The sequence below is a fragment of the Yoonia maritima genome (assembly GCF_043641945.1).
Taxonomy (GTDB): Bacteria; Pseudomonadota; Alphaproteobacteria; order Rhodobacterales; family Rhodobacteraceae; genus Yoonia; species Yoonia maritima_B.
Map to the genome: position 1 here is coordinate 115,343 of NZ_JBHZRX010000003.1, position 112,276 is coordinate 227,618.

The following is a 112,276-nucleotide window of genomic DNA, read 5'->3' on the forward strand; positions in this document are numbered from 1 at the left end:
AGGCGCGTCGACTGATCAGGATAAATTGACGTTTATGACCGACGCAATTGACCTTGGGTCTGTATCAATGCGGTCGTTTGTATTTCATCACGCCTAGGAATTTGGCCCGCGATCTGATCGCGGGCCAAATTTATTTAGATATCGAAAAAGATCGTCTCGCCTTCGCCCTGTAGGCGGATGTCGAACCGGTAAGCACCGTCAGCCTCTTTCTTGGCCAGCAGTGTCGGCACGCGGTTTTGGTGTTCGATCCGGGTTAGGATCGGGTCGACCGCGTTCGCCTCTGCCTCGTCTTCGAAATACATGCGTGTGTGCAAGCCAATGTTGATCCCGCGTGCAACAACCCAAAAGGTCACATGCGGGGCCTGCATCCGGCCATCAGGAAATGGCACTGCACCAGGCTTCACAGTATCAAAGGTAAATTCACCCGTATTCATATCACCCGGCGACCGGCCCCACCCCGTAAAGTTTGGGTCAGCCTGTCCGCGTGTTTCATTGGCAGAATTGAACAGGCCCTCACCGTCTGGCTGCCAGATTTCGATCATAGCGTCGCGCAGTGGCGTTCCAGTGCCGTCAAACACTGTCCCTTTAATCGTGATTTCCTGTCCCTTGACCGGGCCGGTCTTCATGGATGCGCCCAGGTCTTCGCCGTAAATATCGATCCCGGTGAAGTTCGGTGTGCAACCGATATGGACATATGGGCCAGCTGTTTGGCTCGGGCTTTCTTTGAGATATTCGAGCTTCTGAGTCATAATCACATTCCCTCAACACGGTTTTCAAAGAACGTCTGACGGCGTCCGCGTAGGACGATGTCAAACTTATAGGCACGTGAATCCATTGGCACAGTGCGGTGCATATCCAAAGGCGCGATCAGCGATTCAACGGCGGCTTTGTCATCAATTGTACCAACGATTGGGCACAGCCAGATATGAGGGTCACCTTCGAAATACATCTGCGTAATCAGACGCTGAGCAAAGCCATGACCAAAGACGCTAAAGTGGATGTGCGCCGGGCGCCAATCATTCATGCCATTGGGCCAAGGGTACGGACCGGGCTGAATGGTGCGGAATTCATATGATCCGTCTTCGCCTGTGATCGTACGGCCGCAACCACCAAAGTTGGGGTCAAGCGGCGCAAGATAGCTTTCTTTCTTATGGCGGTAACGACCACCCGCGTTCGCCTGCCAGAATTCCAGCAAGGCACCGGGAACCGGACGACCCATTTCATCCAAAACGCGGCCATGCACGATAATGCGCGGACCAATCGCGCTTTCACCAGAGGCGGCGTAGTTGTGGATCAGGTCGTTATCCAAATCGCCCAGCATGTTGTGACCAAACACGGGGTTGGTTTCTTCGCTAAGGGTCGTTGGAAATGAAAGTAGGGCGGCTTGCGGGCTGCGCTTGACCGAAGTCTTGTATTGCGGCGTCAGCGCGGCGGGCTGCCAATTGCGGTCACGGGGAACAAAGCCCCCTGTGTTTTTGATGATTGTCATACCTCGACTCCCAATTCGGCGAAGGTTTGTTTCGCAAGTTTAATCGCGTGGTTGGCCTTGGGCACACCAGCATAGACAGCCACATGCATAAAGGCCTGAAGAATATCTTCGGGGCTGGCCCCGGTATTGCGGCTGGCATGAATGTGCATCGGGATTTCTTCAAAATTCCCGCAGGCCGCCAGCAGTGCAAGTGTCAGCATAGACCGTTCACGGCGGCTGATCGTGTCGTCAGACCACAGGGTGCCCCATGCACCTTCGGTAATCATCGATTGGAACGGCACGTCAAAGGTCGATTTGTTCGCCTCTGCGCGGTCGACATGCGCGTCGCCCAGAACCTCTCGGCGGGTTTTCATGCCTGTATCGTATCGGTTGGTCATCTGTTTGGCCTTTCAGCAATCAATAGGGCAAGCCCACATAGTTTTCGGCCATCGCTTGCTGCGCGGCTTTATTTTCGCGCAGGAACTCAAGCTCTGCGAGTTGGATTTTATAGTCGAAATCCGTCTGGTCCGGGAAACGGTGCATTAGGGACGAGAACCACCAGCTAAACCGTTCCGCTTTCCAAACGCGGGCCAGCGCCTTTTGCGAATAGGTGTCGATACCTTCGGAACTGTTGTTCTCATAAAAGTCGCGCAGACCGTTATATAGGTAATGCACGTCTGACGCTGCCGTATTCAGCCCCTTTGCCCCTGTTGGCGGCACGATATGGGCGGCATCCCCGCAAAGGAACAACCGGCCCCAACGCATGGGTTCGGTCACAAATGACCGCAGCGGCGCAATGGATTTTTCAATCGACGGCCCCGTGACCAGTTTTTCGGCCTGATCCGCAGGGATGCGGCGCTTTAGCTCTTCCCAGAATGCATCGTCGGTCCAATCTTCGGGGCTGTCTGACAGCGAACACTGGATGTAATAGCGGCTTAGGTTTTCGTTCCGCATTGAACAAAGCGCAAAGCCACGAGACGAATTTGCATAGATCAGTTCGTGGTTCACTGGCGGTGTTTCTGACAAAATGCCAAGCCAACCGAACGGATAAATCTTTTCGTATTCTTTGCGCACGTCCAACGGAATTGCCTGACGGCTCACGCCATGGAAACCGTCACAGCCCGCAATGAAATCGCAATCAACGCGACGAGCCTCGCCCGCGACATCATAGGTCACATAGGGTGCATCACTATCGGCGTCGTGGATAACGACGTTTTCAACGTTAAATTCTATCTTACCGTTGGCCTTTTCACGGGCCTCGTACAGATCACGGGTAACCTCGGTTTGGCCGTAAACCATCACCGCGCGCCCAGTGTGTTCGCTAAAATCGACGCGGAAAATCTCGTCGTCATAGGAAATTAGCGTACCATCGTGCAGATAGCCCTCTTTCTCCATCCGTTCGGAAACACCAGCCTCGCGCATCAGATCAAGCAGCCCACGTTCCAACACGCCCGCACGAATACGACCCAGAACATAGTCCTTTGTCTTGCGTTCCAGAACGACACTGTCGATCCCACGTGTGTACAATAGCTGTGACAAAAGCAGGCCCGATGGCCCACCCCCAATGATGAGGACTTGCGTTTTCATGTGTGTCTCCGAGTCTCTTACCCATGCAATTTGCCTATCATTTTTAGATATGTAAAATGACATTTGGACCGTTTTACTTTCCAAATAGGCAACTATGGACCGCAGAATTAAATTTCGTCACCTAGAGGCGTTCACCCACATTGCACGGGCCAAAAGCCTGAAACGCGCGGCTGAGCAGCTACATCTGACGCAACCCGCGATATCAAAAACGCTCAAGGACCTTGAGGTGATCATCGGCAAGCAGCTGATGGATCGTGGCCGTGCTGGCGTGCGGCTCACGCCCGAGGGCGAAGTATTCTTGACGTTTGCCGAACAAAGTATGCAAGCGCTGCAAACTGGATTAAGCAGTGTGGCCAGCATTGGGGCTGGCGGCAATCCCACATTGACTGTGGGCGCCTTGCCCAGTGTGGCAAGCCAACTACTTCCTTGGGCGGTGCAAGATTTTCGTCAAAAATCGCCGGGTACGGTCGTGCAATTGCTTGAAGGACCCCACGAATACATGACTGACCGCCTGCGCGCAGGCGCACTTGATCTCGCGGTTGGGCGTTTGGGGCGGCCCGAAAGTATGGTCGGCCTATCATTCACACAACTGTATTCCGAAGAAGTCGTGATTGTTGTTGCCCCAAACCATCCGCTGGCAGGCGCAACGCAGCTTGAACAACTTGATGGATTTCCAATCGTCTATCCACCACAAGCAGCGGCGATCCGACCCTTGGTTGCAGGTAAGTTGATCGCCTCGGGCCTTCCGCTGTTCAACAACCGGATTGAAAGCGCATCCGGCGAATTCGGACGTGCAATGGCCTTGGGCAACGCCCAAGCAATATGGTTCATCTCACACGGCGTCGTCGCCAATGATCTGGAAAGCGGGCGACTGGTGGCAATCGATATCGACATGTCGGCCACGACAGGTGCCATCGGCGTCATGGCAAGGTCCGAAGAAGTCCCCAGCGCAATTGCGCATCTATTCCGGCAAAGCCTTTTGGACTACGTGCAGCGCCCTTAGCCCAATGCCATCATGGCAGGTGCCACGGGGATTGGACGGGATAAGACCACATCACGCAGCCGATTATATTGCGCATCACACTTAGCAATCCGGCACCAAACAGCACGGTAATATAGCTGCATCGTTAGCTGCATGAAATCATGAGCAAGCGCAGCTGGATCGTAGGAATGCGTCACGTGTGTGCGTGCGGCACGCCAAGTATCCCGCAATGTCATAACGGCAGAATGGTCTGTCAATTCGCCGATCAGCGCATCAAACGTATCCGCGCCATCACCAACGCGCAAACTGCGTGTTGTGGTCGCCAGTGAATGAATGCCATTTGCGCCTTCGTAGATCGACGTGATCCGTGCATCGCGCCATGTTTGCGATACCCGGTATTCGGTCAGATAGCCGTATCCGCCCAAAACCTGCATCCCGAGATCAGCAGCCGCGATCCCCGCTTCGGCACAAAACACTTTGCAAAGTGGTGTCAGGAAATCGACAAGGCCGGGACGTTCGCCCTTTTCAAGCTCCACCAGGGCGATATGCGCCATCGCACGCGCGCCAATAGCAAGGGACCGTTGGTCGTCTAACATCCGCTTAACATCGGCATGATCGGCCAGAACGGCATCTGACTTGTCAGCACGCCGTCCCTGCTTGCGTTCGGCGGCATAGGCAGCGGCAATCGCATGGGCGCGACTAGCATGGGCCACACCTTGAAGCGCGACATCAATCCGTGCGTGGTTCATCAGGGTGAACATCGCGGCCAGCCCAGCACCTTCTTGCCCGACCAATTCGGCGGACGCACCGTCAAACACAATCTGACAGGTCGGCGATGCATGCAGCCCCAGCTTTTCTTCGATACGTGTAACTTTGATCGTATCGCCTGCAGCAGCTTTGTTGGCGATGAATAGCGACAAACCCTTCACGCCCGAATTGGCATCCCCCGTCCGGGCAAGGATCAGATGCAGGATGTCATCCGACATGTCCTGATCGCCGCCCGAAATGAAGATCTTTTCGCCATCAATACGCCAGCTTTCACCGTCGCGCGTCGCCTTAGTCCGGATCCGCGACAGGTCAGACCCCGCCCCCGGCTCAGTCAGGCACATCGTCGATAGCGCCTCGCCACTTGCAAGCTTTGGAACCCAAGTTGATTTCTGATCATCCGTCCCAAACCGCATCAACGTCGCGATTGCGCCCGGCACCAGATTACAGACCATCTGCATGGCGTGGTTCGCACCGGAAAACACCTCTGACACTGCAGCGGCGATCAGATGGTTTTGCGCCATTCCGCCGAATTCTTCGGGGGCGCTTAGCCCCTGCCAGCCGCCCTCGACCAATTCCGCGAACGCTGCGACAAACCCATCGGGCATCGTCACCCGGCCGTTATCAATCCGACAGCCCTGACGATCCCCGCTTTCATCAAGTGGGGCGATCACACCTTCGGCAAAAGACGCAAAGTGGGTGATGATCCCTTCGGCAAGTTCATCATCCCAGTCAGCAACGCTGGTAGCGCCAGCAACACTGCGCAGCGAAAACAAGATGTCATCAACTGGCGCAGTGAATGGGGTCACTCTGACACCCCAAGCAGTCGCATGGCGTTCTCTTTTAAGATCAACGGACGCACTTCGTCTTTGAACTCTGCCTTATCAAAGGCATCAAGCCATTTTTCCGGGGCAATCATTGGCCAATCCGACCCGAACAACATCTTCTTTTTCAAAAGCGTATTGGCATAGCGGACGAGGATCGGCGGAAAGTACTTGGGCGACCAGCCAGACAGATCGATGTAGACGTTGGGTTTGTGGGTCGCGACCGAAAGCGCCTCTTCCTGCCAAGGGAATGACGGGTGCGCGAGGATGATTGGCATGTCCGGGAAATCCACGGCGATATCATCCATATACATTGGGTTGGAGTATTTCAGCCGCATCCCGTTGCCGCCGCGCATCCCTGATCCAACGCCGGTTTGTCCGGTATGAAACAACGCAGGCTTGCCCGATTCTGCGATCGCCTCGTACAGTACATAAGCGCTGCGATCATTGGGATAAAAACCCTGCATCGTGGGATGAAATTTGAACCCCTGAATGCCGTGGTTTTCAACCAGATCACGGGCCTCGCGTGCGCCGATCTTACCCTTTGCCGGGTCAATCGAGGCGAACGGGATCAGGATATCGTCATTCTTAGCGCAGGCATCGGCAACTTCGTAGTTGTCATAGCGGCGGTAGCCAGTCTCGCGCTCTGCATCGACGGGAAAGATCACGGCGGCGATGTTCTTTTCACGGTAGTGCGCTGCGGTTTCGTCAATCGTCGGCGGATGCGCCCAAGGCGCACCAAAGTATTTCGCCATCGTCGATTGCAGTTCGTCATAGCCATCATCATCGTGACAGCCGCAGGATTCTTCTGCGTGGGTATGAAAATCAATCGCGCGGACTTTGGAAAAATCGACCATCTGTTTGCTCCTTAAACGCGGATCAGCGCGGGGTCTTCGTTGTCGTACAGGCGCTCAAGCAGGGTGGCACGGCGCGTCATGATTTTGCGGACGTTGAGCGACCCTTTGTCAGTGACTTCGGCATCTTTAAGCGACGGTGGCTCGGCCAAGATTAGCGCGCGGCTGATCCGTTTGGCCGAACCTGTTGCGGCCTTTGCCATGTCGCGCAAACGTTCCTCGATCTGCGCCTGCAAGGCTGGATCAATGACTGCACCATCGGACGTATTGTCACCATGCACCTGATCGGGACGCGGAAAAATGAACAGCCCAATCGCATCGCGGTCGTGGCCACAAATGACAACGTCCTGAACGAGGCCACGAAGCCCATCCAGTGCATCCAACCGCAGCTTACCCGCCTGCACCCATGTACCTGTCAGCAGTTTGAAATCCTCGGACACGCGACCGTCAAATTTTAGACCGCGTTCAGGATCGTCATTATCGACAAAGCGCATCGCATCGCCAGTCAGCAAGAAACCATCTTCGTCAAATGCCTCTGCTGTTTTGACACTATCGGCAAAATACCCCGGCATAATGTTCTGCCCTTTGACGCGCACTTCACAGCGCATTTCATCATCGGGAAGTAATTTCACTTCGGTGCCCGGCAGCGGAACACCAACAACACCCGAACGCCCGATGGGTTCGTGCAGCATGATCGTAGCAGGCGCAGTTTCGGTCATACCCCAGCTAGAAATCATCAGAGGTAGCTTGCCACGTACCTCTAGCGCCATTTCCTCGAGCCGGGTCCAAACATCTTGGGGCAGCGATGCGCCCGCATAGAAGATCATGTCGAGGTCTTTGAAATATGCCTCGCGCAGGGCGTGGTTGGTTTCCATTTCGGCAACCAACATCGCGAACCCAACAGGGACATTGAACGACAACGTGCCGGGGCGTTCGATGATGCTGCGCGCGGTCTCGGCGAACAGTTTCTTGGTCGGCTTACCAGCATCAATGGTCAGCGTACCACCATGGGCCAGCATCATGTTCACGTTATGCGATCCGCCGAACACGTGGTTCCACGGCAGCCAATCACAGATGCGCGGTGCGCGTTCTTTGATGAATGGCAAAACCGAGGCCATCTGCGATTGGTTCGCGCACATCATGCGCTGTGTCGTCAGAACACCTTTGGGGTCAGACGACGACCCAGACGTAAACAGAATTTTCGCGACTGTATCAGGACCGGTCGTCGCCAACAGCGTATCCGCGTCTTGACTGTCATCCCCTGCAAGCAGTGCTTCAAAGCTAGTGACTTTGCCCGGTGCCCCGTCAGTTTTTGACGCAACAATCTCAACCTCGTCTAGCTGAGACAATGCCAATGCAGCAGCATAGCGTCCTGCATCATCGACAAATGCCATCGCCGGTTTGACCTTGTCCAAAACATAGATCAAGCGGCCATGCGCCTCGGGGATAAGCGAGTACTGTTCGGCCAGCGGTACGGTCGGAACACCGGCATATTGCGCACCAAACGACAACAACGCGTGATCGATCGAATTCCCAGACATGATGACAATCGGCGTTTCCTGCCCCATGCCACGACCAGCCAGCGACGTGGCAATCGCGCGGACAGCCGTAAGAGCCTGCGCGTAAGTTACTTCGCGCCATTCGCCCCCGGCGCGTTCAGCCAAAAACACTGCATCCGGTGTCTTATCTGCCCATAGATGCAGCCAATCCGCCGTCCGGTCGACAACCGGGTCCAACGGTATCTTCGAAGTTAGGATCAGATCCTTGCCAGCCTTCTTCATCTCCACCGAATGTGGGCGCAAGTTGAGACCAGTAATTGGGTCGGTCATTGGGTCTTACTCCTTGGCCTGCGTCGCGCTTTGAGTGACGCGCGTTAACAAATTACGCAGCTGTTCGTTTTCTTGATTACTAAGGCCTGCAAAAAGATGGTCTTCGTGCGCTTGAATGACGCCTTCGGCGGCTTCCCACAGCTTACGGCCTGCCGCGGTCATGGATAGCGCATTAGTGCGACGATCGCCTTTGACTGGCTTACGCTCAATCGCGCCCATGCGTTCTAGTTCATCGACGACGGCGACCACGCCAGATCGCTTTATGTGCAGCACATCTGACAGTCGCGTTTGGGATATTCCCGGATTGGCGGCAATAACGGCCAAGGGTGAAAACGTGCCAACCCTAAGCCCAAGCGGTGCCAATTTTTCGGCCATATCCTCGTGGATTACTAACAACGCACGTTTGACTCTGTATCCGGTAAACTGCTGCAGAAAACGATCTGCAGCAGTGTCTATAGAAGGTTTGTCTTCGTACGTATCGGACATGCGTCCCCCTTAATTGGCTACCAAATCAACCAGCCAGTAACTGAGCACTGGGAAGGCGATAAGGATGGCTATGCGGATAAATTCGGCCATGATGAACGGGATTGTACCGCGAAAGATTTGCGTCATTGGGATGTCTTTTGCCATCGCCGAGATAACGAATAGGTTCATCCCCACCGGCGGCGTAATCAGCCCCATTTCCACCACAACAAGCGAGATAATTCCGAACCACATCGCCTGCTGTTCAAAGGTCATCCCGAAATCAAGCGCCATGACGGTCGGAAAGAACACCGGCACAGTCAGCAAGATCATCGAAAGGCTGTCCATCAGGCAACCCATGACCAGATAGAACACGACGATACCCAACAAGACCACCATTGGCGCGATGTCCGAGGTCGCAAAGTATTGCGCGACTTCCATCGGCATCCGGCTTAGCGCTAGCGCGACGTTGAACAGGTCCGCACCAAACACAATCGCAAAGATCATTGCGGTTGAACCCGCCGTGTCGATCAGGCTGTTCAGGATCGTCTTTGGTGTCAGTCCGCCTTTGATTGTGCCCAGCACCAGCGTCAGAACAACGCCAACCGCAGCGCCCTGCGCAGGCGTAAAGAACCCGCCATAGATACCGCCCAGAACCACAACGAAGATCACCATGACGTGCCAGATATCGGCAAGCGCCAGCAGGCGTTCTTTCATGTTTGACCGTTCGCTTGTTGGACCCTCTTCAGGGAACAGGCGGACGTAAATAGAAATCGCGATGATAAAGCCGACAACGGCCAAAATGCCCGGCACAGTCGCAGCAAGGAACAGTTTGACGATGTTTTGTTCAGTCAACAGCGCATAGATGATCAACACCACAGATGGCGGGATCAGAATACCCAATGTACCGCCGGCGGCTAGCGAACCAGATGAAAGCGCACCAGAGAATCCGTGCTTGCGCATTTCAGGCATCGCGACGCGTGTCATCGTTGAAGCAGTGGCAAGCGACGATCCCGAAATAGACCCAAACAAGGCACAACCTGCGACCGCGGCCATGGCCAAACCACCGCGAAGATGGCCGATCCACGCCCGTGCGGCGTTAAAGATCGATGCGGAAATCCCAGAGTTGGTCGCCAAGTGCCCCATCAAGATGAACAGTGGCACAACCGACAGATCATATGACATGAATTTGTCGACCCACGCCGTGCTGAGATAGGCCTTCAGCCCTGCTAGCGAACTAAGCTGTATATAGCCAAAGACACCGACCAGCGCCATAGCGAGCGCAATTGGAACCCGCAGGAAGATAAGAATGAACAACCCAACAACAAGAAGAAGGGCAAGTGTAAACGGGTCCATTATTTGGCCTCCATCGGGATAAGGCGCGGCATGAACACCGATAGGCCCATAAGTGCGGCAACGATTGCGGATAGTCCGGTGCCAAATACGGCCGGAACGTAAACCCACCAGACAGGTGCACGCAAAAGCATGGTCTTGTCACCGTAACCGTGGATTTCCTCTAAGCCGACGCTTAACCGCCAAGCAAGATAGGCCCAGCCCAAAGCAAAAAATAGCGTCCAGACGGCATCAACGGTCGTGTTGATTGCCCCCGGTAGTTTGCTTGTGAACACGTCGACCATGACGTGACCCTTTGTTAATTGGCAAAGTGGCAAAAACAGCGAGGCGCTTGCTGCGCAGGCCAGTTCGACAAGTTCGAATTCGCCGCGCACAGCGCCGAATCCAAGGGTGCTGGATAGCACCGAATACGTAACAACAAACGCCGCTCCGAAAATCACCAGCCCGCCAATCGCAGCGCTAGAGATGCAGACGGCATGCAAAAGCCGGTACAGGAGAGAATTACTCTCTCCTGTCTGGTGAACAATCGGTTCAGACATGATCAGATCAGCCTGCGTCCAGCAGTTCGTTCGCGCGTGCCATCACAGCAGCACCGTCGTGGCCCATGCCGTTCAGCTTTTCGATCCACGCTTCGTGAACTGGCGCTGCTTCTTCCTGCCAAGACGCGATTTCTTCGGCTGGAATTTCGACGATGGTGTTGCCCTGTGCTTCGACAGCAGCTTTACCGCCTGCTTCGAATACATCGAACTGTGCGCCCAAACGCTGTGACAACTGCATGCCGGATGCAGCATCAACCGCAGCACGGATATCGTCAGACATGCCTTCGTATTTTGCTTCGTTCATGATGAACGCGAAGGTGTTCGAATACAGACCGCGTGACGCAGGTGCCGGGGCAGCAGTGTAAGATGTCAGTTCCTGTAGTTTGAATGCAGGCACAACTTCGTATGGTAGGCAGCAACCGTCGATCACGCCGTTGGACAGGCCAACAACCATGTCAGTAACTGGGAAGAACACGACCTCTGCACCAAGCGCAGTCAGCATGTCACCAGTAGACTGGTTCGGCGCGCGTAGTTTCAGCCCCTGCAGGTCAGCTTTGCTAAGCACAGGCGCGTTGCGTGTGTGCAGCTTGCCGCCATCGTGTGTGTGGAACGCCAGTGGCTTGATGCCGCGGTATTCACCTTGGCCGAATTCATCCATCAATGTGTGCATCGCAACCGAAGACTTTTCAGCGTTGGTCACCATGAATGGGTTCGACATTGTTTCAGCGATTGGGAAACGGTCAGGTGTGTAAACTGGCAGTGTCCATGCGATATCACAGATGCCCTGACGCACCTGATCAGCAAGCTGTGGCGGCTTACCGCCCAATTGCATTGCTGGGAAAATCTGCACTTCTACGGCACCGTTTGTAGCTTCGGACAATTCGGCGGACCAAACCTCGAAGAACTTTTTGTGCATTGGTGCGACAGGTGGCAAGAAGTGGTGCAGGCGCAGCGTCACTTCGGCGGCGTTCAGATTAGAAACAAGCGCGGGTGTCGCAAGCGCGGCCCCCATCGAAGCAAGTGCCGTACGGCGTGTCATTGTTGTCATTTAGATTCCCCTGTTTTGGAAAAGATAGCTTCTTGGTTTCCCGGATTACCGGAAAACAGGTTTTCTTTTTTCTAAGAACGCCTTGAGCCCTTCTTCGGCATCCGCACTGGTCTGAGAGACCGCTGCGGCAAGACTTTCGGTAAACAATCCATCACTACGAGACATATCTGAAATCCGGCTAATCGCCTGAATCATCATATAGTTGGAAAGCTGCGCATTGCGCGCGATCTTTCCAGCAAGTTCACGGGCCAAAGGCAGCGCCTCGCCCTCACCTACGGCATAATGGGTTAGACCCATCGCCAGACCTTCTTGGGCGTCATATTTGCGCCCAGTCAGCATCATTTCACACATCCGGTCAGCACCCAGAATGCGGCCAATCCGAACAGAAGCACCGCCACCAACGTAAATGCCACGCCGCCCTTCGGGCAGCTGGAAGATGGTAGACGGCTCAGCAATACGCACATGCGTCGAGGCAGCCATCTCAAGCCCGCCACCGATCACAGCACCAAACATGGCCGACACAACTGGCAAGCCCGAGAACTGGATCGTATCCATGACCCGGTGCCAGTTACGCGAATGGCGCATCGTGCCTTCAGCATCGCGCGCAACATGTTCAGAAAGGTCCAACCCGGAACAATAGTGCCCCGCGGTGCCGACCATAATCACAACACGCACGCCTTCGGGCGGCTTTGCAAAGAACGCATCGATGTCGTCAAGCAATTCGTCGCACATCGCGTTCCGCTTGGCCGGACGGTTCATCGTCAATGTGGCAATCGGGCCATCAACGTCAATTAATAGAACAGGTTCTGTCGGAGTGTTGGACACTGTCTTTCCTTACTTAATCGGCATACGCGCAGCGGCATCAAGACGGATCACCGTACCGTTGAGCATGGGGTTCTCGACGATGCTTTGCACCAGTCGGGCATATTCATCGGCGTCGCCCATCCGTGATGGAAACGGCACCGCTTTTAGGATTTCGGCACGCACGTCGTCGGGCAAACCTGCGCTCATTGAGGTCTCGAACAGGCCGGGTGCAATCGTCATCACGCGAATACCAAATCGCGCAAGTTCTCGCGCGGCAGGCAAGGTCATCGACGCGATGCCGCCCTTAGACGCGGAATAGGCCGCTTGGCCGATCTGCCCATCCTCGAACGCGACCGACGCGGTGTTAATAATCACCCCGCGCTGGCCATCCTCGTCGATTGGATCAGCCACCGCCATTGCACGCGCTGCGATATTCATCACGGCATAAGTGCCAAGCAAGTTAACCCGAAGGGTTTTTTCAAAGCTGTCGATTGTCAGGCTACCGTCGCGGGGCAAGATACGGCTGGCCGTTCCGATACCAGCGCATGACACCACGACACGGGGCACGCCAAGCTCGGCAACGATCTTGCCAAACGCTGCTTCAACAGCAGCACTGTCCGACACATCGACCGCATATCCCTTACCGTCAATTTCGGACGCAATCGCATTCGCAGCGTCGCTGCTTAGATCAAGACAGGCTACTTTCGCGCCAAGCCGCGCAAAGCGCTTTGCCGTTGCCGCACCTAGGCCGCTGCCTGCGCCGGTTACCACTACGCAAGTGTCTGCAAATGTCATTGTCGTCCTCCCTGCCGGAAAGCTTCATCATCCGAATTGTTATGTCAATGAACAATTAAACTCGAGACTCAAAGCACGGCAGCGCGGGCGATAAAACCTGTGGGCGCAACAACCATTTTTACTATTTCTATAAACAACTTACGCGCTGCAAACGTCAATGGGAAAGTGCATAATTTTTGCAGCGCAGCAAAGGTTGTTGCAGATGCAGAAACAGCCGACGACCGCGCAAACGGCAACTACAGATTGCAGCCAAGTGACGCGCGATCGCCGTGAAAGTTGATCAGCACGTTTCCGCTTAGGCGGCTGTACCGATCCGTGTGATCTGGTCGCTAAGGGTCTTTGCGGCGGACAAACTGCGGGCAGTTGCCTGCGCCATCTGCGGCAGAATCATCCACTCGAGTGTCCAAGCAGCGCCGGACCGTTCTTGCTCGTGGATCATCGCATTGTGCATTCCAGCGACTTGGGTCGCATTGAAACGCGCGAGCGTGACGAGCAATTCGGCCAGAACAGGGTTCTGTTTATGTGGCATCGCAGATGAACCGCCGCCACCATCCATCCCAATCTCACCGATGCCTTGCTGCGCCATGAGACAAACGTCCTGGCCCATCTTGCCCAAGCTACCGCTGATCAGTGACAAAAGTCCCGCGTATTCGGCGATGCCATCGCGTATCGCATGCCATGCGCGCTTTGGGTTTTGCAGACCTAACTGCTGCGCCATATCAGCGGTAATCTCAGTCGCATTGTCAGCCAGAGCAGCACGATTTCCTGCGGCACCGCCAAGCTGCAGGCATTCAACACGCGGTTGGATCTGCCCAAGTCGTTCCAGATGTGCCTCAAGCGGCTGCACCCATGTTTCCAAACGGTCCGCCACAATGATCGGTACGGCCGCCTGCATACGCGTACGGCCCATCATTTGGTTTTCGCCAAACTGGGCAATCAGATTGCGCAGCGCAGCGACCAAACCGGTCAGACGTTCCTGCAACAGCGCGTTGAATTCCTGCACTGAAAGGGCAAGCGCAGTATCGATCACGTCTTGCGAGGTCGCACCGCTATGCACGGCCTTGGCGTTATCACCTGCCAGTGCTTTCAGCTGCGCAACCAGTGCTGGAACAGGCAAGCCATCTCGGCCCGATCCGACCTGTAAATCAGCAATGTCAGGCGTAAAGCCAGCCAGTTGATCCGCGACCGTTGTAGCAACGTCTTCGGCTACGACCCCAGCACGACCCAGCGCGCGCGTGAACGCGACTTCGAACGCCATCATATGCGCCAACTGACGGTCAGGGCCAAAGATCGCGCTTGCCTCTGCGTCGCCCAACAGGCCGCTAAGCCACGGGTGGTTAAAAACGTCAGTCATTGAGCGCGCCTCGCATGTTAGTAACGGTTGCCGCCACCCGTTTAGGGACCTCAATACACGGCAGATGTCCAACACCTTCGATCACTTCCAGCGTCGCACCTTTGATCATCGTGGCAAGCTCTTGCAACAATGGAACAGGCGTCGACATATCCGCTGTCCCCGCAACACAATGGGTCGGCACAGTGAGCTGGGCGGTTTGTTCACGGTAGTCCGTGTCGCGGATTGCACTACACACCCCCGCGTAACCTACAGCCGAAGTGCGCACCAACATGTTGCGATACCCAGCTAGCCCCGCTGGCTGCGCCGAAATATAGCCCGGCGAAAACCAGCGTTCCATAATCGTATCTGCGATGGGCGCGATACCATCGGACAGTACGGCGTTGATCCGGGCGTTCCAACCGTCGGCATCGCCAATCTTTGCCCCTGTGCAGCACAGAACCAGCCCCGAAACCAAATCCGCACGCGTTGCGGCCAATCCCTGCGCGATAATTCCGCCTACTGAATCCCCACAAATCAGAGCATTCTTAATCTCCAACTGGTCCATCAACGCGGCAACATCAGCGACCAAAAGGTCCATGGTGATCTCAGCGTCGTCGCTAAGGCCATGACCGCGCTTATCCATACAAAGCACCGGCGTATCAGGGTCTATATCGGCGATGACTTCGTCCCAAATGCGGAAATCCGTTCCGAGTGAGTTCAGAAATACCACAGCCGTGCCGGAGCCCGCCCGATATCGGTAGTGTAGCGTCACATCGTTTACATTAGCGAATGGCATTTGTTCGGTCCTTAGGCTGTTTCGACTTTGCGCAGGCCCAGGATGTCGCGGGCTTGCTGCCAGGTCGCAACCGGGCGTTCGTATTTTTCGCACAGGTCCACGGCCCGCTGCACCAAGGCTGCATTGGACGATGCCAACGTGTTGCGATCCAATCGCACGTTGTCTTCCAATCCAGTTCGCGTGTGCCCGCCTTTAGCAATAGACCATTCATTGATCGTAAGCTGCGCTTGTCCGATCCCTGCAGCACACCACTGCGCGTCCGGCGCAAGGCGCTTAAGCGTTTCGATATAGAAATCGAAAATCGGCTCGTCCGCTGGCATCGCGTTCTTCACGCCCATCACGAACTGCACGTACAAGGGCGACTTGAGCCGCCCGTCGGCGGCCATGCGGGTCGCTTGCACGATGTGGCTTAGGTCGAATGCTTCGATCTCTGGCTTGACGTCATAGGCTTGCATTTCAGACGCCAACCAATCGACCAGATCAGGGCTGTTTTCATACACCCGCGTTGGGAAATTGTTAGACCCGACAGACAGTGACGCCATATCTGGACGCAGCGAAAGCATCCCGCCGCGATCACGCCCCGCACCCGAACGGCCACCAGTGGACAGCTGCACGATCATACCGGGGCAGTGTTTTTCCAACCCTTCCTTAAGACGCGCAAAGCGATCTGGGTCCGATGTTGGTTTGCCTTCGTCATCACGGACGTGACAGTGGGCAATGGTCGCCCCTGCCTCGAATGCTTCTTGCGTGCTTTCGATTTGTTCGGAGATCGTGATCGGCACCGCCGGGTTATTTTCCTTGGTCGGAAGAGACCCAGTAATTGCGACGCAGATAATGCAAGGATTAGTCATAGTGCCCCCAAAAGTATTTGCGCCAATTAAATCAGGTTCATAGCCAGACCACCAGTGACACGCGGGACTTAGGCTTTTGGCATACCTTTAGGACGCATCAGGCGTTTCTGCGCGGCAATGCGGAAAGGCGCATTTGGTGCACCGTAACCCGCATAGCCACCTTTGCGTTGAACGATCTCAAAGAACATTCCGCCCGCATATGGTTGCGAATAGAACTGATAGAACGCGCCATTGGCATCTTCGTCATACAGAATACTGCCAGCCTTTAGCTTGGCCAGTTTTTCATCCGACAGCGTGAACCGCGCTGCCAAATCTGCATAGTAATTGTCGGACATCGGCAGCGGCTTGAAGCCACGTTCGGCCATCGCGTCGCGTGTCGCAAAGATATCATCGGTGGCGAACGCGATATGCTGAACAGATGCACCAAAGCTATCGGCGAGGAAGTTCCCGGCCATGGTGCGGTGGGTTTCAGCCCCGTTCAGCGTGATACGGAAACTGCCGTCTTTGGTCTCTAATGCTTGGCTGCGCACCAACCCGTCCGGGTCGACCACGTCAAACATCGGCGATTTACCCATGCAGAACAACGACGTGTAAAACAGTGACCAGCTTAGCATCTCGTCATAGCTCATGGTTTGGGCAAGGTGGTCGATGCTGCGCAAACCTGCTCCGGTACCGACATTTTCATCCGACGTGAATTCAACCGACCAAACGTTGGAAAGACCGCTTTCTTCGTCGATGAAGTGCATCACAGATCCGCTAAGACCACGGATCGCAGGGATATCCAATTCGCCGGGGCCAACAGGTTGGTTGAACGTATTTGCACCAAGCGCCATCGCGCGCGCCACTGTCGCAGCGGCATTGTCGACAGACAGGCCAATATCGCAAACTGTGGTGCCGTGCATGGTGTAGGCGCTGCTGGCATAGCCTTCGGTTTCGCGGTTGACCACGATCCGGACATCGCCTTGCGTCCACAGCGCGAGGTTCTTTGCGATGTGATTGCCCGCCTTTTCAAAGCCCAGCGTTTGCAGCATGGCCTCTAGCTGTTCGGCCTCGGCGCCGCGCGAAGCGAATTCTACGAATGATACGCCATCAACCCCGATACGCGGCGGCATTGCAGGCATATCAACGGTCACGGTCGGTTCTGCACGACGCACATCATCCATCAACGCGATCAGTGAACGGTGGCCGTCCTTGGCAATCGTCGTCGGGCTACCGCCGCGGAATTGATCGTTAAAAATCTCAAGGCTGATCGGGCCGCTATACCCGGTTGCCATGACAGCTTGCATGAAACCAGTCACGTCTAAATCACCCTCTCCCGGCATGTTCCGGAAATGGCGGGACCAGTACAGCAGGTCCATGCCAATCAGCGGTGCATCAGCCAGCTGTACAAAGAAAATCTTGTCGCCCGGCACACTGCGGATCGAATTCGGGTCTAACTTGCGCGAAAGCGTATGAAAGCTGTCAACAATCAGCCCAACGTTTTCATGATCAGCGCGGCGTACGATTTCCCATGCATCGCGGTGATCATTAACGTGCTTACCCCAGGCCAATGCCTCATAGCCGACACGCAAGCCACGCATTGCAGCGCGTTCGCCCAGCTCATGGAAATCGGCAGCGGCCCGGTCGATGCCACCGATAGCCTCGGGATGGCAAGAAGAACAGATCAGCACCAAATCGGTGCCCAGTTCTTGCATCAGGTCGAACTTGCGCTCTGCACGATCAAACGCTTTGGCGCGCAACGGTTCTGGCAGGCTTTCGAAATCGCGGAAGGGTTGGAACAGCGTGATGTCCAGCCCCATGTCGCGGATCATATTGCCCACTTCGCGCGGACTGCCGTCATGGGCGATAAAGTCCTGTTCGAAAATCTCGATCCCGTCGAACCCTGCCTTTTGAATGGCATCCAGTTTTTCAGGAAGGCTACCAGAGATAGAGACCGTGGCGATCGAGGTTTTCATGTTAGTATCCTAATGCGGTTGGCAGCCAGGTGACTGTTTCAGGCACGAAAGTCAGAACAAGCAGAACGGCAACTTCAACCAAGAAGAACGGCAAGATCGCTTTGGTCAGTCGGGCCATCCCGACCCCGGCTATCCCTTCGGCAACGAATAGACACAACCCAAGAGGTGGGGTGATCAGACCAATCATTAGGTTAAAGATAACCAAGATACCGAAATGCACAGGATCAATGCCAAAGCTTACGGCGATTGGGTGCAGGATTGGCACCAGCACCAGCATCGCAGCGATGCCTTCTAGGAACAGGCCGACGAACAAGAACAGAATGATCACAGCAATCAAGAAGGTCGTCTTGCTATCAACGTTACCCAACACCCAATCCGTCAGCATGTTTGGCACACGGTTATAAGTCAGCAACCAGTTCGCGGCAGATACAGCAGCGATGATGATCATAATGACCGCACTATCGCGCATGGCTTCGGTGAACAGCCGTGGTAGGGCGGAAATCTTGATCTTGCGGTAAACAAACGTACCGATGACAAGCGCATAAGCTACAGCAAAGCTGGCAGCCTCGGTCGGGGTGACGACCCCCATCAGGATCGAACCAACAACAAACACCGGCATCAACAGCGGCAAGATACCACCAAGCAGGGCTTCACGTGCGGGCTGTTTTTCTTCGTTAAGGGCAGCGGACGCTGCGTTGATCTTTTTCATGTCGACGGTCAACATGACGTAGACAGACAAGAACACAGCCAGCAACAGCCCCGGAATGATCCCAGCCATGAACAAGGCAGGCACAGAAACACCCGTTACGATCAACGCATAGATGATGACAGGAATAGACGGCGGGATAATCGGACCGATAACAGATGACGCGGCAGTCAAAGCAGCAGCATAGGCGCGGTCATAACCGTGCTTTTCCATTTCGGGGATAAACACACGACCGATCGCAGAGGTATCAGCAACCGCAGACCCAGAAAGACCAGCGAAGATAACAGAGGCCCAGATGTTCACCATCGCGAGGCCCGCACGCATACGGCCAACAAGGACGTTCGCAAATGCGATAATCCGGCCAGTGATACCGCTTTCGTTCATCAGCTCACCCGCCAGAACGAACAGTGGAATGGCAAGCAGCGGATAGGAATTCAGGCCATTGAACAACTCTGTCGCGACGATGCGCAGATTGTAGGGCGCATCCCCCGTGGCCATGAAGTAGGAAAGCGAAGCAAGGATAGCAAAGGCAATCGGCGCACCAACCAAAAGGCCCGCGATCAAGATAACGTAGATCATATTATTGCCCCCGCAGCGCAGTTACGCGCTCAATGAATTTTAGAACAGCAGCTAGCGTGATCATCGCGCCGCCGATAACCAGCGCGTATTGGTATGGACCAAGCGTACCAAGCGCATCCAACGCCTTGATACCGGTCACATCACCCAACCAACGTGAAAGGCCAAACATGCCTGATGACATAGTGTCACCGCGACGTTCGACAAACGCCAGCGCTGACAAAACCAGCATCACGCCTGTCACCATCATCAGAACGTCGCCCACCGCGAACATGATCTTTTTGCGGCGCTCATTCAAAAAGTCGATGACGATCGTGAACCGGATGTGCCGGTCCTGCATATAGGCCAGCGCCACACCGAACATCACACCATATACGGCAAGATAAACGGGCAGTTCTTCGCCCCATTGTACCGATTGCCCGACAGTGTAGCGGCGCAGTGAATTTACAAAGATGATTACAAAAACCAGCCCCATTGATAGGCCAGCGCCCCAACCAAATATCCGGCTTACGAGTGAATTCAGTTTGGCCATCAGCCGGGCTCCTTTTTGGGGTAGCAGTGTGGCGGGCCGCACCTAAATGCAGCCCACCATTTGTCGTTAGTTACTGAGCAGCAGCAACTGCAGCTTGCAGCTGGTCGATCCAAGCAGCGTCGTCGCCCAGTTCACCGCGCAGGAAGTCTACAACAGCTGGCTGTGCTTTTTCAGCAAACATTGCCAGTTCGTCAGCAGTCGGTGAGTAAACCTGCATACCTTCGGCTTGAACAGCCAGAACGCCTTCGGCAGATGTCCACTGCTGGATCGAACGACCCATGTTACCTGCAACAGTAGCAGCGCGTGCAACAACTTCTTGCTCTGCTGCTGTCAGCGACTGGTAGAATTCATCGCTGATGACAAGGAAGTCAGCCGCGTAAACGTGGCCGTCCAGTGTCATGTACTTTTGCAGCTGGTGCAGGCCGTTGTTGTAGATAACGCCAACAGGGTTTTCCTGACCGTCAACAACACCAGTAGAAAGCGCGTTTGGCAGTTCTGTCCATGCGATTGGTGTTGGCTCACCGCCAAGACCGCTAACCATTTCCAGATACAGCGGGATAGGCTGCACGCGGAACTTCAGACCTTCCATGTCTGCCGGTGTGCGAATTTCACGTGTGTTGTTTGTGAAGTTGCGGAAACCAGTTTCGCCAAACGCCAATGTGCGCATGCCAGTCTGCTCGAGGCAGTGGTCTGCCAGTGCGTCACCGAATTCACCGTCCAGCACTTCCCATGCAACAGTCGCAGATGAGAATGTGTAAGGGATGTCCAGAACAGATGCAGCTGGGCATGCTTTGGACATCGCGCCCGAAACGATTGCCATCTGCAGTAGGCCTTCTTGAACCTGACCAACCAGTTCGTCTTCGTTGCCCAAAGCACCCGCTGGGAAGATCTCAACTGAAAGACCAGTTTCACCTTCTACGATGTTGCGGAAAATCTGAGCTGCGGCACCTTTCTTGGAGCCTGTCCATTCGTCTGGATCGACGTGTGCGATCCGAATGGTTTGCGCCTGTGCAACAGATGTCGCAAGCGCCATGACAACCGCTGTCGAGGCGGCGATGGATTTAAATGTGAAACGCATGGTATCCTCCCTTTTGCGTGTAGTTACTGCTTTCGCAGCGTCGTTTATGAGGTCATAGCCTCAAAAGTTGCTTTCATCCGGGCAGCATCTGGCTGACGCCCGGTGAAAAGTTCGAACGCTCGTACAGCCTGATAAACGGCCATTCCTGAACCGGGCAGCACGCGGCAGCCTTTGGCGCGCGCAGCAGCCAGCAATTCAGTTTCGAGCGGAAAATATACGATATCCGCGACCCACATCTCGGGGCGCAATAGCGACACTGGATAGGCAGTGCCGGGCAGCTTGGCCATTCCGACAGGCGTTGCGTTCACGACACCATCAGGCGCAAGATCAAGCATCTCGGTCAAATTGGCCACATCGACCGATATACCGTCATGAGCTTGGGCAATTTGCCCCTGTAGGGCAACTGCACGTGCGTGATCACTATCTGCGATGGTCAGACGTTTCACGCCAAGTGACGCAAAAGCATGGGCCACGGCTACACCCGCCCCACCCGCACCGATTTGCAGGACATGATCAAGGATCGCCCCCGGCATGTTTTGCCGAAAACCTTCTTCAAAACCGACCTTATCAGTGTTGTGGCCAATGCGACGGCCATCTTTGAAGACGACAGTATTCACCGCGCCAATCGCACGCGCATTGTCCGACAATTCGTCCAACAACGGGATTACGTCGATTTTATATGGGAACGTGATGTTCAGGCCCGCAAAGCCGCAAATCTCGGCGGCATCAATAATCTGTTCTAGCGGACGGTCACCGCCGGGAAACTGATCAACATCCAACAACTGGTAAATAATGCGCTGACCTTGGTGAACCCCTTCGGCCATATGCATACGAGGCGTACGTGATCGCTGAATTCCACGGCCAACTAGGCCAATGACCAAATCATCAAATGTGCCTTGGTCGGCATCATTTGCCAGGATTTCTTGTTGCGATCTCATTTACGTCCCCCCACCCCAACGAATCCGAACCTTGCTCGCTGGAACGCGCATAATGAACCATGTGGTTAATTGTATGTCAAACACTTTGAACCAACAGGTTAATTGCGGTGGGCGCTATTTACCTTTAAGGAGATCGCATGACAGCCGAAGCGAAACCAAAAGCCTCACGCCAGCGCGGAACTTGGAAACAGGACCCTGAAGCCGTAAAGGCAGATATTCTAAGAGTTGCCCGCGAAGAATTCGCAGCACATGGGCTTTCTGGCGCACGCGTCCAAGAGATTTCATCCCGCACGAAGACATCAAAGCGGATGATCTTTTACTACTTTAAAGACAAAGAAAACTTGTACCGCGAAGTGCTCGAACAAGCGTACCGCGATGTGCGTACCGGGGAAAAAGCGCTCGAGCTTGAAAACCTCGATCCCGTCGCTGCCCTGCGCAAGCTGGTTGCCTATACGTTTGACCACCACCGGGCCAACGAAGATTTCATCAGACTTGTCATGATCGAAAACATCCACCGTGGGTCCCATGTGGCGGAATCTGATACGATCCGGGCAGGCAACTCTCCGGTCGTTGAACAGCTGAAAGAGATTTCAGAGCGTGGCATGCGCCAAGGCATCTTTCGGAGCGACATCAACCCGCTTCAACTGCACTGGAAGATCAGCGCACTTTGCTTCTTCAATGTCTCAAACGAGTCAACCTTTTCGGTGATCTTCGGGAACGACATAGCCACGCCAGAGGGTCAAGAAGCGCTTAAAGCGGATGTCGTCGATACGATCGTCAGCTCTGTTCTATCAGTCGAATCTTAGGCCGGAAATGCGCAGCGAAAGCTGCACGTTTTTTAGGCAATATTGCAATCAACTAAGGCTAACAAATCTTTTATCGGCTCAGTTGCATTGTGTTGTATCAGTAATGCTGCGATTGCAAAAAAGTGGGTAAATTTGCCTAAGCGGTCAATTTTTTGCCGTATTCATGGATCAGTAACACCCGCAGAGAACAAAGCAATTCAAAACAATATCAAGGGATTACATTATGCTGACGTTGAACAGGTGTTTCTGGGTAGCCCAAGCTGGTTTCCTAGCAGCTATGCCTGCCATGGCTGAGGTTACTCTCGAATCAATGGACCGCACTATTCGCGTATCAGGCGAGCTGATCAAATTCGAAAACGACCAATATACAATCGCATCTGGCCTTGGTCAGCTTGTGATCGACAGTGACAAAGTGACTTGTAGCGGTGAGGAATGCCCAGAGTTGGCCGACCAGCTGAACCAGTTGATCCGCATCGCTTCCAACCCTTCATTCACGTCCGACCTTCTTCCACCACTGATGGAAGAACTAGCAACACAAAGCGACGCATCCCTGCAGCTTGTTGTTCAGCAAACGACCTCGCAGTCGGGCCTGATTTTGGGCGAAGGCGGATTGCTTTACGGTAACTTCCAAATCCACAGCAACGACACATCATCTGCATTTGACAAACTTTATAACGGCGACGTTGAAATCGTATTCTCCGAACGCCGTGCTACCAACGCCGAAGTCGAACGCTTTATTGATGCAGGGCTAGGCAACCTGAACGATTCGGCACACGAAACGATTTTCGGGCAAGACGCGCTTGCCGCTGTTGTATCCCCCGACAACCCAGTCAAATCGATCACTGTCGCCCAAACCGAAGCAATCTTCTCAGGCCAGATCACAAACTGGCGTGAAATTGGCGGTGCCGACCTACCGATCCAACTCTATGTACCAGCAGACGGTGGTGAACTGTCCGACTATTTCACCCGCGCGATCTTGGATCAGAACTTCTCTTCCTTCTCGCCGAATGTGGACCGGACACTTAGCTCTGACGAGCTAGATATCCTTGTTTCTCAACAGCCTGGTGCGATTGCTCTGCTTTCCACATCTGACATCAATGTTGCACGTCCTGTCCGTCTGGCGTCTGCCTGCGGCATCATCGCCGAGCCAGATACGTTCGCGATCCGGTCAGAAGACTACCCGTTGTCACGTCGTATGTATGCATACACCACAAACCGCGCGACACCGTCCCTGCTGCGCCGCATGATCACCATCCTTCAAAGCCCTAAAGGCCAAGAGATCGTCACCGACGCTGGCTTTGTTAGCCTTGATTCGGAAACCGCGACATTGGATGGTTTTGGTCAGCAGCTTGCTTATTCACTGGCAGCCCCAGAACAAAGCGGCGAACTGTTCAACATGCAGCAGTTCACGCGTGAGGTTCTTAATTCTGAGCGCCTATCGACAACTTTCCGCTTCTCCAGTGGCTCTAGCCAGATCGATAACAAAGCGCGTGCCGATGCTATCCGTCTGTCAGAATTGCTTGAGCGCCCTGAATACGAAGGCGTCGAAATGTTGCTTATCGGCTTCACTGACTCGATCGGTAAAAGTGATCTGAATACAGTCCTTTCACGTCGTCGTGCTACGCAAATTCGTGACGAAATTCTGGCTGCAAGTAATGGCCGCATTAATCCAAATGCGATCACGACTTTGGGCTTTGGTGCTGCATCTCCTGCAGCGTGTAACTCGGACGAAGATGGACGCCAAACCAACCGCCGCGTTGAAATCTGGCTTCGCTGAACACGCTAAAAACTGAGTCGCGCTATGGTTGCGCCGCCACGCATGTTACGATCTAAAGGATCCAACTACGAAGCGGCGCAGCAAGCGGCCCAAATATAAACATGAACGTGCCGCCACTTTGCCCAAACCGAGTGCAGAATGAGCGACACAATGGAGACGTAAATGAATAAGACGCCATTCCAGATTACTCGTCGCAAGCTGTTGAGCACAACAACGGCCGCGGTGACGACCACGCTGGCTACGCCATCAATCCTGCGCGCGCAGGCTGTGAACACGCTAGACATGTCTGTCTGGCTGCCGCTGCAAAGTGATGTAACCCAAAACCTATTCTACCCTTGGGCCGAAGGCATCGAAGAGGTGACTGAAGGCCGGGTCAAGATTAACATCTTGCCGACCCCAAAGGGCCCGCCACCAGCACACCTTGAATTGCTGCGCACAGGCCAAATTGACGTTGGCTTCAGCATCCACGGCTATAGCCAAAACGAATTCGCCCGCGCAAAAATCGGTCAGTTCTCATTCTTGGGCGACGCTTACAGCTCGTCGCAGGCTTTCTCTAAGGTCTACGGCCAATTGCTGCGCGGCGAAGAAGAGCACACGGGCATCACTCTCTTGGGTCTGTTCCAACACGGCCCCGGCATGTTGATGCTGAAAGACAAAGTGATTGAAAAGCCCGAAGACTTCCAAGGTCTGCGTGTCCGTACATCCGGCGGTTATATCTCTGGTTTGATGTCTGACTTGGGCGCGACCAACGTTCCAATGTCACCGACTGACGCTCGTCAGGCGCTGATCGATGGCACGATTGACGGCGTTTGTTTCCCATTCGAAGGCGCAACTGCTTTCAACATCATCGACCAGATCACATACGTGTCGGAAATCCAAAGCGGTTACTACAACTCCACTTGGTTCCACGGCATGTCCAATGCAGCAGCTGCACGTCTACCTGCCGAAGACCTAGAGATCGTGAAAAGCTACTCGCACGAAATGATCCCTGTGCTTGCCGCCAAGGCGTTCGACTATGCCGACTACATCGGCAAGGAACAGATCCTTGCGTCGGGCATTCCGATCGAACCCGCTGGGCAAGACGTCATCAACGCCGTGAAAAACGCTGCTGCTGGCTATGAAACAGCGTGGAGCGATGAAATGGCGACTGCAGGTTTCGAAGGTGAGCGCGCATTAGCATTCACACGGCGCCTGACATCAGGCGGCTAACGTCGCGTTTCAGGACACGCGCCCAATACTAAAAGCAGCCCACTGGGCTGCTTTTTTGCTTTGGCTTTGTCGTTACATGATGGCCCACCGGATCAGATATGCGACGACGCCCAGCGCCGCCACGCTGGCAAGCCAGATCCCAACAAACCACGCGATCTTTGCGAGCGTTTGCACTAGTGATACCCTTCTTCAGGGTCGATTTTGCCGCGGAACACCCAGTATGCGTATGCGGTATAACCTAAGATCAGCGGCACCAAGACCACGGTCCCTACCAGCGCGAACTTCAGGCTGGCGTCAGGAGCGGCCGCTTCTGCAATAGTGAGGCTGGGCGGCACAATGTTGGGATAAAAGCTAATTCCGATCCCCGCAAAACAAAGCACAAACAAGCTTAGTGCAGATAAGAATGGCTGCGCGTCCTTGCCCGCATTCAACCCGTTGAATAGCGACACTGCAGCAATCAGCACGGCACCCGGCATTAGCACGCTTAGGATACTGCCGGGCAGGTTAAACCAGCGCTGGAAATAGACTGGGTCTTGGAATGGGGTCAGGATACTGACCACAGCAATGAACCCCAGCGTTCCGGCTGCCAGCCACCAGGCGTAGCGCTGCATCTGACGCTGCAATGGGCCTTCGGTTTTAAGGATCAACCAAGTTGCCCCCAACAATGCATAACCGACGACGACGGCAACCCCGGTCAGCACGGAAAACACTGTCAGCCAGTCCCACCATCCGCCAGCATAGGCACGGTCGGCGACCTCAATCCCCTGAACCAATGCGCCCAGCGCGATGCCTTGCATAAACGCCGCCACGATTGACCCGCCAAAGAATGCCACGTCCCAGACGGGCTTCCACCGTTTGGTTCGCCAACGGTATTCAAACGCCACACCACGAAAGATAAGCGCCAGCAACATCAGGATAATTGGCATATAAAGCGCGGGCATGATGACGGCATAGGCCAGCGGGAATACCGCAAACAGCCCGCCACCGCCCATGACCAACCACGTTTCGTTCCCGTCCCAAATTGGGGCAATGGAATTCATCATTGTTGCCTTTTCTTTTTCGCCCTTTGCGGTTGGGAACAATATCCCCACCCCAAGGTCGAACCCGTCCAAGATCACATAGGTCAGTACCGCAAATGCGATGATGCCTGCCCAAATAAACGATAGTTCAAACATGATCAGTCTCCCTTAACGCGGTGGGCTTCGTCGGGGTGGGTTTCTTGGATCGGTGTGATACCTGCCGCACGCACCGGTGCATCACGTAGCCCAAGGCGTATCGTGCCCGCAGGTTTATTCATCATCCGCAGTAGGTAAAATGTCCCCGCCCCGAAGATAAAGAAATAGACGATGATAAACGCAATCAATGATGCAGCCACAGCTGGGGCCGCTACGGGCGCAAGGCTATCCGAAGTACGCAGTAACCCGTAAACAGTGAATGGCTGCCGCCCGACTTCTGTAGTGATCCACCCAGCCAGAACGGCGACAAACCCCATCGGCCCCATCAAGATTGCCGCGCGGTGCAGCCAGCGGTCAGAATACAGCTTACCGCGCACGCGCCGCCAAAGGCTCCATGCTCCTAGACCCAGCATCGCAAAACCAAGCCCAACCATCACCCGGAAGCTCCAGAACACGATCACAACGGGCGGTTCATCTTCGTCAGGAATAGTGTCTAATCCAGCCAAAGGCGCGTCCCAATGGTGCTTTAAGATCAGGCTCGATAGCTTTGGAATTTCAATCGCGTAATCGATCCGCTTTTCCGCCGGGTTCGGGATACCAAACAAGATCAACGGTGCGCCATCGGGGTGGCTGTCATAATGACCCTCCATCGCCATGACCTTGGCTGGTTGGTGCTCTAGCGTGTTCAGCCCGTGTGCGTCGCCTGCAAAAATCTGCAGTGGGGCGACGACAACAAGCATCCACATCGCCATGGAAAACATCCGTCGCGCTGGGGCATCTTCGCGGTCGCGTAGCAGATGCAAGGCACCTACTCCGCCTACGACAAGCGCGGTGGTAAGATATGCCGCCAGCACCATATGGACCAACCGGTACGGGAACGATGGGTTGAATACGATCTGCCACCAATCTTCGGGTACGAATTGCCCCAATTCATTCATGCTATAACCAGCAGGTGTCTGCATCCACGAATTCACTGACAGAATCCAAGTCGCTGACATCAGCGTACCAAAGGCAACCATTGCCGTTGCAAACATGTGCAGCCCAGCGCCGACGCGTTCACGACCAAATAGCATGATACCCAGAAAACCAGCCTCTAAGAAAAACGCGGATAGCACCTCGTATGCCATCAAAGGCCCCAATACTGGTCCGGTCTTGTCCGAAAACACCGACCAGTTAGTGCCAAATTGGTAGGACATCACAATGCCCGACACGACGCCCATACCAAAGGCGACGGCGAAGATCTTTTTCCAATAGTTGAACAGGGTCAGATACGTTTCGTTGTGGGTCCTTAGCCACAGCCCGTTCAGCACCGCCAGATAGCTGGCCAACCCGATTGAGAACGCCGGAAAGATGATGTGGAACGACACCGTGAATGCGAACTGCATCCGGGCAAGGGTTTCGGCGGTCAGGGTATCGAACATATTTATCTCCGCTATTCACGTCATCGCGCGATGGCTGAAAATTCCGGTCGATCAGTGCGCTGTACACATTTCGACCTTAGAATATATAAGAAGACATAGCGCCTTAGCCGACATGGGCAAAGCGCAACCGGGCGAAATGAATGAGGCATCGCGCCGCACTGCGGCGATAGGTAACGGGACGAGCATTAGAATGACGATTGAAAATTGGACACAACGTTTTCCCGGCTTGGCACAACTGTCGCCTGAAACGCAGAAATTGCTACTGTCCAAAAGCAAATTGATTTCGGTTCCAGCGGGAACCACGATTTTCGGCCCGGGCAATTCGCCTGAAAACATGCTGTTCCTGCTGGATGGTACGGTGCGCGTACAGCAAGTTTCCGAAACGGGGCACGAAATTGTGCTGTATCGCATCCACGCTGGCCAAAGCTGTGTGCTCACGACGGCTTGCTTGCTTGCCTTTGATGATTACTCTGCCGAAGGTATATGTGAAACCGATGTACAAGCAGCCGCAATCCCACGCACACTGTTTGATGACCTCGTTTCGCAATCAAAGCAGTTTCGCGACTTTGTCTTCGCCGCGTTTTCCAAACGGATCACCGATCTATTCTTAGTTATCGACGAAGTTGCGTTCCAAAAAATGGATGTGCGACTGGCGGATAAGCTGATCGCGCTGTCCGAAGGTAAGGACACGATCAAAACAACCCATCAAAAGCTATCCGTCGAATTAGGAACCGCACGCGAAGTGATTTCCCGGCAGCTGCAGGAATTCCAACGTCGGGGATGGATCGAACAAAGCCGCGGTTGCGTACATTTGATCCAGCGCAATGCGCTAGAGGAGTTAGCAGGTCATAATCGCTAACAAGGGGCCTCATTAGCTTGGTGACAAAGTCACCGAATCTCAAAGGCACCCGATGTAGAAGGACTATAAACCTAACACGGAGCCAAGATAATGACCGTAAATGTTGGAACAATCGACCGCCTCATTCGCCTTGTAATTGGCGCTGCACTGCTTGTGGCCCCATTTACGACTGGCCTTCCACTGTTTGAAAGCACCGCTGCGACTGTCGTCGCGGTGATCGTGGGTATCGTTTTGCTGGCGACCTCAGCAATGCGGTTTTGCCCACTCTACCGCATTTTCGGCCTGCGCACCTGTCAGGCTTAACTTCCTTCGACCTTAGGAGAACACACATGACCTATCCCGTTGATATGAGCGTCACACCTGACGTTTCCGCCCATTTTGATGAGGCAACAAATACGATCAGCTATATCGTTAAAGACCCTTCAAGCGATCACTGCGCTATCATCGATAGCGTAATGGACATTGATTACGCTGCCGGCCGGATCACATACGATCATGCCGACGCACTGATCAAAGAGGTCCAAGACCGCGGTCTAACGCTTGATTGGATCATCGAGACCCACGTGCACGCCGACCACCTGTCAGCCGCGCCATACATTCAGGAAAAGCTGGGTGGTAAGATCGGCGTCGGATCAAAGATCATGGTCGTGCAAGACACATTCGGCAAAGTCTTTAACGAAGGCACTGAATTCCAGCGTGACGGATCGCAGTTTGATGCGCTGTTCGAAGACGGCGACACTTACAAGATCGGCAACATGGAAGTCTTTACGATCTATACGCCCGGCCACACGCCTGCATGCATGGTTCATGTCGTCGGTGACGCAGCCTTTGTCGGTGACACATTGTTTATGCCAGACGGCGGATCGGCCCGTGCCGACTTCCCCGGTGGTGACGCAGGTACGCTTTTTGACAGCATCCAAAAGGTGCTGACACTGCCTGACGACATGCGTTTGTTCATGTGCCACGACTATGGCCCCAATGGCCGCGACATTCAGTGGGAAACCACTGTTGGCGAAGAAAAGGCGCACAACATCCACGTCGGCGCAGGCAAAAGCCGCGAAGACTTTATCAAGTTCCGCACCGAACGTGATGCGACACTAGACATGCCGAAACTGATCATTCCGTCGCTTCAGGTAAACATGCGCGCAGGTGCTGTCCCAAAAGACAAAGACGGCAACCCAGTGCTGAAAGTGCCTGTAAACGGTCTTTGATCTAGGAGAAGAACATTGGAACTGAACACCCTTGCCGCAGGCGTGTCTGCGAGTCCCCAAATCATGCCTGATGACATGCAGGTTATTAAGGACGCCGGCTTTAAAGCCATCATCTGCAACCGTCCTGACGGTGAGGGTGCGGATCAGCCAACGTTCCAAGAGATCGCCAATGCCGCCAAAGAGTTCGGCCTAGAGGCGGTATATCAACCCATCGTCGCTGGCAAAGTCAGCGACGATGATGCTGTCGCATTTGGCAATGCACTGGACACCCTTCCCGGTCCAGTGCTTGCCTATTGCCGCACTGGCACACGGTCGGCCACGCTGTGGTCGCTATCGCAAGCCAGCACACTTAGCGTCGCCGACATTCTGGCTGCAACCAAAGCAGCTGGCTATGACATGGGCGGCGTTGTTCGCCGCATTGCGAATGGCGGCAAAACCCCGACCGATACGGGTGACGCAAGCTATGAGGTGGTGATTGTCGGTGCAGGCGCTGGTGGGATCGCAGTCGCTGCCAGCCTAAAGGCACGCAAACCCGAACTAGAGATCGCAATTATCGACCCGGCTGATGTCCACTACTACCAGCCCGGCTGGACGATGGTCGGCGGCGGCATCTTTGAACCCCAAGAAACGGCGCGTACGATGGGGTCCTTGATCCCGCGCGGCGTTCACTGGATCAAAGCAGCAGTCGCCGCGTTCGAACCTGCGAATAATGCTGTCATTCTTGATGGATGCCGGGTCGTGAAATATGACCGGTTGATCGTGACACCCGGCCTCAAACTTGACTGGAACAAGATCGAAGGTTTGGTCGAAACCTTGGGTCAGAATGGCGTGACTTCAAACTATCGCTACGACCTTGCCCCATATACGTGGGAATTAGTGTCTGACATGAAGTCTGGCCGCGCAATCTTTACGCAGCCACCGATGCCGATCAAATGCGCAGGTGCGCCACAGAAGGCGATGTATCTATCCGGTGACGTATGGTCCCGCCGGGGCGTTCTAAAAGACATCGACATCCACTTTAACAATGCTGGCGGCGTGCTGTTCGGCATCAAAGACTATGTTCCGGCACTGATGGAATACGTCGAAAAATACGACGCAACGCTGAACTTCTTTCACAACCTCGTTGCTGTCGATGGTCCCGCAAAAAAAGCGTGGTTCAATGTCGCCAAACCCGACACCCCAGCCGAACGCGTCGAGATGGATTTTGACATGATGCATGTCGTCCCCCCACAGACAGCGCCGGATTTTATCCGGGTGTCGCCACTGGCTGACGCTGCGGGTTGGGTCGATGTCGATCAGGCAACCCTGCGCCATAAGACCTATGACAACATCTGGTCACTCGGTGACGTGATGAACGCGCCGAACGCCAAAACAGCCGCTGCTGCCCGTATGCAGGCCCCTGTTGTGGCTGAAAATATGATTGCCGACATGCGCGGCGGTGCACCTGTTGCCCAATACAACGGTTACGGGTCGTGTCCATTGACCGTCGAACGCGGGAAAATCGTTCTAGCTGAATTCGGATACGGCGGCACCCTGCTACCTAGCTTTCCAAAATTCCTGATCGACGGGACAAAGCCCACACGCGCAGCATGGTTCCTGAAAGAGAAGCTGCTGCCACCGATCTACTGGAAAGGCATGCTAAAGGGTCGTGAATGGCTCGCTAAGCCCGAAAAGATCACGACGAAATAACAATAACGCCACCTTCCTCCCAAAGGCGGCCCCTATTGAACTGAGCCATACGATGAACGCTGCAATCACCCGATATCTCCCCATCCTTTCTTGGGGCAAAGACTATAATCGCACGACGCTGTCGAATGACCTCGTGGCAGCGGTGATTGTCACAATCATGCTTATCCCACAGTCCTTGGCTTACGCGTTACTTGCGGGTCTGCCGCCCGAGGCCGGGCTTTATGCATCAATCGCCCCAATCATTCTTTACACAATTTTCGGCACCAGCCGTGCCTTGGCCGTTGGCCCCGTCGCTGTTGTGTCGCTGATGACCGCCGCTGCGCTGAGCAACATCGTTGAACAGGGTACCATGGGCTATGCGGTCGCCGCCCTGTCGCTTGCTGCGCTATCTGGGGTGATCTTGCTTGCGATGGGCCTCTTTCGGTTGGGGTTCATTGCGAATTTCCTGTCTCACCCTGTCATTGCGGGGTTCATAACTGCGTCTGGACTTATCATTGCCGCTAGTCAGTTAAAGCACATTCTCGGCATTGATGCCGAAGGGCACAATCTATTGGACCTGCTGGTATCACTTTTCCAACATTTGCCGGAAACGAACATCATCACAGCCGTGATCGGGATCAGTGCGACTGCATTCCTGTTTTGGGTCCGCAAAGGGCTTAAGCCGCTACTTGAAAAGACCGGCCTAAGCGCTGGGTTAACCGGCGTAGCCGTCAAAGCGGGACCGGTTGCGGTTGTCGTGGTAACGACACTTGCGGTGTGGCTATTCGGTTTGGCAAATCAAGGTGTCAAAATTGTAGGTGATGTCCCGCAAAGCCTACCCCCGTTAACGATGCCATCCCTGTCACCAACACTGCTGGGACAATTGCTCTTGCCAGCCTTCCTTATCTCTATAATCGGCTTTGTAGAGTCTATTTCTGTCGCCCAGACGCTTGCTGCAAAGAAGCGGCAGCGGATCGATCCAGACCAAGAATTGATCGGTCTTGGCGCGGCGAACGTTGGTGCGGCATTCACGGGTGGTTTTCCTGTCACTGGTGGGTTCTCACGATCTGTCGTGAACTTTGACGCGGGCGCTGAAACACCAGCCGCCGGCGCGTTTACGGCCATCGGCCTGGCAATCGCTGCCTTGGCTCTTACTCCGCTGATCTTCTTCCTTCCCAAGGCCACACTTGCTGCGACAATCATCGTTGCCGTGCTGAGCCTTGTGGACTTTAGCATCCTGAGCCGTGCGTGGAGCTATTCCAAAGCCGACTTTGCCGCCGTTTTGACAACCATTCTTCTTACACTTGCTTTGGGTGTCGAAGTCGGCGTTTCTGCGGGCGTAGGACTCTCGGTTTTGCTGCACCTTTATAAGACTTCGCGGCCACACATTGCCGAGGTCGGCCTGATTGCTGGCACTGAACACTTCCGCAACATTCTTCGCCATGACGTGCAGACCCACCCTGAAATCGTCACCCTGCGCGTCGACGAGAGCCTGTACTTTGCAAATGCGCGTTATCTTGAGGACCAAGTGCAAAACCGCGTCGCTGGCGACGAACATGTACGCCACGTCATTTTGCAGTGTTCGGCGGTGAATGAGATCGACCTGAGCGCGCTCGAATCGTTGGAAATGATCAACGAACGGCTACACGAAATGGGCGTTTCACTTCATTTGTCTGAGGTAAAGGGCCCCGTGATGGACAAATTGCGCGAACAGCATTTCCTGCAAGAGCTGAGCGGAAAGGTTTATTTGTCACAGTATGAAGCGGTCGAAAGCATAAAGGCCCTTAAAGAATAAACCATACAAACCATACTGCTAGGACGGCACCGTTGTATCAGCGGTGCCGTAAAAGATTAGCCGACAAAGAACCCGCTTTTTTCAATCGACCGACTGATAGCGCTAGCATCCGCCAAATAGTTGCATTTGTGAACAATCATGCTGCATAATGTTTCTTAGGTATTAGCCAAAACACATTTTTCTCGCCGTTTGATCAGTAAAATTCGATCCATACTTCATATTGCCGCCTCAATTTTACCGCGTTAGATGAATAGCAAATGGGCGTTATAAGTCAGAAAGTAAGCAGTTATGAAACAAGCCAATAAGTTGACAGCGCCACACGAAGCGGCTGCCTCCTCGTTCTACGGCCAAAGCGAAGCCGAGTTTTCAAAGCAAGTAGAGCAGCTTGCAATTAGCGATCCCCGACTGATTGCTGTGTTTCACCAGACGCGCAAACAGTACCTAAAGTCCCGTCCAAATTGATAGCTTCACGCGCTTAGGCCGCGCATAGCCCGGCTCTATGACCGTCGATATCGGTCACAAGTGCAGCAATACACCCTTATTTCCTGAAAACCGCTTGACCTTTGTGACCCTGAGGGGTTGAACGGCCATCAGATTTTTATGGGAAAATGGGTGGTTTCGAATGGACGACCAGAACAAAAACCTCATCTTGGCGACCGTGCTAAGTTTTGCGGTGATCATGGCTTGGACTGTATTGTTCCCGCCAGAGGAACAGCCGGTCGATATCACAGCCGACGCTACGATCAGTGCAAACGAAGCTGCCTTGCCTGGCACACAGGTAACGGCACCTTCGGCGACGGCCCCAGCGGAAGCGGCGCCAACAGATGCCCCTGCCCCACGCCTTCAGATCAAAACCGCCGAGCTAGAGGGCACGCTGTCGCTACGCGGCGGTCGTATCGACGACCTGTCACTTACCCAATACCACGAAACGAATGAGCCTGAGTCAGCGATCGTTCAGCTGCTGCGCCCCGAAGGCGAAGCAGGCGCATATTACACCGCATTCGGCTGGGCCGCGTCAGAGGGTATGGAGCCATCCAATGTCCCGACCCCTGATACGGTTTGGACGCTAGAAAGCGGCGACACCCTGACACCACAGACGCCGGTAACGCTGTCATGGGACAACGGTGCAGGTCAGATTTTCCGCACCGTGGTATCTGTCGACGAAGAATTCATGTTTAGCTTTGAGCAGAGCATCGAAAACAACGCTGACACAGCAGTCGCAGCACGCCCCTATGGCCTTATCCGTCGCCAAGGGATCCCTGCCGATTTGAAAAAATTCTTCATCCTGCACGAAGGTCTGGTTCGTATGACTGACGGCGCGCTTGAAGAAACCGACTATAAAGACATTCAAGACTATGAAGTACACCCAACCGAAGGCGCACCTGCAGAGCGTCTAGAAGCAACGCAATCCGGTTGGATCGGCTACACAGACCACTACTGGATGACGACGCTGATCCCGGCGCAAGATGCGCCGTTCCGTTCCACTTCAAAGTACTATGAAAGCCGCGACCTGTTCCAAGCTGAGGCGGTTATGCCCGTCGCATCAATCGCGCCCGGCGAGACATTCACCAACACAACGCGTTTCTTTGCTGGTGCGAAAGAATGGGAAGCCATCAAGCACTATGAAGACGAAGAAGGTGTTGACGGCTTCTTGGACAGCATTGACTGGGGCATGTTCTTTTTCCTGACCAAGCCGATCTTCTGGCTGCTGCACATGCTGCATGGTCTGATTGGCAACATGGGTTGGGCGATCATCGCGCTCACTGTTATCCTCAAAGCAATCGTTCTGCCTTTGGCCTATAAATCCTACGTCTCAATGGCGCGGATGAAAGAATTGCAGCCAGAGATGGAGAAACTGAAAGAGCAAGCAGGCGACGACCGCCAAGCCATGCAACAAGGCATGATGAAGCTCTACAAAGAAAATAAGGTCAGCCCAGCATCTGGCTGTCTGCCAATGCTGTTGCAGATTCCAATCTTCTTCTCGCTGTATAAGGTGATCTTTGTCACCATCGAACTACGCCACACAGCTTGGATCGGTTGGATCAAAGACCTTAGCGCGCCTGACCCATCTTCGATCTTCAACCTGTTTGGCCTACTGCCATTCGCGGCGCCAGATCTTGGGCCACTACAACTGTTGTCACTGGGCATCCTGCCAATCTTCCTTGGTGTTTCCATGTGGCTGCAACAGCGCCTGAACCCAGCACCAACTGATCCAACCCAGCAAATGATCTTTGCATGGATGCCATGGGTATTCATGTTCATGCTGGGCAACTTTGCCAGTGGTCTGGTCCTGTACTGGATCGCGAACAACGTGATCACCTTTACACAGCAGTATCTGATCATGCGCAGCCACGGTGCAAAGCCGGATGTATTTGGAAATATCAAATCCAGCCTGCGCCGTAAAAAGAATGCGGCTGACGCCGACGAAGGCAAATAAAATCGATGCCCCGCTAACCCGGACATTAAGAAAACAATTAACCGCGAGGAGCTTCGTTGCGCCTCGCGGTTTGCTACAAAAACACGACCCGCCGTGCGTTCCACCCTGCATTTTTGAACTCTGCTAAACGGTTCGGGCCACCAATTTTTGACACCTATGCCACCGTCACGAACAACGGTAAGGTGCACGAAACGACAAGGTCGAGGTACTTAAATATGGAATTGCGCTTTCCCGAGGTCGAAACGCCGGAACCAAGCGAATTGGAAGCGGGCCGCCTGCTGTTTGCGGGTGAAACCGAATTCGTCAAAGGCGTCGTCGCAATGGACGGACTGCCGCCTGCCGACCGTCTGGAAATCTGCTTCGCAGGTCGATCCAACGTTGGCAAATCGTCCCTGATCAACGCGCTGACAGGCCGCAAGGGCCTCGCCCGCGCATCCAACACGCCCGGCCGCACGCAAGAAATTAACTACTTTACCGCTGGCGATATCTACGTCGTCGATTTGCCCGGCTACGGCTTTGCCAATGCCCCGGTCGCCGTTGTCGAAAAATGGCAGCGGTTGCTTAAAAACTATCTGTCTGGGCGTCAGACGCTACGCCGCGTGTTTGTTCTGATCGACGCGCGCCACGGTGCCAAAGCGGTAGACGAAGAAATCATGTCATTGCTCGACCGATCTGCCGTGACCTTTCAGGTCGTTATGACCAAGGTCGACAAGCTGAAGGGAGGCGCGCTTGAGGCATCACTTGAAAAAACACGTGCTGCGCTGGCAAAGCACCCTGCAGCATTCCCTGAATTAATTCTGACCTCATCCGAAAAAGGCGAAGGCATCCCAACGCTTCGCGCCATCATTGCAGGCTTATCATGAAATCAAGGACCGAAGACATGAACCGTGATTGGATCGCAACCGCCCGTACTTTGTCCGAGGCGCTGCCATACCTACAGCGCTATTCCGGCGCGATTGTGGTCGTTAAGTTTGGCGGCAACGCAATGGGCGACGCCGATGCAATGGCAGAGTTCGCCCGCGATATCGTTTTGATGCGTCAGGTTGGCATGAACCCTGTCGTCGTCCATGGTGGCGGCCCGATGATTAACCAGATGCTTGATAAGCTTGGCATCAAATCCGAATTCGTCCGCGGCAAACGCGTGACGGATCAGGCAACTGTCGAAGTCGTCGAAATGGTCCTAACGGGCCTTGTGAACAAACGCATTGTGCAGGCCATCATGGACGAAGGCGGCCGCGCTGTTGGCCTTTCAGGCAAAGACGACGATCTGCTGGTTGCCGAAGCCGACGATCCAGAATTGGGCTTTGTTGGCCGCCCTGTTGAAATGAACGTTCAAGTTCTGCGTGATCTGTTCAACGCGGGCATTATCCCCGTCGTCGCACCTGTCGCCACCGGGATGAGCGCGAATGAGACCTTTAACGTCAACGGCGACACCGCTGCAGGGGCCATCGCAGGCGCTCTGAAGGCCGACCGCCTGTTGTTGCTAACGGATGTCCCCGGCGTCAAAGACGGCAGCGGAGAGGTCGTCACACAGCTTTCACCGGCCCAAGTCCGCGATATGATCGCGGACGGTACCATCGCTGGCGGGATGATCCCCAAAACCGAGACCGCGCTCGACGCACTCGACAAAGGCGTGCGTGCGGTCGTGATACTTGATGGGCGGCTGCCAAACGCGAGCCTCTTGGAACTGTTCACCGAACATGGTGCGGGTTCGATTATCCGCGAACCACGCTAACGGGCCATTGATTGATCCCCGCCATCACGCGATGCTTCAAGCGCTATCAAAGGCGCGGCTTTGCGTGCTTGGCGGGTTCACGATCAACCCAGACGACGGATTACCCCAATCTAACGGGACGCTCTTGCTGATTGGGCCGGATGAGCCTGCGTTTTGGCCAGACTTTATCAGATCAAGTGAATACAACGACGGGCACCCCGATCCTATGGATCGTTGGTCCAAACGCGTACTTAGCCGCATTGCCATCGATAACAACGCCGCGGCGCTATTCCCTTCTGACGGCCCGCCGTTTCATCCGTTTTACAGCTGGGCGCTGCGTTCAGGGCAAGCGTGGAAGTCTCCGATCGGGTTATTAGTTCACGAACAAGCGGGGTTGTTCGTATCCTATCGCGGCGCGTTGCTGGTGCCTTGGCAGGTACAAATGCCCATCGCGACCCCACCTTGCACGGCTTGCGCAACAAAACCCTGTCAGACCACTTGCCCTGTTGGCGCGTTTGCTAATGACAGCTATGATGTCCCGACCTGCAAAAGCTATTTAACCACCCCCGAAGGGCGAACTTGCATGACACAGGGCTGCGCTGCTCGACGCGCCTGCCCTGTCGGCCAAGATCGCCGTGTTACCGACCAATCCGCATTTCACATGGACGCTTTCCTATGACACTTCGTTTAATATTAATCCGCCATGCAAAATCTAGCTGGGACGACCCGTTCTCTGATGATCACGCAAGGGTGCTGAATGCACGCGGCATCGCATCTGCCAAGGCAATTGGCGGCTGGATGCGGGACAACGGCTATGAACCCGAAGAAATCCTCTGCTCGGACGCAAGCCGCACCCACGAAACAGCCAACCTGATCATGGCAGAGCTATCAACCGCGCCAAAGCTACGATTGATGAAGTCGCTATACCACGCCGCCCCAGACACGCTGATGGACACAATCCACCGCGAAAGCGTCAAAACCGTCGCTCTTATCGGGCACAACCCCGGCATCGGCATGTTCGCCAACGGGATGGTCGGCAATGCACCCGATCACGCACGTTTCAGCGGCTACCCAACCTGCGCCACAACCGTGATCGACTTTGACGCAGAAAGCTGGTCAGCGGTGCAAAGGCATACGGGGGAGTGTGTAGATTTCATCGTGCCGCGCGATTTGATTGGGACGACGGGTGGCACAGACCGCTAGTCATCAGATGCAAACATAGCACTCATGCGAGCAAGGTCATACTCTAGCAACCATTTGTTAAATTTTATGAAAAGCTCAGATAACTGCGATTTGTTAAGAGAAACGACATCCAGCCCGCGATCATCATATGCATGCAGGATTAGACCATTTCTCGCATCTACAAGATACGCCTTCGTCGAATGAAAAGCTGGCTCGATCATCATTTCGGAAGCGATGGATAACCACATGATATCGGAAATAGATCTTTTGTCGTTTACCTTAACAATATCCCAATGACGAAACTGATCACATCCAAAGTCAGCCATATGCTCTTCATCTTGCTGCGCAGTCTTACTCACGTACTGCACTTCGGAACGCTCAACTCCACAGAGTTCGATATGGTTTAGACGTTTCTTACTAGGCTGCTCTAAGCCATAGCTAGCAATCAGAAGATAAATCTCTGATGAGTCTTCAAAATGCGCATGCGCAATCGTACATGCCCGCTCATATGCTTGACAGAACCGGCGCATCGGACGGTGTATGTTACTCTCTGTGCCTCCCAAATCGAAACGCAGCGCATTGTCGAACGCGTAGAATAAGCCATGAGGCAGTTCCTGAACTCCGAACTGATCTTGAATGTCCGCTAGTATTGTCGTCATGAAATGTGCACGTGGAATTTAGAGGAATTAAAAACTCTGCAGTATTCCTATAAAACAAAAAGCCCCGGGTCATGCCCGGGGCTTTGTTTTTAGTGGCCGATGATCTGGCTGAGGAACAACTGGGTCCGCTCAGATTGCGGGTTGTTGAAGAACTCGGTCGGTTCGTTCTGTTCCACGATCTGACCTTGGTCCATAAAGATAACCCTGTTCGCAACCGCTTGAGCAAAGCCCATTTCGTGGGTCACGCAAAGCATCGTCATGCCTTCTTCGGCCAGTTCGATCATTGTATCCAGCACCTCTTTGATCATCTCAGGATCAAGAGCAGAGGTCGGTTCATCGAACAACATGATGCGTGGCTTCATGCAAAGTGAACGGGCAATCGCCACACGCTGCTGCTGACCACCGGACAACATGCCGGGGTACTTATGCGCCTGATCAGGGATTTTCACCTTTTCAAGGAAATGCATCGCGATTTCTTCGGCTTCTTTCTTAGGTGTCTTACGAACCCAGATCGGAGCCAACGTGCAGTTCTCAAGGATCGTCAAGTGCGGGAATAGGTTGAAGTGCTGAAAGCACATGCCAACCTCTGACCGGATCTTATCGATGTTTTTCAGATCCGAAGACAGCTCTGTCCCATCCACGATGATGTCACCAGCTTGGTGTTCTTCAAGCCGGTTGATGCAGCGGATCAGTGTCGACTTACCTGAACCCGACGGGCCACAGATAACGATCCGCTCACCACGTTGTACGGTCAGGTTAATGTCGCGCAGCACGTGGAACGAACCGTACCACTTGTTCATGTTGCGGATTTCAATCGCCACCTCGTCAGAGACTTGCATATGGCTGCGATCGATTTCGCGTTCTTGTATAATATCAACCATTGTCAGGTCTCCTTAGCGGTGTTCACGCTGGAGTTTTTTCTCCAGGTAAAGTGAGTAGCGGCCCATGCTGAAGCAAAAGATGAAGAACATGACGCCAATAAAGAGGAAAAGTTCCCAGTAGATGCCGTTCCATTCCGTAGAAGCACGGATCGCACCAGCCAGACCGATAGGGTCAAACAGGCCAATGAACACAACAAGCGTTGTATCTTTGAACAGACCAATAAAGGTGTTCACGATACCCGGGATCGAGATTTTGAGAGCCTGCGGCAGGATGATCAACTGCATAGACTGCCAGTAGTTCAGACCAAGGCTATCGCCACCTTCGTACTGACCTTTTGGCAGCGCAGCCAAACCACCACGCACCACTTCGGCGATATAAGCCGCCGAGAATAGTGTCACCATGATGATCACACGCAGCATCAGGTCAAAGTTCGTGCCCGGAGGCAGGAAGTAGTTTAAAAGCAACGACGCAGTGAACAGCCAAACAATCAACGGCACACCGCGGATGACCTCAATAAAGACCACCGCAGACCATTTGATGATTGGCAGGTCAGACTGACGCGCAAGCGCCAAAAGGATGCCCAATGGCAACGACAATAGAATTGCCGCAATCCCGATGATCACAGAAAGGGTGAAACCACCAAAGTCCTTGGATGGAATGAACTCCAACCCGATGGGCAGAACAGAAGTAATCCCCGAGGAAATTGGTCCAGCAGCATACAGCCAAAAGAAAATTGGCAGAATGATCGCACCGATTGTTCCAAGTAGCGAGTTCACTGGGCTAACGTATTTGATAATGGCAAAGCCAAGACCAAAACCGAGACCAACAACAAGCGGACCCCAGATCGAACCGCCCCATAGCAGCATGTACATGATGAATGGTGTCACCAGTGTCCCGATCAGAAGTTTGCGCGGAAGCGTGTCAAACAGAACCGGTGCAATACCGACAAAGAACACGAGCAGTGCAAGAACTGGACGCCAGTAAGCATCGTTCGGATAGAATCCGAACATCAACTGCTGCCAGCGTTCAGTGATAACTGCGAAACATGCGGCAGAAGCATCCTCTCCCAATGTCGCATTCCGAATTTCCCGACATTCAGTCAAAGAATCCGCAACCCAAATACCGTTGACCAGCCATGGACCAAGGTGTGAAACCACCCAGTAGATCACAAACAACGACAGGATCGTCAGGATCGCGTTCATTGGGCTAGAGAACAAGTTCTCTCGTACCCACCTGATCGCGCCGACTTCTGTCACCGGCGGTGTCTGCTGCGGAAGCATCGTGTCACGTACGTAAGGCACGGTTTGTGCGTGTGTATCCGACATCTTAGCGCTCCCTTAGCTGAGTTGAGCGGTTGTAGTAGTTCATGCCAGCAGAAATCGCCAAAGACAGCGCAAGGTAGAAACCACCTAGCAAAAGCATGCCTTCCAGCTCTCGACCAGTTTGGTTGATGGTAATGCCGCCCAATGTGGCACGAACATCCATGTAGCCAACCGCGATCGCTAGCGATGAGTTTTTGGTCAGGTTTAGGAACTGTGAAATCAGCGGCGGGATGATGACGCGCATCGCCTGCGGCAAGATTACAAGGTTCATTGTCCGACGCGGCTGAAGACCAAGCGCAAAGGCGGCCTCAGACTGACCTTTAGACACAGCCAGAATACCTGCACGCACGATCTCGGCGATGAACGCACCAGTGTACAGCGATAGTGCAATCCACAATGCGATCAAAGAGTTCCGCAAATGGATGCCTTCGGTGAAGTTAAACCCTTTGAGGTATGGAGAAACGACAGTCATCCCCAAGAAGGCACAAACAAGACCAACAGGTACAACAAGCAACGCCAGTTGCTGCCACCATGTTGTTGGACGGTCACCTGTCGCCTGCTGGATGCGATCTGCACGTTTACGTAGCTGGGTAATCGCCGCAAAGCTAAGCGCCAGCGCACCAAAGACCAGCAGCCAATCTAGGCCACCTGATGCAACTGGGGTCGCATCTTCGATAGGTGCAACTGCTTCGTTCCCGCTAACTGAACGGGTAAACGCAAGACGCGGAATCCAAATACCACGGTTTGTGACGGCAACGTTGTCGCCCATCAACATGCTTTGGGTCGCATCGTCACCGCGGAATTCACGGGGTTGCGGCATGCTTTCTGTCATGATTGCAAAGATCAGAATGATCCAAAGCAGCAGCGGAACGTTACGAAAACCTTCGACGTAAACGGCCATCAGGCGGCTTACGACCCAGTTTTTCGACAGGCGTAGCACACCAACAATCACACCAATGACGGTGGCGGTGATGCAGCCCAAGAATGCGACAAGCAGCGTATTCAGAATACCAACCATCGCCGCACGACCGTGGGTCATCTGGTTATTATATTCGATCAGACGTTGGTTAATGTCATAGCCAGCGGACTGACCCAAGAAACCAAAGTCAAAATCCTTGCCCAACGCAGCAAGGTTGTTCACAGTGTTCATCACAAGCCAACCGATCCCTGCAAGGATCAGAAAAAGCGCGATTACCTGAATTGTGATAGATCGATAGCGTGTATCGTAAATAAGCTGGCTTAGCCGAAAACCCGGCTTAGGCGGGTCGGTCAACGTCGACATATATTTATCTCCCGGTGCGTCCTGATTTAGACCGCGTGCGCGTCAGTTAGTCTGACTGTCATCACGCGTAGACACACATTTATTTTTTAGCGTGGTCGCCATTGGGTAAAGGGCCCGGTTAAAACCGAGCCCTTCGCCGTTTTCAGTTCTTAACGGAAAGGTGGAGAGTAGATCAAGCCACCGTCTGTCCACTGTGCGTTCAGACCGCGTGCCAGACCGATGGTTGTGTTCTCACCGATGTTGTTTTCGAACAGCTCGCCGTAGTTACCGCCAGCCATGATTGCGTTTTTCGCCCAGTCAGCTTCCAGACCCAGCATCGCGCCCAGTTCACCTTCGGTGCCCAGCAGACGGTTAACTTCTGGGTTGTCGCCAGCAGCAGCAGACAGTTCTTCTACGTTTGCAGAAGTCACACCCAGCTCTTCAGCTGTTACTAGTGCGTTCAGTGTCCAGCGTGCAATGTCGCCCCATTCGTTGTCGCCGTGGCGAACAAGTGGGCCGAGTGGCTCTTTGGAGATGATTTCTGGCAGCAGAACGTGGTCAGCTGGTGCTTCGAATGTTGCGCGTGTCGCAGCAAGGCCAGACGCGTCTGTTGTGTAGACGTCACAAGCGCCAGCAAGGTACTGCTGCTGTGCTTCTGCGTTTGTTTCGATTGGAACAGGCTCGTAGCTGATGTTGTTCGTGCGGAAGAAGTCAGCAAGGTTCAGCTCTGTTGTTGTACCAGTTTGGATACAAACAGTTGCGCCATCCAGATCTTTCGCAGAAGTCACGCCAAGTGCTTTTGGCACCATGAAGCCCTGACCATCGTAGTAGTTTACGCCAACAAATTCGAACTTAAGGTCGACGTCACGGCTCATTGTCCATGTTGTGTTACGTGCAAGCAGATCGATTTCGCCGGAAGCAAGCGCTGTGAAACGTGTCTGGCCAGTTGTTGGGACGAATTCTACTGCAGTTGGATCACCAAAGATCGCAGCAGCAACGGCGCGACATACGCCTACGTCGAAACCTTCCCAAACGCCTTCAGCGTTAGGTGCAGCAAAACCAACAAGACCAGTTGTAACGCCGCAGTTCAGCGAGCCACGTGCTTTGACGTCGTCAAGTGTCGCCGCAGAAGCCATACCGGCAGCCAAGCCAGCAACAGTCAGCGCGCCGAAGAATACGGTTTTTTTCATTTTTACCTCTTCCTGAGTTTCCGCCCCAAACATGCGAGGCGGTATTTTTATCCCGTCCTAGTAGGACAGTGTGGTGAATGAGAAAGGACTCCTTTCTCAATGCGGCTAGAGTGTGCGGAATCACACAATGAGGTCAAGGGTTACAAATGGAAAACCCTATGCAAACGCCGTCAAAACAGGCAGTTTTCCTGTCAATCCGGATGAAACAGGACATTTACCTAGCGATAGGAAAGCTCATAGAATCGTGCAGCGTCCAAAAATGCGGCGCGCTTGGTCAATTCGAGTGCAGTCGCCTCATCGTCTTCGCCCCACTGTTCGATTTGCCAATGCTCATCAACGCGTGAAGCGGTCCACGCCTGATCAACTGAAATCGCTCCTCGCGTGACCGCAAGTGCAAGGATCAATGACCCTGAGATGCTGATTAGATCGTGTGCGGCGGCCAGTGCAAAGTCGTCATATGCGTCGACTTCCGCCCGCAATTTCGTCAAAGCATCTGGATTTTGGACAACATGCATTACGCCTTCGCCCACGGCCAGACGCGCATCTAGCGTATCAGCCGCCCAATCAAGAATTGGGTCCCAATGGTCCGCTTGACGCGCAATCAGCGTGTCTGGGCCAGCAGCCCGGTAGCAAAGCAAATCGCTGTCGCCGTATTCAGCTAACATTGCTGCAACTTCAGCGCGTTGCGTGCTGACCTTGTCGATAGCGGCATTCGCGCCACGCGTGACGGGCATCGTGACAGGATCAACTGTTTCGATCTGCGCGTCCCATTCGGCGGCGATTGCTTCGGCCATCGATAGGGTCGGCACGGTCAACGCTGCTTTCGCTGGGGTTTTCACGCCCCGTTCATCCAGCAGCACGGTAAAACCGCCGTCACATTCTGTCGCGGTCGCTGTCTTCCAGAAACGTTTTGGTTTCCAATCGCTCATCTTAGTGTCCTGCTAGTTCGTCAACGGCGCCGGGCAACGCGCCAAATTCGTGGATAAGGATATCAGGCATCAGCAAATCAGCCGCGTGATAGCCCCAGCCAACGCCAATTTTTGCCACACCAGCGGCGCGCGCCATATCCATGTCATAAGTTGTGTCGCCCACCATCACGGCCCGGTTCTGGGCAACACCTAATTCATTCATCGCCGTTAAGATCATCGAAGGGTTCGGCTTCGACGGATGATGATCAGCGACTTGCTCACTGTGAAAGAAACCTTCCAGCGCATGCCGTTCTAACAGTTTGTCCAAGCCACGCCGCGACTTTCCCGTCGCCACGGCCAACAGCGTGTTGTCTTGGGCGGCAAGCGTATCAAGCACCGCGCGGGCACCGGGATACAAAGGACCGTGGTCCGCATTCTGCGCACGCTGGGTACTGAACGCATCCTTATAGCCTTCGACCAACCGGGCTTGTACCGCCTGATCGGCATCAGGGCATAATCTGGCAAACGCCACATCGAGCGAAAGCCCAACAATAGAAAGCACATCGGAACGATGCGGCATCGCGCGACCTTCGGCCGCGAACGCATGCGTCATGGCGGCCAAAATCTCGGCCTGACTGTCGACAAGCGTGCCGTCGACGTCGAAAATTACAAGGCGTAGATCACTCATCCGGCATATTGAACGGATCAACAGGGGCATGCCCCACGACCCAACCCACGAAATCCCATGTGTTTTGCATATGCTCTGGCAGTGGCGCGGTGATATGCAGCGTCGCACCCGTTTCAGGGTGCTCGATCGTCAGTGAACGCGCATGCAGGTGCATCTTGCGGCCAATTTCGCTGCCCATGCCAGCACCCCAGCCATCACCAAGGTTTTCCTGACCAGAGCCACCGTATTTTCCATCGCCAATGATCGGATGCCCGATCTCGGCCATATGCGCACGAAGCTGGTGAGTACGGCCTGTGATTGGCACCAAAGCACACCACGAAGCACGTGACGCCAGCGTATCCATCACAGCGTAATCCGATGTCGCGCGTTTCGCGCCTTCGGTGCTGTCGACGTCACGCGGATGCACGCAGCGCATCTTTTCGTTTTCGCCACCACGGCCATGACCGCCAGATTTGACCAAGCCGTATTTGATCGTGCCTGCACGCGGATGCGGAACACCGGCAACAGCTGCCCAGTAAATCTTACGGGTTTCGCGGTGCTTCAAGTTCTCGGTCAGCTTTTTCGCCATCATGCGTGTACGCGCCAGCAACAGGACACCAGAGGTATCTTTGTCCAAGCGGTGCACAAGACGCGGCTTTTCGTCATAGCCAAAGGTCAACGCCTCGGCCAAGCCATCGACATGGCGTGTCGTGTTCGTGCCGCCTTGCGTTGCCAAACCGTGTGGTTTGTTGATCGCAATGATGTGGTCATCTTTGTAGATCACGCATGATTGGATCAGCTTTGCATCGGCCTTGGTTACGCCTTGCTTGGCCAATGATCTCAGCGCGTTCGCTTCTTCCTCGGTTGGTAGCGGCGGGATGCGGACCTTTTGACCAACCTCTAGACGGGTGTTGGTTTTGACCCGGCCGCCATCCACACGCAATTCGCCCTTGCGACACATCTTTTCGATGCGCCCTTGTGTCAAATGAGGAAACAGGCGACGCAGATAGCGGTCAACCCGCTGGTCGCCGTCGTCCGGGCCGATTGTCCGTGTCTGTACGCCGCTCATAGGGCACCTTTCGCAATCCAAAGGCCAACAGCACAAGCTGCCAGCGATAATAGAACAGTGCCCATAACATATCCACCAGCCGCCGCCAGCCTTCCGGCCTCTAGCAGACGCATGGTATCAAGCGAAAATGCAGAAAAAGTCGTAAAACCACCCAAGATGCCAGTGATCACAAGCGGCTGCCATGCATCCAACCCCTTTTGTTGGGTCGCGACATAGACGACACCAATCAAAAGCGATCCAACGACATTCACCGTGAATGTGCCCATCGGAAAGGCGACATTCAGACCGACGACATAACGCATAACTGCCCCCAATGCCCCGCCGCACGCGACCATTACCATTGTCATTGCTTGTTCCTTTTCGCGCGCAATCCCGCAAAGTAATCGACGCGTTTTTTCAGCTCTCGTTCGAACCCGCGATCAACAGGCAGATAGTAGACCCCGCGCTTCATGTCGTCGGGGAAATAGTTTTGACCCGAAAAGCCATCTTCGGCGTCATGGTCATAGGCATAGCCCGCACCAAAGCCCTGCTCTTGCATCATCTTCGTTGGGGCATTGATGATATGATTGGGTGGCGGGGTTGATCCAGTTTTCTTGGCTGCGACCACCGCCGCCTTATACCCTGCATAAGCCGCGTTCGATTTCGGGGCCAAGGCTAGATAAACCAGTGCCTGCGCGAGCGCGAGCTCGCCTTCGGGGCTACCAAGCCGTTCGAACGTTTCCCAAGACTGCAGACACACGGCTTGCGCCTGTGGATCAGCGAGGCCGATATCCTCAACCGCCATACGCGTTATCCGCCGCGCCAGATAACGAGGATCTTCGCCGCCAGCCAACATGCGTGCGAACCAATATAGCGCAGCATCCGGGTCAGATCCGCGCACCGACTTATGCAGCGCGCTGATTAGATTGTAATGCTCTTCACCCGACTTGTCGTATTTCGCAGCCCGCTTCATCAGGCGTTTGGTTAGGTCATCTGTCGAAAGCTTCCCGTCGACCTTCCACGCTGCAACTTGCTCAATCAAATTCAACAAGGCGCGGCCATCGCCATCTGCCATCTCTAGCAGTGCCTCGCGTGCAGGGCCGTCCAGCGGCAAAGGTCGCCCAAGGTCCTTCTCGGCGCGTTGAGCAAGCCGTTCTAGATCGGCAAGGTCGAGCCGGGTCAGTATCAACACCTGCGAACGGCTTAGCACCGCGGCGTTCAATTCAAACGACGGATTTTCGGTCGTAGCACCAACTAACAAAATGGTGCCGTCTTCCATGTAGGGCAGAAACCCATCTTGCTGCGCTTTGTTAAAGCGGTGAATCTCATCCACGAACAGCAGCGTACCTTTGCCGTTTTGACGGCGCAGCTTAGCCGCCTCGAACACTTTGCGCAGGTCTGGAACACCCGTGAAAATCGCACTGATCTGAACGAAATGCAAATCAGTCTCGTCCGCGAGCAAACGAGCGATTGTCGTTTTCCCAACCCCCGGCGGGCCCCAAAAAATGAGTGACGACAACGAACCAGAGGCAAGCATCGTGCCCAACGGGGCATCTGGGCCAAGAACCTGTTCCTGCCCAATGACATCACCCAACCGCACAGGGCGCAACCGATCAGCCAGCGGGCGCGGGCCTGCAGGTGTTTCTGTCGGGGTGGTTTCAAACAGGTCAGCCATAGGGGGAACATATGCCTTATCTCAAAAAGCGAAAGCCCCGCGATACCGCGAGGCTTTGCAAAACTTCAACGAAGTGACGAGAACTTAATCCTCGAGAGCTTCGAACTCAGCCAGACGTGCTTTGTCTACAGCGCCTTTTGCATCAACGTCACGGTCAACGAATTCGATGATCGCCATTGGCGCCATGTCACCGTAACGGAAACCAGCTTTCATGATGCGGATGTAACCACCCTGGCGGTCCTTGTAGCGTGGGCCCAAAATTTCAAACAGCTTTGCTGTGTGAGCTTCTTGCTTCAAGCGTGCGTTTGCCTGACGACGTGCGTGCAGATCGCCGCGCTTGCCAAGTGTGATCAGCTTTTCAACAATGCGGCGAAGTTCTTTCGCTTTTGGCAGTGTTGTTTTGATTTGCTCATGTTCGATGAGCGAGCCAGCCATGTTCGCGAACAGCGCTTTGCGGTGCTCGTGTGTACGATTCAGGCGGCGGTAACCTCGTGCGTGACGCATTTGATAGTCTCCATTTTGTTTTATGATGGGCCTGCGCTGCGATGACGCCTGCTCCGTTAGTGGGACAGAATTGTCCGAGTATTCCCAGCCCGTGCTGGCATTTGTGCGGATGGGCCCGAAGGCCCACCCAAATTCTTAGAACTGATCTTCGAACTTTTTCGCCAGATCTTCGATGTTGTCCGGCGGCCAATCCTCTACGTCCATGCCAAGGTGCAGACCCATGCCTGACAGTACTTCTTTGATTTCGTTCAAAGACTTACGGCCAAAGTTAGGTGTGCGCAGCATTTCTGCTTCCGTTTTTTGGATCAGATCACCAATGTAAACGATGTTGTCGTTCTTCAGGCAGTTTGCCGAACGGACAGACAGTTCCAGCTCGTCCACTTTCTTCAGTAGAAGCGGGTTGAACTCAAGACCGTCATCGTCTGCACCAGTAGAAGCAGATTCAGGCTCGTCGAAGTTGACGAAGATCGACAGCTGATCCTGCAGAATACGTGCTGCGTAAGCAACCGCATCGTCAGGTGTGATCGAACCGTCTGTTTCGACTTTCATTGTCAGCTTGTCATAGTCCAGAACCTGACCTTCGCGGGTCGGCTGCACGTCGTAGCTAACTTTTTTCACAGGCGAGTAGATCGCGTCGATGGCAATCATGCCGATCGGTGCGTCTTCTGGCTTGTTTTTGTCTGCAGATACATAGCCCTTACCCGTGTTTACGGTCAGTTCCATGTACAGATCAGCGCCATCATCAAGGTGACAGATAACGTGGTCTTTGTTCAGAACTTCAATCCCAGCAGTTTCTGAGATGTCAGCAGCTGTCACAACGCCAGGACCTTTGGCCTGAACGGACAAACGCTTAGGGCCTTCGACTTCCATACGGATCGCGACGCCTTTGAGGTTCAGAACGATGTCAGTGACGTCTTCACGTACACCGGACACGGAAGAGAACTCGTGCAGGACGTTGTCGATCTGCACAGCAGTAATCGCAGCACCTTGCAGCGATGACATCAGGATGCGACGCAGCGCGTTGCCCAATGTCAGACCAAAGCCACGCTCGAGCGGTTCAGCAATCACAGTTGCCTGACGCATCGGGTCGTTGCCCGGCTTAACTTCCAATTGAGTTGGTTTGATCAACTCAGCCCAGTTCTTGTGGATCATGTGTCCCTCCATTCCTGTCTGCCTTCATGTCCAAAAGGCAAACGCCCGAGGTTTCAAAATGACGTATTGGGGCCGTGCATATAGCACGACCCCAAAGCGTTTGGGTGAAATTAGACGCGGCGGCGCTTTGGTGGGCGGCAACCGTTGTGCGCCATTGGTGTCACGTCACGGATCGATGTGATGTTGAAACCAACAGCAGCCAGTGCGCGCAGTGCGCTTTCACGGCCAGAACCAGGACCCTGCACTTCAACCTCTAGCGTTTTCACGCCGTGATCTTGTGCTTTCTTGCCTGCATCCTCAGCAGCCATCTGAGCAGCATAAGGTGTCGATTTACGCGACCCTTTGAAGCCCATTGTGCCAGCAGACGACCAAGAGATCGCGTTGCCCTGCACGTCGGAGATGAGGATTTTTGTGTTGTTGAACGAAGAGTTCACGTGAGCAACGCCTGCGGCGATGTTCTTGGAGACCTTCTTTTTGGTGCGTTTGGTATCGCGTGCCATCTGTCAGACCCTCCTTATTTCTTTTTACCAGCAATGGCCTTTGCAGGGCCTTTGCGTGTGCGTGCGTTTGTGGATGTACGCTGACCACGTACAGGAAGGTTACGACGGTGACGCAGGCCACGGTAGCAGCCAAGGTCCATCAGACGCTTAACGTTCATTTGTGTTTCGCGACGCAGGTCACCTTCAACGGTGAGGTTTGCGTCGATGTATTCGCGAACCGCCAGCACTTCTGCGTCGGACAGTTCGTTAACACGGCGTGCGCGGTCAATTTTGACAGCTTCACAGATTTCTTCGGCTTTGGCTGGGCCAATACCGGTAATATATGTCAGGGCGATTGGAACCCGCTTTGCAGTCGGGATGTTTACGCCGGCAATACGTGCCACGTGTGCAATTCCTTTTTTGTTGCGGGTCCGTCATTCCAGACCCTTTTTTCACAACGCAAGCCCGAAGCGATGCGCCCGGGCTTAAGTCATATCGAGGTGGTCGATAGCTTTACGGGTGCGACCCATTAACCATCTAATGATTCCCTTACGGGATGGCGTTGTTTAGGGGGCATTTCCTATCGGGTCAACCCACCTGAGCGAGAGCGATGGATTTTCTAGAAAATCCATCTGACGCGTAAATTTCGAGAAATTTACGCCAACGCCGCTGAAATGCTTTTAGCCACTTCATCCATGCTGGCCAAACCATCCACGGATTTCAAATCGCCTTTGGCGTAGTAGTAACCGACCAGCGGGCTAGTCTGTTTGTAATAGGCCATCAAACGAGTACGCAGGCTTTCTTCGTTGTCGTCCGCACGACGCTGAAAATCAGACGCGCCGCAGTTGGTGCATTTGTTGTCTGCTGGGATTGGTTTGGTGTTATCGTTGTAGACTTCACCGCAGTTGCCGCAAGTCGAACGGGCAGTGATACGATCAACGAGCGCTTCGTCATCCACTTGCATTTCAATAACGCAGTCGAGGTTTTCGCCCATGTCCATCAACAGACGGCCCAAGGCATCAGCCTGTGCCAATGTACGTGGGAACCCATCAAAGATGTAACCGTCTGCACCGTTGTCAGCCTCAAGCTGCTCGCGGATCAGGCCGATTACGATTTCGTCGGTGACAAGGTTGCCAGCATCCATAACGGCTGCGACTTTCTTGCCCATTTCAGTCCCGCTGGTCCGCGCGGCACGTAACATGTCCCCAGTGCTTAGTTGCACCATGTTTCGTTCTTCAACAAGCTTACGTGCTTGTGTTCCCTTGCCCGCTCCGGGCGGTCCCAGCAGAATAATGTTCATCGACGCGAAGGCCCCTTACGTTTGTTTGCACTACGTTTACCACGCAGCTGTGACTTCTCAATCAGACCTTCGTATTGATGGGCGACGAGATGCGACTGAATTTGTTGGATCGTATCCATACCCACCGACACGATGATCAGCACCGACGTACCACCGAAATAGAATGGTACGGACAGTTGTGCGCGGATGATTTCTGGCAGCAACGCCACAAGGGCAAGATAGCCAGAACCAAGCACAAGAATGCGGGTTACAACATAATCCAAATATTCAGCCGTTTTCTTACCTGGGCGAATGCCCGGCACGAAACCGTTTTGGCTTTTCAGGTTTTCAGCAACTTCATCAGTCTTGAACGCAACTTCGCGGGTATAGAAGTATGTGAAGAAGATGATCATACCGCCAAAGAAGATCAGATAGAGCGGCTGCCCCGGGCCAAACAGCGCGAGAATAGTCGACATAACTGGGCCGGATGTACCGCCACTAAATGTGCTGATGGTTGTTGGCAGAAGCAGCAATGCTGATGCAAAGATCGCAGGAATAACGCCAGCTGGGTTCACCTTGATCGGCAGGTGGCTCGATGATCCGTCATAGACCTTCATGCCGCGCTGTTGGCGCGGGTATTGAATGTGAATCTTACGCAGTGAACGTTCCATGAAGACAACGAACAACAGCACCAAACCGACCATTAGCAGAATACCAATAATGGTTAGCGGGCTGATCGTACCGGAACGGCCCTGAGCTAGGAACTGCGCCAAGGCAGCTGGAATTTCAGCAATAATACCAACGAAGATGATCAAAGAGATCCCGTTACCAATCCCACGTGAGGTGATCTGCTCACCGATCCACATCAACAGCATGGTGCCGCCAACGATAGTGATCAAACATGACGCGCGGAAGAACAGCCCAGGATCAGTAGCAAAGCCACCAGCCTCTAGACCGACAGAAAGACCATAGGCCTGCACGGTGGCCAAGAACACGGTGCCATAGCGGGTGTATTGCGTTAGCTTACGACGTCCCTGCTCGCCCTCTTTTTTGAGGTTTTTCAATGGTTCCCACATAGAACCAAGCAGCTGCATCACGATGGAGGCAGAAATGTAAGGCATAATACCAAGGGTAAAGATCGCCATACGCGACAGCGCACCACCGGTGAACATTGACAGGATACCACCAATACCGCTGGATGCCTGCTCCATAAACTCACGCAATGCGATCGAATCAATACCAGGTACGGGGATATAGGTGCCAAGGCGGTAAACCATCAGCATCCCGATGGTAAACAGAATACGCTGACGTAGTTCCGTCGCCTTACCGAACGCGCTCCAACTGATGTTGGCTGCCATTTGCTCTGCTGCAGAAGCCATTTGGGTCTCTTTTCATGCTAAACGCCGCCAGACGGTTCCCCGTTGGCGGCGTTTGGGAAAACTTGAAAGGATATGTAAGCGACGTTACCGCCGCTCACAAGCCTTACTCAGCCGCTGCGACAGTTGCGACAGTCAGCGAACCGCCTGCCTTCTCAACAGCTTCGACAGCGCCCTTAGAAGCACCAGTCACGACGATCTTAGCTTTGGCGTTGAAATCGCCCTTTGCCAGAACGCGGATACCGTCCTTCTTGCGACGAACCAGACCGGACGCGATCAGCGCATCTTCGGTGATGTCTGCTTTGATGTCGATCTTGCCTTCGTCGATGAATTTCTGGATCAGGCCAAGGTTTACAACAGCAAATGCCTTGCGGTTTGGCTTGTTGAAGCCACGCTTAGGCAGACGCTGGTAGATTGGCATCTGGCCGCCTTCGAAGCCTTTGATCGCTACACCCGAACGTGACTTTTGACCTTTGATACCACGGCCACCAGTCTTACCCATGCCGGAACCTGGACCACGGCCAATGCGTTTCTTGCGTTGCGTTGCGCCTTCGTTATCGTGAAGTTCGTTCAGTTTCATGTCGCTTCTCCTTTTGCCGGAACTGACCCCCAGCGACGGGAGCGGTCAAACACGGCGTTAAAATTGAGTCGGGTCAACGTGATCCGACCAGCGGCGTATAGACTGATGGTGACGCTGGATCAAGTAGGCAAGATGCACTCAACCAAAGGGCGCGCGCATTTGACGCGCACACAAAACAAAGCGCCGGATGATTACTCACCCGGCGCCTAAACTCATAACTAGTTTACTAATGACTTATGCGTCGCCGTAAGCGGCCTGTTTTGCAACGTCACGGATCGAAATGCGTGCCACACCGATATCTGCCAGATCCCGGTCAGACATGTTGTTCAGCTGGCCGAAAACTTCGCGGTATACAGCGCGGCGGGCGGCGGCGGCTTTCACGCCAGCGATTGTGTCGTTGATCATGCGACCAAACTGGTTGCCAGTCGCGTTTTGTAGATTTGCATTAACGTATGCCATGTGTCTTTTCCTTCTCGAGCGATACCCCTTTTGCGCTGCGGTCAGTCGCGGGGCGTTGAATTCCTTGACCTCAAGATAGGCGTTTCAGAGCCATGCAACAAACGCTGGAATGGAATTGCCGCTATGCAGCATAGGAATGCCGCAACTGCAGCATACAGAAAGAACTTGGCATCGCCCGAACCTCTTCCCTCCCCAAAGTTCGGGCGTGTCCAATGCTCAGCTAGGCGTCGGCCAAACGAAATCAGCCCGCAGCGCATCGCTAACCGGGCGACCATCGGTTGGACGGGGCTCACCCGTGGCGGGATCATAAAACGCGTGATATGTCGCCGCCGGGAACGAGCTGTCATAGCCCATCAGGTTCGGCACAATCGCACGAATGCGGCGTTCCTTGTCATCTAGCATAATGGGCGTGCCACATTCACCGCATGTACACAGCTCAAGCGGCCCACCAGGGTTGTTCGCATTGAACGGCTGGCGCTTCAGCTCAGTTGATCCATCAACGACAATATCCCCATGCTTAAAGAACGCAACGTGGGTTGTCGGTTGTCCGGTCACGCTCTTGCAAACCGAGCAATGGCAGGTGTGGTTGTCGATGGGATCAGCATCAGAATAGGTCTTAATATGGTCGCAGCCCCCAGAAAGTTTATGAGACATAGTATCCTCCTCTAAATGTTCCGAATGCGCACAGTGCGTGCGTGACGAGATCGGATCACAAAGGGGCGATTCTTTCGATACGGACTTTAGGAATGGGTCAAACGTAAAAACGCCCCCGGTTTCCCGAGGGCGTTTTAAATCATTTCAAAAAAACCCAGACTAGCCGGGCAAGGCGTTAGCCTTTTTCTTCGATGATTTCGACCATGTGGCTGATCGAGTTAACCATGCCGCGAACAGAAGGAGTATCTTCCAGTTCTTTCGTACGGTTCATTTTGTTCAGGCCCAAACCGATCAGCGTAGCACGCTGTTTGGCGGGGCGACGGATGGGCGAACCCACCTGCTTAACAACAATCGTTTTTGCCATTGTTCAGGTTCCTTACGCGTCTGCAGCTTCAGCAGTGGCGGCAGCAGGTGCTTCGTCACGCTTTGGCAGGATGTCAGCAACCTTTTTGCCACGACGCTGAGCGACGTTGCGTGGGGATTGCTCTTTAGAAAGGCCATTCATAGTGGCGCGGATCATGTTGTATGGGTTCTGCGAACCGATCGACTTAGAAACAACGTCCTGAACGCCGAGCATTTCGAAAACAGCACGCATTGGACCACCGGCGATGATACCGGTACCAACTGGGGCTGTGCGCATAACAACTTTACCTGCGCCGTGACGGCCTTCGATATCGTGGTGCAGTGTCCGGCCGTCGCGCAGGGCAACGCGGATCATCTGACGCTTAGCTTGCTCAGTCGCTTTGCGGATCGCTTCAGGTACTTCTTTCGCTTTACCTTTACCGAAACCAACGCGGCCTTTTTGGTCGCCAACAACAACAAGTGCTGCGAAACCAAAGCGCTTACCACCTTTTACGGTTTTAGATACCCGGTTGATTGCGACCAGACGGTCAGCAAACTCAGGAGCTTGTTCTTCACGATTGCGGCCGCGGCCGCGGTTTTCACGTTCTGCCATATGTGGCGTCCTTTTATGAATGGTGCATAGCACCGATTTTGTCGATCGCAGTGCCTTTGCAGGCCTCGATCATCGAGAGGGCCCCGAACATGTCCGGGACCCTCTACGCTGTCTTAGATCTTCAAGCCACCTTCACGTGCAGCCTCGGCCAGAGCCTTGACTTTGCCGTGAAAGAGGAAACCACCACGGTCGAAGTAAGCAACTTCGATGCCAGCTTTCTTTGCGCGTTCTGCGATTGCAGCGCCCACTTTTGTAGCAGCTTCGATGTTGTTCTTGCCAACCACGCCCAGTGCTTTTTCGAGAGACGAAGCAGACGCGATTGTCACGCCTTTGACGTCGTCGATCAGCTGGACGCTGATGTTTTTGTTCGAGCGGTGAACTGACAGGCGCGCACGCCCTTGGTTCGCTGTAACGCCCTTGAGTTTGTTCCGAACGCGCATGCGGCGCTTCAGAAACAGAGTTCTTTTGCTGTTTGCCATCTGTGCGTTCCTTACTTCTTCTTGCCTTCTTTGCGGAAGATGTATTCGCCTTTGTACTTGATACCCTTGCCTTTATAAGGCTCTGGCTTACGCCAAGCGCGGATGTTTGCCGCGACCTGACCAACAAGTTGTGCGTCTACGCCTTCCACTGTGATTTCGGTAGGCTTTGCAGATGTCACTGTGACACCCTCTGGCACTTCGAAGTTCACATCGTGGCTGTAGCCCAATGACAGTTTCAGGACGTTGCCCTGCATCTGTGCACGGTAACCAACACCCGACAGCTCAAGCTCTTTCTTGAAGCCTTCGGAAACGCCAGTCGCAAGGTTTGCAACCATTGTGCGGCTCATGCCCCACTGCTGGCGCGCGCGCTTGGATTTGCCGCGTGGTTCTACAGTAACAACGTTACCATCAACAGTGATGGTCACGTCGTCAGTGGCTTTAAAAGTTTGGGTCCCTTTAGGGCCTTTAACTTCTACGGTTTGACCTGAAACCGAGGCAGTAACGCCTGCGGGCAGCTCAACCGGCTTTTTACCAATACGAGACATGTTATCCCCTTAGAATACAGTGCAGAGCACTTCGCCGCCAACATTGGCTGCACGTGCGTTTGCATCCGACATCACACCCTTAGGGGTGGAGACAATCGACACACCCAAGCCCTGACGGACAGATGGGATGTCATTGGCGCCCAGGTAAACGCGACGGCCAGGTTTAGAAACCCGCTTCACTTCACGAATAACAGGAGTACCCTCGTAGTACTTCAGTTCGATTGCAAAAGCGGGGTGACCGTCTTTGCCATCTTTCTTAGCGTAACCGCGGATGTAACCTTCGTCAGAAAGTACATCCAGAACCCAACCGCGCAGTTTAGAAGCAGGTGTTTCCACCGTAGCTTTGCCGCGCATTTGGCCGTTACGGATACGTGTCAGCATATCACCGATAGGATCGTTCATCTTATGCTCTCCTTACCAGCTCGACTTGACCATGCCAGGGATTTCGCCATTGGAACCAAGGTCCCGCAGCGCGATCCGGCTGATCTTAAGTTTACGGTAGTAGGCGTGTGGACGCCCGGTGAGCTGACAACGGTTGTGAAGACGCGTTGCAGAAGAGTTGCGTGGCAGTTTTGCCAGTTCAAGGGTTGCCTTGAAACGCTCTTCTACGGGCTTCTCTTTATCGTTGATGATTGCCTTCAGCGCGGCGCGCTTTTCAGCGTACTGGGCCACCAGCTTTTCACGCTTAACTTCGCGTGCGATCATGGATTTCTTAGCCATTTCTAATCTCTCCCTAACGCTTAGCTGTTGAAAGGCATGTTGAAAGCTTTCAACAATGCTTTTGCTTCAGCGTCAGTGTTCGCTGTGGTGCAGATGACGATGTCCATGCCCCAGTTCTCATCGATCTTGTCGAAGTTGATCTCGGGGAACACCAGGTGCTCTTTTAGGCCAGTGGCATAGTTGCCGCGACCGTCAAAAGATTTGCCAGATACGCCGCGGAAGTCGCGGATACGAGGCATAGCAACTGTGATCAGACGGTCCAGGAATTCGTACATACGGTCGCCACGCAGGGTAACCTTAGCACCCAAAGGCATGTCTTCACGAACACGGAAACCAGCGATGGATTTCTTAGCGCGTGTTGTCATGGCCTTTTGACCGGCGATTGTTGTCAGATCTTCCTGAGCGGATTTTGCTTTCTTGCTGTCACGAACAGCTTCTGCACCGCAGCCGATGTTTAGGACGATTTTGTCCAAACGTGGGATCTGCATGTCGTTCTTATAGCCGAACTCTTCTTTCATCGCTGCGCGAATCTTAGAAGTGTATTCAGACTTCAAACGTGGGGTATAGTTTGCGGTATCAAGCATTAGATCGCATCCCCTGTTGTCTTGGCGAAGCGCACTTTGTTGTCGCCATCCATACGGAAGCCAACGCGTGTTGCTTTGCCATTTTTGTCAACGATTGCCAGGTTTGACAGTTGGATCGGCATCGCCTTTGGCGTGCGGCCACCTTGTGTCGCCTGAGATTGCTTCACGTGACGAACAGCCATGTTTACGCCGTCAACGATTGCTTTGCCTGATTTCGGGTCGATGGACGAGATAGTGCCCTTTTGACCTTTGTCTTTACCGGCAAGAACGATCACTTCGTCACCTTTACGGAGCTTAGCAGCCATAGTTACAGCACCTCCGGAGCAAGCGAGATGATTTTCATGAAGTTCTTCGCACGCAGTTCGCGAACAACTGGGCCAAAGATACGAGTACCCATTGGCTCACCAGCGTTGTTCAGGATGACGGCAGCGTTGCTGTCAAAACGAATTGCTGTGCCGTCTTCACGGCGAACTTCTTTTGCGGTGCGTACGACGACAGCCTTACGGACGTCACCTTTCTTTACGCGGCCACGTGGAATGGCTTCTTTCACCGATACTACGATAATGTCACCGACACTCGCGTAACGACGATGTGAGCCACCCAGAACCTTGATGCACTGAACACGGCGAGCGCCGCTGTTGTCAGCAACATCCAGATTGGTCTGCATCTGGATCATTTGGTTTCCTTCCGACCTATGAGGTATTCCCGATTTCCGTCCGGGGCCCCAGGGTTTCGATTAAACTGTTGGTGGACGCCTTAAGACGCGATCACTTCCCAGCGTTTAGTTTTCGATTTCGGTGCACATTCTTGAATGCGAACTTGATCACCGACGTTGAAAGAGTTGTTTTCATCGTGCGCCCGGTATTTCTTGGACTTACGAATAGTTTTCTGAAGCAATGGGTGCTTGTAACGACGCTCTACAGATACTGTAACTGTCTGTTCGTTTTGGTTGCTTGTGACAACCCCAGCTAGGATACGCTTAGGCATAGATTAAGCCTCCGAAGCAGCGGCAGCTGCTTTTTCGTTCAGAATTGTTTTTACTTTGGCAGCGTTGCGGCGTGCAGCGCGGATACCAGAAGTGTTTTCAAGTTGGCCTGTGGCCTGCTGAAAGCGCAGGTTAAAGGATTCTTTTTTCAGGTTCACCAGCTCTTCACGGAGCTGATCGGGCGTTTTATCCCGCAGTTCATTGGCGTTCATGCCATTTTCCTTTGTCAACATCACCGGTAGGCCGCACATAGGCGTGACCCGATTCCCGGTGGAGTGGGTGTAGAAGTGCGCCGTTTAGACCTCATCCCCCAATAAAGCAACCCCTATGGAGGCATAAAGGCATCGCTTTCTAACGATGCGGCACCGCAAGTGGGCTAATGCCCTTACACCCTCCATTGCACTGCTCAGATTACATTGCTTGCGTGCCGCCAACACTGTCCAGCAGCGGCTTTGCATTCTTAGCGTGGCGAGCAGCTAACTGACGCGCGCGGCGACCTTCGGCGAAGGGGCGGATGGGCGGTGTCGCCATATTGCCGAGTGCGGCGTCTGTCACCCCGAAAATCGCGCACAATTCCGCACGGGCGTCGGGACTAAGAACCTTTAGCGCCTCGTCACCCAAATACAGGCTCTCTGCGGGGGTTCCGGCGGCATAGAGCAGCTGATGCCCCTCTAGGAGGATATGATAGTAGGTCACCGCCTCGTCACCCGATGCGACATCCACCCCGTCAAGGCCCAGCAGATCCTTAGCGGGAACAAGCACCTCGGGCTGGCCGAACATCCGCATCGCAATCTTTGATGCGACCAGAATTCTGTGATGCCGCGAAACGGACAAGTCCGCGTTTGGCACCCCATTACCCAAGGCATTCTTTCGAATGACAATCGGGCGCAGGCGCTCATCGGCGTTCAATTCGGCTGCAGTGCGTGTTCGTGCCCAGATCCATTTAATAGGGACGAAATCATTATCCCGGGTCAGCAACATCTGCCCTACCCGCAACCGCTCAATCGGCTGGGGTCCGTCTTTGGTTTCAAAGACGGTTCCACCGGTAAAGCAAATATTCTGGGTACCAGGCGTGGGCGTCGCCGCGTTATTGAAAACATCAGCACCATCGGGTTCGCGCTGGATCGAGAAGCCGTCAATATCTGAGCCAAAGTCTTCGCCAGCCCCCACGAGGGCCGCTGTTGCGGAAAATCCGGTATAGCTCGCCACCGGGTTGTCAAAGGCGTCGCCATTATACACAGCCTGAATGTATTCATCATTCCCGGGATCATAGACAACGATATTATCGCCACCTTGGTTAATCAGCGGTGAGCCCCTGCCTGCGTAAAAGAACAAGTCATTGATTCCACCCGTCAGTGGCGTCCCTTCGGATCCGACCATGACCATTGCATGGGCGCCCGGCTCCAGCATGGTGCCAGCTGGGAAAGTGAACCAATTTCCCGCCCCCAAGTCCCAAAGCTGCAGACCGCCGATATCAACAGCAACATTACTCGTATTCAGAAGCTCGACGAATTCATCATTATCAGCAGCAGTTCCGTCCTGATTGGTATCATAATTCGCAGTGGTCGAATTCGGATCAATCAGGATTTCATTGATAATTATACCGCCAAGCAGTGCATCAGCCATAGACTCACTCCTCCTAAGGTAGAGTAGGTCAAAGGGCAGCGATTTTGCAACACTAAAGCGCTCGCCACCACTTATATGCTGGGGTAAAACCGATGCATGTCTAATATCAAATCGCTATTCGCGACCCGCCTATACCACGCTGCCCTGTCCGAGCAGGGCGCGATTGACCCAGCCGAGCTGGAAAACTCTTGCCTTGTTATCGCTGACGATGATGAGGCTGGCCAAGAATGGTGCGAGGAACATGGCTATCCCGGCTACACGTCCTACGCATCGCTCACCGACCTGCCATGGCGCTTTCCGATCTTTGCTGATCTGGTGAAGTCGCTCGACGCGCACGTTGCGGCATTTGCCAAAGACCTTGAACTTGATCTTGGCGACAAAGAACTAAAGCTTGAGGATATCTGGATCAACATCCTGCCGCCCGGCGGAACGCACTCCAGCCACATCCACCCGCATTCGGTGATCAGCGGCACAACCTATGTCGCTATGCCCGAGGGCGCGAGCGCGCTAAAGCTTGAAGATCCACGACTGCCCATGATGATGGCCGCCCCTACCCGCGTCAAAGGCGCTCGCGAAGAATTGCGGCCCTTTATCTATGTGAAGCCTGCGGTGGGTGATGTGCTGTTATGGGAAAGCTGGTTACGTCATGAGGTGCCAATGAACATGGCCGAAGAAGACGAACGTATATCTGTCAGTTTCAACTATAGCTGGGGATGACAGCCCTTACTGAACAACATCCCCGCCGATAATACGGCGGGGATGTATTGGTCAGTTAGGAAAACCAGCCTTTGACCTTGCCCCATGCAGATTTAGGCGGCTCAGCCTTTTCAGCTTCGGCTGAGGCAACTACTTCAACACCATCAAGCTCTGGCAGCGGCTCTGCTTCGAAGTGCTCTTCGTCGGGCTGCACGGCGGCCATTTCCACGACTTTCTCAGTCACGACATCTGCAAATGTTGTTAGCTTAGATAGGGTCGTCGGCCCCGCCATACCGTCAGCTTCAAGGCCGTTCTTGGCTTGGAATTCAGCTACAGATTTCGCCGTACCCGTGCCAAAGATACCGTCAGCACCAATGCCAAGGCCTTCTTGTAGTTTCTTAACCTGCGCGCCACGTGAACCTTTGCGCAGCAGGATCAATTCAGGCAAGCCAATCGCAGCAAAGGTATCTGGACCAGCAATGCCATCAGCCGCCAGGCCATTAGCAGCTTGCCATTCTTTCAGTGCTTTTTCAGTACCGGGACCAAAGTCACCGTCGGCAGTAACACCAAGTTTCGCCTGAAGGCGTTTAACAGGAGCGCCTTTAAGGCCGCGTTTCAAAATAGACATATTGTTTTCCCTGTGTCTGTAAATCTGGTGCAGGTCTGGCCTGCAACATGAGGCTACACCGAACACATAAAACCTGTGAGGGGAAAACTTGGGCGACCGACGCACACTCGTCGTCAATTGGGCTGCACTCACAATAAAACCCCCGCTGATTTCTCAACGGGGGTTTCAATTTCGTCGACGTCGGGAGCTAACTCCCTACGGCTTACCAGTCTTCACGAACAACAGTACGTGTTTTGATCGGCAGCTTCATCGCAGCAAGGCGAAGTGCTTCGCGTGCGATGTCTTCGTTGACGCCATCAATTTCGAACATCACGCGGCCAGGTTTAACCTTGCATGCCCAAAAATCGATAGAACCTTTACCTTTACCCATACGAACTTCGACAGGCTTAGATGTAACAGGCGTGTCAGGGAAGATACGGATCCAAACGCGGCCTTGACGCTTCATGTGACGCGTCATTGCACGGCGTGCAGCTTCGATCTGACGTGCAGTGATCCGCTCTGGTTCAATAGCCTTCAGGCCATATGTGCCAAAGTTAAGATCGGAACCGCCCTTAGCAAGACCACGGATCCGGCCTTTGTGCAGCTTGCGGTGTTTTGTACGCTTTGGTTGTAGCATCTATCTAGCTCCTTAGCGACGGCCAGCGCCGCGAGGGATAGAACCCTCTTGCAGCTCGGCATGTTTACGATCGTGCGCTGACGGGTCGTGCTCCATGATATCACCTTTGTAGATGAATACCTTGATGCCGATGATCCCATAAGGTGTCATAGCTTCGAACAATGCATAGTCGATGTCGGCACGCAGTGTGTGCAAAGGCACACGACCTTCGCGGTACCATTCAGTACGCGCGATTTCAGCACCGCCCAGACGACCAGCAAGGTTGACCCGGATACCCAGGGCGCCCATGCGCATCGCATTCTGAACCGAACGCTTCATTGCGCGACGGAAAGATACACGGCGTTCCAGCTGCTGACCGATGGATTCAGCAACAAGTGCCGCGTCCAGCTCGGGCTTGCGAACTTCAACGATGTTGAGGTGCAGTTCCGAAGTTGTCAGCTTAGCAAGCTTCTGACGCAGACCTTCGATGTCCGCACCTTTCTTACCAATGATCACACCAGGACGCGCAGCGTGGATCGTAACGCGGCACTTTTTGTGCGGACGTTCGATGATCACGCGGCTGATACCAGCCTGTGCACATTCTTTTTTGATGAAGTCTTTGATCTTCAGATCTTCTAGCAGCAGATCACCATAATCTTTGGTGTCAGCGTACCAGCGGCTGTCCCAGGTGCGGTTGACCTGAAGACGCATACCGATAGGGTTTACTTTGTTACCCATTATGATTGCTCCTCAACTTGGCGAACCACAATTGTGATTTCCGAGAATGGCTTGATGATCTTGCCGAAACGACCACGTGCCCGCGGGCGACCGCGCTTCATGATCAGGTTCTTGCCGCAATATGCTTCTGCAACAACCAATTCATCAACATCAAGGTTGTGGTTGTTTTCAGCATTCGCGATGGCAGACTGAAGACATTTCTTCACGTCATCTGAAATCCGCTTCTTGGAGAAAGTCAGGTCAGTCAGAGCCTGCTCAACTTTCTTACCACGGATCAGTGCCGCAACGAGGTTTAGCTTTTGTGGCGAAGTACGGAGCATGCGCAGTTTTGCACGTGCTTCATTGTCGGCCACGCGGCGGGGATTATTATCCTTGCTCATGGCTTATTTCCGCTTCGCTTTTTTGTCAGCTGCGTGACCGTAATAGGTACGAGTTGGTGAATATTCACCAAACTTCTGACCGATCATGTCTTCAGTGACGTTAACAGGGATGTGCTTCTTGCCGTTGTAGACGCCGAACGTCAGGCCAACGAACTGAGGCAGGATTGTAGAACGACGTGACCAGATTTTGATCACTTCGTTGCGACCGCTTTCGCGTGATGCTTCTGCCTTTTTCAAGACGTAGGCATCCACAAAGGGGCCTTTCCAGACGGAACGAGCCATAATTACCGACCCTTCTTCTTGGCGTGACGCGAACGTACGATAAGACGCTGCGACGCTTTGTTTTTGTTACGGGTACGCTTACCCTTGGTGTCTTTACCCCAAGGTGTCACAGGCGTACGACCACCAGATGTCCGGCCTTCACCACCACCGTGGGGGTGATCGATCGGGTTCATCGCAACACCACGAACCGAAGGACGGATGCCTTTGTGGCGCATACGGCCGGCTTTACCGAAGTTCTGGTTAGAGTGGTCAGAGTTCGACACAGCACCGACAGTTGCCATGCATTCCTGACGTACCAGACGCAATTCGCCAGAAGACAGGCGGATCTGCGCATAGCCACCGTCACGACCGACGAACTGTGCGTATGTACCAGCAGCACGAGCGATTTGACCGCCCTTACCGGGTTTCATTTCGATGTTATGAACGATCGTACCGATAGGCATGCCTGAGAAAGGCATCGCGTTACCTGGCTTAATGTCAGCCTTGGCAGATGCGATCACCTTGTCACCAACAGCCAAACGCTGAGGAGCAAGGATATAGTTCTGTGTACCGTCTTCGTACTGGATCAGCGCAATGAATGCGGTCCGGTTCGGGTCATATTCAATACGTGCAACAACAGCGGACATGTCCAGCTTGTTACGTTTGAAATCAACGATACGGTAAAGGCGCTTTGCACCCCCACCAATGCGACGCATTGTGATTCGTCCGGTGTTGTTCCGGCCGCCCGATTTCGTCAAACCCTGTGTAAGGGCCTTGACTGGACGTCCTTTCCAAAGCTCCGAACGGTCGATCAGCACCAACCCACGTTGGCCTGGCGTCGTCGGCTTATACGACTTAAGTGCCATGTTAGCTTCTTCCGTTTGCTTTGCGGGCACCAACCAGCGTTGGAAAGTACCCGGCAGTTAAAGGGCCCCGAAGGTCCCCTGAGTAATAAACACACAGACCCCAGAACGAATCCGGGGCCAAGCGATTGCGGGGATTTAGCAGGGACGAGGGTGGCTGTCTATAGGCTGGGGCTTTTTAGTATGCTATCGGCATCACTAATTACCTATCATTGGCGTCACGTATTGAACCAAGACTTCGCACCAAAAGCAAACTAGACTTGTGCGACGCGTACGCCTCCATCCGCGAAGAAGGCACCTCGCCGTATCTAACGGCAGCAATGCACTCAACGTCAGACAACATGTGATGCAGGTTCAGGCTTGGAACTGATTTACGTAACGCATCATGAAGACTGCTTAGCTTATGAGTACGCTCAACCTTCTCGTCACCGATAATTGCGATTAAGCCCTTCATAAACTTTTCACACAGCTGCAATGAAGCCCATCGTGACTGCCCATAATTTGGCGTTTGCGCCGTCAAGTGCATTGTCGCAGCAGCCCAATCACTCTCTGCTTCCGCGAACATTGGATGGGCACTTCGAAATCGGTCGAATGCAGCACGGACATCAAGCCCTATCACGTACAACTGATAGATCTCATTCAGATCAGCGCCAGCAAACCTAGATAGGCGTCCCTCCGTAAGCCCAACTAAAGAACAACAGGGATTAACTCTAATTACTCCGGTAGCAATAGCGCTCGTAGTCGGCTCACTCATTTCACGCGTCGCCTCCACAACAACCAATCCAAAGACCTTTGGAATACGCATCTCCCACATGTCGCCATCAGCGAGAACGCCAATTTTTGCTCTTTCGGAAAAATCAACTTTGAGTGCATCCCCGTACATATCGTCGTACCATCGATAGATTTCTCTCGTGTATTTTGACGCAACCTTCAGCTCTCGAGGCGCACCTGTGTTAAGTTGATCAGTCAATGGCATGGAAATGCTGAAACGTTTACTAAATGCACGAACAGCCTGAATCGGCCTAGCATGCTGCTTCACCCCTTGGGCCTTCAGCTCTGCATCTATTTCGAGCAGTATTTCAGACAGATCATTAGGAATTTTTCGCGTATTTTACCTCTCCAACGCACCCTTCCCTGCAATGATTTTATCCCGAAACTTCGCGATCCTGTTTACCCGCGTTGCTGACTGCTTTGCGCCGTTCAGGTTGATCACATAGCTTTTTTGGCGGCCCGGCGTCAGGCTGTGGAATGCTTCGGCCAGTTCGGGGTCGTCGTCGAGGGCGGCGATCAGTTCTTCGGGCAGCTCAAGTTCGCGCTCGACTTTGGGCGGCTTGATCCCTGCTTCGGCAAAGCCCTTTAGCTCAGCCAGGTATGATTGCATCACCGGGCGCAGACGCTCCACGTCATCGGCAGATGTCAGATACATCACGCTTGGCGTGGCGCTATTCGGGCCACTTGGCTTCAGTACGCCTTCGGGGTCTTTCAACAGGGACGCATTCATAAACGTCAGGCGAAAATCGCCCTTAAACGCGCCGATCAATGCGATGTTGCGCCCCGCATGCATATAGCACGGGTGACCCCACTTTACCGTTTCTTCAAGTCCGGCATCACGGCAGATATCGCGCAGCACCGCCAGACCGTCCGCCCAAGTGGTCGTTGAACAGGCAGGCGTGTCAAAGCGTGAACAGCGCCCGCAGCCCTTGGTAAAATAGTCTTCAATTTCGGTTATCATCGTCATGGCTTGCCCTCGGGTTGGCTTTGATTACGAGTACGGTCATTTGCAGGCAATGCGCAACGAAAAAGGCCCCCGGCATTCGCCGAGGGCCTTTCCCAATACTATCCGACGGGCTTACAGGCCAGTCGAGACGTCGATGGTGTTACCCTCTTCGAGAGTAACGTAAGCCTTCTTAACGTCTTTACGGGTGCCGAGCGAACCGCGGAAGCGCTTCACTTTACCCTTAGTGATTGTTGTGTTGACCGCTTTAACCTTCACACCAAACAGAGCTTCAACAGCTTGCTTGATCTGTGGTTTGTTTGCTTCGATCGCAACTTCGAAAACAACAGCATTAGCTTCAGAAGCCATTGTTGCTTTTTCAGTGATGATCGGCTTGCGGATCACATCGTAGTGTTCTGCTTTCGCGCTCATGCTAAACGAGCCTCCAGTGCTTCAACACCTGCTTTAGTCAGAACAAGAGTGTCAGACTTCAGGATGTCGTAAACGTTAGCACCCTGAGAAGGGAGAACGTTCAAGGTTGTGATGTTAGCAGCTGCCTTTTTGAAGTCAGCGCTGACTTCGGCGCCATCGATGATCAACGCACGCTTCCAACCCAACGCACCAACCTGTTTGGCCAGAGCAGAAGTTTTGGTGTCTTTCACGTCGATGTTGTCAACGATGACCAGCTCGCCTGCTGCCACTTTCGCGGACAGAGCGTGCTTAAGGCCCAGCTTGCGGAACTTTTTGGTCAACTCGTGGGCGTGGCTACGTGGGGTTGGACCCTTGTAGATACCACCCGAACGGAAGATCGGAGCACCACGGGAACCGTGACGTGCGCCACCAGTACCTTTTTGGCGATAGATCTTCTTAGTCGAGTAAGACACTTCGGAACGACCAAGCACATCGTGTGTACCAGCCATTGCCTTGTTACGCTGCCAGCGAACAACACGGTGCAAGATGTCCTTGCGTGGCTCAAGACCAAAGATCTCGTCGTTCAGTTCGACGGAACCAGCTTTACCACCGTCCAGTTTGATTGCATCAGCCTTCATTGTTTTCGCCTCCCTCAACTGGAGCATCGGTTTGATCAGCCGCCGTAGCTGCGGTGCGCAAAGCAGCAGGGTATGCAATACCTTCAGGAGCAGGTTTCTTAACCGCGTCCTTCAGAGTAACCCAACCACCTTTGGAACCGGGAACAGCGCCTTTGACCATGATGATACCACGGTCGGCATCGGTCTTAACGACTTGCAGGTTCTGAGTAGTGACTTTCGCCGCACCCATGTGACCAGCCATTTTCTTGCCTTTGAAAACCTTACCAGGATCCTGACACTGACCAGTTGAACCGTGCGAACGGTGAGAGATCGAAACACCGTGTGTCGCGCGTAGACCACCAAAGTTGTGGCGCTTCATCGCACCAGCAAAACCTTTACCGATCGATGTACCAGATACGTCAACGTACTGGCCTTCGAGGTAGTGATCAGCAGACAGCTCAGCGCCGACTTCGATCAGGTTTTCTTCGGAAACGCGGAATTCTGCCAGCTTGCGCTTAGGCTCAACCTTTGCAGCGGCAAAGTGACCGCGCATCGCTTGGCTTGTGCGTTTTGCTTTTGCAGTACCAGCACCCAGCTGAACAGCTGTGTAGCCGTTAGCGTCAGCTGTACGCTGCGCAACAACCTGCAGGTTTTCGAGAGAAAGAACGGTCACAGGAATCTGCTTGCCGTCTTCCATGAAAAGCCGGGTCATGCCGACTTTCTTTGCGATAAGTCCTGTACGGAGCATCTAAGACCCTCCTTAAACAGAAATCTGGACGTCAACGCCAGCAGCCAGGTCGAGCTTCATCAGCGCGTCCACTGTCTGTGGTGTTGGGTCAACGATGTCGAGAAGACGCTTGTGCGTACGGATCTCAAACTGATCGCGAGATTTTTTGTCAACGTGTGGGCCACGCAGAACAGTGAATTTTTCAATCTTGTTCGGCAGCGGGATTGGGCCACGTACAGAAGCGCCAGTGCGCTTTGCTGTGCTAACGATTTCCTGTGTGCTTGCATCAAGCACCCGGTAATCAAACGCCTTAAGGCGGATGCGGATGTTTTGGCTCTGAGCCATATTCATCACCCCTATTTAGGGCCTAGATCGGAGAGGAAGACGCGCGCTCATCGCGCACCTTCATCGCGTCTTTTAATGAACTGAAAAAGGGCACGCGGAGCGCACCCTGTCAGGACTTGGGTCGTTTAGGACGAGTCGCAGAATAAAGCAAGGGGGCATGCTGCAAGAAATCATCCTGTTAGAATGCCTCGCTCTATTTTTATAAACTAGACTGGACTAACAAGACAAGTTAGTGCGCCAACCGTAGAACCGGCCGCTCACTTTGCTTCGCAACAGGTTCAAATCCGCAGTCTCAATATCTCCGCCTAGAAGCGCAAGTATTCCCGGCTCAAACGTAGCTTGGCAACCCGTTACGGAATTCGCGGCAACCTCGATATCGGCCACAGTGTATTTGCCTTTCGTCTTGGTCTGCTCAACCAATGCATAAGAACGGTCGTCAATTACGGCGACCCGGAAGAGGTTTCCCGACACACGCACTGTCTGAGCAGACTCAAGCGCTGCTTCACTTCTTGCGATATTCGCAGCCTTTTGCGCATGCAACTCTGACGAATTAGATGTGCAGCCAGCCAAGACAAGCACCAGCGCGCCGAATATTTGAGGTATAGAAATTTTCATCCGTTTTCCTTTGTTTGCCGCCAATTAGCTTAGTTAAGGCATGCACTAAAGCCTTAAACAATTCGTATCCATGAACGCCCGCGAACGCAAAAAGCCGCTCCATTTCTGGAGCGGCCCTTCGTTTGTCTCGTGTGTGTCGGAGAGAACCCCGACCTACGGCTTATTCTACGATTTTAGAAACAACGCCGGCGCCGACTGTGCGGCCACCTTCGCGGATCGCAAAGCGCAGACCGTCTTCCATCGCGATTGGTGCGATCAGCTCAACGTTGAACTTCAGGTTGTCGCCTGGCATGACCATTTCTGTGCCCTCAGGAAGAACAACAGTGCCGGTCACGTCAGTTGTACGGAAGTAGAACTGTGGACGGTAGTTCGCGAAGAATGGTGTGTGACGACCGCCTTCTTCTTTGGTCAGAATATATGCTTCTGCTTCGAACTTTGTGTGTGGTGTCACAGAACCTGGCTTACAAAGAACCTGGCCACGCTCAACTGCTTCACGGTCAACGCCACGCAGAAGTGCGCCGATGTTGTCGCCTGCTTCACCGCGGTCAAGCAGCTTGCGGAACATTTCAACACCAGTACATGTTGTTTTCTGTGTGTCTTTGATGCCAACGATTTCAATCTCGTCACCAACGTTGATCACGCCACGCTCAACACGGCCAGTCACAACTGTACCACGACCAGAGATCGAGAACACGTCCTCAACTGGCATCAGGAACGGCAGGTCAACTGCACGTGCAGGTGTTGGGATGTATGAATCAACAGCTTCCATCAGCTTAACGATAGAATCTTTACCGATATTGTCGTCACGCTCTTCCATCGCAGCCAAAGCTGAACCTGGGATCACTGGAATGTCGTCGCCTGGGTAGTCGTAAGACGACAGCAGTTCACGGATTTCCATTTCAACCAACTCAAGCAGCTCTTCGTCGTCTACTTGGTCAACTTTGTTCATGTAAACAACCATGTACGGGATGCCAACCTGACGACCAAGCAGGATGTGCTCGCGTGTCTGTGGCATTGGGCCGTCTGCTGCGTTCACAACCAAGATCGCGCCGTCCATTTGAGCAGCACCAGTGATCATGTTCTTGACGTAGTCGGCGTGGCCGGGGCAGTCAACGTGTGCGTAGTGACGTGACTCAGTCTCGTACTCAACGTGTGCTGTAGAGATCGTGATACCACGTGCTTTTTCTTCTGGCGCACCGTCAATTTGGTCGTACGCTTGGAAGTCACCAAAGTACTTGGTGATCGCTGCTGTCAGGGTTGTTTTACCGTGGTCAACGTGGCCGATTGTACCAATGTTAACGTGCGGCTTATTACGTTCAAACTTTTCCTTAGCCATTTCTTTTTTCCTTTAGAGGGTATTTCATTCATCACGCCAATTAGGCGTAAACTTACATTTTCCAAGCCGCGGGACGGAGCGCGTTGTTGTCCCCCGCAGCGGTCGTTGCGCTGGAACTACGGCTATCGGAGAACGCCGTCGTACCTGAAACCGCGCGGGCCCCCAAAAGACGTTGCGCAACAGTGTTTGCGAAACTCGCTACTGTCTTGCGATAGTCTTCTTGTGCGGAGCCCCGGGACGCAGCGCCAACGATACCGCCAGGCGCCCAGCCGTCACTTGATGAAGTCATCTTAGTTTCGGGCAAAAGCACCCCACCTGTTGAAAGATCAACAACCGAGACCGTTGCAGAAACACTGCTAACTCCACCAATCAGCAACGACTGTCCGGGGGAGACAAGGCTCACCCGGTCAACATCCACGTCCACACGGACGGGATTACCACCGGGCATCCCCCGCCCCTGCATACGTGCTGCCAAAGCCCTAGAGATGTCCGACTGCACCTGATTGTTCGGCACAGAGATAGACCGGCCGCTAACACCCGAAAGGTTGGGTGTAGTGACCGCGATCTCCTGCACGACCATCCGACTTGATACTTCCGGATCTATAAGAGGTCCGGCAGCACAAGCTGAAAGAAGAAGTGCCGCAAAAATTGCGAAGATGGCTTTCATTTTCATCACGCGTATTTCTTTTGGATCTCTTCTGAAAGGTTCTGTGGAACCGGATCATAGTGGTCGAACTGCATCGAGAACTGTGCACGGCCCGAAGACATGGAGCGCAGTGTGTTGATGTAGCCGAACATGTTCGCCAGCGGAACCATTGCGTCGATCGCGATGGCGTTGCCACGAGTGTCTTGACCCTGAACCTGACCACGACGTGAAGTAAGGTCACCGATGATACCACCAGTGTATTCTTCAGGCGTGATCACTTCGACTTTCATGATCGGCTCGAGCAGTTTCGCGCCAGCTTTACGCATACCTTCACGCATACACATACGTGCAGCGATTTCGAATGCGAGGATGCTGGAGTCAACATCGTGGAACTTACCGTCAAGCAGCTGCACTTTGAAGTCGATCACAGGGAAGCCAGCCAAAGGACCGCTGTCCATCACGGACTTGATACCTTTTTCGACGCCTGGGATGTATTCCTTAGGAACAGCACCACCAACGATCAGAGACTCGAACGAGTAACCTTCACCTGGCTCTGTAGGCATGATGTTCAGCTTAACTTCACCGAACTGACCTGAACCACCAGACTGCTTCTTGTGCGTGTAAGTATGTTCAACAGCGTGACCAATGGTCTCGCGGTAAGCCACCTGCGGTGCACCGATGTTCGCCTCAACTTTGAATTCGCGCTTCATGCGGTCAACAAGGATGTCGAGGTGAAGTTCGCCCATGCCCTTCATGATGGTCTGACCTGATTCCAGATCAGTTTCCACGCGGAAGGATGGATCTTCAGCAGACAGACGCTGCAGAGCGATGCCCATCTTTTCTTGGTCGCCTTTTGTTTTTGGCTCAACGGCGATCTCGATCACAGGATCAGGGAACGTCATTGTTTCAAGAACAACTGGTTCGTTTTGCGCACACAGGGTGTCACCGGTTGTGGTGTTCTTCAGACCACCAAGCGCGATGATGTCGCCAGCAAATGCTTCATCGATCTCTTCACGATCGTTAGAGTGCATCATCATCATACGACCGACGCGCTCTTTGTGACCCTTAGTAGAGTTCAGCATTGTGTCGCCCTTAGACAAAGTACCGGAGTAGATCCGTGTAAATGTCAGCGAGCCCACGAATGGGTCGTTCATGATTTTAAACGCAAGACCAGAGAAAGCCATGTCGTCATCTGCACGACGCGCAATGTTACGAACTTCGTCTTCATCGCCCGGCTTAAAGCCCATGTAGTCAACAACGTCCAAAGGAGATGGAAGATAGTCAACAACAGCGTTCAACAGTGGCTGAACACCTTTGTTCTTAAAGGCAGAACCACCAAGAACAGGTACGAAAGACAAGTTCAAGCAGGCCTTACGGATCAGCTTGCGCAGGACTGGTACTTCTGGCTCGTTGCCTTCGAGGTACGCTTCCATTGCATCGTCGTCTTGCTCAACAGCAGCTTCGACCAGCTTTTCACGCCACTCAGCAGCTTGTGCTGCTAGGCTTTCGCGGATCGGTGCTTTGATCCAAGACGCGCCAAGGTCTTCACCCTGCCACAACCATTCTTCCATGGTGACGAGGTCAACCAGACCTTCAAGCTCTGTTTCTGCACCGATTGGGAACGCAACTGGGATAGCGCGTGCACCAGTACGGTCTTCAATCATGCGAACGCAGTTGAAGAAGTCAGCGCCGATTTTGTCCATTTTGTTGACGAAAACCATACGCGGAACTTTGTAGCGGTCAGCCTGACGCCAAACAGTTTCTGTCTGAGGCTCAACACCAGCGTTTGCGTCAAGAACACAAACAGCACCATCGAGAACAGCCAAGGAACGTTCAACTTCGATTGTGAAGTCAACGTGGCCTGGTGTGTCGATGATGTTCATGCGGTGCTTAGGAGAGTCAGCTTCTGTGCCGTTCTCTGTGCGCTCCCAGAATGTTGTCGTCGCAGCGGAAGTAATTGTAATACCCCGTTCCTGCTCCTGTTCCATCCAGTCCATAGTCGCAGCGCCATCGTGCACTTCGCCGATGTTGTGGGACTTGCCTGTGTAGTAAAGGATACGTTCGGAACAAGTGGTTTTCCCTGCGTCGATGTGCGCAATGATACCAAAGTTCCGGTATAGATCGAGAGGATACTCGCGTGCCATATCAGATGCTTCCTATTACCAGCGGTAGTGGCTGAACGCTTTGTTAGCGTCGGCCATTTTGTGAGTGTCTTCACGCTTTTTAACGGCTGTACCGCGGCCATTCACGGCATCGATCAGCTCGCCTGCAAGGCGCTCTTCCATTGTGTTCTCGTTGCGTGATTTCGCAGCTTTGATCAACCAACGGATCGCAAGTGCTTCACGGCGCTCAGGGCGCACTTCAACAGGAACTTGGTATGTTGCACCACCGACGCGGCGCGAACGCACTTCGACGGAAGGCTTGATGTTGTCCAGCGCCTCGTGGAACACTTCCACAGGTGCTTTTTTCAGCTTGTCTTCAACGCGATCGAATGCGTTGTAAACGATGCGTTCAGCAACAGATTTTTTGCCATCGATCATGAGGTTGTTCATGAACTTGGTCAGGATGATATCGCCAAACTTTGCGTCTGGCAGAACTTCGCGTTTTTCAGCGGCGTGACGACGTGACATCTAATCTTTTCCTTACTTAGGACGCTTCGCGCCGTACTTAGAACGACGTTGCTTACGGTCTTTAACACCTTGGGTATCAAGTACACCGCGCAGGATGTGGTAACGAACACCTGGCAAATCTTTTACACGGCCGCCGCGGATCAGAACCACAGAGTGTTCCTGAAGGTTGTGGCTTTCACCGGGGATGTAAGAGATGACTTCGAAACCGTTTGTCAGGCGCACTTTGGCAACCTTACGCATAGCGGAGTTAGGTTTCTTTGGTGTCGTTGTATAAACGCGTGTGCAAACGCCGCGTTTTTGTGGGCAGGATTCCAAGTGCATGGACTTGGATCGTGTAACTTTTGGCTGGCGCGGCTTGCGGATCAGCTGCTGAATCGTTGGCATCGTTTGATGTTCCCATCTATTCACGTGTGTGCCCCCTAGCGGGAGCGGTTTCAAAAATGCCCTTCGTCTTCGAAAAGCACAAAAATTCCGCAGTCGAACCCTTACCGGAGGTTCGGTGCGGTTGGGCTACAGAGGAACAAGACAATAGGCGTCCGGTTCTTGACCACTCAACTTTGATATCGGAACAAAAGAGGGAATTCCCCTAGTCCGGATGAGCGGCGTATAGGGGGAGTCGGAATGCCTGTCAACAGTTCGCCGCCAAGCGTTACCGCGCTGACGGTACGGGCACGCGCCGCACACGGTTTCGGCTTTCACGATAAAGCGTGAACAGACCAGTCGCGACGACGATCATTGCCCCAATCATGGTCAAAAAGTTGGGCCATTCGCCAAAGACCAACACACCAAGGATCATCGCGACAATCAGGCTGGTATAGCGGAACGGCGCAACGAAACTGATCTCGCCCCAGCGCATTGCGGTGACGGAAAAAATATAGCCGCAAATCAGAAATGCTGTCGCCCCAAGCAACTGCAGCGTCGCCTTGGTTGTAAATGGTACGCTTTCCGTAAACAGCGACCCCACCCCACCCAACAAGGTAACCCCGACAGCCGCAATAAGTGCGACAAAGATCGAAGGCACATCGCGCGACATCCGGCGCACGACGACATCACGCAGGGTGACGCAGGCCACCGCCGCCAAGGCGTAAAGGCTAAACAAATTAAAGTCCGCCCCACCCGGCTGAATGATCAGTAACACCCCTGCAAACCCGACACTAATCGCCGCCATTCGCCGCCATCCCAAAGGCTCACCTAAGAATACCGTCGCGCTTAAGCTCACTGCCAGCGGAAGCGACTGCAATATCGCACTCACATTCGCGATGGGCATGTTGAACAAGGCGGTCAGAAAGAAATAGGTACCGGCGACTTCGCCAAGGCTACGCAAGATGATCAAACCCCACTCGCGACGCGGCAGGTCAAAACGTAACTGCCCCATCATCCTGCACATAATCAGCAAACAAATGATTGCGCCGACACCGCGCCATAGCACGGCCTCAAACAAAGGGATTTCGTCGGACAGTGCCTTCATGAAGGCATCGTTCGCCGTATAGGCACACATGCCCCCCATCATAAGAAGCGCGCCGCGCGTGTTGTCGGAAATAGTTGTCATACCAGAGACGTAGCAGTCAAAGGTACCGGCAACCAGCCAGCATCAGACACTGTAAGTGCGGGAAGCGACGCATATAGGGCGCAAACAAAAAGGCCCCCGCGATGCGAGGGCCTTTTTAATTCGTTTTGGCGTATTTACGCGTCGTCGCCTTCGGGTGTGTCAACAACCAGATCGCTGAACACGTCGCTTTCGGATACGTCGTTTGACGATTCCATTGGCGCGGCAAGCGCGGCGGCTTGTTCTGCCTCCAGACGGCGTGCATCCAGTACGACATTGTCGCGCTCTGCAGCAACACGGCGCATTTGCTGTGTTGCACCACCGGTACCAGCTGGGATCAGGCGGCCCACGATGACGTTCTCTTTCAGGCCGATCAGTTTATCACGTTTGCCCTGAACCGAAGCCTCGGTCAGAACGCGTGTGGTTTCCTGGAACGACGCAGCAGAGATGAACGAACGCGTTTGCAGCGATGCCTTGGTGATCCCCAAGAGGATCGGCTCACCTGTTGCCGGACGATCGCCGCGTTTCAGCGCCTTCGCGTTGGCCTCATCAAACTCAGCCTTATCGACGTTCTCGCCTTTTAGCAGAACAGTGTCACCGCTGTCTTGGATTTCCCATTTCTGGAGCATCTGACGCACGATAACTTCGATGTGCTTATCGTTGATCTTAACGCCCTGCAGACGGTAAACGTCCTGAACTTCGTCGATCATGTAGTCAGCCAAGGCTTCGACACCCATAACCGCAAGAATATCGTGCGGAGCAGGGTTACCGTCCATGATGTAGTCGCCCTTCTGGACAAAGTCACCTTCCGCAACCGGAATGTGCTTACCCTTAGGCACCATGTATTCGACCTTAACCTCTGAGTCCTCAGAAGATTCAATCGCGATGCGACGCTTGTTCTTATAGTCCTTGCCAAAGCGCACGTAGCCATCGATTTCCGCGATGATTGCGTGGTCTTTTGGACGACGAGCTTCGAACAGTTCAGCAACACGTGGCAGACCACCAGTGATGTCCTTGGTCTTGGCGCCTTCACGCGGGATACGCGCAACAACGTCACCAGCCTTGATCTCCTGACCGTCTTCGACAGACAGGATGGCATCAACAGACATACCGTAGGCGACAGGGTTACCATCGTCTTTCATGGCAGGTTCGCCGTCAGCACCGACCACGATGATCTTTGGTGCAAGCTCATTGCCTTTTGGTGCCGCACGCCAGTCAGCAACGATACGCTGGGTCATACCCGTTGCATCATCGGTGTCTTCACGAACTGCGATACCGTTAACCAGATCGACGTATTTCGCCGTACCTGATTTTTCAGCAATGATCGGCAGAGTGTATGGATCCCATTCGAACAGCTTGTCGCCGCGAAGGATATCCTGACCTTCTTTGACGAACACCTTAGAACCGTAGCCAACCTTGTGGTTAGCAAGCTCTGTGCCTTCAGCATCTGTGATCGACAGGACCATGTTCCGGCCCATGACGACCATTTCACCAGCAGCATTTTCCAGCAACGACGCGTTGTCGAAGCGGATTTTACCCGGCTGAGAAGCCTCTTGGAACGACTGTTGGCCACCCTGCGCAACACCACCAATGTGGAATGTACGCATTGTCAGCTGTGTACCAGGTTCACCGATGGACTGCGCAGCGATGATGCCGACAGCTTCGCCGATGTTCACACGTGTACCACGTGCAAGGTCACGACCGTAGCACATTGCACAGACGCCATCTTCGGCTTCACAGGTCAGCGGGCTGCGGATGCGCATTTTACCGATACCCGCAACGTCGATCATGTCGGCTTTGCGTTCGTCGATGAGTTCGCCAGCTTCGACGATAACTTCGTCTGTGCCCGGCTTCAGAACATCGTCAGCAGACACACGGCCGAGGACGCGTTCAGCCAATGACGAAACAACTTCACCATCGTTTACGGCGGCTTCGGCAGTGATCGCACGATCCGTACCACAATCGATCTCGCGAACGATGCAATCTTGTGCAACGTCTACCAGACGACGTGTCAGGTAACCAGAGTTCGCAGTTTTCAAAGCGGTATCTGACAGACCCTTACGGGCACCGTGGGTCGAGTTGAAGTACTCGAGAACGGTCAGACCTTCTTTAAAGTTCGAGATGATCGGTGTTTCGATGATTTCGCCGTTTGGCTTAGCCATCAGACCACGCATACCACCCAGCTGTTTCATCTGCGTAACAGAACCACGCGCACCGGAGTGGGCCATCATGTAGACCGAGTTAGGCTCGTTTTCAGCGCCGTTCGCATCGCGACCGGAATCCGAAATCGTGGACATCATCGCATCAGTGACTTTGTCGTTTGCCTTTGACCACGCATCAACAACTTTGTTGTACTTTTCACCCTGAGTAATCAGGCCGTCCATGTACTGCTGTTCAAAGTCTTTCACGAGGTCACGTGTTTCGTCGACCAGTTCCCATTTGTTGTCTGGGATAACCATGTCGTCCTTACCGAACGAGATGCCAGCCTTGAACGCTTCGCGGAAGCCCATGGTCATGATCTGATCACAGAAGATAACCGATTCCTTCTGACCGCAGTAGCGGTAGACGGTATCAATAACTTGCTGAACTTCTTTCTTACGCAGCAGACGGTTCACCAAAGCAAACGGTGCTTTAGCGTTCATCGGCAGAAGACCACCAAGACGCAGACGGCCAGGTGTTGTTTCGAAGCGAACCATCACTTCGTTACCTTCTTCGTCGATCTGCGGCATACGCGCGGTGATTTTCGCGTGCAGGTGCACCTCACCAGCGTTCAGAGCGTGCTCGACTTCTTCGATGTCGCGGAACTCCATACCTTCGCCCTTCATGCCTTCGCGCATGATGGTCGTGTAGTAGAGGCCCAAAATCATATCCTGTGAAGGAACGATGATTGGCGCACCGTTGGCAGGCGACAGAACGTTGTTCGTAGACATCATCAAGACGCGTGCTTCCAGCTGGGCTTCCAGCGAAAGAGGCACGTGAACAGCCATTTGGTCACCGTCAAAGTCGGCGTTAAACGCAGAGCAGACAAGCGGGTGCAGCTGGATCGCTTTACCTTCGATCAGGGTGGGTTCGAACGCCTGAATACCCAAACGGTGCAGCGTAGGCGCACGGTTCAGGAACACTGGGTGCTCGCGGATCACCTCGTCCAAGATATCCCAAACTTCGGGACGCTCTTTTTCGACCAGCTTTTTCGCCTGCTTCACGGTTGAAGACAGACCTTTTGCTTCGAGGCGCGAATAGATGAACGGCTTGAACAGCTCGAGCGCCATCTTCTTCGGCAGACCACATTGGTGCAGCTTCAGCTCTGGACCAGTCACAATGACCGAACGACCAGAGAAGTCGACGCGCTTACCCAAAAGGTTTTGACGGAAGCGACCTTGCTTACCCTTCAGCATGTCGGACAGCGATTTCAGCGGACGCTTGTTAGCACCCGTGATCACGCGACCACGACGGCCGTTGTCGAACAATGCGTCAACAGATTCCTGCAGCATCCGCTTTTCGTTACGGACGATGATGTCAGGTGCGCGCAGTTCGATCAGACGCTTCAGGCGGTTGTTCCGGTTGATAACGCGGCGATACAGATCGTTCAGATCGGATGTCGCAAAGCGGCCACCATCCAGCGGCACCAGTGGGCGCAGCTCTGGTGGGATCACAGGGATCACGGTCATGACCATCCATTCAGGACGGTTGCCAGATTCAAGGAAGTTTTCGACGATCTTCAAACGCTTGATGATCTTCTTCGGCTTCAGTTCGCCTGTCGCTTCTTTCAGATCAGCGCGCAGTTGGTCTGCTTCACCTTCCAGATCAATCTGGGACAGCATTTCGCGGATCGCTTCAGCACCGATGTTGGCTTGGAACGCGTCCATGCCGTACAAATCCTGCGCGTCGTTGAATTCTTCCTCAGTCATCAACTGACCATAGGTCAGGTCTGTCAGGCCGGGCTCGATCACAACGTAGTTTTCGAAATACAGAATGCGCTCAAGATCACGCAGTGTCATGTCCAGCATCAGACCGATACGGGATGGCAGCGATTTCAAGAACCAGATGTGTGCAACGGGTGCAGCTAGTTCGATGTGGCCCATGCGCTCGCGGCGGACCTTTTGCAGCGTAACTTCAACACCACATTTTTCGCAGACAACGCCGCGATATTTCATGCGCTTATATTTGCCGCATAGGCATTCGTAATCTTTGATTGGGCCAAAGATACGCGCACAGAACAGACCGTCACGCTCTGGTTTGAACGTACGGTAGTTGATGGTCTCTGGCTTTTTGATCTCACCGAACGACCATGACAGGATGCGCTCTGGAGATGCCAAAGACACCTTGATTTCGTCAAACGTTTTAGCCGGTGTGAGCGGGTTAAACGGGTTGTTTGTCAGTTCCTGGTTCATCTTCAATTCCTTGAATTGGGTGCAGTGGGGAGAGGGCGGGCGATGGTTTTTCTAGAAAAACCATCTGACCCTAAGAGATTTCTAGAAATCTCTTATTCCTCATCCTCTGCATCCAGGAGTTCCATGTTGAGGCCGAGGCCCCGGACTTCTTTCACGAGCACGTTGAACGACTCTGGGACGCCTGCCTCAAAGTTGTCTTCGCCCTTGACGATGCTTTCGTAGACTTTCGTCCGGCCTGCAACGTCATCCGACTTCACAGTCAGCATCTCTTGCAGGGTGTAAGCAGCGCCATAAGCTTCCAATGCCCAGACTTCCATTTCCCCGAAACGCTGGCCACCGAACTGGGCTTTACCACCCAACGGTTGCTGCGTGACAAGGCTGTAAGGCCCGGTGGAACGTGCGTGGATCTTGTCGTCGACCAAGTGGTGCAGTTTCAGCAGGTATTTCACACCCACAGTAACCTTACGGCTAAACTGTTCACCTGTACGGCCGTCAAACAGTACTGATTGGCCAGAAGTATCGAAACCGGCACGCGTCAGTGCATCGTTTACGTCTGCTTCTTTCGCACCGTCAAAGACAGGCGTCGCAATCGGCACACCACGTGTGACGTTACCAGCAGCTTCGACCAGCTGACCTTCGTCCATGCCTTCGATGCCTTCGCCGTAAACGTCGTCACCGTACACGATCTTCATCGCATCACGAACAGGTGTCAGATCGCCAGAGCGACGGTATTCACCAAGCGCATCGTCAATCTGGATACCCAGACCGCGTGCAGCCCAACCCATGTGAGTTTCAAGGATCTGACCGACGTTCATACGTGAAGGAACACCAAGCGGGTTCAGACAGAAATCAACCGGCGTACCATCGGCAAGGAACGGCATGTCTTCCATAGGCACAACCTTGGAAATAACACCTTTGTTCCCGTGACGACCCGCCATCTTATCGCCCGGCTGCAGCTTACGCTTCACCGCAACGAAGACTTTGACCATCTTCATAACACCCGGTGGCAAATCATCACCACGGCGGACTTTCTCGACTTTGTCCTCAAAACGCGCATCCATTGCACGCTTCTGGATTTCGTACTGTTCGTTCAGGGCTTCTACGACCTGAGCGTCAGCTTCATCCTTCAGGGCAACCTGCCACCACTGGCCACGGCTAAGCTCAGCCAATGACTCTTCGGTAACGATCGAGTTTGGTTTGAAACCACGTGGACCTTTGACAGCTTCTTTGCCGATGATCATCGACTTCAGACGCGCATAGATGTTCCGGTCAAGGATCACCAATTCGTCGTCGCGGTCACGAGCCAAACGTTCAACTTCTTCACGTTCGATCTGAAGCGCACGTTCGTCTTTTTCCACACCATGGCGGTTAAAGACGCGCACTTCTACGACTGTGCCGAAATCACCTGGCTTAACGCGCAGCGATGTATCGCGAACGTCAGACGCTTTCTCACCAAAGATAGCACGCAGAAGCTTTTCTTCTGGTGTCATCGGGCTTTCGCCTTTTGGTGTGATCTTACCGACTAGAATGTCGCCTGGCTCTACTTCGGCACCAATGTAAACGATACCAGCCTCGTCGAGGTTACGTAGCGCTTCTTCACCAACGTTTGGAATATCGCGTGTGATTTCCTCTGGCCCAAGCTTTGTATCGCGAGCGGCGACTTCGAATTCTTCGATGTGGATCGAAGTAAAGACGTCGTCACGTGTAATACGCTCGGAGATCAGGATACTATCTTCGTAGTTATAACCGTTCCACGGCATAAACGCGACGACCACGTTTTTACCCAGAGCCAATTCACCGATATCGGTGGATGGACCATCGGCAATAACTTCGCCCTTAAGAACTGTATCGCCAACCTTCACCAGCGGACGCTGGTTGATGCAGGTGTTTTGGTTCGAGCGCTGGAATTTACGCATGCGATAGATGTCTACGCCTGCGTCGCCCAGTTCAAGATCAGAAGTCGCACGAATAACGATACGCTGCGCATCGACTTGGTCGATGATACCAGCGCGTTTCGCCATGATCGCAGCACCTGAATCGCGTGCCACTACTTCTTCGATACCGGTACCCACAAGCGGGGCCTCGGCTTGAAGCAATGGAACAGCCTGACGCATCATGTTCGAACCCATCAGGGCCCGGTTAGCATCGTCGTTTTCAAGGAACGGGATCAAGGACGCAGCAACAGAGACCAGCTGCTTTGGTGAAACGTCGATCAGGTCGACATTTTCACGAGGCGCCAGTGTGTAGTCTCCGTTCATACGGGTCGAAACCAGATCGTTGTTGAAACGACCGTCTTCGTCCAAGTTCGCGTTGGCCTGCGCCACAGTGTGACGCATTTCTTCTGTCGCGGACATGTAGCTGACTTCGTCAGTTACTTTGCCTTCGATAACCTTGCGATATGGTGTTTCGATAAAGCCGTATTTGTTCACGCGAGCAAAAGTAGCCAGCGAGTTGATCAGACCAATGTTTGGACCTTCCGGTGTCTCAATTGGACACATACGACCGTAGTGCGTTGGGTGAACGTCACGAACTTCAAAGCCAGCACGTTCACGTGTCAAACCACCGGGCCCAAGCGCAGACAGACGACGCTTGTGTGTCACTTCGGAAAGCGGGTTGGTTTGGTCCATGAACTGCGACAGCTGCGAAGAGCCGAAGAATTCACGCACCGCAGCAGCGGCTGGTTTCGCGTTGATCAGGTCCTGAGGCATCACAGTGTCGATTTCGACGCTGGACATACGTTCTTTGATCGCGCGCTCCATGCGAAGCAGGCCAACACGGTATTGGTTTTCCATCAGCTCGCCAACGGAACGGACACGACGGTTACCAAGGTGGTCAATATCGTCGATATCGCCTTTGCCATCGCGCAGCTCAACCAACGCTTTGATGCAGGATACGATGTCTTCCTTGCGCAATGTGCGCATGGTGTCTTCAGCATCTAGGTCGAGACGCATGTTCATCTTAACGCGACCAACAGCGGACAGGTCGTAACGCTCACTGTCAAAGAACAGCGTGTCGAACAGAGCTGACGCAGAATCTACGGTTGGTGGCTCGCCTGGGCGCATCACGCGGTAGATATCCATGAGAGCCGTTTCACGGTTCATGTTCTTATCTGACGCCATCGTGTTGCGCATGTATGCGCCAACATTGACGTTATCGATGTCCAAGACTGGGATCGTGGTGATGCCCGCATCAACCAGATCTTTCAGCGTACCGCCGATCACATCGCCAGCTTTGTCCACTTCAACAGTCAGCTCATCACCAGCTTCGACATAAATCGCGCCAGTTTCTTCGTTGATGATGTCAGTCGACACAAATTTGCCGATGATTTGCTCGTATGGAACTAGCAAATCAGTGACAGAACCTTCGTCGATCAGTTTCTTGACGGAACGAGGTGTAACTTTCTCGCCTGCTTTTGCGATGACTTCACCAGTCTTCGCATCAACCAGATCAAACGCAGGACGTGTGCCACGTACACGCTCTGGGAAGAACTTTGTCTGCCAAGCGCGTGCTTTAGCATCAAGGTGGTATTCAACAGTGTCGTAGTAGGCATTCATGATGCCTTCTTGGTCCAGACCCAGCGCATAAAGCAGGGTTGTGACAGGCAGTTTACGACGACGGTCGATACGGCAGAACACAAGGTCTTTCGCATCGAATTCAAAGTCCAGCCAGCTACCGCGGTATGGGATAATGCGGCAAGCAAACAGAAGTTTACCGGACGAGTGTGTTTTACCTTTGTCGTGATCGAAGAACACGCCAGGTGAACGGTGCATCTGAGATACGATAACGCGCTCTGTGCCGTTCACGACAAATGTGCCGTTCGGCGTCATCAAAGGCATATCGCCCATGAACACGTCTTGTTCTTTGATGTCTTTAACAGACTTGTTGCCTGTATCCTCGTCCACATCAAACACGATCAAACGCAGCGTGACCTTAAGAGGCGCGCTGTACGTCATGTCGCGCTGCATGCACTCTTCGACGTCATATTTTGGCTTTTCAAGCTCGTATTTTACGAACTCAAGCAAAGCTGTTTCGTTGAAATCTTTGATCGGGAACACCGACTGGAAGACACCTTTGATGCCTTCGCCGTCAAGCGGTGTGTCACTGTCGCCAGAGCGCAGGAACAGATCATAAGAAGATTTCTGAACCTCAATGAGGTTCGGCATTTCGAGTACTTCACGGATTTTGCCGTAGTACTTACGCAGGCGTTTCTGACCAAGGAAGGAGGAAGCCATATGCGGTGTCACCTTTTGTTTGTCTCTCGAATGACACATCGCCCGGGCCGCGACGCACCACCCATTTGACCGGGGGTTTGATGTCTATTCGTGGCTGCCGTCCCACCGGCACCCTCCCGACATCTCAAACCTACCCAAGGGGTCGGTCAGCATTTGGCCGACCTCTAAGACAGGTTCGGCTGGACGCACATCTCTGCGCGCCCAGCCTTATTTTCATGACGAAGAAAACTTCGCCTGATACTAGCTTAGGCCAGTTCGACTTCTGCGCCGACTGCTTCCAGCTTAGCTTTGATCTCTTCAGCTTCTGCTTTAGCAGCGCCTTCTTTGATCTTGCCGCCAGCTTCAACCAGATCTTTCGCTTCTTTCAGGCCAAGACCTGTGATGCCGCGAACTTCTTTGATCACGTTGATTTTGGATGCGCCAGCGTTCTTCAGAACGACGTCGAATTCAGTTTTCTCAGCAGCAGCTTCGCCACCAGCGTCGCCGCCTGCAGCCATCATTACTGCGCCGCCAGCTGCGGGCTCGATGCCATACTCGTCTTTGAGGATGGTTTTCAGTTCTTGTGCTTCGAGAAGGGTAAGACCAACAATCTCTTCAGCTAGTTTTTTCAGATCAGCCATTTTATGCTTTCCGTTCGTTTTAAGTGTGTTCCAACGTCAGGGCAGAGCCCCAAGTCAATTCAGATGCTTTATGCAGCTTTCTCTTCGATAGTCGAAAGAATGCTTGCGATGTTCGAAGCAGGCGCGCCAATGGCCCCAGCAATGTTGGAAGCAGGTGCACCGATGCAACCGACGATAGAAGCAATAAGCTCCTCGCGCGATGGCATACCGGCAACGGCTTTAACACCAGCAGGATCAAGAGCTGTGTCACCCATTGCACCACCCAAGACAACGAGCTTGTCGTTACCTTTGGCGTACTTATCCACGACCTTCGCAGCTGCGACAGGGTCTTCGGAATAGGCGATTACAGTCATACCCGAGAGGTACTCAGCGATGCTTTCGCATGGCTTGCCCTCAAGAGCGATTTTGGCGAGCTTGTTCTTGGCAACGCGTACAGAACCACCCGCATCACGCATTTGCGCGCGCAGGTCCTGCATTTCAGCAACTGTCATGCCTTCGTAGTGGGCAACCACTACGACGCCAGAGCTTTCAAAGATCTGGCCGAGATCGTCGACCAGCTGTTCTTTTTGTGCTCTATCCACAGTTTCACTCCAAGTTTGGCACTGGGTTAGGCCCAGCACCGGCTCTAATTTTGTCACGCGGCAAGCCGCCCAACAGTCTACAGTCCATGTAAACGGGGCGTCCAAATTGCCGAGGAGAGCCTCAAAAATCTGGTCTATCCCGCCTCAGGCAGGAATTAGCGACATAAATGCCAACCCACCGTCTCGGACGAATAAAGGCCCGAACGAATCAATCTTTCGGGCCATGTGGTGGGACTATCGCTTTTTTTGACAAGTGTGAAGACTAAAGATAATCACGATCAATGACGCAGCCAGTAAATATTTTCTTCCAAACCTGCTGGTCAACTTTAACAAAGGTAAGTGTGACGTGCCATTAAGCAAGTTTGTTGATCAATACAGCGGCTACAAACCCTTGGTACAGAAGTTCTGCATACTAGTAGCTTGCTTCGGGGCGATATCAGTGGCCCATCGCCTTTTGGCGTTCAAACTGCTTCTCACCGACGCAAGCCTAGACTATGTCGAAACTTACAACCCTTACCGAGGCTTTGATCCCCTTGCAGGATTAACCTCACAATACTCTGGCTCATTACTGAACGGCCTTCATGCTGATTTTATTCTTTCGCTCGCTCTAGCAGCAATCCTCACCCTTCCACACAAAGCCTTTTCGGGTTTAAGCTTTGTGCTACTTTCAGCCTTTTACACAGCAAACCTAGAGCACATACGCTACAACATGGCCAACATTGACCTGTCGCTTATTGGCCTTGGAGCAGACCCAACATTTTTGGCTGCACAGTTAACCCCAAATCAATTTGTGACATTTGGGACATTTTTGGCGATAGGTGCTGGCATTTCGACCCTTAGCCTTATTAGGTTTGGTAACTGGGTCACTACTGCCCTTACCGCAGTCGCCCTGCCCTTTGCGTTCGCACCTCTATTTACCATCAATATCGCTCAGCCGATGTGGCTACAAACGCACCCACTGCTACCATTTGGCGCAAGCAAGAAACTTGATAGCGACGACCGTGCGTTCACTTGGAATGACCGATCCCGCACGGCTTTACCGATCGTAGAAGCAGGAAACCAACGCAAGAATCTACTGTTAGTTTACCTTGAAGGCGTATCCGAAGTCAGCCTACGAAACGGCGATATGCCCAACCTTCAGGCATTGGCAGAGACGCAAACATATTACTCGCGTTACTTTGCCCACCAACTTGTCACAGTCAACGGCCTATACTCAACCCTGACCGGCCAGCTCCCTACGTTTACCGGCTCGAGCAGCGATTTGCTTTGGTTTGACATGAAAGCCAACGATGCTGAGGTTGCCGGATCTCTGCCTAACCGACTTAGCGCGATTGGCTATCACACGGCCTTTATACAAAGTGCCGAGCTTAGCTTTATGAGCAAAGACAAAATGCTTCCGATCTTGGGATTTGACGAAATCAAAGGCGATGGCGCTTTCGAGGCATGGCACTCAAGAAACGGGTGGGGCGTCGATGATTTGACTTTGTTTGAAAACGTAATCGCGACGATTGATGTGCAGCCCGAAGAACAACCCTGGATGATCGCGACGCTGACAACAGGGACCCACGCGCCATACAACATACCCTCTGACTTTCTGCCCAGCGAACCATCGGACCGAATCCGTGCCCTCAAGTGGGCCGACGAAGCGGTTGGCTTCCTGACGCAAGCGCTGGAAGCTCGAAACCTATTAGAAAACACAATCGTGGTATTCACGTCCGACGAGTCTCGCGAACAATCAGGCGGCACACCGCTCGAAGATGAAATCGCCCTTAATTGGTTGCCCCTCATCATATTGGATTCGGACAGCCCTGCCGGAGAGTCTCGTGACTACATCATGGCAAGCGATCTGCCATTCTTACTGATGGGAAAAGTAACAGGAACGGAACAGGCAATATCACGAGCAACGAGCGAACCCATTGTGTTTGGAAACATTATCGGACGAAGGTTCTTTTGGTATGAACCAACCTCACTTGAGCTGTGGGCCTGCGACACAGCCGACTTCGCGTGTGGGCAATACTCTGAAGTAGCTGACCTAGGAGATCTTAGCCAGATTTCATCTGTAAAGAAGGCCTTCTTTCCCAACCTCCAAGCAGTAGTTAACGGCCAATAGCAAAAGTTATACGTGCATAGCGTGTTGGTTGGTTCAGATTTGAGAGATTAGGCCAACAAACCAACCCGAAGCTTAGACATCACCAATAAAAAAAGGCGCGGGTGGCATATACCATCCGCGCCTCATCTGACTTGGTCAGATCGATTTATTCGTTGCCAGTTGCCGAAGCTACATCAACGGATACGCCTGGGCCCATTGTAGAGCTTACGGCGATCTTTTTCATGTATGTGCCTTTGGCGCCTGCTGGCTTCGCTTTGCCAACTGCGTCAACAAACGCCAGCATGTTTTCTTCCAGCTGCTTAGCAGAGAAAGAAGCCTTGCCGATACCTGCGTGTACAACACCAGCTTTTTCAGCTTTGAACTGCACTTCGCCGCCTTTAGCAGCTTCAACAGCCGCTTTAACGTCCATAGTCACAGTACCAACGCGTGGGTTTGGCATCAGGTTGCGTGGGCCAAGAACTTTACCCAGACGACCAACAACACCCATCATGTCAGGTGTCGCGATGCAACGATCAAAGTCGATCTTGCCGCCCTGAACAGTTTCCATCAGGTCTTCTGCACCAACGATGTCTGCACCAGCTGCTTTTGCTTCGTCAGCTTTTTCGCCACGTGCGAAAACAGCAACACGAACAGTTTTGCCTGTGCCGTTTGGCAGGCTTACTGTGCCGCGAACCATTTGGTCAGCGTGACGTGGGTCAACACCCAGCTGCATTGCGATTTCGACTGTTTCGTCGAATTTCGCTTTTGCGTTGTCTTTGATCAGAGCAACAGCCTCAGAGACAGTTACGTTCTGCTTGCCTTCGAACGCAGCGCGAGCTGCGGTTGTGCGCTTACCGAATTTTGCCATTACTTGACCTCCACACCCATAGAGCGGGCAGAGCCCATGATGATCTGCATTGCGCCTTCGATGGACGTCGCGTTGAGGTCCTTCATTTTAGCTTCTGCGATTTCACGAACCTGCTTAGCAGTGATCGAACCAGCAACAGCTTTACCTGGTGTGTTTGAACCAGACTTCAGCTTGGCAGCTTTCTTGATGTAGTAAGACGCAGGTGGCGTCTTGATTTCCATCGAGAACGACTTGTCCGCGTAATATGTGATTACGGTTGGGCAAGGTGCGCCGTTTTCCATGTCAGCTGTTTTCGCGTTAAACGCTTTACAGAATTCCATGATGTTGATGCCGCGCTGACCCAATGCTGGGCCTACGGGTGGGGATGGGTTTGCTGCACCTGCAGGAACCTGCAGTTTCAGTTGTCCAACAACTTTCTTGGCCATGGGGCCTCTCCTTTTTCAGCGGTGGATTAAAATCCACCCTACAATGCCCCCGAAGGGACGGCTTTGCCGTGGTTCGGGCGATGCCCTCCCACGTCTGAACACACGGATTACTGTTTAGTAACCTGCGTGAATTCCAATTCGACCGGTGTTGCCCGGCCAAAGATCGAAACAGTCACTTTCAAGCGCTGGTTCTCTTCATCGACTTCTTCAACCATACCGTCGAAATCTTCGAACGGACCTTCGTTAACTTTAACCTTCTCGCCAATGTCGAAGTGGATCAGCGTACGTGGCGCATCTTCGCCCTCTTGTACGCGACCAAGGATGGCCTGCACTTCGGCATCACGCATTGGCATCGGGCGACCTTGCGGGCCCAAGAAACCTGTGACGCGGTTGATCGAGTTAATCAGGTGATAACCTTCGTCCGACATTTCCATGTGAACGAGCACGTAACCGGGCATAAAACGGCGCTCGGTCGTGACTTTCTTATTGCGACGGACTTCGATGACTTCTTCAGTCGGCACCAGCACTTCATCGATTTGCTCGGCAAGGCCTTGCTCTTCCGCTTTTGTGCGGATCGCTTCTGCGATTTTCTTCTCGAAGTTCGAGAGAACGCTTACTGAGTACCAACGTTTCGCCATGTGTCAAAGCACCTTGTCGTCGCCGACCACAACGGGCCGTATGTTCAAATTAATCCCAACAGCGTCGCTGCGAGTCCCGAAAATAAAAGCGGCGTGAAGCTCGATTCGCCGCACGCCATTTTCTGGAGTTTGTGGCTCTTACCGCCGACACCCAATGTTTTCAAGGGGTGAACGGTAATTTCCGAACCGGATTAGCTACCGAAGTAGTCCAACACCGCAGTCAAACCACCCCGAATGGCCAAATCCACAAGTGAGAAAAAGATCGCAGCAAGAGCGGCGAGAATAAACACCATGATCGTGGTCAAAATGACCTCACGGCGCGTCGGCCATACGACCTTAGAGACCTCAGCACGGACCTCTTGGAAAAACTTGACGGGATTGGCGATGGCCATGACATATCGTCCTTTGTGGAAACACCCGGCGACATACGGCGTTCGGGCGACAATTTCAAGCCCGCAGAACGTTCATTCCTTGCGTGGTGACAACATCGTCACCCCCTCCAAAGCGTTGATCGCCGCGATCTGTGTTTCATAGGCCTGAGTCGCCGCTGCATGTTGAGCCACAGAAAACCCGTCGAAGCGCTTGTGACCGCTTTCAACTGGGAATTTCTTGCGCGCTACCTGCGCTAAATCACCCTCTTCGCCCAGATCATGCTGCGCGAGGGTTTCGGCGACAGCCTCAGTCGAAAGCCGCGGGTTGATACGTCCCTCAATCGGCGACACAGAGGACCGAACATCAGCCCCGCATAGCGAAGCGCAGACATCGTCGAAGACTGCGTTGTAATCCTCATAGGTCCATACGACCAAATTATTCACTTCGGGAACCGCGCGAAGCCTTTGCACAAGCCCGAGCCAATCAACGCTTTCGACGGGACTCAGCTTCAAGAACTCTTCGAGCGGAAGGATCTTACCGCCAAGCAGCTGTTGCGAATATACTGAGTTTAGAAAAGGTGCCGGATTTCGGATGCCCAAGAAAATATCGATCGGGCGACCAAGCGCCTGCGCCAAGCGGGATACTTTAATTTCAGCCCGAGGATAGTACATCTCAATCCGCTGCCGACGCGGATTTGCCAAAGTACCGATAAAGTTTTCTTCGCTGAACACCAAACGCTGTGCGCCTTTGCGCATCAATGCCAACTGATCCTGTGGTGACCGCTTGCTGCGCCCGGCACCACGCCGTGGCCGCAAACCAAACAGGGCCGATATCGTGCGCCCAGGAAGCCGGAAATGTTCGGGGCCGTAGTAGCGGACACCTGCATCGATCAATTGATCCGACGCCAACAACAATGACCGCTGCAAATGCGAAGTTGCGGTCTTGTGCGCCCCAACATGGAACGCGATCGAAAAATCATCTGTCGGCATGCTTTAGTTTTGATCCTCCGGCATAGCGGCAACGATCTGGTCTGGCAGGGGCATGGAGACTCGAACTCCAGACCTACGGTTTTGGAGACCGTCGCTCTACCAACTGAGCTATACCCCTAAGACCAGTTGCCGGACTAGTCTGAAAATCTGACCGGATCAAGAGGCAACCGGCACAAGACTTGCCATCATACGCAAAAATGTGAAAACAACACCAAGATTTTTGCTAGAAAGGCCCTGCCCTCGTGTCACTTCGCCGTCGCATCGAACAATCAGAATGGCTCCTCGCGCTGGTTGCGCAGCTTGTTGGACGGTACTTGGACCTGTGTAATCGACGAATCCACTGGAAAACCGAAGGATTGGACGAATTGGAGGCCGCGCTCAAAGAAGGGCCTGTGCTACTCGTCCTTTGGCACAGTCGCTCTGTGATGGGGGCGATACATTGGCCAGTTAAGGACGGCCAACTATCCAGCCTGCATGATACCTCGCCCATAGCGCGCCTTACAGGTGCGATTCAGCGACGGTCTGGGCTGCTTCCCATTCAGATGTCAGGCAAAAGATCGAATCGTTCCGCCTCTAGGGTCGTGTTGAAGCGGGTCAAAGAGGGTGTCAGCATCGGGATCACAGGTGACGGACCGGTTGGGCCAGCGCATGAGCTCAAAGACCCACCACTTGAGTGGGCACGCGCCACAGGGATGCCCATCTTTTGCTACGCTTACTCGCTCGACAAGGGACGACGACTAGATTCATGGGATCGGATGCTCTTTCCTCGCCTATCTGGGAATGGCGCTTACGTGTACCGGCGATTTGATAGAATCGCTGATCGCAAGATGGAAGCGGACGAAATCGAAACCCTGCGCGCAGATTTGCGTAAATTCATGCAAGACACAACGGCACGGGCTGATGAATTGCTAGGCCTTCCGCCTGGACCCTAGCGCACGGGCCGCTGAAACGAAGCTCTGGCGCGCTCCGCAACCTCGCGCGACGCACAGCCAACCGCGTGATCATTGATCAACCCCATGGCCTGCATGAAGGCAAATGCGGTTGTCGGGCCAACAAACTTCCAACCGCGCTTCTTTAGCTCTTTTGACAAGGCGACAGAAGCCGGCGAAGTCGAACGGCTTTGTGGTTCAACACCTTCGTCTTGCGGTTCAAAGCTCCAAACGAACGCCGCGAGCGATCCTTCGGCGTCCACGAGCTCACAACAACGCTGCGCGTTATTGATTACAGCCGTGATCTTGCCGCGATGGCGCACGATCCCCGCGTCATTCAGTAGCCGTTCAACGTCTGCGTCGTCGAAATCTGCGACCTTCCGAAAATCGAAACCTGCAAAGGCCGCAAGAAAATTCTCGCGCTTAGCTAAAATCGTCCGCCAGCTCAGCCCCGATTGAAAGCTTTCGAGGCATACCTTTTCGAACAAACGAATATCGTCCCCAACGGGATAACCCCACTCATTGTCATGATAGGCGATGTAATCTTCGGTGGCAGAACACCAACCGCAGCGCGGGATATTGTCAGTCGGGGACGTAAAGAGTGGCATAACAAAAACTTATCCTAAGTGGACGTATGTTCACTTTAGGCTAGAAGCCCCCCACGCAAAAGGCCGCTCCATTTCTGGAGCGGCCTTTCGTTTATGTCGCGTGTGTCGGGGAGAACCCCGACCTACGGCTTATTCTACGATTTTAGAAACAACGCCGGCGCCGACTGTGCGGCCGCCTTCGCGGATCGCAAAGCGCAGACCGTCTTCCATCGCGATTGGTGCGATCAGCTCAACGTTGAACTTCAGGTTGTCGCCTGGCATGACCATTTCTGTGCCCTCAGGAAGAACAACAGTGCCGGTCACGTCAGTTGTACGGAAGTAGAACTGTGGACGGTAGTTCGCGAAGAATGGTGTGTGACGACCGCCTTCTTCTTTGGTCAGAATATATGCTTCTGCTTCGAACTTTGTGTGTGGTGTCACAGAACCTGGCTTACAAAGAACCTGGCCACGCTCAACTGCTTCACGGTCAACGCCACGCAGAAGTGCGCCGATGTTGTCGCCTGCTTCACCGCGGTCAAGCAGCTTGCGGAACATTTCAACACCAGTACATGTTGTTTTCTGTGTGTCTTTGATGCCAACGATTTCAATCTCGTCACCAACGTTGATCACGCCACGCTCAACACGGCCAGTCACAACTGTACCACGACCAGAGATCGAGAACACGTCCTCAACTGGCATCAGGAACGGCAGGTCAACTGCACGTGCAGGTGTTGGGATGTATGAATCAACAGCTTCCATCAGCTTAACGATAGAATCTTTACCGATATTGTCGTCACGCTCTTCCATCGCAGCCAAAGCTGAACCTGGGATCACTGGAATGTCGTCGCCTGGGTAGTCGTAAGACGACAGCAGTTCACGGATTTCCATTTCAACCAACTCAAGCAGCTCTTCGTCGTCTACTTGGTCAACTTTGTTCATGTAAACAACCATGTACGGGATGCCAACCTGACGACCAAGCAGGATGTGCTCGCGTGTCTGTGGCATTGGGCCGTCTGCTGCGTTCACAACCAAGATCGCGCCGTCCATTTGAGCAGCACCAGTGATCATGTTCTTGACGTAGTCGGCGTGGCCGGGGCAGTCAACGTGTGCGTAGTGACGTGACTCAGTCTCGTACTCAACGTGTGCTGTAGAGATCGTGATACCACGTGCTTTTTCTTCTGGCGCACCGTCAATTTGGTCGTACGCTTGGAAGTCACCAAAGTACTTGGTGATCGCTGCTGTCAGGGTTGTTTTACCGTGGTCAACGTGGCCGATTGTACCAATGTTAACGTGCGGCTTATTACGTTCAAACTTTTCCTTAGCCATTTAGCGGGCCCTTAATTTTGAGGGGCCACATCGGCCCGGTCCAACATCGCGGGCGATGTATTGGGAAATGACTCGGAAATCAAGGGAAATACGACATAAAACAAGAGCTGTGATACACTTGAACCATCAACCAAAGGAGCAACCATGCAACTCGGCGCTTTCTCCATTAGTTTGAACGTAAAAGACATCGCTAAATCGCGCGCATTCTATTCAAAAATTGGCTTTGTGTCGTTTGGCGGTGACGTTGAACAAGGCTGGCTTATGATGCGAAATGGATCAACTGTCATTGGTCTTTTTAACGGTTTCTTACCCGCAAATTCGCTCACGTTTAATCCGGGGTGGGATCAGTATGCAGACGACCTCGACAGTTATGACGACATCCGAGAGCTACAGAAAAATTTCAAAGCGAATGGTATAGTCATCGAAAACGAAGTTGATGAAAATTCAACCGGTCCAGCCAGCTTTATTCTGCGTGACCCAGATGGCAATCCGATCCTGTTTGATCAACATCGGTAAAGATGGGGCGCGAAACGCCCCACCCTTTGGTCGCTTTAGCCAACCCGTTCGTTATCATCACGCTTGACCGCGATGATTGCCGAACGCGGCAGCATGCCTTCTCCGTCAGGGAAAGGTGCGGTCGGGTGCTGGATGCCAACAAACATCGTGCGTTTATCAGCAGACCACGTCAGGCCTGTTACCTCGGACCCGTTTGGACCTGTCAGGAAGCGTTCGATTTGGCCGGTAGCGGGGTCGCCTGCCAGCATTTGGTTGTTGCCCATCCCAGCAAAGTCACCCTCGTTATCGTCGTCACCGTCGGTCTGGATCCATAGCATGCCAGTACTATCAAACTGCATCCCGTCGGGCGAATTGAACAGGTTGCCTTCGTTCACGTTGTCCGAACCGCCATAGGCACCTTCGTGCACCGTGGGATTGCCCGCCATCACGTATAGGTCCCATGCAAAGGTATCTGCGGCGTGATCGTCGTTGCTTGGGTACCAACGCACGATTTGACCGTAGTTGTTTTCATCTCGTGGGTTTGGACCGTTGGCCGCCGTGTCATCGCCGCCCGCGTTTGGTTTTACGCCACGGTTCTTGTTGTTGGTCAGGGCGCAATAGGCCTCGACCGCGACAGGGTTCACGGCAACCCATTCGGGGCGATCCATCGTGGTTGCGCCGACTTTAGATGCAGCCTGTCGCGTAAAGATCGCGATTTCAGCCGCGTCCATTCCGGTTGCTTCAGGTGTCAGCGCCACCCATTCGCCTGTCAGGTCGGTGTTGAACTTCGCCACATAAAGCTGCCCCTCATCAAGTAACGCAGATGTTGGGCCACCCGGGGTGTAGACGCCAGAAGACACAAATTTATACAGAAACTCACCGCGCTCATCATCGCCCATATAGACGACAACGCGGCCATCTGGTGCGACGACCGCCGCTGCGTTTTCGTGCTTAAACCGGCCCAGCGCTGTGTGTTTGATTGGCGTCGATGATGGATCCGTCGGATCGATTTCTACGATGTAGCCAAAGCGATGCGGCTCATTTGGGTTCTTTGATGTATCGAAACGCGCATCGAACTTTTCGTAAGCATAGCGACCTTCCATGCCGATGCCATAACGGGCGTAACCGTCAGGCGCAGTGAATTCTGGATCGGTCGAACCAAAGTAACCGTTAAAGTTTTCTTCGCAGGTCAGATAAGTCCCCCAAGGCGTCTTACCTGCGCCACAGTTGTTCATCGTACCCAACACGGTCGTGCCTTCCGGGTCTGCCGCAGTCTGCAACAGCGGGTGACCAGCCGCAGGACCAGCGATTGTCATCGGCGTGTTTTGCGTTATGCGGCGGTTCAGATCGCTATCTTTGACAATCGCCCACCCCTCAGCGCCTTCGGCGATTTCCATTACCGTCACACCCTGCATGTTTTGCAGTGTCAGCACATCATCTGCGCTTTGCACCTCTCCGCCGGTATGCGGAAGGTTAGCTTTGGTGTTTACGTATTCGTGGTTCACCGCAATGACCTGACGACCATCGACAACAAATGCCTCCATCCCGTCAGTGTTTTCGCCAAACACACGGTCAGAGCTAGCAACCGAAACGCCCGTTTCTTGGCTTAGCTCTTCGGCGTCCGAAAACAGCGGCTCGCCCCATTTCGCAAGAGCATGCCAGCTGTAACCATCAGGGACATGGACGGTGAAATCAGTCTGGGCCGCGATCGGTGTGAAGGCGAAGCGGCTAGCCGTTTGTGCCTGTGCAGATGTGCCAGACAACAAACCAGCACCCATCACAGCCGCGCCAGAGCCATAAGCAACAACGCCAGTCAGGAACCCGCGACGCGACAAAGCGGCATCGACAACACCATCAAAGTCGGTGGTTTCAGCAGCCGGTCGCTGCAGTTCATCCCATTCATCCCAGGACAGATCATAAGTATCGTTCGAATGCATCGCGCTTGCTCCTTGCTGGCGTGTACCGGCGGGACGCTAGGCGCGAAATTTTGCAGTTTCGTGACAGTTTGCGCCGCCCTGCGACGGGCGGCGGCAATTAGTTGAACTTATTGTCGCGTGGGAAACCACGTGGCGCCATACGCCCAGCGCTCGCACGCTTACCTGTCCACTCGTCCAGCTCTGTCTCTGTACGCGTACGACCAGCCGGATCAAGCCAGCTAAGCCCTTCGGCGCGAGTGAACGTGGTCGCGTCAGACATGCCGCCGTCTTTGTACTTTTGCAGACGAACGCCTTTGCCACGGCCCATTTCGGGTAGTTCATCCAGCGGGAACACCAGCACCTTGCGGTTCTCCCCGACGACAGCAACTGAATCGCCATCGACGCGCTTACAGACACGGGCAACGCCGCTTGCAACGTTCAGCACCTGTTTACCGGTCCGAGTTTGCGCAACGACATCATCCTCTGGCACGACGAAACCATTCCCCTCGGCCGAAGCAAGCAACAGCTTGGCACCGGGTTTGTGGATCAGGATGTCAATGATTTCGGCCTCATTGGGCAGATCAATCATCAGACGCAGTGGTTCACCCATTCCACGCCCACCCGGTAGGTTGGCGGCAGATACGGTATAGAAACGGCCGTTCGCACCAAACACCAATAAGCGATCAGTTGTTTCGGCATGGAAAATAAAGCGCGGCCCGTCACCGTCTTTGAACTTTAGCTCACGGGTCAAGTCGATGTGCCCTGTCATGGCACGAATCCAACCCATTTTAGAGCAAACAACGGTAATCGGCTCTTTTTCGATCATCGCTTCAAGCGGGACTTCGACCACTTCGGCAGCTTCCGCGAATTGCGTACGACGCGCACCACCCAGACTATCGCGACCGAACACCTTGCGGGTTTCGCGCAGCTGTTCGGCGATCTTGGACCATTGCAGGTCATCGCTTGCCAGCAGATCTTCGATACCGGCACGTTCTGCACGCAGCGCATCACGTTCAGCGATCAGTTCCATTTCTTCAAGCCGGCGCAAGCTGCGCAGACGCATGTTAAGAATCGCTTCGGCCTGTGTCTCGGTCAGCGCGATTTCTGGATCGTCCCCGACGGGTGACTGATAATCGGCCTCGGATGTGGCACGGACATGTTCCTTGGCCCAGTCTTCGACCATCAACGCCTTTTTCGGGTCGTCATCATAGCGGATGATATCAATCACGCGATCCAAATGCAGGAACGCGATGATAAAGCCTTCCAAGACCTCAAGCCGGTGATCAATCTTTTCTAGACGATACTTGCTGCGGCGCACCAAAACTTCACGGCGGTGATCCAAGAACGCGCGCAGCACTTCCTTGAGCGAACACACCTTTGGGGTCACGCCATCAATCAACACGTTCATGTTCAGGCTAAACCGCGTTTCCAGATCAGAATTGCGGAACAACATGCCCATCATGACTTCTGGATCGACGGTTTTTGCGCGTGGCTCAAGAACAATGCGGATGTCGTCAGCAGATTCGTCGCGGACATCGGCCAGCAATGGTACTTTCTTCAGCTGGATAACTTCGGCCAGCTTTTCAATCAGCTTCGACTTTTGAACCTGATACGGAATTTCGGAAACGACGACCTGCCATGTGCCGCGGCCAAGGTCTTCGACCTCCCACTTTGCGCGCAAACGGAACGCGCCGCGCCCCGTACGATAGGCGTTCGCGATATTTTCAGGCGGCTCAACAATCACGCCGCCAGTCGGGAAATCTGGACCGGGGATATAGTTCAACAGCGTATCGTCACGAGCATCAGGCGTTTTGATCAGGTGCAAACATGCGTCGATCAATTCGTGCAGGTTATGCGGCGGAATGTTCGTCGCCATACCCACGGCGATCCCGCTTGATCCGTTAGCCAACAGGTTCGGGAAGGTCGCAGGCAGAACCGAAGGCTCTGTCAGGCGGCCATCATAGTTGTCACGAAAATCAACGGAATCTTCAGATAGACCTTCCAGCAACGCTTCTGCGGCGGCGGTCATCCGGGCTTCTGTGTAACGCGACGCAGCGGGGTTATCGCCGTCGATGTTACCAAAGTTACCCTGCCCGTCGACAAGCGGATAACGCACGTTGAAATCCTGTGCGAGGCGGGCCATCGCATCATAGATGGCCATATCACCATGCGGGTGGAAATCACCCATGGTGTCACCGCTAATTTTAGCTGACTTCAGGAAACCACCCGTCGGCGACAACCGCAGCCGGCTCATTGCATAAAGGATACGCCGGTGAACAGGCTTTAGCCCGTCACGCGCGTCCGGCAAGGCACGGTGCATGATCGTTGACAGCGCATAGGTCAGGTAGCGATCACCAATAGCCTTGCGAAGCGTTTCAGTCGTGTCGATTGGCCCCATTGCGGGCTCTCTGCTCTTATCATTCATGCCATTTGGTTTAGCGGGCGGAAAATCTGGCGTAAAGAAAAGAAAATTCCCCGTTTTTGACAAACTAATATCTGAGCATCTAGAGACACACCAGTTTTACGATTCGTTGTAACCCTGTAGGGGATGTACCAGTGACCAAGTTGTTAGTAGTGACCAGCCTGATTCTTTTTTGGGCTATGTTTGAAATGTCCGGCGGAAAGTCCTTCACCCCGGGGACTGACCGACCAGAACCAGTTGCGCAAAAATCTGAGACCCTGATCGAAAAGGCTCAGATGCCGGTTGTGACGACTGTCGCGCTAGAAAAAGCAGTGATCGTCGAAAAACCGCTGACCGATGCGTCATACGTCCCGTTTCATGAACCAATCATCAGCCGTAACGAACACGTTCAGAACATCCTTTTGGCTTCGTACAATGAACCAACGACAATGACCGATGCCACTTTGGTGCGCGATATTCGTCGTGTGACCGGCGACCGTGTTAATGTACGCCAAGGCGCCGGAACCGAGCATGGTGTGGTTGGCAAAGCGAACCGCGGCGACGAAGCTGAAGTCATCACAGTGGACGGTGACTGGGCCCAAGTTCACCTGATCAGTACAGGTGAAACCGGCTGGATGGCTTCTTGGCTTTTGACCGAGTAATCAGCGCCCTAACGACGAACACATAGACCAATCTGGGAACCTTCCCGCCGCTTTGTGGTTCTTTTACCAACAAAGCAATGGAAGAACCTCAGATGTACAAGTTTATGATTTCAACAAGCTTATTGTTCGCTTGGGCGTTTTTTGAATTGTCGGGCGGGTTCGATTTTGAGCCCGGCTGCCGCAGTTGTGATGCAACCGAAAATATAGCGACAGACACACAATCCGCCCCTTCCAACCAACAGCTTGCCGCGAGCTTTCCTGTCAACACATATGACTACGTGCCGTTTCACGACCCTATCATCGAAGCCGCGAAACCTGTCGTGACAGCACAAGCTGCGCCAGCATCCCCGATGGTCATTCAGGCCGCGTATTCCACTGACGATACGACAGGCCAGCAACCTCAAAAGCCACGACAAGACCTGCGCGTCGTCACTGGCGACTGGGTGAACATCCGCGATGGTGCAGGCACCAGCTTTGCTGTCATGGACACTGTGCCCCACGGAACCGAAACGGAACTGCTTGATATGCGCGGCGACTGGGCGAAGGTGCGCTTGCTCGAAAGTAACGAAATTGGCTGGATCGCGTCGTGGCTGATCAGTGACTAACCGTCGACTTGCCACATCGCATTGAACACGGCACACATGCCGCATGACACAAAAAACCATTCTTATCACAGGCTGTTCATCCGGAATCGGGTATGATGCAGCACATGGATTGCGGGACGCCGGATGGCGCGTCTTCGCCAGCTGCCGCCAACAGGTAGATTGCGATCGGCTAAAAGGCGAAGGATTCGAAAGCCCGCTTATCGACTACGCCAACGGCGAAACCATCGTCAGCGGGCTGACCGAAGTACTTGAGGCGACAAATGGCACGTTGGACGCGCTGTACAATAACGGCGCCTTCGCCTGCCCCGGCGCCCTTGAAGATCTGCCAACCGACGGCCTGCGCGCGATTTTTGAAACTAACGTCTTTGGCTATCATGAACTGACCCGGCACGTGATTCCGGTGATGCGCGCCCAAGGGCATGGGCGGATCATCAACTGCTCTTCTGTGCTTGGGCTGGTGCCACTCAAATGGCGGGGGGCATATGTTTCGACCAAATTCGCGCTTGAGGGATTAACCGACGTTCTTCGGATCGAAATGCACGGCACCCCAATCAAAGTCATCCTTGTAGAGCCGGGCCCAATTACATCAGACATCCGCAAAAACGCGATCCCGCATTTTGAGAAATGGATCGACTGGGAAAACTCTGCGCGCGTCGAAGAATACAAAGACGTCATGTCACGGCTATATACAGACAGCGGACCTGACAAATTCGAATTACCTGCCTCAGCGGTCACCAAAAAACTGCTACACGCACTGACATCTACACGCCCAAAACCGCGCTATTACGTCACAACGCCAACCTATCTTATGGGGTTTTTGCGACGTATCCTGCCAACGCGGTGGTTGGACGCATTGATTTTGCGCGGCTAAAGGGTTTCTTTGCCGCAAATGCCCGCTACATGGCTGGCAATGCTCTTGAAGGATAAGACACATGGCGAATGACCCGTTTTTTTGGATCGTTGCAATCGCAGCGCTGGCCGTATTGGCGATTTTGCTATTTGGCATAGGCACATTCGGCAAAGGCGGCGAATTTAACCGCAAATACGCCAATAAAATAATGCGCTGGCGGATTGGAGCGCAATTCGTTGCGGTCGTTCTAATCATTGCCTTCGCGTATCTACGCAGCCGAGGGGGCTAATCTATGGTCGTTTTGAATAAGATCTATACCAAAACAGGTGATGCGGGTGAAACCGCGCTTGGGAATGGCGACCGCGTTGCCAAACATGCGCTACGCGTGAATTCCTATGGCACCGTCGACGAAACAAACGCGACCGTCGGTCTGGCGCGCCTACATGCGACCGGTGAAATCGACGCACAATTGGCGATGATTCAGAATGACCTGTTCGATTTAGGCGCGGACCTATGCCGCCCCGACATGGAGAAAGACGCCGAAGCAGAATACCCTGTCTTGCGCATGTCCGGTGCACAGGTCGAGCGGCTCGAGATCGAAATCGACGCGATGACCGCCCGCGTAGACCCATTGCGTAGCTTTATCCTTCCCGGCGGATCAGCGCTTGCCGCGCATCTACACCTTTGCCGAACAGTATCACGCCGCGCCGAGCGTCTTGTCGTTGAACTATCAGGCAGCGAATCCGTGAACCCCGCTGCAGTAAAATACCTAAACCGCCTGTCTGATTGGTTTTTCCAAGCCAGCCGCATCGCCAATGCAAACGGCAAAGAAGACGTACTCTGGGTACCCGGCGCAAACCGTTAAGCAGCGGTGGGTTAAAACCCACCCTACATATGAAATGACATCGACCGTTTCTTTTCAAGAGAAGCCACGGCAAGACGGCTTCCACTCAGTACAGAAGCTCTGAGAGCTCTGGATCGTCAACACCTATTGGACACTACATCTTTAGCTACGGGTTCGCCGCGCTCAACTCTCGTATCAATGATTGACGCGCGACAGGGTTTGGGAAGCTCAAAACCCCATCGGTCTTAATAATTTCAACAATATAGGGCCGGTTTAGTGGTGGATCAGGCCAGTTCCCTATCCCCAAAATTTCGGGAATCAAGGATCTACGCAACGTCTGGGTCTGATCGACAAAGATCTGGCCGGCCGCACTGCTAGTAAAGGCCTTGTACCGAGCAAGCTCTAACGGAGATAAATAGTCGCCCCATTCGTTAATAGGATCGCCCTGTCGTTCTCTTAACGAATGTGAAAAAAAGTCATTTTCGTTTGCAATTGACAACAATTTCCTTCCGGTAGGAGTTCGAAGAAAAGCTGCGATCTCTGACAAATGATCGGGCCCGTAACCGTCAATAACAAGCCCTGACACACGGATTTCCAACCGCTCCATAGCTTCATCTGCAGCAATTTCTGGCATCAATTCCGTGAAGCGCCCTCGATCCAATATGACCACTCCCCGTTCACGTAGTGCACTCTCATAAATCTCTACGCTGAAACGTCGATTGGATTGGTAGGCACTATCCCAGTAGTATTGGTCGATGAAGTGTCGCATGAACAGTTCCGCGTCATCTTGCGGACTTGCCAACACCGCTCCGCCTGAAAAAGCCAGCGTAAAGACCAAAATTTGCCTCAACATCTGCTTTCCATATTTTTTGCAGGTTGTTGCCAGAAACTTGATTACTGACAAATGTGTGGCTTCTCTAATATATTTGTTGTGTAGATAGCCTACCCGACCCCTCAGTCAAGCGGACCGCCCTGACCTACCGAGGCCCTAACACCCCCTCACGGACCTATCGTAATTCTTCGTCACGGCTCCCTCTACACCAAACTACCTGACGTAAACGTCAAGAACGTGGCGTCCTTGCTCCCTACCGCGTCGATTTTACACTGTTGTCACCTGCTCTGAGCGGTTAACAACGTCTTGAGAACGCTTACGATCAATTTTCTTGGGAGAGAAACGCAGATGAAGGTCATCGTACCGGTCAAGCGCGTGATCGACTACAACGTGAAAGTCCGCGTCAAAACGGACGGCACAGGTGTCGATCTTGCAAACGTCAAAATGTCCATGAACCCATTCGACGAAATTGCCGTCGAAGAGGCAATTCGCCTACGCGAAGCTGGAAAAGTGGAAGAAGTCGTCGCTGTATCCATCGGCGTCAAGCAAGCGCAGGAAACACTGCGTACTGCATTGGCGATGGGCGCAGACCGCGCGATCTTGGTTGTCGCAGCTGACGATGTTCACACAGACATCGAACCGCTCGCTGTAGCGAAAATCCTTGCGGCAATCGTTAAGGAAGAAAACCCTGATCTGGTGATCTGTGGTAAGCAGGCAATCGACAATGACATGAACGCAACTGGTCAGATGTTGTCTGCCCTGCTGGGTTGGTCACAAGCCACATTCGCGTCTGAAGTTAATCTGGACGGCGACAGCGCAGTTGTCACACGTGAAGTTGACGGCGGCCTACAGACCATCAAGGTCAAGACGCCAACCATCATCAGCGTTGACTTGCGCCTGAACGAGCCACGCTATGCGACGCTTCCAAACATCATGAAGGCCAAGAAAAAGCCTTTGGATGAAAAGACACCTGCCGATTACGGCGTTGATGTCACCCCACGCCTAACCGTGGTCAGCACATCAGAGCCTGCAACACGTCAGGCTGGGATCATCGTTGGCTCTGTTGATGAGCTGATCGAGAAACTCAAAGAAGCGGGGGCCGTGTAATGGCTGTTCTTCTACTTGCTGAAGTCACCGACGGCGCATTGGCCGTTGATGCAACTGCAAAAGCAGTGACTGCTGCCGCTGCATTGGGTGAAGTGACTGTTCTTTGTGCTGGTGCATCGGCGAAAGCCGCTGCTGACGAAGCTGCGAAAATCGACGGCGTTGCCAAGGTTCTTTGTGCCGAAGACGCGGCGCTTAGCCACCGTCTGGCCGAACCAACTGCGGCTTTGATCGTGTCATTAGCTGGCGACTATAGCCACATCGTTGCGCCGGGCACGACTGACGCGAAAAACATCATCCCCCGCGTTGCGGCATTGCTAGACGTGATGGTGATTTCCGAAGTGACCGGCGTTGTTGACGCTGACACATTCGAGCGCCCAATCTACGCGGGCAACGCAATCCAGACTGTAAAATCTGGCGACGCGACGAAGGTCCTGACAATCCGTACCGCTGGCTTTGACGCTGCGGGCATGGGCGGTTCGGCTTCTGTCGAAACCATCGGTGCCGCTGCTGACCCTGCGCTGTCTGAATGGGTCGAAGACAAGGTCGCCGAATCTGATCGTCCTGAACTGACTTCTGCTGGCGTTGTTGTTTCCGGTGGTCGCGGTGTTGGTTCCGAAGAGGACTTTGCCCTGATCGAGAAACTGGCAGACAAGCTGGGTGCAGCTGTTGGCGCATCACGCGCCGCGGTCGACAGTGGCTATGCCCCGAACGACTGGCAAGTTGGCCAAACAGGTAAGGTGGTAGCACCTGATCTATACGTTGCTGTCGGCATCTCGGGTGCGATCCAGCACCTTGCCGGGATGAAAGACAGTAAGATCATCGTCGCCATCAACAAAGACGAAGAAGCACCAATCTTCCAAGTCGCCGACTTTGGTCTGGTCGCTGACCTGTTCGAGGCTGTACCTGAGCTGACTGAAAAGCTGTAAGCCGTCAGTCGAGAAGAATTTGGAAAGGCCCTCCTGAATAGGTGGGCCTTTTTCTTACGAACTCAGCGACTTTGGGTGCCATGTGCTAAGCCGCTGCGTCGCAGCGGGGCTGACCTTGATCACCCACCCGATTTCCGCTACCCAGCCGCAGGCTTATCGGCTGCGATTTAATCCTTCGCTGCCATCAGCTCTTAGAGGGGCGAGGCGCAGGGCGGAATGACAATGGACGGCCTTCATACCGGCATAAAAACTGCAGCAGTTGGAAGCGATATCGCGCTGGCTGATCTGTGTTATGCCGTGGCTGGTAAATCCATTCTTTCTGACGTTTCCATTCAAACGAATGCAGCCCGTGTTGGTATTGTTGGCCGAAATGGATCGGGAAAATCGACGCTCGCGCGCCTAATTGCGGGTTTGATTGCGCCGACTTCGGGAACCGCAAAGGTCAATAGCAAAGACCTGTTCAAGAACCGCAAAGCAGCACTAACCGAAATCGGGATTCTGTTCCAAAACCCCGATCACCAGATCATCTTTCCCACGGTTGAAGAAGAGATAAGCTTCGGACTACGCCAGCTTGGTCAATCCAAAGACACTGCGGCAACCAAGACCCAAGAAACGCTAACCAGTTTTGGTAAGGCGCATTGGGCCGAGGCATATATCAACACGCTATCGCAGGGTCAGAAACACTTGGTGTGCTTGATGGCAGTTGCGGCCATGGCCCCTAAAGCAATCATCCTTGATGAACCGTTCACCGGGCTCGATATCCCGACAAAGGCCCAGCTCAACCGCTATCTTTCGCAGTATCACGGTAGCCTGATCCACATCACTCATGATCCTGCTGACCTTACCGAATACGACTATGTGATTTGGCTAGAACAGGGCGCCGTTCAGCAAACGGGGAACCCCGATAACGTAATGCCTGCCTATGTTGCGCGCATGAAAGAATTGGGGGGATCCGATGATATCTCTGACCTCTCCGATTAAAACCAAAGCCCACGGCTGGCCTGCTGGCGCAAAGCTGGCGGCGCTATGCGTTTCGACTGTTGCGCTGTTTTATGTTCAGAACGCCGCCATTCACGCCGTTATCTTCGCCGGCATTCTGACGCTTTACGCCCTGCCGGGACGCGCGTTCTTTATGGCTGGCCTCCGCGCATTGCGTTTGCTGTGGCCGTTCATTGTTGTGGTTGCGATCTGGCATCTTTGGACGGGTGAAGTCGCACTGGGCGCCGCTGTCATTCTGCGAATGATGTCCGCAGTAGCACTGGCAAATCTGGTGACCATGACAACACTGTTGTCAGATATGATCGACGTTGTTCGTACGATTACACGGCCGCTAACCCGTTTCGGATTGCGGCCAAACATACTCGAATTAGCAATTGCATTGGTAATCCGGCTTACCCCGGTTCTTGTTGAAAAAGGATCGCTGCTGTCGCAATCATGGCGCGCACGGTCGTGCCGGCCCTCGGGCTGGCGTATCATCTTACCTTTCACCGTGCTCGCGCTGGATGACGCGGACCAAGTCGCAGAAGCCCTGCGCGCTCGCGGTGGATTTGACGCCCTGAAGGAAAACTAAATGGAAAAGAACGTAGCACTCATCGCCCTGTTCGCCGCCTTGATCGCGGCACTTGGGCTTATCCCCAAAGTCACACTTGGATTTGGCGTGCCCATCACCGCGCAAAGCCTTGGCGTCATGTTGTGTGGCACAATTCTAGGTTCGAAACGCGGCGGGCTTGCCGTTCTGTTGTTCCTTTTGATTGTCGCGATTGGTGTTCCGCTCTTGTCTGGCGGCCGGGGCGGCTTGGGCGTCTTTGCATCGCCTTCAGCTGGCTTCTTGATTGGCTGGCCTGTCGCAGCCTTTGTCACAGGTCTGATTGTTGAGAAATGGCGTGGTGCCCCGCTGATGATCGTCGCCGGGATCGCATCTGTCATTGGCGGTATTGTTGTGATGTACGCATTCGGCATCGTTGGCATGTCCATCGCACTAGAAAAGTCGCTGATTGAAGCAGCGGGATTGACGACAGCATTCATCCCTGGCGACCTACTGAAAGCTGGGATCGCCGGCATGCTGACAGCGGCACTTGCTAAGGCACGCCCAGCAAGCTTGCTATCGCGTGCAGATGCCGTCTGATCTGAACGAACTTCTACGCCAACGGCGATCTATCCGGGCCTTTACCCAAGACCCGGTTGATCGTCACACGGTAGAGCGGCTGTGCAATGCCGCTCGCCGTGCACCAAGCGGTGCAAATCTACAGCCCGGTCAGTTTCACGTGCTAACAGGTTCGGCGCTGACCGGACTTAAGACGCGGCTTGGTCAGGCTGTCGCTGACAACACACCAATCGATCTTGAATATTCATACTTTCCCGATGTGATGCCGCCCGATCTAAAAGATCGGCAACGCAAAGCAGGTTTTGCGCTTTACGAGGCGCTAGGCATTTCCCGCCGCGATATCACCGGACGACGTGATCAGTTCGCCAAAAACTACCGCTTTTTCGATGCCCCTGTTGGTATTGTGGTCACCATCAATCGGGACATGGGCAAAGGCTGCTTTATGGATCTTGGTATGGCGATCATGGCGTTTCTGCTTGCCGCCGAAGACGAAAGCCTAGGTGCGTCAGGGATTGGCGCATTGGCAAACTATGGGGCCATCGTGCATGAACACTTGGAATTGCCGCAGGATGAAATGGTCGTTTGCGGTATCGCCCTTGGTGTTCCTGACAAGGAGGCAAAGGTGAACCAGTTTCGGACAGAGCGCTTGCCGCTTGATGCGTTTACGACCTTTCGTGGGTTCGACGATTAATCTGACCGCAACACAACGGCCGATCCCAAACCACCAGCTGACGCAATCGCCGCAACGCCCGTTCCCTTAGTTCGCAGCAATTGGTGAAACAAACGTGCAGCAAGTATCGCCCCAGAAGCCCCAATTGGGTGGCCCCAAGCAAGCGCACCGCCATACCGATTAACGATTTCAACAGGCAGTTTTGCACCCTGCTGACAAGCGATTGCTTGAACGGCAAAGGCCTCCATAATCTCGGCGCTGATCAGGTCACCAACCTTCACGTTAGCCATGTCCAAGACCGCGTTAATTGCCTTGACCGGTGCGATACCGGGCAGCACGGGATCGTCGCCTAGGGTTTTACCGGCAACGAACTCGACAGCATCGATCCCATGATCGGCGACAAATTCTTCTGACGCGAGCACAACAAACCCTGCCCCGTCAGCCGCAACTGCCATATTCGCGGCGGTGATACTGCCAGCCACCACCGGGGCCTTTTCACAGAGCCGAACGGAAAGGTTACGCGTGAATGTGTCGCCAATGGTTTCACCGATAGGCACGATTTCTGGGTGCTCTCCACCCAACGCTTTGGCGTGGCTTTCGACGGCCCATGCGTCTTGCTCGGTTTTGCTGATCCCAAGCTTTCGGGCAAGCTGATCAGCAGCGGCCGCCATATCAGGATCACGGTCTGCCCATGGCGTGAACCGCGCCTGATCGTACGGCACCGGATCACGCCCATCGGCGAAAGTTTGGTACCGCAGTGGCCGACGCGAATAGCTTTCGACGCCTCCCGCAACCACAATGTGGTGCTGGCCAGAACGGATCATCGCATCGGCCGAGATAAGGGCATCCAGACCGCCAGCGCATTGCCGGTCAATTGACAGACCCGCAACCCGATCAGGCAAACCTGCGTTCAAAGCAACGATACGCGCCGGGTTCCCGCCCGCACCCAGCGCATTGGACACGATCAATTCGCCAACATCCGTCGGCGACACACCCGCGTCATTTAGCGCCGCCAGCAAAACCGGCTTTGCGAGTTCTTCAATAGACAAATGCGCGAAAGCACCATTGCGGGGCACGACCGGGCTGCGCCTTGCGGCTATTAGATATGTCTTAGACATCAATGCGCGCCAATCATTTCACGCAGCTTTTGCAGGTCGGGTTTGCCCGCCGCGAGTGTTGGCATTTGTTCGATAAATCGAATTTCCTTGGGCACCGAATGCTGCCCCAACGTCGCACGACAGTGATCACGGATCACCGTAGGATCAAATGCGCCGCCAGAGGATTGTACAAAGCAGATAAGGCGATTCCCCCGTTTTTCATCCCGGGCCGAAATGACAGAGCAATGCTCAACATCGTCCAACTGGATGACGCAACGCTCTACCTCTTCAGGGAAAACATTGGTGTCAGAAATCGTCACCATACGGTTCTTGCGCCCACTCAGGAAAAGATAACCGTTGGCATCCAGATGCCCCATCTCGCCGATGCTTAGATACGCACCATTCCATCGCGTGTCTTGGTGATCACCACTGTCGTATCCGTCAAACAAGTAGGGACTACTCACCCACAGCTCGCCCGTGGTTGCATTCTGGGGCGCGTCGATTGTCATCTGGACACCCGGATAAAGCCTGCCGACCGATCCTTGCGGTGTGTCATTGTCGGAAATCGTGATAAAACTCGTTTCGCTGGCGCCGAAAAATTCGTGCACCTGTGCTGCGGGAAACAGAACATGCAGCGCATCTTTCAATCCCGCATCCAGCTTACCACCGCCCGAAAACACATACCGCACATTTGGCAACACGCTGACTTGCGCCAGTGCGGCACCTTTGACCAGCAACCCCAATTGGGTCGGCGTTGCATAAACGACCGAAACGCCAAAATCCGTCAACGCACGCACCTGTCGCTGCGGTCCTAGATTTGCCAACGCACAGATATCCGCGCCAAGGCTAAGCGCCTCAACCGTTGCGAACAGTGTCAGCGAATGCCCCAATGCACCCAGCGTGGCGTAGGTGTCATCAGGAGATATCGAAAACCTTTCGGCCGTAATCGCAAAGCTTTTGGTCCACGTCTCTGGCTTACGCCGAATGACCTTTGGCTGGCCGCTAGACCCTGACGTTTCGCAAAGCAGCCATTGGCTTTCATCGCTTCGCGTGCTGATCGGGTTTCGCGCAGACTGGCTCGCCGCAATCGTTTTGCCATGACGCATGCAATCCAGCAATTCGTAGATACCCGGCGCATCCGGCGTAAGAACCGTGCTTTTTTCGTTCAGCGAAAAGGTGTCATTGTTAGTCATATCGCTGGCAATCTAGCACTTTAGCGTTGGGCGATGGAACGTACGATTAGCGCGTAACACGATGAAATTGCCTCAACAGCCAGATAGACACAACGACTACCAAGCGCGCCGTGTTCGCGCATGAATGCATCCTCTGCCTGCAATGCCTTTGTCTTTGGTTCGTTTGGGAAAGGTGTTTGTTCGTGGAGGGACATATGCGCTCCTTCTTGCTGGCTATTGATCAGCGGTTGACCCAAGCAAGATTTACTGGCTGTTTAGCTGCAACAAAATGAAACGTATTGAATTGATCTTTTCATGAATGAAACAGCGATAGACTGGCGCGACCTGCATCTGTTCTTAGCCGTTGCACGCGATGGCGGGTTGTCGGCGGCAGCCAAGGCAACGGGCCGCAGCCCCGCGACGCTTGGACGTCGGATGCTTGCGCTTGAACGCGCAATCGGTCGCGATCTGTTCATACGTCACGACCGTGGCTACGAATTGACCGCCGATGCACGTCAGCTTTTGACTGATCTAACTGATGTAGAAACGCGGATTATTCAGCTTACTAAGCCGTCCAATGGCACAGAAAATCCCGTAGTTAAGATATCTGCCGGGTCGTGGACCACACTGCATCTGCTGAAACGCATTGATCAGATTACCGGCACGCCTGCCGATATCCGGTTACGTTTTATCGCAGCCGAGAACATCCTTGATATCCCGCACCGTGAAATTGTCATCGGCTTTCGCAATAGCCGCCCAACAGAGCCAAGCCTTGCTGGGCGTAAAATGTCCCGTGTGGAATTCGCGCCTTACGCGACACCAAAAGCACCGCAAAAATGGATCAAAGTGATTGCTGACACCCCATCAGCGCGGTGGGTCGATCGGATGATCGGCAATGACGCCATTCACGAGGTAAACGCCCCGCGAAATAGCCTCGACCTTGCACTACTTGGCCAAGGCATCGCGCTTTTGCCAACATTTATCGGCGACACAGAGCCAACGCTAAACCGTGTCGACGACACCATCGCAGAGCTTGCACATGATCAATGGATTGTGACCCATCATGATGACAGACACCTGCCCGAGGTGCGAAGAGCGATTGATCGGATGTATCACGCACTCGAATGATTATAGGGCGGCATTAAGATGCCCGGTACAACTGTGCCCGGATCGATTCTATTAGGGTTGCGCTGGCCTCTTGGTGACATCGCACGCCCAGCATTTCGGTCGCCATGGCAGCCTGTGATGACGGATAAAACATACCTTCAGTACCGGCAGCCAGTGCCGCAGCAGAAGGATTGGCAACCACCACGTCAAGCACGAGGGGGCGTAGTTCATCAACCATAGATGCGGTAATAAACAGTGGATCCGTTTGCAGCTGCGAAGGCCGCGTCGTCCAGTCCTGGTCGCTTAACCGTTCGTCAGAGAACCAAAGCAAAACCACCCTATCCCCGGTTTGACCCAACATATTCTTCATCCGTGCGCTCCAGGCTTCGCGCAGTTCTTTGACGACGATTTCAAACCGTTCCGGCGATTTCTCGTGCAAAGAGCCCAGCATATGGCGCGTGAAGGCGAACTGCGAAAAATCAACGTCGTTATAGATCGCCTGCAACACGGTCGACGCCCGAAGAAACCGATCATTCCGACGTGGATGCACCGAATAGAACCGGTTCGATAGATTATTCGCCCCCATAACCTGAATGACGGTCAGTTCCGATTTGCGACATATCTCCATGACAGAGCTGTCGTTAACAAACGCATCGATCCCGCCGTTCACACAACCAAAATTCACACAGGTCTGGCGCATCGCCTTTTCGACCAACATCGGAAACGGCTTTTCAATGAATTTGCCGTATGTCTCTGTGCTACCAATAAAGGCCATATAAGGTTGATCCAGCCTCCTGCGGGGGCCACGGAACAACACCTTTGAATTGCCGTATCGACATGGCGCATAGCCAAGCTCTTCGGCCTCTATCACCTCTTGTTTCATGGATCCTACCAATTCTAATTCTCACCCAGCCCAGAGATTCGCGTAAATCCTTTGCCAAAGTGCTAATGACAAAATTCAATTTAACTTTTCATCAACTGCGCGACTTGAAGCCCCCCTGCCCACGGGCATATGGTGCGGACAACCGGTAAAGGAATGACCAGATGGCAATTGAACGTGTAGGCGTCGTTGGCGCGGGACAGATGGGCAATGGCATTGCGCATGTGTTTGCATTGGCAGGCTACGACGTATTGATGACCGACATTAGCGCGGACGCGCTAGAATCGGCCGTCGCGTTGATTGATCGCAATCTGGAGCGCCAAGTCAGCAAAGACGTCATCATGGCGGAAACCAAAGCCAATGCAATGGGCCGCATAGCAACGACCCAAAACCTACCTGATCTGGGTCCAATGGACCTTATCATCGAGGCGGCAACGGAACGCGAAGAAATCAAAACCGCGATCTTTGCCGAACTTCAGCCGCACCTTAAGCCCG

At 53.6% G+C, this 112,276-nt stretch carries 124 protein-coding genes and 1 tRNA gene (2 of these 125 cut by a window edge); 32 read left to right on the forward strand and 93 right to left on the reverse strand.

From position 1 onward, the window contains the following. On the forward strand, window positions 1-97 hold the 3' portion of the coding sequence (gene ygiD / locus ACHUEV_RS07100; protein WP_394178393.1) for a 4,5-DOPA-extradiol-dioxygenase. The gene continues 728 nt to the left of window position 1, outside the view; only the last 97 of its 825 coding nucleotides appear in the window; its start codon lies off the left edge, out of view; it ends in the stop codon at window positions 95-97. Window positions 98-134: 37 nt separating this feature from the next. Here ygiD and pcaG read toward each other — a convergent pair whose 3' ends face one another. From pcaG to pobA, 4 genes are read right to left on the reverse strand one after another with little or no spacing between them, the layout of a single operon-like run. Continuing rightward, window positions 135-749, reverse strand: a complete 615-nt coding sequence (pcaG, locus tag ACHUEV_RS07105; protein ID WP_394178395.1) for a protocatechuate 3,4-dioxygenase subunit alpha — start codon at window positions 747-749, stop codon at window positions 135-137. Window positions 750-751: 2 nt separating this feature from the next. Further along, a complete protein-coding gene (gene pcaH / locus ACHUEV_RS07110; RefSeq protein ID WP_394178397.1) occupies window positions 752-1,489 on the reverse strand; it encodes a protocatechuate 3,4-dioxygenase subunit beta in 738 nt (245 codons plus the stop codon). Further along, on the reverse strand, window positions 1,486-1,866 hold the full coding sequence (pcaC, locus tag ACHUEV_RS07115; RefSeq protein ID WP_394178399.1) for a 4-carboxymuconolactone decarboxylase: 381 nt from the start codon (window positions 1,864-1,866) through the stop codon (window positions 1,486-1,488). The genes pcaH and pcaC overlap by 4 nt, the downstream gene beginning before the upstream one ends. Before the next feature lie 19 nt (window positions 1,867-1,885). Then, entirely contained in the window at window positions 1,886-3,055 is a 1,170-nt protein-coding gene (gene pobA, locus ACHUEV_RS07120; RefSeq protein ID WP_394178401.1) for a 4-hydroxybenzoate 3-monooxygenase, read from the reverse strand. A 94-nt stretch (window positions 3,056-3,149) separates the two neighbouring features. On the opposite strand from pobA, the gene pcaQ reads away from it, so the two are divergent. Further along, window positions 3,150-4,058, forward strand: a complete 909-nt coding sequence (gene pcaQ / locus ACHUEV_RS07125; RefSeq protein WP_106358443.1) for a pca operon transcription factor PcaQ — start codon at window positions 3,150-3,152, stop codon at window positions 4,056-4,058. On the opposite strand, the gene ACHUEV_RS07130 is transcribed toward pcaQ, so the two are convergent. From ACHUEV_RS07130 to ACHUEV_RS07210, 17 genes are all read right to left on the reverse strand, one after another. Next, a complete protein-coding gene (locus ACHUEV_RS07130) occupies window positions 4,055-5,611 on the reverse strand; it encodes an acyl-CoA dehydrogenase family protein (RefSeq protein WP_394178403.1) in 1,557 nt (518 codons plus the stop codon). The two genes, pcaQ and ACHUEV_RS07130, sit on opposite strands and share 4 nt — an antisense overlap. After that, window positions 5,608-6,483, reverse strand: a complete 876-nt coding sequence (locus tag ACHUEV_RS07135) for an amidohydrolase family protein (RefSeq protein WP_394178405.1) — start codon at window positions 6,481-6,483, stop codon at window positions 5,608-5,610. Before ACHUEV_RS07135 ends, ACHUEV_RS07130 begins: the two co-directional genes overlap by 4 nt. An 11-nt stretch (window positions 6,484-6,494) precedes the next feature. Next, entirely contained in the window at window positions 6,495-8,309 is a 1,815-nt protein-coding gene (locus ACHUEV_RS07140) for a feruloyl-CoA synthase (protein WP_394178407.1), read from the reverse strand. A gap of 6 nt (window positions 8,310-8,315) precedes the next feature. After that, window positions 8,316-8,795, reverse strand: a complete 480-nt coding sequence (locus tag ACHUEV_RS07145) for a MarR family winged helix-turn-helix transcriptional regulator (protein ID WP_394178409.1) — start codon at window positions 8,793-8,795, stop codon at window positions 8,316-8,318. Between the two features lie 9 nt (window positions 8,796-8,804). After that, the gene (locus ACHUEV_RS07150) at window positions 8,805-10,127 is read right to left on the reverse strand and encodes a TRAP transporter large permease (protein WP_394178411.1); all 1,323 of its coding nucleotides are present in this window, start codon (window positions 10,125-10,127) and stop codon (window positions 8,805-8,807) included. Then, on the reverse strand, window positions 10,127-10,663 hold the full coding sequence (locus ACHUEV_RS07155) for a TRAP transporter small permease (RefSeq protein ID WP_106358437.1): 537 nt from the start codon (window positions 10,661-10,663) through the stop codon (window positions 10,127-10,129). Before ACHUEV_RS07155 ends, ACHUEV_RS07150 begins: the two co-directional genes overlap by 1 nt. 7 nt (window positions 10,664-10,670) lie before the next feature. Further along, window positions 10,671-11,711 (reverse strand): TRAP transporter substrate-binding protein, encoded by a 1,041-nt coding sequence (locus tag ACHUEV_RS07160; protein ID WP_394178413.1) that lies wholly within the window; start codon window positions 11,709-11,711, stop codon window positions 10,671-10,673. A 45-nt stretch (window positions 11,712-11,756) separates the two neighbouring features. Beyond that, entirely contained in the window at window positions 11,757-12,536 is a 780-nt protein-coding gene (locus tag ACHUEV_RS07165) for a crotonase/enoyl-CoA hydratase family protein (RefSeq protein WP_279338302.1), read from the reverse strand. 9 nt (window positions 12,537-12,545) lie between these two features. Continuing rightward, on the reverse strand, window positions 12,546-13,310 hold the full coding sequence (locus ACHUEV_RS07170; protein ID WP_394178415.1) for an SDR family NAD(P)-dependent oxidoreductase: 765 nt from the start codon (window positions 13,308-13,310) through the stop codon (window positions 12,546-12,548). 295 nt (window positions 13,311-13,605) lie between these two features. Continuing rightward, window positions 13,606-14,664, reverse strand: a complete 1,059-nt coding sequence (locus tag ACHUEV_RS07175; RefSeq protein WP_394178417.1) for a 3-carboxy-cis,cis-muconate cycloisomerase — start codon at window positions 14,662-14,664, stop codon at window positions 13,606-13,608. Next, window positions 14,657-15,439: a 3-oxoadipate enol-lactonase gene (gene pcaD / locus ACHUEV_RS07180; protein ID WP_394178419.1), complete on the reverse strand. Its 783-nt coding sequence runs from the start codon at window positions 15,437-15,439 to the stop codon at window positions 14,657-14,659. Before pcaD ends, ACHUEV_RS07175 begins: the two co-directional genes overlap by 8 nt. An 11-nt stretch (window positions 15,440-15,450) precedes the next feature. Continuing rightward, entirely contained in the window at window positions 15,451-16,290 is an 840-nt protein-coding gene (locus ACHUEV_RS07185) for a 3-oxoadipate:acetyl-CoA acetyltransferase (RefSeq protein ID WP_394178421.1), read from the reverse strand. A gap of 68 nt (window positions 16,291-16,358) precedes the next feature. Then, complete coding sequence (locus ACHUEV_RS07190; RefSeq protein ID WP_394178423.1) at window positions 16,359-18,245, reverse strand: bifunctional sugar phosphate isomerase/epimerase/4-hydroxyphenylpyruvate dioxygenase family protein; 1,887 nt, start codon at window positions 18,243-18,245, stop codon at window positions 16,359-16,361. A gap of 1 nt (window position 18,246) precedes the next feature. Further along, complete coding sequence (locus tag ACHUEV_RS07195; protein WP_394178425.1) at window positions 18,247-19,530, reverse strand: TRAP transporter large permease; 1,284 nt, start codon at window positions 19,528-19,530, stop codon at window positions 18,247-18,249. 1 nt (window position 19,531) lies between these two features. Beyond that, window positions 19,532-20,059 carry a TRAP transporter small permease gene (locus tag ACHUEV_RS07200; protein WP_394178427.1) on the reverse strand — a complete coding sequence of 176 codons (528 nt, stop codon included), beginning with the start codon at window positions 20,057-20,059 and terminating at the stop codon, window positions 19,532-19,534. A 70-nt stretch (window positions 20,060-20,129) separates the two neighbouring features. Continuing rightward, a complete protein-coding gene (locus tag ACHUEV_RS07205) occupies window positions 20,130-21,137 on the reverse strand; it encodes a DctP family TRAP transporter solute-binding subunit (RefSeq protein WP_394178429.1) in 1,008 nt (335 codons plus the stop codon). Between the two features lie 44 nt (window positions 21,138-21,181). After that, window positions 21,182-22,075, reverse strand: coding sequence for a shikimate dehydrogenase (locus ACHUEV_RS07210; RefSeq protein ID WP_394178431.1), 894 nt, complete (start codon window positions 22,073-22,075; stop codon window positions 21,182-21,184). A 137-nt stretch (window positions 22,076-22,212) separates the two neighbouring features. Here ACHUEV_RS07210 and ACHUEV_RS07215 point away from each other — a divergent pair, with 137 nt between their 5' ends. From ACHUEV_RS07215 to dctP, 3 genes are all read left to right on the forward strand, one after another. Then, complete coding sequence (locus tag ACHUEV_RS07215) at window positions 22,213-22,881, forward strand: TetR/AcrR family transcriptional regulator (protein ID WP_394178433.1); 669 nt, start codon at window positions 22,213-22,215, stop codon at window positions 22,879-22,881. 223 nt (window positions 22,882-23,104) lie between these two features. Continuing rightward, a complete protein-coding gene (locus ACHUEV_RS07220) occupies window positions 23,105-24,658 on the forward strand; it encodes a phosphate ABC transporter substrate-binding/OmpA family protein (protein WP_394178435.1) in 1,554 nt (517 codons plus the stop codon). 162 nt (window positions 24,659-24,820) lie between these two features. Then, complete coding sequence (dctP, locus tag ACHUEV_RS07225) at window positions 24,821-25,867, forward strand: TRAP transporter substrate-binding protein DctP (RefSeq protein WP_394178437.1); 1,047 nt, start codon at window positions 24,821-24,823, stop codon at window positions 25,865-25,867. Between the two features lie 72 nt (window positions 25,868-25,939). Here the strand turns inward: dctP and ACHUEV_RS07230 are convergent, their stop codons facing one another. The 3 genes from ACHUEV_RS07230 to ACHUEV_RS07240 are packed head-to-tail and all read right to left on the reverse strand — an operon-like array spanning window position 25,940 to window position 28,463. Next, the gene (locus ACHUEV_RS07230; RefSeq protein ID WP_394178439.1) at window positions 25,940-26,041 is read right to left on the reverse strand and encodes a DUF2474 family protein; all 102 of its coding nucleotides are present in this window, start codon (window positions 26,039-26,041) and stop codon (window positions 25,940-25,942) included. Next, complete coding sequence (gene cydB / locus ACHUEV_RS07235) at window positions 26,041-27,042, reverse strand: cytochrome d ubiquinol oxidase subunit II (RefSeq protein WP_394178441.1); 1,002 nt, start codon at window positions 27,040-27,042, stop codon at window positions 26,041-26,043. Before cydB ends, ACHUEV_RS07230 begins: the two co-directional genes overlap by 1 nt. A 2-nt stretch (window positions 27,043-27,044) precedes the next feature. Further along, complete coding sequence (locus ACHUEV_RS07240; RefSeq protein WP_394178443.1) at window positions 27,045-28,463, reverse strand: cytochrome ubiquinol oxidase subunit I; 1,419 nt, start codon at window positions 28,461-28,463, stop codon at window positions 27,045-27,047. Between the two features lie 190 nt (window positions 28,464-28,653). Here ACHUEV_RS07240 and ACHUEV_RS07245 point away from each other — a divergent pair, with 190 nt between their 5' ends. The 10 genes from ACHUEV_RS07245 to ACHUEV_RS07290 all read left to right on the forward strand — a co-directional run bounded on the left by ACHUEV_RS07245 (window position 28,654) and on the right by ACHUEV_RS07290 (window position 39,350). After that, complete coding sequence (locus tag ACHUEV_RS07245; RefSeq protein WP_394178445.1) at window positions 28,654-29,322, forward strand: Crp/Fnr family transcriptional regulator; 669 nt, start codon at window positions 28,654-28,656, stop codon at window positions 29,320-29,322. Window positions 29,323-29,412: 90 nt separating this feature from the next. Continuing rightward, on the forward strand, window positions 29,413-29,625 hold the full coding sequence (locus ACHUEV_RS07250; RefSeq protein WP_394178447.1) for a YgaP family membrane protein: 213 nt from the start codon (window positions 29,413-29,415) through the stop codon (window positions 29,623-29,625). Window positions 29,626-29,651: 26 nt separating this feature from the next. Beyond that, a complete protein-coding gene (locus tag ACHUEV_RS07255; RefSeq protein ID WP_394178449.1) occupies window positions 29,652-30,533 on the forward strand; it encodes an MBL fold metallo-hydrolase in 882 nt (293 codons plus the stop codon). Window positions 30,534-30,548: 15 nt separating this feature from the next. After that, complete coding sequence (locus ACHUEV_RS07260) at window positions 30,549-32,222, forward strand: bifunctional protein tyrosine phosphatase family protein/NAD(P)/FAD-dependent oxidoreductase (RefSeq protein WP_394178451.1); 1,674 nt, start codon at window positions 30,549-30,551, stop codon at window positions 32,220-32,222. A 52-nt stretch (window positions 32,223-32,274) separates the two neighbouring features. Continuing rightward, window positions 32,275-33,996, forward strand: a complete 1,722-nt coding sequence (locus tag ACHUEV_RS07265; protein ID WP_394178453.1) for a SulP family inorganic anion transporter — start codon at window positions 32,275-32,277, stop codon at window positions 33,994-33,996. A 622-nt stretch (window positions 33,997-34,618) separates the two neighbouring features. Beyond that, a complete protein-coding gene (gene yidC, locus ACHUEV_RS07270) occupies window positions 34,619-36,433 on the forward strand; it encodes a membrane protein insertase YidC (RefSeq protein ID WP_394178455.1) in 1,815 nt (604 codons plus the stop codon). A 215-nt stretch (window positions 36,434-36,648) separates the two neighbouring features. Beyond that, window positions 36,649-37,296 carry a ribosome biogenesis GTP-binding protein YihA/YsxC gene (gene yihA / locus ACHUEV_RS07275; RefSeq protein ID WP_394178457.1) on the forward strand — a complete coding sequence of 216 codons (648 nt, stop codon included), beginning with the start codon at window positions 36,649-36,651 and terminating at the stop codon, window positions 37,294-37,296. A 17-nt stretch (window positions 37,297-37,313) separates the two neighbouring features. Beyond that, a complete protein-coding gene (argB, locus tag ACHUEV_RS07280) occupies window positions 37,314-38,168 on the forward strand; it encodes an acetylglutamate kinase (RefSeq protein ID WP_394178459.1) in 855 nt (284 codons plus the stop codon). Between the two features lie 7 nt (window positions 38,169-38,175). Continuing rightward, on the forward strand, window positions 38,176-38,826 hold the full coding sequence (locus ACHUEV_RS07285; protein WP_394178461.1) for a ferredoxin: 651 nt from the start codon (window positions 38,176-38,178) through the stop codon (window positions 38,824-38,826). Beyond that, the gene (locus tag ACHUEV_RS07290; RefSeq protein WP_394178463.1) at window positions 38,823-39,350 is read left to right on the forward strand and encodes a SixA phosphatase family protein; all 528 of its coding nucleotides are present in this window, start codon (window positions 38,823-38,825) and stop codon (window positions 39,348-39,350) included. The genes ACHUEV_RS07285 and ACHUEV_RS07290 overlap by 4 nt, the downstream gene beginning before the upstream one ends. Here ACHUEV_RS07290 and ACHUEV_RS07295 read toward each other — a convergent pair. From ACHUEV_RS07295 to ACHUEV_RS07445, 31 genes are all read right to left on the reverse strand, one after another. After that, window positions 39,347-39,988, reverse strand: a complete 642-nt coding sequence (locus tag ACHUEV_RS07295; protein WP_394178465.1) for a DUF3885 domain-containing protein — start codon at window positions 39,986-39,988, stop codon at window positions 39,347-39,349. The two genes, ACHUEV_RS07290 and ACHUEV_RS07295, sit on opposite strands and share 4 nt — an antisense overlap. Window positions 39,989-40,077: 89 nt before the next feature. Then, window positions 40,078-40,869, reverse strand: coding sequence for an amino acid ABC transporter ATP-binding protein (locus tag ACHUEV_RS07300; protein WP_394178467.1), 792 nt, complete (start codon window positions 40,867-40,869; stop codon window positions 40,078-40,080). A gap of 12 nt (window positions 40,870-40,881) precedes the next feature. Continuing rightward, window positions 40,882-42,195 (reverse strand): amino acid ABC transporter permease, encoded by a 1,314-nt coding sequence (locus ACHUEV_RS07305; protein ID WP_394178469.1) that lies wholly within the window; start codon window positions 42,193-42,195, stop codon window positions 40,882-40,884. 1 nt (window position 42,196) lies between these two features. Further along, a complete protein-coding gene (locus ACHUEV_RS07310; RefSeq protein ID WP_394178471.1) occupies window positions 42,197-43,474 on the reverse strand; it encodes an amino acid ABC transporter permease in 1,278 nt (425 codons plus the stop codon). A gap of 149 nt (window positions 43,475-43,623) precedes the next feature. Next, the gene (locus ACHUEV_RS07315; protein WP_394178473.1) at window positions 43,624-44,643 is read right to left on the reverse strand and encodes an amino acid ABC transporter substrate-binding protein; all 1,020 of its coding nucleotides are present in this window, start codon (window positions 44,641-44,643) and stop codon (window positions 43,624-43,626) included. Window positions 44,644-44,861: 218 nt separating this feature from the next. Continuing rightward, window positions 44,862-45,572 (reverse strand): ATP12 family chaperone protein, encoded by a 711-nt coding sequence (locus tag ACHUEV_RS07320; RefSeq protein WP_394178475.1) that lies wholly within the window; start codon window positions 45,570-45,572, stop codon window positions 44,862-44,864. Between the two features lies 1 nt (window position 45,573). Then, window positions 45,574-46,239: an HAD-IA family hydrolase gene (locus ACHUEV_RS07325; RefSeq protein ID WP_394179251.1), complete on the reverse strand. Its 666-nt coding sequence runs from the start codon at window positions 46,237-46,239 to the stop codon at window positions 45,574-45,576. Beyond that, entirely contained in the window at window positions 46,232-47,287 is a 1,056-nt protein-coding gene (locus ACHUEV_RS07330) for an RluA family pseudouridine synthase (RefSeq protein WP_394178477.1), read from the reverse strand. Before ACHUEV_RS07330 ends, ACHUEV_RS07325 begins: the two co-directional genes overlap by 8 nt. Beyond that, window positions 47,284-47,634, reverse strand: coding sequence for a fluoride efflux transporter CrcB (gene crcB, locus ACHUEV_RS07335; protein WP_394178479.1), 351 nt, complete (start codon window positions 47,632-47,634; stop codon window positions 47,284-47,286). The genes ACHUEV_RS07330 and crcB overlap by 4 nt, the downstream gene beginning before the upstream one ends. After that, the gene (locus ACHUEV_RS07340) at window positions 47,631-48,941 is read right to left on the reverse strand and encodes a replication-associated recombination protein A (RefSeq protein ID WP_394178481.1); all 1,311 of its coding nucleotides are present in this window, start codon (window positions 48,939-48,941) and stop codon (window positions 47,631-47,633) included. Before ACHUEV_RS07340 ends, crcB begins: the two co-directional genes overlap by 4 nt. 84 nt (window positions 48,942-49,025) lie before the next feature. After that, on the reverse strand, window positions 49,026-49,445 hold the full coding sequence (gene rplQ / locus ACHUEV_RS07345) for a 50S ribosomal protein L17 (protein WP_394178483.1): 420 nt from the start codon (window positions 49,443-49,445) through the stop codon (window positions 49,026-49,028). A 135-nt stretch (window positions 49,446-49,580) separates the two neighbouring features. After that, window positions 49,581-50,597 carry a DNA-directed RNA polymerase subunit alpha gene (locus ACHUEV_RS07350; RefSeq protein WP_394178485.1) on the reverse strand — a complete coding sequence of 339 codons (1,017 nt, stop codon included), beginning with the start codon at window positions 50,595-50,597 and terminating at the stop codon, window positions 49,581-49,583. Window positions 50,598-50,707: 110 nt separating this feature from the next. Further along, window positions 50,708-51,097, reverse strand: coding sequence for a 30S ribosomal protein S11 (rpsK, locus tag ACHUEV_RS07355; protein WP_008236527.1), 390 nt, complete (start codon window positions 51,095-51,097; stop codon window positions 50,708-50,710). A 14-nt stretch (window positions 51,098-51,111) separates the two neighbouring features. Then, window positions 51,112-51,480: a 30S ribosomal protein S13 gene (gene rpsM, locus ACHUEV_RS07360; RefSeq protein WP_045997919.1), complete on the reverse strand. Its 369-nt coding sequence runs from the start codon at window positions 51,478-51,480 to the stop codon at window positions 51,112-51,114. A 251-nt stretch (window positions 51,481-51,731) separates the two neighbouring features. Next, entirely contained in the window at window positions 51,732-52,376 is a 645-nt protein-coding gene (locus ACHUEV_RS07365) for an adenylate kinase (RefSeq protein WP_394178488.1), read from the reverse strand. Further along, complete coding sequence (gene secY / locus ACHUEV_RS07370) at window positions 52,373-53,713, reverse strand: preprotein translocase subunit SecY (RefSeq protein WP_394179253.1); 1,341 nt, start codon at window positions 53,711-53,713, stop codon at window positions 52,373-52,375. The genes ACHUEV_RS07365 and secY overlap by 4 nt, the downstream gene beginning before the upstream one ends. Before the next feature lie 124 nt (window positions 53,714-53,837). Then, window positions 53,838-54,311, reverse strand: a complete 474-nt coding sequence (gene rplO, locus ACHUEV_RS07375; protein ID WP_394178490.1) for a 50S ribosomal protein L15 — start codon at window positions 54,309-54,311, stop codon at window positions 53,838-53,840. A gap of 234 nt (window positions 54,312-54,545) precedes the next feature. Then, window positions 54,546-54,770 (reverse strand): DUF1127 domain-containing protein, encoded by a 225-nt coding sequence (locus tag ACHUEV_RS07380; protein ID WP_394178492.1) that lies wholly within the window; start codon window positions 54,768-54,770, stop codon window positions 54,546-54,548. Between the two features lie 216 nt (window positions 54,771-54,986). After that, window positions 54,987-55,424, reverse strand: coding sequence for a GFA family protein (locus ACHUEV_RS07385; protein ID WP_394178494.1), 438 nt, complete (start codon window positions 55,422-55,424; stop codon window positions 54,987-54,989). A 175-nt stretch (window positions 55,425-55,599) separates the two neighbouring features. Further along, window positions 55,600-55,788 carry a 50S ribosomal protein L30 gene (gene rpmD, locus ACHUEV_RS07390; RefSeq protein WP_090194856.1) on the reverse strand — a complete coding sequence of 63 codons (189 nt, stop codon included), beginning with the start codon at window positions 55,786-55,788 and terminating at the stop codon, window positions 55,600-55,602. Between the two features lie 12 nt (window positions 55,789-55,800). Further along, the gene (rpsE, locus tag ACHUEV_RS07395) at window positions 55,801-56,379 is read right to left on the reverse strand and encodes a 30S ribosomal protein S5 (protein ID WP_106358396.1); all 579 of its coding nucleotides are present in this window, start codon (window positions 56,377-56,379) and stop codon (window positions 55,801-55,803) included. Window positions 56,380-56,492: 113 nt separating this feature from the next. Next, window positions 56,493-56,858: a 50S ribosomal protein L18 gene (gene rplR, locus ACHUEV_RS07400; protein WP_394178496.1), complete on the reverse strand. Its 366-nt coding sequence runs from the start codon at window positions 56,856-56,858 to the stop codon at window positions 56,493-56,495. An 11-nt stretch (window positions 56,859-56,869) separates the two neighbouring features. Then, complete coding sequence (gene rplF, locus ACHUEV_RS07405; protein ID WP_394178498.1) at window positions 56,870-57,403, reverse strand: 50S ribosomal protein L6; 534 nt, start codon at window positions 57,401-57,403, stop codon at window positions 56,870-56,872. A gap of 9 nt (window positions 57,404-57,412) precedes the next feature. Further along, window positions 57,413-57,805 carry a 30S ribosomal protein S8 gene (rpsH, locus tag ACHUEV_RS07410; protein ID WP_394178500.1) on the reverse strand — a complete coding sequence of 131 codons (393 nt, stop codon included), beginning with the start codon at window positions 57,803-57,805 and terminating at the stop codon, window positions 57,413-57,415. Window positions 57,806-57,817: 12 nt separating this feature from the next. Further along, the gene (gene rpsN / locus ACHUEV_RS07415) at window positions 57,818-58,123 is read right to left on the reverse strand and encodes a 30S ribosomal protein S14 (protein WP_045997898.1); all 306 of its coding nucleotides are present in this window, start codon (window positions 58,121-58,123) and stop codon (window positions 57,818-57,820) included. A gap of 20 nt (window positions 58,124-58,143) precedes the next feature. Beyond that, window positions 58,144-58,707, reverse strand: coding sequence for a 50S ribosomal protein L5 (gene rplE, locus ACHUEV_RS07420; protein ID WP_394178502.1), 564 nt, complete (start codon window positions 58,705-58,707; stop codon window positions 58,144-58,146). Then, window positions 58,707-59,012 carry a 50S ribosomal protein L24 gene (rplX, locus tag ACHUEV_RS07425; protein WP_394178504.1) on the reverse strand — a complete coding sequence of 102 codons (306 nt, stop codon included), beginning with the start codon at window positions 59,010-59,012 and terminating at the stop codon, window positions 58,707-58,709. Before rplX ends, rplE begins: the two co-directional genes overlap by 1 nt. Window positions 59,013-59,014: 2 nt before the next feature. Next, entirely contained in the window at window positions 59,015-59,383 is a 369-nt protein-coding gene (gene rplN, locus ACHUEV_RS07430) for a 50S ribosomal protein L14 (protein ID WP_106358391.1), read from the reverse strand. Between the two features lie 80 nt (window positions 59,384-59,463). Beyond that, complete coding sequence (rpsQ, locus tag ACHUEV_RS07435) at window positions 59,464-59,694, reverse strand: 30S ribosomal protein S17 (RefSeq protein ID WP_394178507.1); 231 nt, start codon at window positions 59,692-59,694, stop codon at window positions 59,464-59,466. A gap of 3 nt (window positions 59,695-59,697) precedes the next feature. Next, the gene (gene rpmC / locus ACHUEV_RS07440) at window positions 59,698-59,904 is read right to left on the reverse strand and encodes a 50S ribosomal protein L29 (RefSeq protein ID WP_090200179.1); all 207 of its coding nucleotides are present in this window, start codon (window positions 59,902-59,904) and stop codon (window positions 59,698-59,700) included. A gap of 199 nt (window positions 59,905-60,103) precedes the next feature. Then, on the reverse strand, window positions 60,104-61,318 hold the full coding sequence (locus ACHUEV_RS07445) for a Hint domain-containing protein (RefSeq protein WP_394178509.1): 1,215 nt from the start codon (window positions 61,316-61,318) through the stop codon (window positions 60,104-60,106). A 96-nt stretch (window positions 61,319-61,414) separates the two neighbouring features. Between ACHUEV_RS07445 and ACHUEV_RS07450 the strand changes: the two genes are divergently transcribed. Continuing rightward, a complete protein-coding gene (locus tag ACHUEV_RS07450) occupies window positions 61,415-62,035 on the forward strand; it encodes a 2OG-Fe(II) oxygenase family protein (protein WP_394178511.1) in 621 nt (206 codons plus the stop codon). 55 nt (window positions 62,036-62,090) lie between these two features. Here the strand turns inward: ACHUEV_RS07450 and ACHUEV_RS07455 are convergent, their stop codons facing one another. From ACHUEV_RS07455 to rplJ, 23 genes are all read right to left on the reverse strand, one after another. After that, on the reverse strand, window positions 62,091-62,642 hold the full coding sequence (locus tag ACHUEV_RS07455; protein WP_394178513.1) for a peptidoglycan-binding domain-containing protein: 552 nt from the start codon (window positions 62,640-62,642) through the stop codon (window positions 62,091-62,093). A gap of 202 nt (window positions 62,643-62,844) precedes the next feature. Continuing rightward, window positions 62,845-63,258 (reverse strand): 50S ribosomal protein L16, encoded by a 414-nt coding sequence (gene rplP, locus ACHUEV_RS07460; protein ID WP_394178515.1) that lies wholly within the window; start codon window positions 63,256-63,258, stop codon window positions 62,845-62,847. Between the two features lie 12 nt (window positions 63,259-63,270). Further along, a complete protein-coding gene (rpsC, locus tag ACHUEV_RS07465) occupies window positions 63,271-63,975 on the reverse strand; it encodes a 30S ribosomal protein S3 (protein ID WP_394178517.1) in 705 nt (234 codons plus the stop codon). After that, complete coding sequence (gene rplV, locus ACHUEV_RS07470; RefSeq protein WP_090194821.1) at window positions 63,975-64,355, reverse strand: 50S ribosomal protein L22; 381 nt, start codon at window positions 64,353-64,355, stop codon at window positions 63,975-63,977. The genes rpsC and rplV overlap by 1 nt, the downstream gene beginning before the upstream one ends. Window positions 64,356-64,358: 3 nt before the next feature. Continuing rightward, window positions 64,359-64,637 (reverse strand): 30S ribosomal protein S19, encoded by a 279-nt coding sequence (gene rpsS / locus ACHUEV_RS07475; protein WP_055295568.1) that lies wholly within the window; start codon window positions 64,635-64,637, stop codon window positions 64,359-64,361. 2 nt (window positions 64,638-64,639) lie between these two features. Further along, window positions 64,640-65,482 (reverse strand): 50S ribosomal protein L2, encoded by an 843-nt coding sequence (gene rplB / locus ACHUEV_RS07480; RefSeq protein WP_106358385.1) that lies wholly within the window; start codon window positions 65,480-65,482, stop codon window positions 64,640-64,642. A 199-nt stretch (window positions 65,483-65,681) separates the two neighbouring features. After that, window positions 65,682-66,518 (reverse strand): hypothetical protein, encoded by an 837-nt coding sequence (locus ACHUEV_RS07485; protein ID WP_394178520.1) that lies wholly within the window; start codon window positions 66,516-66,518, stop codon window positions 65,682-65,684. Window positions 66,519-66,590: 72 nt separating this feature from the next. After that, the gene (locus ACHUEV_RS07490; RefSeq protein ID WP_394178522.1) at window positions 66,591-67,217 is read right to left on the reverse strand and encodes a YdeI/OmpD-associated family protein; all 627 of its coding nucleotides are present in this window, start codon (window positions 67,215-67,217) and stop codon (window positions 66,591-66,593) included. 111 nt (window positions 67,218-67,328) lie between these two features. Continuing rightward, window positions 67,329-67,625 carry a 50S ribosomal protein L23 gene (locus tag ACHUEV_RS07495; RefSeq protein WP_106358383.1) on the reverse strand — a complete coding sequence of 99 codons (297 nt, stop codon included), beginning with the start codon at window positions 67,623-67,625 and terminating at the stop codon, window positions 67,329-67,331. After that, window positions 67,622-68,242: a 50S ribosomal protein L4 gene (gene rplD / locus ACHUEV_RS07500; protein WP_394178524.1), complete on the reverse strand. Its 621-nt coding sequence runs from the start codon at window positions 68,240-68,242 to the stop codon at window positions 67,622-67,624. Before rplD ends, ACHUEV_RS07495 begins: the two co-directional genes overlap by 4 nt. Continuing rightward, window positions 68,232-68,969 (reverse strand): 50S ribosomal protein L3, encoded by a 738-nt coding sequence (rplC, locus tag ACHUEV_RS07505; protein WP_394178526.1) that lies wholly within the window; start codon window positions 68,967-68,969, stop codon window positions 68,232-68,234. Before rplC ends, rplD begins: the two co-directional genes overlap by 11 nt. A 12-nt stretch (window positions 68,970-68,981) precedes the next feature. Further along, window positions 68,982-69,293 carry a 30S ribosomal protein S10 gene (rpsJ, locus tag ACHUEV_RS07510; RefSeq protein ID WP_045997916.1) on the reverse strand — a complete coding sequence of 104 codons (312 nt, stop codon included), beginning with the start codon at window positions 69,291-69,293 and terminating at the stop codon, window positions 68,982-68,984. Window positions 69,294-69,509: 216 nt separating this feature from the next. After that, window positions 69,510-69,908 (reverse strand): hypothetical protein, encoded by a 399-nt coding sequence (locus ACHUEV_RS07515; RefSeq protein ID WP_394178528.1) that lies wholly within the window; start codon window positions 69,906-69,908, stop codon window positions 69,510-69,512. Window positions 69,909-70,068: 160 nt separating this feature from the next. Then, window positions 70,069-71,244, reverse strand: a complete 1,176-nt coding sequence (gene tuf / locus ACHUEV_RS07520) for an elongation factor Tu (protein WP_394178530.1) — start codon at window positions 71,242-71,244, stop codon at window positions 70,069-70,071. A gap of 52 nt (window positions 71,245-71,296) precedes the next feature. Beyond that, a complete protein-coding gene (locus ACHUEV_RS07525) occupies window positions 71,297-71,917 on the reverse strand; it encodes a DUF6778 family protein (protein ID WP_394178532.1) in 621 nt (206 codons plus the stop codon). Beyond that, window positions 71,917-74,034: an elongation factor G gene (fusA, locus tag ACHUEV_RS07530; protein WP_394178534.1), complete on the reverse strand. Its 2,118-nt coding sequence runs from the start codon at window positions 74,032-74,034 to the stop codon at window positions 71,917-71,919. Before fusA ends, ACHUEV_RS07525 begins: the two co-directional genes overlap by 1 nt. A 15-nt stretch (window positions 74,035-74,049) precedes the next feature. Next, window positions 74,050-74,520: a 30S ribosomal protein S7 gene (rpsG, locus tag ACHUEV_RS07535; protein ID WP_394178536.1), complete on the reverse strand. Its 471-nt coding sequence runs from the start codon at window positions 74,518-74,520 to the stop codon at window positions 74,050-74,052. 12 nt (window positions 74,521-74,532) lie between these two features. Continuing rightward, the gene (gene rpsL, locus ACHUEV_RS07540; RefSeq protein ID WP_093990610.1) at window positions 74,533-74,904 is read right to left on the reverse strand and encodes a 30S ribosomal protein S12; all 372 of its coding nucleotides are present in this window, start codon (window positions 74,902-74,904) and stop codon (window positions 74,533-74,535) included. 265 nt (window positions 74,905-75,169) lie between these two features. Beyond that, on the reverse strand, window positions 75,170-76,069 hold the full coding sequence (locus ACHUEV_RS07545) for a DMT family transporter (protein WP_394178539.1): 900 nt from the start codon (window positions 76,067-76,069) through the stop codon (window positions 75,170-75,172). A 134-nt stretch (window positions 76,070-76,203) separates the two neighbouring features. Next, the gene (rpoC, locus tag ACHUEV_RS07550) at window positions 76,204-80,457 is read right to left on the reverse strand and encodes a DNA-directed RNA polymerase subunit beta' (RefSeq protein WP_394178541.1); all 4,254 of its coding nucleotides are present in this window, start codon (window positions 80,455-80,457) and stop codon (window positions 76,204-76,206) included. 92 nt (window positions 80,458-80,549) lie between these two features. Continuing rightward, the gene (gene rpoB / locus ACHUEV_RS07555) at window positions 80,550-84,689 is read right to left on the reverse strand and encodes a DNA-directed RNA polymerase subunit beta (RefSeq protein ID WP_394178543.1); all 4,140 of its coding nucleotides are present in this window, start codon (window positions 84,687-84,689) and stop codon (window positions 80,550-80,552) included. 245 nt (window positions 84,690-84,934) lie between these two features. Continuing rightward, on the reverse strand, window positions 84,935-85,309 hold the full coding sequence (rplL, locus tag ACHUEV_RS07560) for a 50S ribosomal protein L7/L12 (protein ID WP_106358372.1): 375 nt from the start codon (window positions 85,307-85,309) through the stop codon (window positions 84,935-84,937). A gap of 68 nt (window positions 85,310-85,377) precedes the next feature. Beyond that, window positions 85,378-85,890, reverse strand: coding sequence for a 50S ribosomal protein L10 (gene rplJ, locus ACHUEV_RS07565; protein ID WP_106358371.1), 513 nt, complete (start codon window positions 85,888-85,890; stop codon window positions 85,378-85,380). A gap of 709 nt (window positions 85,891-86,599) precedes the next feature. Here rplJ and ACHUEV_RS07570 point away from each other — a divergent pair. After that, entirely contained in the window at window positions 86,600-88,000 is a 1,401-nt protein-coding gene (locus tag ACHUEV_RS07570) for an LTA synthase family protein (protein WP_394178545.1), read from the forward strand. Between the two features lie 145 nt (window positions 88,001-88,145). Here ACHUEV_RS07570 and rplA read toward each other — a convergent pair whose 3' ends face one another. The 6 genes from rplA to ACHUEV_RS07600 all read right to left on the reverse strand — a co-directional run bounded on the left by rplA (window position 88,146) and on the right by ACHUEV_RS07600 (window position 91,389). Further along, on the reverse strand, window positions 88,146-88,847 hold the full coding sequence (gene rplA / locus ACHUEV_RS07575; protein ID WP_394178547.1) for a 50S ribosomal protein L1: 702 nt from the start codon (window positions 88,845-88,847) through the stop codon (window positions 88,146-88,148). Next, window positions 88,847-89,272 (reverse strand): 50S ribosomal protein L11, encoded by a 426-nt coding sequence (rplK, locus tag ACHUEV_RS07580; RefSeq protein WP_394178549.1) that lies wholly within the window; start codon window positions 89,270-89,272, stop codon window positions 88,847-88,849. The genes rplA and rplK overlap by 1 nt, the downstream gene beginning before the upstream one ends. 107 nt (window positions 89,273-89,379) lie before the next feature. Further along, window positions 89,380-89,910, reverse strand: a complete 531-nt coding sequence (nusG, locus tag ACHUEV_RS07585) for a transcription termination/antitermination protein NusG (protein WP_394178551.1) — start codon at window positions 89,908-89,910, stop codon at window positions 89,380-89,382. A gap of 191 nt (window positions 89,911-90,101) precedes the next feature. Further along, on the reverse strand, window positions 90,102-90,302 hold the full coding sequence (gene secE / locus ACHUEV_RS07590; RefSeq protein ID WP_394178553.1) for a preprotein translocase subunit SecE: 201 nt from the start codon (window positions 90,300-90,302) through the stop codon (window positions 90,102-90,104). 72 nt (window positions 90,303-90,374) lie between these two features. Next, complete coding sequence (locus ACHUEV_RS07595; RefSeq protein WP_394178555.1) at window positions 90,375-91,271, reverse strand: hypothetical protein; 897 nt, start codon at window positions 91,269-91,271, stop codon at window positions 90,375-90,377. 42 nt (window positions 91,272-91,313) lie between these two features. Beyond that, window positions 91,314-91,389, reverse strand: a tRNA-Trp gene (locus tag ACHUEV_RS07600). A 124-nt stretch (window positions 91,390-91,513) separates the two neighbouring features. Here ACHUEV_RS07600 and ACHUEV_RS07605 point away from each other — a divergent pair. Beyond that, entirely contained in the window at window positions 91,514-92,203 is a 690-nt protein-coding gene (locus tag ACHUEV_RS07605) for a lysophospholipid acyltransferase family protein (protein ID WP_394178557.1), read from the forward strand. Here ACHUEV_RS07605 and ACHUEV_RS07610 read toward each other — a convergent pair. Together ACHUEV_RS07610 and tuf (ACHUEV_RS07615) are read right to left on the reverse strand one after the other, a co-directional pair. Next, window positions 92,200-92,808: a DNA-3-methyladenine glycosylase I gene (locus ACHUEV_RS07610; protein WP_394178559.1), complete on the reverse strand. Its 609-nt coding sequence runs from the start codon at window positions 92,806-92,808 to the stop codon at window positions 92,200-92,202. The genes ACHUEV_RS07605 and ACHUEV_RS07610 overlap by 4 nt on opposite strands. A 129-nt stretch (window positions 92,809-92,937) precedes the next feature. Then, window positions 92,938-94,113, reverse strand: coding sequence for an elongation factor Tu (tuf, locus tag ACHUEV_RS07615; RefSeq protein ID WP_394178530.1), 1,176 nt, complete (start codon window positions 94,111-94,113; stop codon window positions 92,938-92,940). Between the two features lie 144 nt (window positions 94,114-94,257). Between tuf (ACHUEV_RS07615) and ACHUEV_RS07620 the strand changes: the two genes are divergently transcribed. Beyond that, the gene (locus ACHUEV_RS07620) at window positions 94,258-94,629 is read left to right on the forward strand and encodes a VOC family protein (protein WP_394178561.1); all 372 of its coding nucleotides are present in this window, start codon (window positions 94,258-94,260) and stop codon (window positions 94,627-94,629) included. Window positions 94,630-94,664: 35 nt separating this feature from the next. Here ACHUEV_RS07620 and ACHUEV_RS07625 read toward each other — a convergent pair whose 3' ends face one another. Further along, window positions 94,665-96,545, reverse strand: a complete 1,881-nt coding sequence (locus ACHUEV_RS07625) for a PhoX family protein (protein WP_394178563.1) — start codon at window positions 96,543-96,545, stop codon at window positions 94,665-94,667. A gap of 97 nt (window positions 96,546-96,642) precedes the next feature. Beyond that, complete coding sequence (locus ACHUEV_RS07630) at window positions 96,643-98,922, reverse strand: DNA topoisomerase IV subunit A (RefSeq protein ID WP_394178565.1); 2,280 nt, start codon at window positions 98,920-98,922, stop codon at window positions 96,643-96,645. Between the two features lie 158 nt (window positions 98,923-99,080). On the opposite strand from ACHUEV_RS07630, the gene ACHUEV_RS07635 reads away from it, so the two are divergent. The 5 genes from ACHUEV_RS07635 to ACHUEV_RS07655 all read left to right on the forward strand — a co-directional run bounded on the left by ACHUEV_RS07635 (window position 99,081) and on the right by ACHUEV_RS07655 (window position 101,907). Further along, a complete protein-coding gene (locus tag ACHUEV_RS07635; protein WP_394178567.1) occupies window positions 99,081-99,587 on the forward strand; it encodes an SH3 domain-containing protein in 507 nt (168 codons plus the stop codon). Window positions 99,588-99,679: 92 nt separating this feature from the next. Continuing rightward, window positions 99,680-100,192 carry an SH3 domain-containing protein gene (locus ACHUEV_RS07640; protein WP_394178569.1) on the forward strand — a complete coding sequence of 171 codons (513 nt, stop codon included), beginning with the start codon at window positions 99,680-99,682 and terminating at the stop codon, window positions 100,190-100,192. A gap of 43 nt (window positions 100,193-100,235) precedes the next feature. Continuing rightward, window positions 100,236-101,063 (forward strand): SDR family NAD(P)-dependent oxidoreductase, encoded by an 828-nt coding sequence (locus tag ACHUEV_RS07645; protein WP_394178571.1) that lies wholly within the window; start codon window positions 100,236-100,238, stop codon window positions 101,061-101,063. A gap of 61 nt (window positions 101,064-101,124) precedes the next feature. Further along, window positions 101,125-101,331 (forward strand): twin transmembrane helix small protein, encoded by a 207-nt coding sequence (locus ACHUEV_RS07650; RefSeq protein WP_106358356.1) that lies wholly within the window; start codon window positions 101,125-101,127, stop codon window positions 101,329-101,331. Window positions 101,332-101,334: 3 nt separating this feature from the next. Beyond that, complete coding sequence (locus tag ACHUEV_RS07655; protein ID WP_394178573.1) at window positions 101,335-101,907, forward strand: cob(I)yrinic acid a,c-diamide adenosyltransferase; 573 nt, start codon at window positions 101,335-101,337, stop codon at window positions 101,905-101,907. A gap of 145 nt (window positions 101,908-102,052) precedes the next feature. Here ACHUEV_RS07655 and ACHUEV_RS07660 read toward each other — a convergent pair whose 3' ends face one another. Further along, a complete protein-coding gene (locus tag ACHUEV_RS07660; RefSeq protein WP_394178575.1) occupies window positions 102,053-102,790 on the reverse strand; it encodes a hypothetical protein in 738 nt (245 codons plus the stop codon). A 276-nt stretch (window positions 102,791-103,066) separates the two neighbouring features. On the opposite strand from ACHUEV_RS07660, the gene ACHUEV_RS07665 reads away from it, so the two are divergent. From ACHUEV_RS07665 to ACHUEV_RS07690, 6 genes are all read left to right on the forward strand, one after another. Beyond that, window positions 103,067-103,825, forward strand: a complete 759-nt coding sequence (locus tag ACHUEV_RS07665; RefSeq protein ID WP_394178577.1) for an electron transfer flavoprotein subunit beta/FixA family protein — start codon at window positions 103,067-103,069, stop codon at window positions 103,823-103,825. Next, complete coding sequence (locus ACHUEV_RS07670; RefSeq protein WP_394178579.1) at window positions 103,825-104,751, forward strand: electron transfer flavoprotein subunit alpha/FixB family protein; 927 nt, start codon at window positions 103,825-103,827, stop codon at window positions 104,749-104,751. Before ACHUEV_RS07665 ends, ACHUEV_RS07670 begins: the two co-directional genes overlap by 1 nt. 216 nt (window positions 104,752-104,967) lie before the next feature. Then, complete coding sequence (locus ACHUEV_RS07675) at window positions 104,968-105,732, forward strand: energy-coupling factor ABC transporter ATP-binding protein (protein WP_394178581.1); 765 nt, start codon at window positions 104,968-104,970, stop codon at window positions 105,730-105,732. Beyond that, entirely contained in the window at window positions 105,707-106,321 is a 615-nt protein-coding gene (locus ACHUEV_RS07680; RefSeq protein WP_394178583.1) for an energy-coupling factor transporter transmembrane component T family protein, read from the forward strand. Before ACHUEV_RS07675 ends, ACHUEV_RS07680 begins: the two co-directional genes overlap by 26 nt. Continuing rightward, window positions 106,322-106,876, forward strand: coding sequence for a biotin transporter BioY (locus ACHUEV_RS07685; RefSeq protein WP_394178585.1), 555 nt, complete (start codon window positions 106,322-106,324; stop codon window positions 106,874-106,876). Continuing rightward, window positions 106,866-107,546 (forward strand): nitroreductase, encoded by a 681-nt coding sequence (locus tag ACHUEV_RS07690; protein ID WP_394178587.1) that lies wholly within the window; start codon window positions 106,866-106,868, stop codon window positions 107,544-107,546. Before ACHUEV_RS07685 ends, ACHUEV_RS07690 begins: the two co-directional genes overlap by 11 nt. Here ACHUEV_RS07690 and ACHUEV_RS07695 read toward each other — a convergent pair. The 3 genes from ACHUEV_RS07695 to ACHUEV_RS07705 are packed head-to-tail and all read right to left on the reverse strand — an operon-like array spanning window position 107,543 to window position 110,009. Further along, window positions 107,543-108,643 carry a thiolase family protein gene (locus tag ACHUEV_RS07695; RefSeq protein ID WP_394178589.1) on the reverse strand — a complete coding sequence of 367 codons (1,101 nt, stop codon included), beginning with the start codon at window positions 108,641-108,643 and terminating at the stop codon, window positions 107,543-107,545. The genes ACHUEV_RS07690 and ACHUEV_RS07695 overlap by 4 nt on opposite strands. Beyond that, window positions 108,643-109,815, reverse strand: a complete 1,173-nt coding sequence (locus ACHUEV_RS07700; protein WP_394178591.1) for an AMP-binding protein — start codon at window positions 109,813-109,815, stop codon at window positions 108,643-108,645. The genes ACHUEV_RS07695 and ACHUEV_RS07700 overlap by 1 nt, the downstream gene beginning before the upstream one ends. 20 nt (window positions 109,816-109,835) lie before the next feature. Beyond that, complete coding sequence (locus tag ACHUEV_RS07705; RefSeq protein WP_394178593.1) at window positions 109,836-110,009, reverse strand: hypothetical protein; 174 nt, start codon at window positions 110,007-110,009, stop codon at window positions 109,836-109,838. A gap of 100 nt (window positions 110,010-110,109) precedes the next feature. Here ACHUEV_RS07705 and ACHUEV_RS07710 point away from each other — a divergent pair, with 100 nt between their 5' ends. Further along, the gene (locus ACHUEV_RS07710) at window positions 110,110-110,922 is read left to right on the forward strand and encodes a LysR family transcriptional regulator (RefSeq protein ID WP_394178595.1); all 813 of its coding nucleotides are present in this window, start codon (window positions 110,110-110,112) and stop codon (window positions 110,920-110,922) included. 13 nt (window positions 110,923-110,935) lie between these two features. Here the strand turns inward: ACHUEV_RS07710 and ACHUEV_RS07715 are convergent, their stop codons facing one another. Continuing rightward, complete coding sequence (locus ACHUEV_RS07715; RefSeq protein ID WP_394178597.1) at window positions 110,936-111,784, reverse strand: DUF6473 family protein; 849 nt, start codon at window positions 111,782-111,784, stop codon at window positions 110,936-110,938. A 161-nt stretch (window positions 111,785-111,945) separates the two neighbouring features. On the opposite strand from ACHUEV_RS07715, the gene ACHUEV_RS07720 reads away from it, so the two are divergent. Further along, on the forward strand, window positions 111,946-112,276 hold the 5' end (the start) of the coding sequence (locus ACHUEV_RS07720) for a 3-hydroxybutyryl-CoA dehydrogenase (protein ID WP_394178599.1). 545 nt of this gene lie beyond the right edge of the window; the window shows 331 of its 876 coding nt (coding positions 1-331); the start codon lies at window positions 111,946-111,948; the stop codon falls past the right edge of the window.

Excerpts from the sequence above, each read along its gene's own strand:
- pcaG (WP_394178395.1), bottom strand. The coding sequence starts at position 749 with ATGACTCAGAAGCTCGAATATCTCAAAGAAAGCCCGAGCCAAACAGCT.
- pcaH (WP_394178397.1), bottom strand. The coding sequence starts at position 1,489 with ATGACAATCATCAAAAACACAGGGGGCTTTGTTCCCCGTGACCGCAAT.
- pcaC (WP_394178399.1), bottom strand. The coding sequence starts at position 1,866 with ATGACCAACCGATACGATACAGGCATGAAAACCCGCCGAGAGGTTCTG.
- pobA (WP_394178401.1), bottom strand. The coding sequence starts at position 3,055 with ATGAAAACGCAAGTCCTCATCATTGGGGGTGGGCCATCGGGCCTGCTT.
- pcaQ (WP_106358443.1), top strand. The coding sequence starts at position 3,150 with ATGGACCGCAGAATTAAATTTCGTCACCTAGAGGCGTTCACCCACATT.
- ACHUEV_RS07135 (WP_394178405.1), bottom strand. The coding sequence starts at position 6,483 with ATGGTCGATTTTTCCAAAGTCCGCGCGATTGATTTTCATACCCACGCA.
- ACHUEV_RS07140 (WP_394178407.1), bottom strand. The coding sequence starts at position 8,309 with ATGACCGACCCAATTACTGGTCTCAACTTGCGCCCACATTCGGTGGAG.
- ACHUEV_RS07145 (WP_394178409.1), bottom strand. The coding sequence starts at position 8,795 with ATGTCCGATACGTACGAAGACAAACCTTCTATAGACACTGCTGCAGAT.
- ACHUEV_RS07150 (WP_394178411.1), bottom strand. The coding sequence starts at position 10,127 with ATGGACCCGTTTACACTTGCCCTTCTTCTTGTTGTTGGGTTGTTCATT.
- ACHUEV_RS07155 (WP_106358437.1), bottom strand. The coding sequence starts at position 10,663 with ATGTCTGAACCGATTGTTCACCAGACAGGAGAGAGTAATTCTCTCCTG.
- ACHUEV_RS07160 (WP_394178413.1), bottom strand. The coding sequence starts at position 11,711 with ATGACAACAATGACACGCCGTACGGCACTTGCTTCGATGGGGGCCGCG.
- ACHUEV_RS07170 (WP_394178415.1), bottom strand. The coding sequence starts at position 13,310 with ATGACATTTGCAGACACTTGCGTAGTGGTAACCGGCGCAGGCAGCGGC.
- ACHUEV_RS07175 (WP_394178417.1), bottom strand. The coding sequence starts at position 14,664 with ATGACTGACGTTTTTAACCACCCGTGGCTTAGCGGCCTGTTGGGCGAC.
- pcaD (WP_394178419.1), bottom strand. The coding sequence starts at position 15,439 with ATGCCATTCGCTAATGTAAACGATGTGACGCTACACTACCGATATCGG.
- ACHUEV_RS07185 (WP_394178421.1), bottom strand. The coding sequence starts at position 16,290 with ATGACTAATCCTTGCATTATCTGCGTCGCAATTACTGGGTCTCTTCCG.
- ACHUEV_RS07190 (WP_394178423.1), bottom strand. The coding sequence starts at position 18,245 with ATGAAAACCTCGATCGCCACGGTCTCTATCTCTGGTAGCCTTCCTGAA.
- ACHUEV_RS07195 (WP_394178425.1), bottom strand. The coding sequence starts at position 19,530 with ATGATCTACGTTATCTTGATCGCGGGCCTTTTGGTTGGTGCGCCGATT.
- ACHUEV_RS07200 (WP_394178427.1), bottom strand. The coding sequence starts at position 20,059 with ATGGCCAAACTGAATTCACTCGTAAGCCGGATATTTGGTTGGGGCGCT.
- ACHUEV_RS07205 (WP_394178429.1), bottom strand. The coding sequence starts at position 21,137 with ATGCGTTTCACATTTAAATCCATCGCCGCCTCGACAGCGGTTGTCATG.
- ACHUEV_RS07210 (WP_394178431.1), bottom strand. The coding sequence starts at position 22,075 with ATGAGATCGCAACAAGAAATCCTGGCAAATGATGCCGACCAAGGCACA.
- ACHUEV_RS07215 (WP_394178433.1), top strand. The coding sequence starts at position 22,213 with ATGACAGCCGAAGCGAAACCAAAAGCCTCACGCCAGCGCGGAACTTGG.
- ACHUEV_RS07220 (WP_394178435.1), top strand. The coding sequence starts at position 23,105 with ATGCTGACGTTGAACAGGTGTTTCTGGGTAGCCCAAGCTGGTTTCCTA.
- dctP (WP_394178437.1), top strand. The coding sequence starts at position 24,821 with ATGAATAAGACGCCATTCCAGATTACTCGTCGCAAGCTGTTGAGCACA.
- cydB (WP_394178441.1), bottom strand. The coding sequence starts at position 27,042 with ATGTTTGAACTATCGTTTATTTGGGCAGGCATCATCGCATTTGCGGTA.
- ACHUEV_RS07240 (WP_394178443.1), bottom strand. The coding sequence starts at position 28,463 with ATGTTCGATACCCTGACCGCCGAAACCCTTGCCCGGATGCAGTTCGCA.
- ACHUEV_RS07245 (WP_394178445.1), top strand. The coding sequence starts at position 28,654 with ATGACGATTGAAAATTGGACACAACGTTTTCCCGGCTTGGCACAACTG.
- ACHUEV_RS07250 (WP_394178447.1), top strand. The coding sequence starts at position 29,413 with ATGACCGTAAATGTTGGAACAATCGACCGCCTCATTCGCCTTGTAATT.
- ACHUEV_RS07255 (WP_394178449.1), top strand. The coding sequence starts at position 29,652 with ATGACCTATCCCGTTGATATGAGCGTCACACCTGACGTTTCCGCCCAT.
- ACHUEV_RS07265 (WP_394178453.1), top strand. The coding sequence starts at position 32,275 with ATGAACGCTGCAATCACCCGATATCTCCCCATCCTTTCTTGGGGCAAA.
- yidC (WP_394178455.1), top strand. The coding sequence starts at position 34,619 with ATGGACGACCAGAACAAAAACCTCATCTTGGCGACCGTGCTAAGTTTT.
- yihA (WP_394178457.1), top strand. The coding sequence starts at position 36,649 with ATGGAATTGCGCTTTCCCGAGGTCGAAACGCCGGAACCAAGCGAATTG.
- argB (WP_394178459.1), top strand. The coding sequence starts at position 37,314 with ATGAACCGTGATTGGATCGCAACCGCCCGTACTTTGTCCGAGGCGCTG.
- ACHUEV_RS07290 (WP_394178463.1), top strand. The coding sequence starts at position 38,823 with ATGACACTTCGTTTAATATTAATCCGCCATGCAAAATCTAGCTGGGAC.
- ACHUEV_RS07295 (WP_394178465.1), bottom strand. The coding sequence starts at position 39,988 with ATGACGACAATACTAGCGGACATTCAAGATCAGTTCGGAGTTCAGGAA.
- ACHUEV_RS07300 (WP_394178467.1), bottom strand. The coding sequence starts at position 40,869 with ATGGTTGATATTATACAAGAACGCGAAATCGATCGCAGCCATATGCAA.
- ACHUEV_RS07305 (WP_394178469.1), bottom strand. The coding sequence starts at position 42,195 with ATGTCGGATACACACGCACAAACCGTGCCTTACGTACGTGACACGATG.
- ACHUEV_RS07310 (WP_394178471.1), bottom strand. The coding sequence starts at position 43,474 with ATGTCGACGTTGACCGACCCGCCTAAGCCGGGTTTTCGGCTAAGCCAG.
- ACHUEV_RS07315 (WP_394178473.1), bottom strand. The coding sequence starts at position 44,643 with ATGAAAAAAACCGTATTCTTCGGCGCGCTGACTGTTGCTGGCTTGGCT.
- ACHUEV_RS07320 (WP_394178475.1), bottom strand. The coding sequence starts at position 45,572 with ATGAGCGATTGGAAACCAAAACGTTTCTGGAAGACAGCGACCGCGACA.
- ACHUEV_RS07325 (WP_394179251.1), bottom strand. The coding sequence starts at position 46,239 with ATGAGTGATCTACGCCTTGTAATTTTCGACGTCGACGGCACGCTTGTC.
- ACHUEV_RS07330 (WP_394178477.1), bottom strand. The coding sequence starts at position 47,287 with ATGAGCGGCGTACAGACACGGACAATCGGCCCGGACGACGGCGACCAG.
- crcB (WP_394178479.1), bottom strand. The coding sequence starts at position 47,634 with ATGACAATGGTAATGGTCGCGTGCGGCGGGGCATTGGGGGCAGTTATG.
- ACHUEV_RS07340 (WP_394178481.1), bottom strand. The coding sequence starts at position 48,941 with ATGGCTGACCTGTTTGAAACCACCCCGACAGAAACACCTGCAGGCCCG.
- rplQ (WP_394178483.1), bottom strand. The coding sequence starts at position 49,445 with ATGCGTCACGCACGAGGTTACCGCCGCCTGAATCGTACACACGAGCAC.
- ACHUEV_RS07350 (WP_394178485.1), bottom strand. The coding sequence starts at position 50,597 with ATGATCCACAAGAACTGGGCTGAGTTGATCAAACCAACTCAATTGGAA.
- rpsK (WP_008236527.1), bottom strand. The coding sequence starts at position 51,097 with ATGGCACGCGATACCAAACGCACCAAAAAGAAGGTCTCCAAGAACATC.
- ACHUEV_RS07365 (WP_394178488.1), bottom strand. The coding sequence starts at position 52,376 with ATGAACATTATTCTGCTGGGACCGCCCGGAGCGGGCAAGGGAACACAA.
- secY (WP_394179253.1), bottom strand. The coding sequence starts at position 53,713 with ATGGCAGCCAACATCAGTTGGAGCGCGTTCGGTAAGGCGACGGAACTA.
- rplO (WP_394178490.1), bottom strand. The coding sequence starts at position 54,311 with ATGAAACTGAACGAACTTCACGATAACGAAGGCGCAACGCAACGCAAG.
- ACHUEV_RS07380 (WP_394178492.1), bottom strand. The coding sequence starts at position 54,770 with ATGGCATACGTTAATGCAAATCTACAAAACGCGACTGGCAACCAGTTT.
- ACHUEV_RS07385 (WP_394178494.1), bottom strand. The coding sequence starts at position 55,424 with ATGTCTCATAAACTTTCTGGGGGCTGCGACCATATTAAGACCTATTCT.
- rpmD (WP_090194856.1), bottom strand. The coding sequence starts at position 55,788 with ATGGCAAAAACGATTGTTGTTAAGCAGGTGGGTTCGCCCATCCGTCGC.
- rpsE (WP_106358396.1), bottom strand. The coding sequence starts at position 56,379 with ATGGCAGAACGTGAAAACCGCGGCCGCGGCCGCAATCGTGAAGAACAA.
- rplR (WP_394178496.1), bottom strand. The coding sequence starts at position 56,858 with ATGGCAAACAGCAAAAGAACTCTGTTTCTGAAGCGCCGCATGCGCGTT.
- rplF (WP_394178498.1), bottom strand. The coding sequence starts at position 57,403 with ATGTCTCGTATTGGTAAAAAGCCGGTTGAGCTGCCCGCAGGCGTTACT.
- rpsH (WP_394178500.1), bottom strand. The coding sequence starts at position 57,805 with ATGAACGATCCTATCGGTGATATGCTGACACGTATCCGTAACGGCCAA.
- rpsN (WP_045997898.1), bottom strand. The coding sequence starts at position 58,123 with ATGGCTAAGAAATCCATGATCGCACGCGAAGTTAAGCGTGAAAAGCTG.
- rplE (WP_394178502.1), bottom strand. The coding sequence starts at position 58,707 with ATGCTTGATACCGCAAACTATACCCCACGTTTGAAGTCTGAATACACT.
- rplX (WP_394178504.1), bottom strand. The coding sequence starts at position 59,012 with ATGGCTGCTAAGCTCCGTAAAGGTGACGAAGTGATCGTTCTTGCCGGT.
- rplN (WP_106358391.1), bottom strand. The coding sequence starts at position 59,383 with ATGATCCAGATGCAGACCAATCTGGATGTTGCTGACAACAGCGGCGCT.
- rpsQ (WP_394178507.1), bottom strand. The coding sequence starts at position 59,694 with ATGCCTAAGCGTATCCTAGCTGGGGTTGTCACAAGCAACCAAAACGAA.
- rpmC (WP_090200179.1), bottom strand. The coding sequence starts at position 59,904 with ATGAACGCCAATGAACTGCGGGATAAAACGCCCGATCAGCTCCGTGAA.
- ACHUEV_RS07445 (WP_394178509.1), bottom strand. The coding sequence starts at position 61,318 with ATGGCTGATGCACTGCTTGGCGGTATAATTATCAATGAAATCCTGATT.
- ACHUEV_RS07450 (WP_394178511.1), top strand. The coding sequence starts at position 61,415 with ATGTCTAATATCAAATCGCTATTCGCGACCCGCCTATACCACGCTGCC.
- ACHUEV_RS07455 (WP_394178513.1), bottom strand. The coding sequence starts at position 62,642 with ATGTCTATTTTGAAACGCGGCCTTAAAGGCGCTCCTGTTAAACGCCTT.
- rplP (WP_394178515.1), bottom strand. The coding sequence starts at position 63,258 with ATGCTACAACCAAAGCGTACAAAACACCGCAAGCTGCACAAAGGCCGG.
- rpsC (WP_394178517.1), bottom strand. The coding sequence starts at position 63,975 with ATGGGTAACAAAGTAAACCCTATCGGTATGCGTCTTCAGGTCAACCGC.
- rplV (WP_090194821.1), bottom strand. The coding sequence starts at position 64,355 with ATGAGCAAGGATAATAATCCCCGCCGCGTGGCCGACAATGAAGCACGT.
- rpsS (WP_055295568.1), bottom strand. The coding sequence starts at position 64,637 with ATGGCTCGTTCCGTCTGGAAAGGCCCCTTTGTGGATGCCTACGTCTTG.
- rplB (WP_106358385.1), bottom strand. The coding sequence starts at position 65,482 with ATGGCACTTAAGTCGTATAAGCCGACGACGCCAGGCCAACGTGGGTTG.
- ACHUEV_RS07490 (WP_394178522.1), bottom strand. The coding sequence starts at position 67,217 with ATGACGATGATAACCGAAATTGAAGACTATTTTACCAAGGGCTGCGGG.
- ACHUEV_RS07495 (WP_106358383.1), bottom strand. The coding sequence starts at position 67,625 with ATGAGCGCGAAAGCAGAACACTACGATGTGATCCGCAAGCCGATCATC.
- rplD (WP_394178524.1), bottom strand. The coding sequence starts at position 68,242 with ATGAAGGCTGATGCAATCAAACTGGACGGTGGTAAAGCTGGTTCCGTC.
- rplC (WP_394178526.1), bottom strand. The coding sequence starts at position 68,969 with ATGCTCCGTACAGGACTTATCGCAAAGAAAGTCGGCATGACCCGGCTT.
- rpsJ (WP_045997916.1), bottom strand. The coding sequence starts at position 69,293 with ATGGCTCAGAGCCAAAACATCCGCATCCGCCTTAAGGCGTTTGATTAC.
- ACHUEV_RS07515 (WP_394178528.1), bottom strand. The coding sequence starts at position 69,908 with ATGAAAATTTCTATACCTCAAATATTCGGCGCGCTGGTGCTTGTCTTG.
- tuf (WP_394178530.1), bottom strand. The coding sequence starts at position 71,244 with ATGGCTAAGGAAAAGTTTGAACGTAATAAGCCGCACGTTAACATTGGT.
- ACHUEV_RS07525 (WP_394178532.1), bottom strand. The coding sequence starts at position 71,917 with ATGAAAATGAAAGCCATCTTCGCAATTTTTGCGGCACTTCTTCTTTCA.
- fusA (WP_394178534.1), bottom strand. The coding sequence starts at position 74,034 with ATGGCACGCGAGTATCCTCTCGATCTATACCGGAACTTTGGTATCATT.
- rpsG (WP_394178536.1), bottom strand. The coding sequence starts at position 74,520 with ATGTCACGTCGTCACGCCGCTGAAAAACGCGAAGTTCTGCCAGACGCA.
- rpsL (WP_093990610.1), bottom strand. The coding sequence starts at position 74,904 with ATGCCAACGATTCAGCAGCTGATCCGCAAGCCGCGCCAGCCAAAAGTT.
- ACHUEV_RS07545 (WP_394178539.1), bottom strand. The coding sequence starts at position 76,069 with ATGACAACTATTTCCGACAACACGCGCGGCGCGCTTCTTATGATGGGG.
- rpoC (WP_394178541.1), bottom strand. The coding sequence starts at position 80,457 with ATGAACCAGGAACTGACAAACAACCCGTTTAACCCGCTCACACCGGCT.
- rpoB (WP_394178543.1), bottom strand. The coding sequence starts at position 84,689 with ATGGCTTCCTCCTTCCTTGGTCAGAAACGCCTGCGTAAGTACTACGGC.
- rplL (WP_106358372.1), bottom strand. The coding sequence starts at position 85,309 with ATGGCTGATCTGAAAAAACTAGCTGAAGAGATTGTTGGTCTTACCCTT.
- ACHUEV_RS07570 (WP_394178545.1), top strand. The coding sequence starts at position 86,600 with ATGGCCAACATTGACCTGTCGCTTATTGGCCTTGGAGCAGACCCAACA.
- rplA (WP_394178547.1), bottom strand. The coding sequence starts at position 88,847 with ATGGCAAAATTCGGTAAGCGCACAACCGCAGCTCGCGCTGCGTTCGAA.
- rplK (WP_394178549.1), bottom strand. The coding sequence starts at position 89,272 with ATGGCCAAGAAAGTTGTTGGACAACTGAAACTGCAGGTTCCTGCAGGT.
- nusG (WP_394178551.1), bottom strand. The coding sequence starts at position 89,910 with ATGGCGAAACGTTGGTACTCAGTAAGCGTTCTCTCGAACTTCGAGAAG.
- secE (WP_394178553.1), bottom strand. The coding sequence starts at position 90,302 with ATGGCCATCGCCAATCCCGTCAAGTTTTTCCAAGAGGTCCGTGCTGAG.
- ACHUEV_RS07595 (WP_394178555.1), bottom strand. The coding sequence starts at position 91,271 with ATGCCGACAGATGATTTTTCGATCGCGTTCCATGTTGGGGCGCACAAG.
- ACHUEV_RS07610 (WP_394178559.1), bottom strand. The coding sequence starts at position 92,808 with ATGCCACTCTTTACGTCCCCGACTGACAATATCCCGCGCTGCGGTTGG.
- tuf (WP_394178530.1), bottom strand. The coding sequence starts at position 94,113 with ATGGCTAAGGAAAAGTTTGAACGTAATAAGCCGCACGTTAACATTGGT.
- ACHUEV_RS07620 (WP_394178561.1), top strand. The coding sequence starts at position 94,258 with ATGCAACTCGGCGCTTTCTCCATTAGTTTGAACGTAAAAGACATCGCT.
- ACHUEV_RS07625 (WP_394178563.1), bottom strand. The coding sequence starts at position 96,545 with ATGCATTCGAACGATACTTATGATCTGTCCTGGGATGAATGGGATGAA.
- ACHUEV_RS07630 (WP_394178565.1), bottom strand. The coding sequence starts at position 98,922 with ATGGGGCCAATCGACACGACTGAAACGCTTCGCAAGGCTATTGGTGAT.
- ACHUEV_RS07640 (WP_394178569.1), top strand. The coding sequence starts at position 99,680 with ATGTACAAGTTTATGATTTCAACAAGCTTATTGTTCGCTTGGGCGTTT.
- ACHUEV_RS07645 (WP_394178571.1), top strand. The coding sequence starts at position 100,236 with ATGACACAAAAAACCATTCTTATCACAGGCTGTTCATCCGGAATCGGG.
- ACHUEV_RS07650 (WP_106358356.1), top strand. The coding sequence starts at position 101,125 with ATGGCGAATGACCCGTTTTTTTGGATCGTTGCAATCGCAGCGCTGGCC.
- ACHUEV_RS07655 (WP_394178573.1), top strand. The coding sequence starts at position 101,335 with ATGGTCGTTTTGAATAAGATCTATACCAAAACAGGTGATGCGGGTGAA.
- ACHUEV_RS07665 (WP_394178577.1), top strand. The coding sequence starts at position 103,067 with ATGAAGGTCATCGTACCGGTCAAGCGCGTGATCGACTACAACGTGAAA.
- ACHUEV_RS07670 (WP_394178579.1), top strand. The coding sequence starts at position 103,825 with ATGGCTGTTCTTCTACTTGCTGAAGTCACCGACGGCGCATTGGCCGTT.
- ACHUEV_RS07675 (WP_394178581.1), top strand. The coding sequence starts at position 104,968 with ATGACAATGGACGGCCTTCATACCGGCATAAAAACTGCAGCAGTTGGA.
- ACHUEV_RS07680 (WP_394178583.1), top strand. The coding sequence starts at position 105,707 with ATGATATCTCTGACCTCTCCGATTAAAACCAAAGCCCACGGCTGGCCT.
- ACHUEV_RS07685 (WP_394178585.1), top strand. The coding sequence starts at position 106,322 with ATGGAAAAGAACGTAGCACTCATCGCCCTGTTCGCCGCCTTGATCGCG.
- ACHUEV_RS07690 (WP_394178587.1), top strand. The coding sequence starts at position 106,866 with ATGCCGTCTGATCTGAACGAACTTCTACGCCAACGGCGATCTATCCGG.
- ACHUEV_RS07695 (WP_394178589.1), bottom strand. The coding sequence starts at position 108,643 with ATGTCTAAGACATATCTAATAGCCGCAAGGCGCAGCCCGGTCGTGCCC.
- ACHUEV_RS07700 (WP_394178591.1), bottom strand. The coding sequence starts at position 109,815 with ATGACTAACAATGACACCTTTTCGCTGAACGAAAAAAGCACGGTTCTT.
- ACHUEV_RS07705 (WP_394178593.1), bottom strand. The coding sequence starts at position 110,009 with ATGTCCCTCCACGAACAAACACCTTTCCCAAACGAACCAAAGACAAAG.
- ACHUEV_RS07710 (WP_394178595.1), top strand. The coding sequence starts at position 110,110 with ATGAATGAAACAGCGATAGACTGGCGCGACCTGCATCTGTTCTTAGCC.
- ACHUEV_RS07715 (WP_394178597.1), bottom strand. The coding sequence starts at position 111,784 with ATGAAACAAGAGGTGATAGAGGCCGAAGAGCTTGGCTATGCGCCATGT.